76 protein-coding genes and 3 pseudogenes (1 of these 79 running past the window's edge) are annotated in these 115343 nt (G+C 52.2%); 50 read left to right on the top strand and 29 right to left on the bottom strand.

The features are described from left to right. On the bottom strand, positions 1–53 hold the 5' end (the start) of the coding sequence (locus tag ACFPPD_RS20090) for a PadR family transcriptional regulator (protein WP_209748104.1). The gene continues 514 nt to the left of window position 1, outside the view; only the first 53 of its 567 coding nucleotides appear in the window; its start codon is at positions 51–53; the stop codon falls past the left edge of the window. A gap of 208 nt (positions 54–261) precedes the next feature. Here ACFPPD_RS20090 and ACFPPD_RS20085 point away from each other — a divergent pair, with 208 nt between their 5' ends. Then, positions 262–981, top strand: coding sequence for a stalk domain-containing protein (locus ACFPPD_RS20085; protein ID WP_209748106.1), 720 nt, complete (start codon positions 262–264; stop codon positions 979–981). A 329-nt stretch (positions 982–1310) separates the two neighbouring features. On the opposite strand, the gene ACFPPD_RS20080 is transcribed toward ACFPPD_RS20085, so the two are convergent. The 4 genes from ACFPPD_RS20080 to ACFPPD_RS20065 are packed head-to-tail and all read right to left on the bottom strand — an operon-like array spanning position 1311 to position 5873. Then, the gene (locus ACFPPD_RS20080) at positions 1311–1535 is read right to left on the bottom strand and encodes a M81 family metallopeptidase (RefSeq protein ID WP_209748108.1); all 225 of its coding nucleotides are present in this window, start codon (positions 1533–1535) and stop codon (positions 1311–1313) included. 49 nt (positions 1536–1584) lie between these two features. Beyond that, entirely contained in the window at positions 1585–3348 is a 1764-nt protein-coding gene (locus ACFPPD_RS20075) for a glycoside hydrolase family 9 protein (RefSeq protein ID WP_209748110.1), read from the bottom strand. Positions 3349–3354: 6 nt separating this feature from the next. Next, positions 3355–3852 carry a GNAT family N-acetyltransferase gene (locus ACFPPD_RS20070; protein WP_209748113.1) on the bottom strand — a complete coding sequence of 166 codons (498 nt, stop codon included), beginning with the start codon at positions 3850–3852 and terminating at the stop codon, positions 3355–3357. Then, positions 3849–5873, bottom strand: a complete 2025-nt coding sequence (locus tag ACFPPD_RS20065; RefSeq protein WP_209748115.1) for a hypothetical protein — start codon at positions 5871–5873, stop codon at positions 3849–3851. The genes ACFPPD_RS20070 and ACFPPD_RS20065 overlap by 4 nt, the downstream gene beginning before the upstream one ends. A 411-nt stretch (positions 5874–6284) precedes the next feature. Here ACFPPD_RS20065 and ACFPPD_RS20060 point away from each other — a divergent pair. Both ACFPPD_RS20060 and ACFPPD_RS20055 read left to right on the top strand, forming a co-directional pair. After that, a pseudogene (locus ACFPPD_RS20060) lies at positions 6285–6455 on the top strand (helix-turn-helix domain-containing protein); the annotation flags it as partial. A gap of 81 nt (positions 6456–6536) precedes the next feature. After that, positions 6537–7007: a GyrI-like domain-containing protein gene (locus ACFPPD_RS20055; protein WP_378083057.1), complete on the top strand. Its 471-nt coding sequence runs from the start codon at positions 6537–6539 to the stop codon at positions 7005–7007. Between the two features lie 157 nt (positions 7008–7164). On the opposite strand, the gene ACFPPD_RS20050 is transcribed toward ACFPPD_RS20055, so the two are convergent. The 5 genes from ACFPPD_RS20050 to ACFPPD_RS20030 form a co-directional block, all read right to left on the bottom strand. Further along, entirely contained in the window at positions 7165–8178 is a 1014-nt protein-coding gene (locus ACFPPD_RS20050) for a zinc-dependent alcohol dehydrogenase (RefSeq protein ID WP_378083054.1), read from the bottom strand. Positions 8179–8330: 152 nt separating this feature from the next. Beyond that, complete coding sequence (locus ACFPPD_RS20045) at positions 8331–8927, bottom strand: TetR/AcrR family transcriptional regulator (protein WP_209748117.1); 597 nt, start codon at positions 8925–8927, stop codon at positions 8331–8333. 113 nt (positions 8928–9040) lie between these two features. Then, on the bottom strand, positions 9041–9904 hold the full coding sequence (locus ACFPPD_RS20040; protein WP_209748118.1) for a hypothetical protein: 864 nt from the start codon (positions 9902–9904) through the stop codon (positions 9041–9043). Positions 9905–10138: 234 nt separating this feature from the next. Next, a complete protein-coding gene (locus tag ACFPPD_RS20035) occupies positions 10139–10825 on the bottom strand; it encodes a response regulator (protein WP_209748120.1) in 687 nt (228 codons plus the stop codon). Further along, on the bottom strand, positions 10822–12912 hold the full coding sequence (locus tag ACFPPD_RS20030; protein WP_209748123.1) for a sensor histidine kinase: 2091 nt from the start codon (positions 12910–12912) through the stop codon (positions 10822–10824). The genes ACFPPD_RS20035 and ACFPPD_RS20030 overlap by 4 nt, the downstream gene beginning before the upstream one ends. A gap of 192 nt (positions 12913–13104) precedes the next feature. Here ACFPPD_RS20030 and ACFPPD_RS20025 point away from each other — a divergent pair, with 192 nt between their 5' ends. Continuing rightward, positions 13105–13797, top strand: coding sequence for a hypothetical protein (locus ACFPPD_RS20025; RefSeq protein WP_209748125.1), 693 nt, complete (start codon positions 13105–13107; stop codon positions 13795–13797). A 219-nt stretch (positions 13798–14016) separates the two neighbouring features. Further along, on the top strand, positions 14017–14571 hold the full coding sequence (locus ACFPPD_RS20020) for a LysE family translocator (RefSeq protein ID WP_209748278.1): 555 nt from the start codon (positions 14017–14019) through the stop codon (positions 14569–14571). A gap of 14 nt (positions 14572–14585) precedes the next feature. On the opposite strand, the gene ACFPPD_RS20015 is transcribed toward ACFPPD_RS20020, so the two are convergent. Together ACFPPD_RS20015 and ACFPPD_RS20010 are read right to left on the bottom strand one after the other, a co-directional pair. Further along, a complete protein-coding gene (locus ACFPPD_RS20015) occupies positions 14586–15140 on the bottom strand; it encodes a peroxiredoxin family protein (protein ID WP_209748127.1) in 555 nt (184 codons plus the stop codon). 130 nt (positions 15141–15270) lie between these two features. Beyond that, the gene (locus ACFPPD_RS20010; protein WP_209748129.1) at positions 15271–17376 is read right to left on the bottom strand and encodes a sensor histidine kinase; all 2106 of its coding nucleotides are present in this window, start codon (positions 17374–17376) and stop codon (positions 15271–15273) included. A gap of 299 nt (positions 17377–17675) precedes the next feature. Here ACFPPD_RS20010 and ACFPPD_RS20005 point away from each other — a divergent pair, with 299 nt between their 5' ends. The 9 genes from ACFPPD_RS20005 to ACFPPD_RS19965 all read left to right on the top strand — a co-directional run bounded on the left by ACFPPD_RS20005 (position 17676) and on the right by ACFPPD_RS19965 (position 35989). Then, a complete protein-coding gene (locus ACFPPD_RS20005) occupies positions 17676–18986 on the top strand; it encodes a D-arabinono-1,4-lactone oxidase (protein WP_209748131.1) in 1311 nt (436 codons plus the stop codon). A 64-nt stretch (positions 18987–19050) separates the two neighbouring features. Continuing rightward, positions 19051–22386 carry a glycoside hydrolase family 44 protein gene (locus tag ACFPPD_RS20000; RefSeq protein ID WP_209748133.1) on the top strand — a complete coding sequence of 1112 codons (3336 nt, stop codon included), beginning with the start codon at positions 19051–19053 and terminating at the stop codon, positions 22384–22386. 34 nt (positions 22387–22420) lie between these two features. Then, entirely contained in the window at positions 22421–23488 is a 1068-nt protein-coding gene (locus tag ACFPPD_RS19995; RefSeq protein ID WP_209748135.1) for an S-layer homology domain-containing protein, read from the top strand. Between the two features lie 126 nt (positions 23489–23614). Then, positions 23615–24850: an NAD(P)/FAD-dependent oxidoreductase gene (locus tag ACFPPD_RS19990; protein ID WP_209748137.1), complete on the top strand. Its 1236-nt coding sequence runs from the start codon at positions 23615–23617 to the stop codon at positions 24848–24850. Between the two features lie 54 nt (positions 24851–24904). Next, a complete protein-coding gene (locus ACFPPD_RS19985) occupies positions 24905–25054 on the top strand; it encodes a hypothetical protein (protein WP_209748138.1) in 150 nt (49 codons plus the stop codon). Between the two features lie 73 nt (positions 25055–25127). Continuing rightward, positions 25128–26408, top strand: coding sequence for a zinc metalloprotease (locus tag ACFPPD_RS19980; RefSeq protein ID WP_209748140.1), 1281 nt, complete (start codon positions 25128–25130; stop codon positions 26406–26408). A 111-nt stretch (positions 26409–26519) separates the two neighbouring features. Beyond that, complete coding sequence (locus ACFPPD_RS19975; protein ID WP_209748142.1) at positions 26520–27656, top strand: HesA/MoeB/ThiF family protein; 1137 nt, start codon at positions 26520–26522, stop codon at positions 27654–27656. 153 nt (positions 27657–27809) lie between these two features. Then, positions 27810–28304 carry a hypothetical protein gene (locus ACFPPD_RS19970; protein WP_209748144.1) on the top strand — a complete coding sequence of 165 codons (495 nt, stop codon included), beginning with the start codon at positions 27810–27812 and terminating at the stop codon, positions 28302–28304. A 35-nt stretch (positions 28305–28339) separates the two neighbouring features. After that, positions 28340–35989: an S-layer homology domain-containing protein gene (locus ACFPPD_RS19965; protein WP_209748146.1), complete on the top strand. Its 7650-nt coding sequence runs from the start codon at positions 28340–28342 to the stop codon at positions 35987–35989. A gap of 520 nt (positions 35990–36509) precedes the next feature. On the opposite strand, the gene ACFPPD_RS19960 is transcribed toward ACFPPD_RS19965, so the two are convergent. Both ACFPPD_RS19960 and ACFPPD_RS19955 read right to left on the bottom strand, forming a co-directional pair. Further along, positions 36510–37526, bottom strand: coding sequence for a zinc-binding alcohol dehydrogenase family protein (locus tag ACFPPD_RS19960; protein WP_209748148.1), 1017 nt, complete (start codon positions 37524–37526; stop codon positions 36510–36512). A gap of 3 nt (positions 37527–37529) precedes the next feature. Then, positions 37530–37763: a tautomerase family protein gene (locus ACFPPD_RS19955; RefSeq protein WP_209748150.1), complete on the bottom strand. Its 234-nt coding sequence runs from the start codon at positions 37761–37763 to the stop codon at positions 37530–37532. Positions 37764–37928: 165 nt separating this feature from the next. Here ACFPPD_RS19955 and ACFPPD_RS19950 point away from each other — a divergent pair, with 165 nt between their 5' ends. Then, positions 37929–38270: a MerR family transcriptional regulator gene (locus ACFPPD_RS19950; RefSeq protein WP_209748152.1), complete on the top strand. Its 342-nt coding sequence runs from the start codon at positions 37929–37931 to the stop codon at positions 38268–38270. Positions 38271–38289: 19 nt separating this feature from the next. Here ACFPPD_RS19950 and ACFPPD_RS19945 read toward each other — a convergent pair whose 3' ends face one another. Genes ACFPPD_RS19945 through ACFPPD_RS19935 form a run of 3 tightly spaced genes read right to left on the bottom strand, consistent with a single transcriptional unit; the run spans position 38290 to position 41911 of the window. Next, the gene (locus tag ACFPPD_RS19945) at positions 38290–38925 is read right to left on the bottom strand and encodes a response regulator transcription factor (RefSeq protein ID WP_209748154.1); all 636 of its coding nucleotides are present in this window, start codon (positions 38923–38925) and stop codon (positions 38290–38292) included. Beyond that, entirely contained in the window at positions 38906–41128 is a 2223-nt protein-coding gene (locus tag ACFPPD_RS19940) for a sensor histidine kinase (protein WP_209748156.1), read from the bottom strand. Before ACFPPD_RS19940 ends, ACFPPD_RS19945 begins: the two co-directional genes overlap by 20 nt. Before the next feature lie 6 nt (positions 41129–41134). Beyond that, positions 41135–41911, bottom strand: a complete 777-nt coding sequence (locus ACFPPD_RS19935; RefSeq protein WP_209748158.1) for a hypothetical protein — start codon at positions 41909–41911, stop codon at positions 41135–41137. 467 nt (positions 41912–42378) lie between these two features. Between ACFPPD_RS19935 and ACFPPD_RS19930 the strand changes: the two genes are divergently transcribed. Together ACFPPD_RS19930 and ACFPPD_RS19925 are read left to right on the top strand one after the other, a co-directional pair. Beyond that, positions 42379–50025, top strand: a complete 7647-nt coding sequence (locus ACFPPD_RS19930) for a SpvB/TcaC N-terminal domain-containing protein (protein WP_209748160.1) — start codon at positions 42379–42381, stop codon at positions 50023–50025. A 43-nt stretch (positions 50026–50068) separates the two neighbouring features. Then, positions 50069–58660 carry a Tc toxin subunit A-related protein gene (locus tag ACFPPD_RS19925; RefSeq protein ID WP_209748162.1) on the top strand — a complete coding sequence of 2864 codons (8592 nt, stop codon included), beginning with the start codon at positions 50069–50071 and terminating at the stop codon, positions 58658–58660. 281 nt (positions 58661–58941) lie between these two features. On the opposite strand, the gene ACFPPD_RS19920 is transcribed toward ACFPPD_RS19925, so the two are convergent. Both ACFPPD_RS19920 and ACFPPD_RS19915 read right to left on the bottom strand, forming a co-directional pair. Further along, entirely contained in the window at positions 58942–62526 is a 3585-nt protein-coding gene (locus ACFPPD_RS19920) for a glycoside hydrolase family 44 protein (protein ID WP_209748164.1), read from the bottom strand. 261 nt (positions 62527–62787) lie between these two features. Beyond that, complete coding sequence (locus ACFPPD_RS19915; RefSeq protein ID WP_209748166.1) at positions 62788–65325, bottom strand: leucine-rich repeat domain-containing protein; 2538 nt, start codon at positions 65323–65325, stop codon at positions 62788–62790. Positions 65326–65434: 109 nt separating this feature from the next. Between ACFPPD_RS19915 and ACFPPD_RS19910 the strand changes: the two genes are divergently transcribed. From ACFPPD_RS19910 to ACFPPD_RS19900, 3 genes are all read left to right on the top strand, one after another. Continuing rightward, the gene (locus tag ACFPPD_RS19910) at positions 65435–67207 is read left to right on the top strand and encodes an HSP90 family protein (protein ID WP_209748168.1); all 1773 of its coding nucleotides are present in this window, start codon (positions 65435–65437) and stop codon (positions 67205–67207) included. Further along, entirely contained in the window at positions 67204–68295 is a 1092-nt protein-coding gene (locus tag ACFPPD_RS19905) for a hypothetical protein (RefSeq protein ID WP_209748169.1), read from the top strand. The genes ACFPPD_RS19910 and ACFPPD_RS19905 overlap by 4 nt, the downstream gene beginning before the upstream one ends. Positions 68296–68394: 99 nt before the next feature. Continuing rightward, complete coding sequence (locus ACFPPD_RS19900) at positions 68395–70050, top strand: alpha-amylase family glycosyl hydrolase (protein ID WP_378083038.1); 1656 nt, start codon at positions 68395–68397, stop codon at positions 70048–70050. 9 nt (positions 70051–70059) lie between these two features. On the opposite strand, the gene ACFPPD_RS19895 is transcribed toward ACFPPD_RS19900, so the two are convergent. Next, entirely contained in the window at positions 70060–70644 is a 585-nt protein-coding gene (locus ACFPPD_RS19895; protein WP_209748171.1) for a P-loop nucleotide/nucleoside kinase family protein, read from the bottom strand. Positions 70645–70867: 223 nt separating this feature from the next. On the opposite strand from ACFPPD_RS19895, the gene ACFPPD_RS19890 reads away from it, so the two are divergent. Beyond that, on the top strand, positions 70868–73516 hold the full coding sequence (locus ACFPPD_RS19890; protein ID WP_209748173.1) for a winged helix-turn-helix domain-containing protein: 2649 nt from the start codon (positions 70868–70870) through the stop codon (positions 73514–73516). A 652-nt stretch (positions 73517–74168) separates the two neighbouring features. On the opposite strand, the gene ACFPPD_RS19885 is transcribed toward ACFPPD_RS19890, so the two are convergent. From ACFPPD_RS19885 to ACFPPD_RS19875, 3 genes are read right to left on the bottom strand one after another with little or no spacing between them, the layout of a single operon-like run. Further along, positions 74169–74918 carry an amino acid ABC transporter ATP-binding protein gene (locus tag ACFPPD_RS19885; RefSeq protein ID WP_209748175.1) on the bottom strand — a complete coding sequence of 250 codons (750 nt, stop codon included), beginning with the start codon at positions 74916–74918 and terminating at the stop codon, positions 74169–74171. Between the two features lie 15 nt (positions 74919–74933). Further along, positions 74934–75602 (bottom strand): amino acid ABC transporter permease, encoded by a 669-nt coding sequence (locus ACFPPD_RS19880; RefSeq protein ID WP_209748177.1) that lies wholly within the window; start codon positions 75600–75602, stop codon positions 74934–74936. Between the two features lie 27 nt (positions 75603–75629). Next, positions 75630–76466 (bottom strand): amino acid ABC transporter substrate-binding protein, encoded by an 837-nt coding sequence (locus ACFPPD_RS19875; protein WP_209748179.1) that lies wholly within the window; start codon positions 76464–76466, stop codon positions 75630–75632. 297 nt (positions 76467–76763) lie between these two features. On the opposite strand from ACFPPD_RS19875, the gene ACFPPD_RS19870 reads away from it, so the two are divergent. From ACFPPD_RS19870 to ACFPPD_RS19850, 5 genes are all read left to right on the top strand, one after another. Then, the gene (locus ACFPPD_RS19870; protein ID WP_209748181.1) at positions 76764–79058 is read left to right on the top strand and encodes an AraC family transcriptional regulator; all 2295 of its coding nucleotides are present in this window, start codon (positions 76764–76766) and stop codon (positions 79056–79058) included. A gap of 333 nt (positions 79059–79391) precedes the next feature. Next, positions 79392–80288 (top strand): ABC transporter permease, encoded by an 897-nt coding sequence (locus ACFPPD_RS19865; protein ID WP_378083032.1) that lies wholly within the window; start codon positions 79392–79394, stop codon positions 80286–80288. A gap of 14 nt (positions 80289–80302) precedes the next feature. Continuing rightward, entirely contained in the window at positions 80303–81202 is a 900-nt protein-coding gene (locus ACFPPD_RS19860; protein ID WP_209748185.1) for a carbohydrate ABC transporter permease, read from the top strand. Between the two features lie 38 nt (positions 81203–81240). Next, positions 81241–82905: a type 2 periplasmic-binding domain-containing protein gene (locus ACFPPD_RS19855; RefSeq protein WP_209748188.1), complete on the top strand. Its 1665-nt coding sequence runs from the start codon at positions 81241–81243 to the stop codon at positions 82903–82905. Between the two features lie 66 nt (positions 82906–82971). After that, positions 82972–84018, top strand: a complete 1047-nt coding sequence (locus ACFPPD_RS19850) for a glycoside hydrolase family 88/105 protein (protein ID WP_209748190.1) — start codon at positions 82972–82974, stop codon at positions 84016–84018. 40 nt (positions 84019–84058) lie between these two features. On the opposite strand, the gene ACFPPD_RS19845 is transcribed toward ACFPPD_RS19850, so the two are convergent. After that, positions 84059–84631 carry a TetR/AcrR family transcriptional regulator gene (locus ACFPPD_RS19845; protein WP_209748192.1) on the bottom strand — a complete coding sequence of 191 codons (573 nt, stop codon included), beginning with the start codon at positions 84629–84631 and terminating at the stop codon, positions 84059–84061. A gap of 134 nt (positions 84632–84765) precedes the next feature. On the opposite strand from ACFPPD_RS19845, the gene ACFPPD_RS19840 reads away from it, so the two are divergent. From ACFPPD_RS19840 to ACFPPD_RS19765, 16 genes are all read left to right on the top strand, one after another. Then, entirely contained in the window at positions 84766–86964 is a 2199-nt protein-coding gene (locus tag ACFPPD_RS19840; RefSeq protein ID WP_209748194.1) for an MMPL family transporter, read from the top strand. Continuing rightward, positions 86930–87814: an alpha/beta hydrolase gene (locus ACFPPD_RS19835; protein WP_209748197.1), complete on the top strand. Its 885-nt coding sequence runs from the start codon at positions 86930–86932 to the stop codon at positions 87812–87814. The genes ACFPPD_RS19840 and ACFPPD_RS19835 overlap by 35 nt, the downstream gene beginning before the upstream one ends. A 156-nt stretch (positions 87815–87970) precedes the next feature. Then, positions 87971–88951, top strand: coding sequence for an ABC transporter permease (locus tag ACFPPD_RS19830; RefSeq protein WP_209748199.1), 981 nt, complete (start codon positions 87971–87973; stop codon positions 88949–88951). A gap of 17 nt (positions 88952–88968) precedes the next feature. Further along, positions 88969–89847, top strand: a complete 879-nt coding sequence (locus ACFPPD_RS19825) for a carbohydrate ABC transporter permease (RefSeq protein ID WP_378083027.1) — start codon at positions 88969–88971, stop codon at positions 89845–89847. Between the two features lie 104 nt (positions 89848–89951). Next, positions 89952–91550, top strand: a complete 1599-nt coding sequence (locus tag ACFPPD_RS19820; protein ID WP_378083024.1) for a type 2 periplasmic-binding domain-containing protein — start codon at positions 89952–89954, stop codon at positions 91548–91550. A 93-nt stretch (positions 91551–91643) separates the two neighbouring features. Continuing rightward, positions 91644–93395: a cache domain-containing sensor histidine kinase gene (locus ACFPPD_RS19815; protein ID WP_209748201.1), complete on the top strand. Its 1752-nt coding sequence runs from the start codon at positions 91644–91646 to the stop codon at positions 93393–93395. Continuing rightward, entirely contained in the window at positions 93392–94147 is a 756-nt protein-coding gene (locus tag ACFPPD_RS19810; RefSeq protein ID WP_209748203.1) for a response regulator transcription factor, read from the top strand. The genes ACFPPD_RS19815 and ACFPPD_RS19810 overlap by 4 nt, the downstream gene beginning before the upstream one ends. Beyond that, on the top strand, positions 94125–96443 hold the full coding sequence (locus ACFPPD_RS19805; RefSeq protein WP_378083021.1) for a glycoside hydrolase family 95 protein: 2319 nt from the start codon (positions 94125–94127) through the stop codon (positions 96441–96443). The genes ACFPPD_RS19810 and ACFPPD_RS19805 overlap by 23 nt, the downstream gene beginning before the upstream one ends. Positions 96444–96482: 39 nt before the next feature. Further along, a complete protein-coding gene (locus ACFPPD_RS19800) occupies positions 96483–98273 on the top strand; it encodes a cache domain-containing sensor histidine kinase (RefSeq protein WP_378083019.1) in 1791 nt (596 codons plus the stop codon). Beyond that, positions 98266–98535 (top strand): response regulator, encoded by a 270-nt coding sequence (locus ACFPPD_RS19795; RefSeq protein WP_209748209.1) that lies wholly within the window; start codon positions 98266–98268, stop codon positions 98533–98535. The genes ACFPPD_RS19800 and ACFPPD_RS19795 overlap by 8 nt, the downstream gene beginning before the upstream one ends. Next, positions 98460–99908 (top strand): helix-turn-helix domain-containing protein, encoded by a 1449-nt coding sequence (locus ACFPPD_RS19790; RefSeq protein WP_378083016.1) that lies wholly within the window; start codon positions 98460–98462, stop codon positions 99906–99908. The genes ACFPPD_RS19795 and ACFPPD_RS19790 overlap by 76 nt, the downstream gene beginning before the upstream one ends. A gap of 98 nt (positions 99909–100006) precedes the next feature. Then, positions 100007–101380 carry an ABC transporter substrate-binding protein gene (locus ACFPPD_RS19785; protein ID WP_209748213.1) on the top strand — a complete coding sequence of 458 codons (1374 nt, stop codon included), beginning with the start codon at positions 100007–100009 and terminating at the stop codon, positions 101378–101380. A 75-nt stretch (positions 101381–101455) separates the two neighbouring features. Beyond that, positions 101456–102328 (top strand): carbohydrate ABC transporter permease, encoded by an 873-nt coding sequence (locus ACFPPD_RS19780; protein WP_209748214.1) that lies wholly within the window; start codon positions 101456–101458, stop codon positions 102326–102328. Further along, entirely contained in the window at positions 102325–103146 is an 822-nt protein-coding gene (locus ACFPPD_RS19775) for a carbohydrate ABC transporter permease (RefSeq protein ID WP_209748216.1), read from the top strand. The genes ACFPPD_RS19780 and ACFPPD_RS19775 overlap by 4 nt, the downstream gene beginning before the upstream one ends. Before the next feature lie 98 nt (positions 103147–103244). Then, complete coding sequence (locus ACFPPD_RS19770; protein ID WP_209748218.1) at positions 103245–104318, top strand: peptidylprolyl isomerase; 1074 nt, start codon at positions 103245–103247, stop codon at positions 104316–104318. A 77-nt stretch (positions 104319–104395) separates the two neighbouring features. Continuing rightward, entirely contained in the window at positions 104396–106375 is a 1980-nt protein-coding gene (locus ACFPPD_RS19765; protein WP_209748220.1) for an RICIN domain-containing protein, read from the top strand. A 106-nt stretch (positions 106376–106481) separates the two neighbouring features. Here ACFPPD_RS19765 and ACFPPD_RS19760 read toward each other — a convergent pair whose 3' ends face one another. Next, entirely contained in the window at positions 106482–106979 is a 498-nt protein-coding gene (locus tag ACFPPD_RS19760; RefSeq protein WP_209748222.1) for a DinB family protein, read from the bottom strand. Positions 106980–107075: 96 nt separating this feature from the next. Here ACFPPD_RS19760 and ACFPPD_RS19755 point away from each other — a divergent pair, with 96 nt between their 5' ends. Beyond that, positions 107076–107600 carry a family 43 glycosylhydrolase gene (locus tag ACFPPD_RS19755; protein WP_209748224.1) on the top strand — a complete coding sequence of 175 codons (525 nt, stop codon included), beginning with the start codon at positions 107076–107078 and terminating at the stop codon, positions 107598–107600. Positions 107601–107769: 169 nt separating this feature from the next. Here ACFPPD_RS19755 and ACFPPD_RS19750 read toward each other — a convergent pair whose 3' ends face one another. Continuing rightward, positions 107770–108198 carry an Rrf2 family transcriptional regulator gene (locus ACFPPD_RS19750; RefSeq protein ID WP_209748226.1) on the bottom strand — a complete coding sequence of 143 codons (429 nt, stop codon included), beginning with the start codon at positions 108196–108198 and terminating at the stop codon, positions 107770–107772. Between the two features lie 178 nt (positions 108199–108376). On the opposite strand from ACFPPD_RS19750, the gene ACFPPD_RS19745 reads away from it, so the two are divergent. The 5 genes from ACFPPD_RS19745 (at position 108377) to ACFPPD_RS19725 (ending at position 112699) form a co-directional block, all read left to right on the top strand. Further along, positions 108377–108799, top strand: a complete 423-nt coding sequence (locus ACFPPD_RS19745) for an Rrf2 family transcriptional regulator (protein ID WP_209748228.1) — start codon at positions 108377–108379, stop codon at positions 108797–108799. 70 nt (positions 108800–108869) lie between these two features. Then, positions 108870–110060 carry a stalk domain-containing protein gene (locus ACFPPD_RS19740; protein ID WP_209748229.1) on the top strand — a complete coding sequence of 397 codons (1191 nt, stop codon included), beginning with the start codon at positions 108870–108872 and terminating at the stop codon, positions 110058–110060. Between the two features lie 39 nt (positions 110061–110099). Continuing rightward, positions 110100–110876 carry a nuclear transport factor 2 family protein gene (locus ACFPPD_RS19735; protein ID WP_209748231.1) on the top strand — a complete coding sequence of 259 codons (777 nt, stop codon included), beginning with the start codon at positions 110100–110102 and terminating at the stop codon, positions 110874–110876. A 67-nt stretch (positions 110877–110943) separates the two neighbouring features. Next, positions 110944–111858: a protein-ADP-ribose hydrolase gene (locus tag ACFPPD_RS19730; protein ID WP_209748233.1), complete on the top strand. Its 915-nt coding sequence runs from the start codon at positions 110944–110946 to the stop codon at positions 111856–111858. Beyond that, complete coding sequence (locus tag ACFPPD_RS19725) at positions 111830–112699, top strand: SIR2 family NAD-dependent protein deacylase (protein WP_209748235.1); 870 nt, start codon at positions 111830–111832, stop codon at positions 112697–112699. Before ACFPPD_RS19730 ends, ACFPPD_RS19725 begins: the two co-directional genes overlap by 29 nt. A gap of 50 nt (positions 112700–112749) precedes the next feature. Here ACFPPD_RS19725 and ACFPPD_RS19720 read toward each other — a convergent pair. After that, positions 112750–112932, bottom strand: a pseudogene (locus tag ACFPPD_RS19720) (transposase); the annotation flags it as partial. Between the two features lie 132 nt (positions 112933–113064). Between ACFPPD_RS19720 and ACFPPD_RS19715 the strand changes: the two are divergent. Together ACFPPD_RS19715 and ACFPPD_RS19710 are read left to right on the top strand one after the other, a co-directional pair. Beyond that, on the top strand, positions 113065–113514 hold the full coding sequence (locus tag ACFPPD_RS19715; RefSeq protein WP_209748236.1) for a GNAT family N-acetyltransferase: 450 nt from the start codon (positions 113065–113067) through the stop codon (positions 113512–113514). A gap of 260 nt (positions 113515–113774) precedes the next feature. After that, positions 113775–114293, top strand: a complete 519-nt coding sequence (locus ACFPPD_RS19710; protein WP_209748238.1) for a hypothetical protein — start codon at positions 113775–113777, stop codon at positions 114291–114293. Positions 114294–114518: 225 nt separating this feature from the next. Here ACFPPD_RS19710 and ACFPPD_RS26995 read toward each other — a convergent pair. Together ACFPPD_RS26995 and ACFPPD_RS19705 are read right to left on the bottom strand one after the other, a co-directional pair. Further along, positions 114519–114728 (bottom strand): annotated as a pseudogene (locus tag ACFPPD_RS26995) (hypothetical protein); the annotation flags it as partial. Positions 114729–114752: 24 nt separating this feature from the next. Beyond that, positions 114753–115175: a hypothetical protein gene (locus ACFPPD_RS19705; RefSeq protein ID WP_209748240.1), complete on the bottom strand. Its 423-nt coding sequence runs from the start codon at positions 115173–115175 to the stop codon at positions 114753–114755. Positions 115176–115343 lie beyond the last annotated feature (168 nt).

Here is a 115343-nt window from a genome sequence, read left to right as displayed (position 1 = left end):
CTAATTCCCCTTCGCAAAATGGAACCTAATACGAGCAATCTAACAGTAGACACGGATTACCTCTTTCCTATTGACCTAACCACGCTAGTCAAATTTGAATATCAGTACTTGTATTAAACTACACGAACGCTATCTAGTCAAGTTTGAATAGGGTGTGATCAAACAGTAATCGTGGTGATTTAAGGGGAATATGGAAGGTATGTTAGTCCGGCTGTCGAATAATAGAACAGTCACTCACAATACGTCCAAGGAGCAATACTAATGTCGCAGCGAGCTAAAATAATCTGGCTTTTACCGCTAATAGTCGCGATGGCGTTTATGACTTCGGGCGCAGCCTCCGCGGCCGTGAATAAGCCCGCTACGAAGCCGATCGGCCTCTATGTACAGGATAAGCTAGTTAAGCCGACGGTCGCGCCTATCGTCAAGAATGGCAGGGTTTATGTGGAGTTCCGCAGCGTCGTTAAGGCGCTTGGTTTTACTTTTAATTACGATGCCGCGAAACAAGTCATTACGGCCAATTCGGAGGATGCATCGTTCAAGATTGAATTGAAGACGGGGCAGACCTACGTGAATGGGAAACGGTTCGTATACGATCAGGGTGTACCGATGATTATTGCTTCCGGTGCGAATACGCTTGTCATCGGCCATCTGTTCCATGCGACGGAATATCTGTATACGGATTATTATGCCGACAAGAAAATCGTGATGGTGTACGAGGATCCGTGGGGCAAGCCCAAAAAGTCGGATGTAAGGACGATTCAATCCGTCATCAAGAAGTACTATGCGGATGCCGGCGCGTCCAGCGTGACCAGTATCCAATTGAAGTCGTGGGGAAGTTTCGTAACCATAACGGCAGATGCGGCTTTTGCCAAGGGCGGGGATGTCTTGCTGAACCGCATCGAGCATGCTTCGATCGAGATGGAGCGGGGAACGGTAAAGTCTGGACCATTCACGATATCCAATCCGAGATCGAATACGTAGACTACGCCTCGCTCGCAGACCAGAAAGCTGCAGTACCGGAAATCGAGGGGGCCGCTATTCGAAGTCTGTTGACTGCCGCAGCCAAGGCTCTGAACGAGAAGGATGCTAAAGCGCTCGTAGCGTTGCTAAATCCGGATGCGCCATTGGGCGAAGGAATATCTAGCAGGGAAGAACTAGAGCTTATCATTCAATATCAGTTCCTCCGCCAAGGGTATAAGACCGTCACAGAAAAGGATGTCATCGTTGCCTACCAATCGAGTCGGGCAACCGTGTATGATGTACGCGTACTAACGGTAGCACGAGCGAAGATACCCTTCAATATCGACAATTCATGCTACTAGCTCTCGTAAAAGCCGCGGACGGCAAATGGTATTTGGATCCGGACAACGATCTGTTTTTGGATATGCAAGAGGTTTAAGTTTGCGTACAGCGATTCGGATTCCCCTCATTTCATCTCCCAGAAGATAAACGTGTTGCCGAAAATTGTCCATCGTACTGCGGGTGGGACTGAACGTATTGCTTTCCTGTACGATACCTCCCACTAAAATACGCATAAAGAAGACCTCCTTTCATCATGAAAATGACTTGCAGCTAAAACCCGAGCTACTGGTGAGGTTTACCGCCGCTCAGGATGGCTTTCACTTGCACGGAATACTCCATGTCCAGCACCCCGATACTCCCGGATATATCGCTCGGGTTCTCCAGCAAGGCAAGCGTCATTAAATAAAAAGCGTTATGCGGGCTCCAATATTCGTTCGTTTGCCATAAACACCCGTTATCCGTGTCCAGAAACGGCCGATCGTTCGCGTCCCCGCCGATCCCATTCATGATCCCTCCGGGAATGATTCCGAGGGCCCTGGAGTGCGGATAAGGCTGATTCGTCCCGATGCCGCTTGTCATAGAAGCCTGAAAAGGATTGCCTCCCAACACCCAATGCAGCTGTGCGTATGCCCATTCTGAATAGCGGGGCTGCCCTAAAACCTTCGCCGCCAAAGCCAAAGCGACGCCTTGACTGAGCAGGTGACTCGTCGTACCGACCCACCAATCTACTTTTATTCGTTCGTCGCCTTCGCGATAAATCGGCATGAACATCCGGTAATACCCGCCCCCTTCCAAAGTGCGGTAAAAGTCGGGAGTAGCGGGCCGTTCCCAAACGCTATAGGGGATGATTCGGAAAGGATTCGTTTCTACCATTGTCGCAATATAACAATCAAAATAGCGTTGAATGCCTTCCCTTAATCTTTGTGTGTCCAACTTAGCACGAAGAACATGGAACGCTTCGATCAGGGCCATGGCCGGGATACCTGACAGCCACGAGTGGCGGAACAAATCCGCATCCCCAGTTCCGGCAGCGTAAAAAGCACCTTCCCAGGGGACTAACGTCGTAACCTGACGGTTCAGAAGCTGTTCCGCTTTCGCGGATATTTGCTCAACGTCCATTTCCGTTCCGGCTTTAAACAGTTCAGCTGTTGCCAGAAGCGACAAAGCCAACGATAACGTATCGCTTTGATTGTCCGGCATCAGACTCGCAAAGTTGTAAGCATTCAAGCCTTGATCCAAGCATTTTTCCGCGTAGCTTTTGTCTATGCTTTCGAAGGTTTGCGCCATGAGCGCCTGAAGATAGGCGAACAACCATTGGATATTGGGATCTGCGGGTCCGACATTAACGGTACGTTCATCCCCGGACTTCGCTTGATTGTCCGTCCAGCGGTTGTCCGAATTATTCCCGTTCACCCCTCCTGCTGTATCGAGCCATATTTGACCGTTTTCAGGGTTAATCATTTTCAGGAAGTAGGCATTCCCCCATCTCAACTCGTCCAGTACGTCATCTTCGGCAAATTTGCTCCATTGGACATTCCAGTGTCTTTTGAGCCAGCACATGGCTACGGCCGGAAGCATCGTGCAGATCATCCATTTTCTGAGATCCCCCGCATCATGCCAACCTCCCGTCATATCCACTTGCTCTCCGGTATCGCTTCTGATTCCGTCGTCAAGATGACAGGCATCATGCCAGTCCATAACAGCTGTGCCGCACCTTTGAATATGGGAATAAAAAAATACGTCGTATGCCGTTCTTGTGTAGACATCCTGCCTGATAAAAAAAGGCACCGATTTGCTTGAGGCCATCTGAATCTGATAAAGCCCAGGCTCCGTTATGCTATCGAAATGAATGATTCCGGCCATACCGAACGCAGATTTATCCGTTATTTTCGCTTCCCCTTCATAAACGATCTGCCATGTGGTCAGATTCATGATTTGAAACGTTCTGATCGTATTTTCTTCCCGTTCAAAAAGTATGACCGCGCTTTTGCCGGAATGACAGCGATAACCGACGTGATTGTTGCAGATTTTAATACTTTTGGGCATGCTTGATCACCCTTTCGCTGGAAAATTGAGAATCATTAAAAGTTCCCCTCTCGGGTCGTCGCCGATCATTTCAAATCCGCTGCGCTTGTATAACGCTTGACCCGAAGCGTTATCCTTTCTCGTTGTGAGCAAAATACCTCCTTTGTGATGGCGCTTCGCTTCAGCAATGGAAAAATCCATCATTTTCTTGCCCAAACCGATCCCCTGATAATCATCCCTTACCGAAATGCCGAACCATGGTACTTTTTTATCCCAATCCCAATAAAACACGTACCCGATCATCGTCTCTTCTTCCGGGGATTGAACGCTCGCAAGAAACCTGCGCGTATCCGACTGATCTACATCATCCCCAGTAAGTCTTTCCGCCTCTTCCCTAGTAAAAGGATACCCGGGGAAAAATGCGCGCGTTCTTTCCGATAAATGTTCAAAATAACGATGAACGATTGCCGTATCCTCGCGTGTAAAAGGACGGATCACGATTGTTCCATCATAACTATCATTCATTGGTTTACCGCCTCTGCTCTATCAAATGTCAAACGAAACGTTTCAAAAGAATAAGGTTCGGGAACACTGCCGCCCGTGAGAACAAGACGGATCCCTCCGTCGGAATGACTGGAGTATTCAGCATGGGCAACCTTCTTCCAGCTCCCGCTGCGGTCTAGTTGCTCGACCGACTGGATAGCGTCTCTTCCGGGAAGCCAAAGCCGGAGAAGGGGAAATTGCTCGCTGCCGAAGCAACAAAGTCCCAACAACGCTTCATGATCTCCTTCCCACCAGACGGGGTATATCTCCAGAATATCCTCCACCATAACCGGGAACCGACGGTTTGTGACAAAACTCATGATCTGCTGATAAAGCCACTGTCTGCCCGCTTCTTTCATTGGTTGTCCGGTGTGGGGGACGACCGCGATACGATAGGTGCCGGAAGTCACAACAACGCCTGCGGAAAGCGCACTGCCTTCCGTGTCATAGAGGATAGACCACACTTCCGCTCCCTCTTGCGCATGTACCGTAAACGCTGTGTTGTACGAAACATGCCATCTTGCCGCCAGATTTTTGCCTTTCAACCATGCGGGAGCATGATCTGCCGTAACCTTCTCGGTCTGTACTTTATTTTTCAGTTTCTCGCGCACCACGTGAATCGGGCAGTCCGCAAGAAAACCTTTCTCACGGAGTAAAATATACGCCTCCGGATCAAGAATGGCGCCCTGCCGCAATACCCGGTCCAACTGTTCATCGGCAAATAAGCTTACCGTTTTGCCGACCAGAATCGTCGGAGCTGCGTCCGTGGGCGCTTGGGGAATGCCGAGACGAGCCAAATTGATGTTCCAGTGCGGGGAAAATTGTTCCGCGGCAAGCTCTCCAACCTCCACCAGATTAGGCGGAAATGGAAGGGACGCTCCCCTACGTTTTTTCCCCTCAGCAGCTTGTGCCACCTGTTCCAAATACGGCTTCATGGCGGGAAGCATCTTCGTCACATTTCCCGATGGATCGTGAATTCCAAGAAAAAAATCATTGATGCTCAATGTGAGCAAACCGTTTGTCGAGATCGTGTTTATATACATTTCCAGCGCAAGCGAACGTGCCGATTTAATCCCCGGAACAAACGGATAATTCTCGATTTCACAGCAAAGCCGAGCAGGCGCCTGCAGAATGGCCGGAAACGGGTCCACCACCTGAATAAGCTTGGAGAGCAGGTCAAGCGGCCGTTCATCATTCCAATAACCGCCTCCGGTGCGCAGCCACGGCCTTTGCAAGGCCGTGGTTTGAAGCGCTTGCATTTCCGCATTAAGATCGCGGCCGCTGAAGTAATGGTTGGCAATCGAAGTAATCATCATGCCCATCCCCATTTCCGGGTTAACGGCAACGACAGCTTCCCGCAGCTTGTGAACGAGCTGGAGCAGGGATTCGCCTTGAACGGCAAACCACAAACGGCGGATTTCCCGGTTCGACCATTCATGCTCTAACAGCAATCCAATGAGCTCATCCCTGGAATAACGGCGTCCAGCCTTCCGGGCAAACAGCTTCAGGTGCAAATCGCAAAAGCATTGCAAAGTTTCCGCGCCTTCCCTGCTAAATAGCCGGAAATCGTCATCAATCCAAATCGAATCCGCATCCAGTTCCGCATGAAGGCGGAACGCTTCGCAGATGTAGGTTTGAAAAGCTGGGTCAAGGGGGCAGGCGCAGCCCATCACCCGATTTCCGAATCCGTCGACAATGGGTTGAAAGCTTCCCATATTCGCTGCAGGTTTGGCTTCGCCATGACCAAGCGTGACAAAATAGTTGACCATCGGGACCATGCCATGGCGGCGAATCTCGGCGAAACGCTCGGACAGCAAGCCGATTCGTTCGCGAATTTCATGCAGTTCCGGGTGCGGCGGCATTTCCCCGTGCGCATTAAAAGCCATAATGGCGTCAACTTTGGTTGACTTGGCAAAAGTCAATACTTCCCGCCACAACGCATCATCTTCCAATAGGGGCAACCCCGGCCGCAATATATACTGAACCCGGTTATATTCCGTCATCGGCTCTCTTTCCCCTCAATCATCGATCCCAATTCAATAATGACCGGAGACATCGGCGGGAATGCCGGTCGATTTCCCCGAATTTGGCCGGCCTGCTGATCGACGAGAGCGTATTGTATAAAAAATGCGCCATCAGAACTCCGCCTTTGTTGTGATTATTATAAAAACTTCCAGATTCGCTTTCTACTGCTGTAATCAACAAAAAATAAAACTCTTCAACGGATATTGCGCATGCGAAGAAAACCGGCTTCGCACCCGCGTTGCCAGGAACACAAAAAAGAGGGTACGTACTATGTAAACACTTAAAAAATAATAGAATGACAAAAAAGCCCTGTATGCGAGATTTATGGAGATTAATTCCCATTTTTCTCGAAAACATGGCTTTTTTATTATAATGAATTATTTAGTTTTATCCCTTCAACCGGTCCGTCAACAGCTTGTTCACGAGCCCGACGGCTAACATTAGCGGCTTTTGAACTTCAAAATAGCAATATTAAAGTGATAGATCTTGCACTCAAGTACGGATATGATTCACCAGAAGCATTCACTCGCGCATTTCAAAATTTGCATGGCACTACGCCAACCGTAGCGCGTAACGTTGGAACAAAGCTCAAAGCCTATTCACGAATCTCCTTTCAAATCTCTATTAAAGGAGTTACTGAAATGAATTACAGGATCGAAGAATTAAAGGGATTTTCCATTGTGGGAATGCAAGAAAGAGTTCATACAACGGATGCCTTTTCTATTGTTCCTCGCATATGGGCCAATGCCATGAAAGAAGGACTCTTTGAGAAGCTGTGGGAGATACGGAAAAACGACCATAAAATGAAGGGGATTTTAGGAGTATGCGCGGATGGCGATCATGGTAAAAATGAAGAGTTCCATTACATCATGTCCACTGTATCGGAGCATTTACCGCCAGATGGAATGGTAAAAAGAGATTTTCCGGAAGCGACTTGGGCTGTATTCGAAGCGGAAGGCGGACCGGAAGGCATCGGGGAGATATGGAAACGCTTGTATACAGAGTGGATTCCGGCCTCGGCCTATGACCTCGCTTATCTACCTGCCATTGAATGTTATTTGCCGTCAGAAGAAAATAAAAACGAATTGTGGGTTGCTGTAGTAAGAAAATGATAAGATACAGCTTAATCCGAGAAAGTAAATGCATCGAAAGTCGATTTACGCTGCCTGTGTGGAGCTAACTGGAATTGTAGTGAAAATAATCCCTCGAACACAAGAAACCCCGATGTTCACTCATCGGGGTTTCTTTGCGAACTTTTATCGACTCACCTTAAGTCAAATCCACTACGACTTTAATCGTTTCTTTCGCCGCGATGGCCTTATCGAACGCGGCTTGAAGATCGTCCAACTTATACACTTGGGTCACCATCGTGGCGATCGGCGTTTTCTTTTTCTCGATGTGATCGACGACTTTAACGATATCCTCGTGCGTGTAGCCGCTAGCCCCGACGATCTTCGCTTCCATGCTCATCACTTGAGCAAGACTAATGGGCACTTCATGCTTATAGACGGCAATGATCGCGATTCTGGCATGAGGCTTCAAGATCTTCATGACCTGCTCGAACAACGGCGGCGCGCCGGCGGCATCGACGAAGGCGTCGACATTAGGGACGTCCTTACCGTACACGCTGGTGGAGCCGAAATGCCGGATCAATCCGTCCTTCAAGCTGACTTCGGTCGTATTCACCGTTAAGGCGCCTAATTCGCGCGCTTTCGCCAGTCGCCACTCGTCGATGTCGATAACGACGACGTTCGGTATGCCTTCGCCGATCAAGCCGGCCGCGGCGGACAGGCCGATCGGTCCCGCCCCGAGCACCACGATATTCTCGCCGGCTTGGGGGCTTACGCTGAACGCGCCGTGGAATCCGACGCTCATCGGTTCCATTAACACCGCCGCTTCAGGCGTAACCGAATCGTTCATCGGATACAAATTATAGTTCAAAGCGGCGTCTTCGATCGCCACGTATTGGGAGAAGCCTCCGATCTCTAGCGAGTATCGGCGACCCGCGCGCTTAGCGGTGATCGGGTTAATGCCTACTCGCATGCCGACCGTAATATCCTTGACTTCGGCGCCGACCTCGACGACTTCGCCGAACAGCTCGTGGCCGAATTGTTGTCCGAACCGAATGCCCATCTCCGAACCGGCTTTAACGATATTAATGTCCGTTCCGCAGATGCCGCCGCGCTGATTGCGAACCAGAACGTCTTTCGGGCCTATCGTCGGAATGGGGAGTTCTTCGACGCGAACGTCGTTCCGTCCTTGATAAATTCCCGCTTTCATCATTGAAGTCATCTCCTGTTCACCGTCTCGTCTTCCTCCTTCATCGTAGAGGCTTTCGGACAACGAGGCAAATGACAGTTCCGCCAGCTTCGTTAAATAATGATCGCCTTATCGAAAAGTGTAAATTAACGGAACGATAATAGACACCGCGGAAGTTAGGTATCCTGCTTCTCGGGGCGAAACGGATTCAGCTTCACGATCCGTTGGGCCAGGAATCGCGGCGAATAGGGCATGTCGTCTCCCAGCCACAGCGAAATCGTGCCCACCATGGCCGAAATGCTGTACCACGCCGCGATCTGCTTCGTCATTTCGTAATCGGGGATGTTTTTGAAATAAAAGCTCTGTTGTTCCTTCGTTCGGCTCAAAATCAGCTTTTGCATGAATTCCATCAATCGGGCGGTAAAGTAAGGGATGCTCTTCGAGACGAGCAACGTCTTGTAGATTCGGGAGTTGTCCGCGATATACTCCAGCAGTTTGACCAACGTACCCAATTCGTATTCGGGTTCGTACGGCGTATGTTCCATGGTCAACAGAATGTCTTCGATCTCCTGAATCAGGCCGTTCAAATATTGTTCGATAAAGTCTTCCATGTCCCGGTAGTGAAGGTAAAAGGTGACCCGGCTGATCTCCGCCCGCTTCGTCAACGCGTGGACGGAGATTTTATAAAACTCCGTTTCCTGCAGCAGGTCGATAAAGGCTTCCCTGAGCAATCTATGCGTACGGCGGACGCGCAGGTCTTCGTTGGCGGCCATGTTATCCCTCCGGAAAATGAACATTGTGTCATTTATTATACACCAACGCTCGTCCGACAAAATGAAAAAGCCTTAGTCCGGCGGAATACCGAACCAAGGCTTTTTCGTGTCGCTTAATAGCGATCCATGATCAACTGCGTTTTGAGCGAATCTTGCGCCAGGAACCAGCCCTTGCTTTGCAGGAAGCCGATGAGCTCGGCTTGCTTCGTGCTGGCCGTCGATTGGCTCGTCGTTTTGAAAGAGGCTTCGACGATGTACTCGGTGCCGGTGCTAGCGGCGTTCTTGATCGGCCATACTTCGATGTCCAGCGTCATGCCGCTCCAAGTGCCGGTCGATCGCTTCGCGAGGACGGGTCCGAAGTAGCGGGAGCTTTGCAGCTTGGTCGTCCCCCAATCGCTGTATAGCCAATCGTTGAATTTGTCCGGAGCGTTATTGATCATCAGGCTGCGGGCGTCGCTGATCGAAGGAAGGTCCATGCCGCTATAGCCGGATTTGCTGCCGGATTTCTTGCGGGTAATGCTGAGCGTTTTGTTTTGATAGCCCCATTCCACTTGCGCGGAGTAATTCGTATCCGAGGAGTCGAAGCCTTCGCTGTTTGCTTGAGTCAGGGCGGCGTTAATGTCGCCGTTCGTAATCGGGTAACGCTTCTTGTAAGTAAGCTCGAAGTCATTTTCGTTCTCGATCTTGCGAATGCGAGGGCTCCAGCCGTTGCCGTAGATGTCTTTGGCGTTCGTGTCCAGGAAGGCGACATTCAATTTCGTAACCGTGGTCGGCATCGAAAATGCGTTCAGTACCGTACTCGTCAGCTTGAAGTCCGAACCAAGAACGGCGCTCGGATTCATCATCAGCTTAACCTCGTAGTCCGGAACCATGTTCGAAGCCGCGAATGCAGGCGTCGGATGAACCCCCGTACCCGCGACTAGCGTTGCGCCGATCGCCACCGCGAGCGCGGCTGCGCCGATCAAACGTTTTAACATCAATCATCTCTCCCTTGTCCATTTTTTGGAATCTGACGGATTCCCTCTACAGAGTAAAGGAAAATGATTCCCTTAGAATCAAGGGGGAGGTTGGTTTGTGTAAAGCTGGCGGATATCACGGATGTAACCGTAACCTTGAGCTGCGCCGGCATCTTGAACATCCGCCTTTAAAGGAAACGGGGCTAGGGCATGTATTTCCTTCCGGTGGATGTTGCCGCTCCCCCGCTGGGTTGCTTATGCAAAAGGCTTGCCGGGATTTTTCCCCATACCGGCCTCCCTCGCGATGAGGATGGCTTGCGTCCGGTCAACCGCCTGAAGCTTGTTCAGAATGTTGGATACATGGTTGCGGATCGTTTTTAATGTAAGGCTCAGCTTCCGGGATATTTCCGCGTTCGTTAATCCTTGCGTAATCCATTCCAATATTTCGCGTTCCCGGTCGGTCAACTGAGGAAGCAGGGAGTCATCGGGCGTCTTGTTGACGATAGTGTCGAAGTAAAACATCATTTTACGGGCGATCGTCGGACTGAAGATGGCTTCCCCGCCTCCGACTGCGGTGACGGCGCGGACGATTTCGGGTTTTTGCGCCCCTTTGAGCAGGTATCCGCTGGCTCCCGCCCGCATGGCGGAAAAGACCGAGGAGTCGTCATCGAACATGGTAAGCATTAAGATACCGATGTGCGGGCTGACCCGGTTGATTTCCCGCGTCGCCTCGATTCCGTTCATGCCCGGCATGCTGACGTCCATCAGCACGATGTCGGGCTGCAGGTTTTCGGCCAGCCTTACGGCTTCCTCTCCATTGGCCGCAATGCCGACAATTTCCAATTCCTCTTCCGATTGCAAAGTCGCAACCAGCCCTTCGCAGAACATCGGGTGGTCATCCACTAGCAAAATCCTCAGCTTCTCTTTGTCGTTCTCCTTCATACAACGATCTCCTCTCTTCCAATCGGCAGCTCTACCGAAATGCGGGTTCCGCGCCCCGGGCTCGATTGCAGCAAGCATGTCCCGCCTAATTCCTCCGCCCGTTCGCGGATCGATCGAATGCCGATGCCGGGCGAGGGCGCTTCCGACAATCCCTTGCCGTTATCCGAAATCTCCAGGCGCAGAGCATCGTCTTGAAGCTGGAGCCGGATTTCGCACCGGTTGGCGCCGGCATGCTTGACGACGTTGGTCAACGCCTCCTGAACGATCCGATACACCGCGACCTCCGCGGCCGCGGACAGCGTGAGCCTCCGATCCAATCCGTCCAATAGGACACGCAAAGACGGATCCTCGAATTGCAAAGCGAGCTCCTTCAGCGCGAACGACAGCCCGAATTCGTCGAGCGCGGGAGGTCTAAGGGAGTATACTAGGCGCCTAATATCGGCTATGGCCTCGCGCGTAAGAGACTGGGCAGTCTCCAGCGCTTTCCGCGAAGGTTCCGGCAGACCGCCGTCGTGCAGCTTCGCTTCGTCGAGCCGAAGCATGATGCTCGCCAAGCCGGAGCCAAGCCCGTCGTGCAGGTCGCGCCTCAACCTCCTGCGCTCTTCCTCGCGCGTCATGATGACCCTCTCCCGCGACAAGCGCAGTTCCTCCGTCAGCCGGATGGTTTGGACAGCAATGCTGATTTGACGAACCAGGTCGTTCAGCATATGGCGTTTGCCGGGCGGAAGCGCCTCGTTCACCCGCTCGATTCCGAGAATCAATCGGCCTACCGGCTCGCCTTTGACGTCCAGATCGATCGTGCTTACCTGCTCTACCGGCGTTCCGAAGGATGCCAGAGTGCGCACGCCATCTCCTTCGCGATGAATTTCGATGGCGGCGTAGGGCGCGCGCAAAGCACTCGCCGCCGTCTCCACGATAGTCGGAAGAAGGTCGTGGTGCGTGAGCGAAACCTCGAGCCGCCGCGACAAGTCGGACAGCATCCGGTAAGGCTCGTCGCGTTCCCCGAAGACGAGATGATTGACCGCCCTCTGAACCTTTTCCCGCAGCGGTTGGAACATGACGGCGACCCATCCGGTAGCGACCAACGCGATCATCGTCGGCACTTTTCCTTGAAGCAGGAAGCCGAATACGCCAACCAGCAGAGCATAGACCGCGATGCTCATGACGCTGAGCACGAAATAGACCAGCGTACGGTTAAAGGCCGAGGACATGTGCCGAACCCGGCTCTCCAGCACGATGATTCCGATCGAGAACGGCAGAAACAGTAGGCCGGAGTAGAGAATTACTAGATCGAACAATTTCAAAATCCCGTTCGTATCGGGCGTTTCCAGCGAACTCAGCGTCCCGGCCAAGATGTAGCAGCCCATCGCGCCCCAGAACCAACGGATTTGCCGCTTCTGTTCGGGCGTTGCGCCGGTCCGGTAACGATGCCATTGCGCATAGATGACTAACGCGTGCATGGCCGTGATATATACCATTTTCGGGGCGATGGGCCAATAGAGCATGTTCACGTACTGAAAGATCGAAGGAAGCGGAACAATCCCGATCGCGATCTCGAATATCCAGACGGCTGCAGGGATGGCGGTCCAACGCGGAAAGAAGCGCCCGGCCGGCAGCAGGAACAGGAAAAAAATATAGGTTGCTCCGACGATGTTGAGAGCGATGAACCAGTCCGAAAGAAACCCAAACCGGTCCGATGAAGCAAACAACGAGTCATCCGCGCTGAAAATCGTGCCGGTAACGATAAGCAGCAGGGAGGCGGCAACGCAAAAGGGGTCCTTCCAACCGTATCGATACAGCAAAAATCCGACTACCCACGCCGAAATGTTCTGCATGGCGAGCAGGATGACGGTCAAGCTGCCGTACAGGTCGGAACTGACGCCAAAGGAAGCCAGATCCGTCAGTTGATCCGGGTTCATCATAAAGATGCTGTAACAGGCGGCAACGTCGCACGGGTTTTCGTAGACGCCGATTCCGAGACCATGGCTGAACAGCGAGACGACGAGGGACGCGACTGCCGCAATCAACCATATCCCATGAAGCCCGGCACGTCCCGCGAGAAGCATTCGATTTCGAATATTCCCCATTGAGGCGATCCTTTCTAGCAGCGGATATCTATTTGAAGTATAGCATGACGGTTATCCCGTCTGCCCGGGAAGTTTGTTCCCTTCGAAATTCCCGGCCCACTCGGGAATGGAGACCTTGTTGGCGGGACAAAACGGGTTTTACCATAGGGGATGTGCAATCCATTAAGTAATTGAAGGAGTGTCGATCCAATTATGATTAGAGTGCCTAACCGTTTTTTTCGTTTCTGCGGCTGGATGTTAATGCTTTCCGGACTCCTGACGATCATCATCCAATACATCCATCTGGAGGATGTACCGTCGGGATTGGACCAGATGGAGTATTTCGTCGATGTGGCGGTTTGGACCCATATCGGGCTGCTTCTCTCTTTCGCCATGTTCCTGATGGGCTTCGTCGGACTTTATTTGAGACAGGCGGAGGGGCTGAAGTGGTGGGGATGGCTGAGCTTCGGGTTTCTGTTTATGTTCTTCATGCTGGATGCGACGCACGCTCCGATACAAATCTTCGGATACCCGGTCTTCTTCGATAATATTCAGACCGAAGATCAGCTTCAGGCCGCGTCGGATATGGTCATGAAAATCGGTTCAGTCGGGCCGGGGTTCATGATGATGGCCGCCCTCTTCCCATGTATCTTCTTTGGCACGCTACTCATGGGCATATCGATGCTGCGGGCAAAGGTTTTGTCCAAATGGCCGGCCATCGCGACCCTTGTATCGATTGTGTTTATCTTCGTACCGTATGGTCCGGAAACGAAATACGTCTTATCTCTGTTTCCTTATCTCATTTTTGCATGGTACGGGGGGATTCTGGCTTTCGAGAAGAGGGAAGACACCGTGGAGCTAAGTCGGAATTTGAACGGCGAAGCGGTCAATACTCGGGTAAGCTGAGAGCCGATTTGAAAGTAAGCTCGCTACTTGAACCGACTGTAACAAGAAAGCCAGCCGTATAAGGCTGGCTTTCTTGTTACTGCTCACGATGTTAGCGAGGGCAGACAGACTCTCTTGATCGGATAATAGGAGGTGCAAGATGGATTTTTTCTTTTCGTTCACAGGTATTCTATTTGCTCTAATGATTGGCGCGGTTAGTCCGGGACCTAGTTTTGTTTTATTGCACAGAGGTCTGTATCGATTTCAAGATCGGATGGTATTTCAGCAGCGCTAGGCATGGGGGTCGGGGGAGTTATATTTGCATTATTGGGATTAGCGGGTCTTCATGCGGTATTCGTTGCGATTCCTTGGGTATACGCCATTTTGAAAATATTTGGCGGATTTTATCTTCTCTTCTTGGCCTATAAAATTTGGAAAGGTTCATCACAACCGTTGTACGTTCAAGAAGTAATGGTAAGAAGTGGAAGATCATGGAGAAGCTCATTTCTATTGGGACTCGCCGCTCAGTTGAGCAATCCCAAAACGGCAATCGTATATGGCAGCATATTCGCAGCAATGCTTCCCCATCAAATTTCATTTACTTCTAATATGTTGATTCTTCCTTTTGTCTTTATGATAGAAGCTGGTTGGTACATCATTGTAGCAATAGCCCTTTCCTCGACTGCCCCGCGCAAAGCTTATACAAAATCTAAACTGTGGATTGATCGGGTTGCGTCGGGAGTGATGGGTTTGCTTGGCTTGAAGCTTATTACTTCAGCAACCAGTGCTCAATAAATTGCCATGCGTCGTTATTCGCCTGCAGCGAAGCTGTCGATCGTCGCAAGCGGGAGATGGTCGGTAACGATGCGGCTGTAATGCGCGAGCCGCACGATACCGCGCTCATCAATCAAAAATTCGGCAGGTATCCGGTTAAAGTTCGAACCTTCCTCCGGAGTAAGGGCAAAGCCGGCAGCAGCAGCCTCCGCGACGAACGATTTCGTGTTCGCATCGGTCATTGTCAAACGTACTTTCTCTTCGGACGTCTCGACACCGTATAAATCGTACAAGTGCGCCTTCGGGTCGGCGACGAGCGGGAACGTAGCGTTTTGAGTGCCAACGAATGTCCGCAAATTCGCCTCCGGAGATTCGAAGACGGCGATGACGACCATGCCTTGGCGCTGCCAATCCGGATATCGGCCGATAAAATGATGCACTCGCAAATTGCAAAGAGCGCAGGCGGAGAAGCGCAAGAAGGCGAGCAGCACTTTGCGGCCGCGATAACTTTCAAGCGATACGGCATTGCCGTAGAAGTCGACGGTACGGAATGCTGGGGCAATCATGCCCTGCTGAAGCTGGTGAGTCATCGGTGGATACCTCCTGATTAGGGAAAATGATTTACTTTTCCACTTTATCAGAAAGAGCGGCACCGCTTCTGTGACCTAGTCACCAAGTAGCGCTTCCAATCCAGCAACCGCTTATCCTTAACGATTGAAGTCATGCTCCGCCTCGATTCCGTTTTCGATCTTCCATCGGCAGATTCACCGAAATGCGGGTTCCGTGCCTAGGGCTCGATTGCAGCAAGCATGTCCCGCCTAATTCCTCCGCCCGTTCACGGATCGAGCGGATGCCGATGCCTGGCAAGAGTGCATCCGGCAATCCCCTGCCGTTATCCGAAATCTCCAAGTACAGAGCGTCGTCTTGGAGCTGGAGCCGGATTTCGCACCGGCTGGCGCCGGCATGCTTGACGACGTTGGTCAACGCCTCCTGAACGATCCGATACACCGCGACCTCCGTGGCCGCGGAAAGCGTGAGCCTCCGATCCAATCCGTCCAACACGACATGCAAAGATGGATCCTCGAATTGCAAAGCGAGCTCCTTCAGCGCGAATGACAGCCCGAATTCGTCGAGCGCGGGAGGTCTCAGGGAGTATACGAGACGCCTAATATCGGCAATGGCCTCGCGCGTAAGAGACTGGGCCGTCTCCAGCGCTTTCCGCGAAGGTTCCGGCAGGCCGCCATCGTGCAGCTTCGCTTCGTCCAGTCGAAGCATGATGCTCGCCAAGCCGGAGCCGAGCCCGTCGTGCAGGTCGCGCCTCAGCCTCCTGCGCTCTTCCTCGCGCGTCGTGATGACCCTCTCCCGCGACAAGCGCAGTTCTTCCGTTAGCCGGATGGTTTGGACGGCAATGCTGATTTGACGAACCAAGTCGTTCAGCATATGGCGTTTGCCGGGCGGCAGCGCCTCGTTCACCCGCTCGATTCCCAGAATCAATTGGCCTACCGGCTCGCCTTTGACGTCCAGTTCGATCGTGCTTACCTGTTCTACCGGCGTGCCGAAGGATGCCAGAGTGCGCACGCCATCTTCTTCGTGATGAATTTCGATGGCGGCGTAGGGCGCGCGCAGCGCACGAGCCGCCGTCTCTACAATGGTCGGAAGCAGGTCGCGGTGCGTGAGCGAAACCTCAAGCCGCTTCGACAAGTCGGACAGCATCCGGTAAGGCTCGTCGCGTTCCCCGAAGACGAGATGATTAACCGCCCTCTGAACCTTCTCCCGCAGCGGTTGAAACATGACGGCGACCCATCCGGTAGCAACCAATGCGATCATCGTCGGCACTTTACCTTGCAGGAAGAAGCCGAACACGCCAACCAGCAGCGCATAGACCATGATGCTCATGACGCTGAGCACGAAATAGACCAGCGTGCGGTTGAAGGCCGAGGACATGTGCCGAACCCGGCTCTCAAGTACGATGATTCCGATCGAAAACGGAAGAAACAGCATGCCGGAGTATAGGAGCACCAGGTCGAACAACAATTTCACGATACCGTTCCTATCGTGCGGCGCTACCAGCAAACCAAGCGCCATTGAAACGATGTAGCAGCCCATCGCTCCCCAGAACCAACGGATTTGGCGCTTCTGATCCGGCGTTGCGCCGGTCCGGTAACGATGCCATTGCACGTACATGACCAACACGAGCGTAGCTATATAGTAGACCCTTCGCAGGGCGGGGGGAAGGTACATCACGTTTACGTATTGAAAGATCGGAGGAAGCGGAACTATCCCGATCGCGAGCTCGAATAGCCACATGACTGCGGGGATGGCGGTCCAACGCGGAACGAATCGGCCGGCAGGAAGCAGGAACAGGAAAAAAATAGAGGCAGCTCCGACGATGTTGACGGCGATGGCCAAGTCCGATAGAACACCAAACCGGTCCGAGGACGCAAATAACGCTTCATCCGCGCTGAAGAACGTGCCGTTAACGATCAGCAGCAGGGAGGCGATAACGCAGTAGGGATCCTTCCAACCGTATCGATATAGCAGAATGCCGACCGCCCACGCCGATATGTTCTGCATGGCGAGCAGGATGACGGTAAAGCTGCCGTACAAGTCGGGGCTTATGCCGATGGACGCCAGATCCGTCATCTGATTCGGGTTCATCATAAAGAAGTTGGTACAGGCGGCTCCATAGCACGGGTTATCGTAAGCGCCGATTCCCAGCCCGCGGCTGAACAACGAAAGAACAAGGGACACGGCTGCCGCAATCCACCATATCCCATGAAGTCCGACACGTCCCGCGAGCCGCATTCGATTTCGAACATTCCCCATTATGGCGATCCTTTCTTGCAGCGAGTATCTAGTAGAAGCTAGTAGAAGTATATCATGCCGATTATCCCGTTTGCCTGGAGATTTTGTGCCCGTTATCATCGAACGGAACTGCCCGTTGAAGGATGAAGCGAGCAGGTTCGATTTTTGCCAACAAAATTCCCGATCAAAATCCCGGCCGACTCGGGAACAAGGCCCTTGTTGCCGGGAAATGCATTATTTTACCATATAAAAGATGTCAATATGCTTCATTTCGTGAATGCCGGAGGAACGGGGAGTTTGGACGAAGGGAAGTGTTTGCTATGGGCATACGAGTGACATGGAAGAATTGGTCCGGGGTAGTGAACGCGTCGCCGCAGCGCGTGGAATATCCGGAAAACGTTGATCAAGCGGTTGCCATCGTTCGCAAAGCCGCGGAAGAAAAGCGGTATGTGCGTATCGTGGGCTCCGGTCATTCCTGTACCCCCTTGGCCGCATCCGATCAGGTATTGGTATCGCTCGATCGGATGCAAGGCATCGTTCGAATTGATCGCGAGGAACGTACCGCAGTGGTGTGGGCGGGTACGAAGCTCAAGGCGCTGGGTCATCTGCTGCATAACGAGGGGTTAGCGCAGGAAAATCTCGGCGATATCGATGTCCAGTCGATCGCGGGCGCGATCAGCACCGGAACGCATGGGACGGGAACGCAACTCGGGAATCTGGCAACCCAAGTGATTGGCCTGACTATCGTGAACGGCCGGGGCAAGGTACTGGAATGCTCGGAAACGTCGCATCCCGATCTATTTAAGGCTTTACAGATCTCGCTGGGCGTTATGGGGATTATCGTTCAGGTGAAGCTGCGGCTGCAGCCTTCCTATGTCATGGCGTTCGAGAGCAAAAAAATGACGCTGGATGAAATTCTGCAGAATTTGGAGGCGCTCCGGCAAAACAATCGGCATTTCGGGTTTTTCTGGTTTCCTTATACCCGAATGTGCCAGGTCAAATTGTGGAATGTGACGGATCAGCCCGCGGAGGAGCACAAAATCCGTGATTTTATTAACGACCGGTTGTTCGAAAATACGTTCTTTGGGTTGTTGTCGGAATTGTGCCGGATGTTCCCTTCCGTAAGCGGAGCGATGAGCAAACTGACCGCTTCAAGCATTCCGGTGATGCGTAAAGTGAACTACAGCCATCGCTTGCTTACGGGAGATAGACTGGTGAAATTTAATGAAATGGAGTACAGCGTGCCGGCTGAAGCGATGGCCGATGTGATTCGGGAAATCGGGGAAGCCAAGATGAAGGAGAAGTTCGATATCCATTTTCCGATCGAATGCCGTTATGTTGCGAGGGATTCCATCTGGCTCAGCCCCGCTTACGAACGGGATTCCGCATTTATCGCCGTACATACGTATCGCGGCATGCCCTACGAACGGTACTTTCAGGCGATGGAAGAAATTTTCTTGAAATACGACGGCAGACCGCACTGGGGCAAGATGCACAACTTGAAAAGCGGGGAATTAAGCAAACGGTATCCGATGTGGCATGAATTCGGCGAAGCTCGCAAGAAAATGGATCCGGACGGATTGTTCCTCAGCCCTTACATGAAGGCATTGCTCGTCGGCGAGGAGATTTGAACCCTACGGACAGCAGAAAATTGGACAAAGCGCAACTCGCGGTTAAGGAGACGGAGGTTCGACCATGACGATTCGCAAACTGGCTTTATCGAGACTGCTGCTCGTTCTCGTTCTATGCTGCAGCGTCGTTTCATCTTTATTTATGACGTATGCCCGGGCTGAAGTGACGGGAGAACACGTCATCTTCGACGACAATCTTGGAGAAGGGTTCACGGACCACAGCTGGGCCGAGCGCTCGTTAAAGGAAAGCGGAACCGTGCACGCGGGCAGCCACTCCATTCGGCTGAATCCGAGCATGGACGGCGCGCTCTATTTATACAGCAGCGAGTATTTCCTGACGAAAAATCACAATACGCTGGAGTTCTGGATTCACGGCGGCTCCGAAGGCGGCCAGCTGCTTAACGTGTTGTTTCAGCTGGGCGGCCAGACGGTAGCGAAGGTCAACCTGAACGATTATTTGGAAGACGGGAGCATTCCGGCGGGGGAATGGCGTCAGGTGCGCATCAGCCTGCTGCCGCTGAAGATGCCGAACGGTCTGTTCGACGGGATTCTGCTGCAGGATAGCAAGCATGCGAATCAAGGCGACGTATACGTGGACGACATCCGTCTCGTCAACGAGAGCAAACCGGTTCCGAACATTCCTCCGAAACCGGTGGTGGAACAAATCGTCGTTTATGACGACGCCATGCAATCGGACTTCAAAAATGTTTCCTCCAATGACGTTGACCTGAGCGTAACGTCGACCGTCTATTCGGGACAAAAAGCGATCGGCCTGGAACCCGGCAACGGGAAATTCTTGTATTTCTATAAAGACCGGGTGCTCAACGCGACCGAATACCTCAACCTTGAGTTTATGATCCGGGGAGGGGGAAGCGGCGGCCAGCAGCTCGATCTGACGTTCAAGGCTGGCGGCGTGGACAAGAAGACCATCGATTTGAATTCCTATGTGGACGGCAAATCGATCGTGGCTGACTGGAAAAAGGTGTCGATTCCGATTTCAGAGCTCGGCATTCCGGATGGCATCTTGGATGGCATCGTCATAACCGGGCGGGAGAACTCGGCGCCGGGGTTGGTGTACATCGATGACATGGTGTTCACCGGAAAAGTCTACGAGCAGCCGAAGCTGGCCAAAATCTCTTTCCCCGAGCCTGCAATGCTGATGTATGCCGGCAACTTGGAAACGCCGGTATTAACCGCCTATTACGATAACGGCTTTACGGAGTCGGTGACTACATCCGTTTACTGGAACTCGAGCGCGCCGAACATCGTCCAGGCGGACAACGGAGCCATCAGCGCGCTGGCGACCGGAGAAAGCAAGGTGACCGCCCAATACAAAGGCTTCACGGCGGAGCTCGAAGTCAAGGCGGTCGAAGTGGAGCCTGAAACTATATTCGACGATGTCCTGCACGAGGGCTATGACGATTGGAGCTGGGCAAAGCGGAATTTGCAGGAAAGCGGAACCGTTCATTCCGGCGAGAAATCGATTCAATTTACTCCCCGCTGGTGGCAAGGCGTCTATTTTAACCGCGAGGAAAGCCTCGAGGTCGAGCAATATTACGGATTCGAGTTTTGGATTCACGGCGGCAGCGCGGGCAAGCAGGACATCCGCTTCGTCGTGCAGGATATGAACGCGATCCTGGGTTCGGTCGTGCTGAGCGAAATCCTTCCCGAGGGCATCCAATCAGGCGCCTGGCAGAAGGTGACCGTGCGATTGAAGGATCTGGGCATTACGGAAGGCTACTTCAACGCGTTGGTGTTCCAAGCATGGGATGAGAAGGAGCAGTCGCCCGTCTACATCGACGACGTGAAGGTGCTTCGTTACAAGGATCGGGTGCAGAATCCGAAGCCTCCGGTAACGGGCGTGACCGTCGCGATCAATGCCGACGTAGACCGCAGGCCGATTAATCCCGACATTTACGGCGTCAATTTCGAAGAGATTCCTCCGGACAACGTGTCCCAGTTGGATAAATATCCAGTCGTGCGCTGGGGCGGAAATTCGGTGACGCGGTACAATTGGGAGCTGAACGTGCAAAACCATGCCTCGGACTGGTTCTACATGAATTTGTCGAAGGAAAATGCGGCAGGAGAGCAGCTTCCAGACGGCTCGCGAAGCGATCAGTTCATCGACGAAACGCTCGGAGACGGCGGAAAAGTGCTGCTCCAGGTGCCGACAATCGGCTGGACGCCGAAAAGCCGCGAAGTGACGACCGGTTTTTCCGTGAAGAAATACGGCCCGCAGCAGCAAACCGAATGCTCGTACGGCGGCTGGTGGTGCAACCCGGATGCGGGCAACGGCATCCGCCCCGACGGGACCCTTATTACGAACAACGATCCGCAGGATACGTCGAAGGCGATCGGTCCGGATTTCATCGCCCGGTGGATAAAGCACATCCAAGGCCGCGTCGGGAATAAAGTGAATTATTACGCGCTGGACAACGAGCCGATGCTGTGGCCTTACACCCATCGGGACGTTCATCCGAACATGACGACGTACGACGAAGTTTGGGACTATACGAAAGCTTACGGCGCCGCGATCAAGGAAGCCGATCCGAACGGAAAAATATTCGGTCCCGTCGTCTGGGGCTGGTGCGCTTACTTCAACTCCGCTGCGGACGGATGCTCCCCAGGCCCGGACAGCGCGGCTCATGGCGATAAACCGTTCCTGGAATGGTACATGGAGCAGGTTAGGTCGTACGAGCAGGAGCACGGCGTTCGTCTGATCGACTATCTCGACATTCACTATTATGCGACGGAATCGGGGGTCGCCATTTCCGAGGATGAATCCAAGGCAGTGTCCGCCCGCCGGTTGAAATCGCTCAAGGCGCTTTATGACCCGACATTCCGCGACCCGTCATCTTGGATCTCGGAGCCGGTCCGGCTGATTCCGCGTATGAAGGAGATGCTCGAACGCACGGCTCCGGGTACGAAGCTCGCGATTACCGAATACAACTTCGGCAACGGCAGAGGCATCAGCAGTGGGTTGGCGCAAGCCGAGGCGCTGGCGATTTTCGGCCGCGAAGGAGTCGACCTTGCGACCCGGTGGGGACAGCCGCTTGCGGGAACGCCGATCGAAGACGCGTTCAAGATGTATTTGGATTACGACGGCAAAGGCGGTCAAATTCGCGGAGACAGCGTTAGGGCGGTCAGCTCGAACGTAGACATGGTCGGCTCTTACGCCGTAAGAGGCGAGGACGGCACGCTGTACATTCTGTTGTTCAACAAGGATACGGCTCCCAAGACGGCGTCGGTTTCCGTCGCCGGCCTGAACATCAAGCATGGCGACGTGTACCGGTTCGATGCGGCGAACAGGCTCGGACAAGCCGGAACGATTGTACTGGAGGAAGGCTGGTCGGTCGAGCTTCCATTCAGGTCCGCAACATTGATTGTGGCCAAGCCGTAATCGGAACGGGTCAACGGAGAAAAGGAGCTATTCTATGAAACGTCTATTCATCGGACCGGTCTTAACGGCGATTGCGGTTTTATCTTTGCTGGCGGCGGCCATCGTACCGAAAGCCGCCGCCGCATCGCAGTTCGCCGATGTAAAGCCGGCCGCTTGGTACGAAACCGCGCTGACGTGGGCCGCAGACGGCGGTATCGTTTCCGGTTACCTGAACGGCACGTTCCGGCCGCTTGCCGTGACGACGGAAGCGGAATTTCTGGTCATGCTGCTCCGCGCAACGGAATCTGAATCGATTCGCCCGCTTCGGAAGGGGGAGGCTTGGTATACCCCGTACTACGAGAAAGCCGCCGAATTCCGATTGCCGCTGTCGCTGGCCAACTATGGGAAAGCGATCACGCGGGGGCTCGTCGCCAGACTGATCGCGGCATCCCTCGGACGGCAGCTGGATACGGTCAGCGCGGTGAAATTCATGCTGTCCACCAAGCTTTCCAACGGCAAAACGGCGTCGACAGTCGAAGGATATAAGGCCGATGCTTTTCTGAACCGGGCAGAGGCAGTTTCGTTGATCTATCGTGTATACCTGTATCGCGAGCAGTTGGAAGCCGAAACGGATCCCTCCAAAGAGGAAACTGCGGGGAGCGATGTCGGGGGAGGCAACAGCGGACCCATCAGCGGACCTGGCAACGGGAACGGCAGCCGCCCCGAAGATCCGGTACGCGCGGCGGACAATTTACCGCAGCGTACGGCGAACCTGCAGGACTCGCTGCGGGCGCTAGGGCTCGCAAGCGAAGCGACGACGCAGGGCATCGCCGTGAATCATCCGGACCGGAACGGGAGCGGGGCCGTTCTCGACCCATCCGGGGAATACGGCGGCACCATGCAGATTTTGGACGACGGCAACACGGCCGTTCTTTCGTCGGCGCGCGCCTTGCTTCAATTCGCCGGCGTCGCGATCGACGAGCCCTCGTTTCGCTCGATGATCGATCAGGTAAAGACGAGCGGCGCGAATGCCGCGATCAAAATCGGCAATCAGATGGTTACGTTCGCACGCAATACGACACCGGGCCAATTGACCGTCAGCTACACCCTTTTCGACTCCTGATGCTGCTGCGAAGAAAAACTTCCTAGATATTTCCCGATCGATCCGGGAAACCGGCCCTTGTGCGCGGGATAAGGTGGATTTTACGATGGTGATTGGAAGGAAACCCCACGGAGAAGGGATGATCGCATGAACCATCATTACGATGTCATCGTAGTAGGCGCCCGGGTTGCCGGATCAGCACTAGCCTATGAATTGTCTAAAGCCGGATTTGAGGTGCTGCTCGTGGACAAGAGTTCGTTCCCGAGCGATATTCTGTCGACCCACAATTTCTTCGGCAACTCCGTCGCGATGCTGCGGAAAATGGGCGTCCTTGACCGGTTGCTGCAAACCGGCGCGCCTCTGTACAAACGGGCCGTTGTCCAGTTCGAAGATGCCGTCATCGATGGGGAATTTCCCGAAGTGGCCGAGGAGACCGAGTGCTTGTGCGTCAGGCGGACGCATCTGGATCATATCCTGTTCGAGCATGCGGCGTCGCGAGCCGGCGTAACCGCGATCGAAGGCTTCCGCGTCACGGACGTGATCCGGAAAGGCAACGCGGTAACCGGAATTACGGGCGTTCGCCGCAACGGGGAAGAGGAGCGTTTCTCGGCCCGGCTCGTAGTCGGCGCCGACGGCCGACGCTCGACGCTGCGGGGGCTGGTAGGCAGCGAGCGCATCCTATCCGTGCCGACCGACTTCGCTTCCTATGTCGGCTATTTCGAAGGCTATGAGCAAGAGGGAGACATACATGCGGAGCTGTATAAAATAGGAGACAAAATCGGAATCGTGTTTCCGACCAGCGACAATCTGCACGTCATAGGCGTCATGTACCCGCTGAATGATCCGGAATGGGGCCAGCGATTCGCCAGCTCTCCGGAGACGGCGATGCGGGACCTGGTCGACAGCGGTTTCACGGACTCCCCTTTGCCGGAACGGCTACGGAAATCTTCTCTTGTCGGCTCGGTGAAAGGGCTGCTCGGCTATGACAATGATTGGTATCAAGGGATGGGAGAGGGGTGGGCGCTCGTCGGCGATGCCTTCTCGTTCAAAGACCCCGCCGTCGGGCAAGGGATGCAGGACGCGCTGTACAGCGCGAGGATCCTGACCGGCGTATTGACCCGGTATGGCAACTGGGGAGCCAGTTGGGAGGAGATGGCCCGAACGTACCAGAGCTTGATGGAAGAGACGATGATTTCCCGCTTCCATATGGCGTGCCAGTTTACGAAGAACGTCCCGTTTACGCCGGAGCAGCGGGCGGTTAATCGGCTGATCGCCGCCCATTCCGAAGCGACCCGGGCTTTTCTCGGCATCTATAACCATGCGGTAGAACCGCAAGATTTTGAACATCTGATCGGGAGCTTGCTTTCCGGAGCGCCCGGTTGAAGGGCGAGTCGGGGTTTGCTTGAGGGGAAATCGAATCGGAAGGAGGACTCGAGGATGAAGGAAAGATTGAAGGGCCGCAAGAGGTTGGCATGGATTGCGCTCGCGGCGATGATGGCGATGGGCCTGTGGTGGAATGCCGCCCATTCGAACGACGGCCGAACGGAAGAAGCTCGCCGTATCATCGTGTACAGTACGACCAGCTAATCATCTTGCCATAACGCATGTCCGAGGTCAGTCTCCAGGTAAGAGACTGACCTCCTTATTTATCGCAGGTGGAGTGAACCGATTTTCAAAGATCTGGGGAGGGAACTCGCTGGACAGCAATAAATTAACCCGGGACAGCATGGTCACATTCCACGATCTGGCAATCAGAAGGGAGAACGATGCCGAAGCGCTCGTTGGCCGGACGGACATCAATCGGTATGTGATCATACCCGATATCGGAGCCCGAATCATCGAACGGCTTCGGCAAAAGAAAACCGCTGCGGACATCGAGCGCGAGCTTTTGGCGGAAGATCCCGAACCGGTGGATGTGATGGGTTTTATCGAAGAACTGCTCTACGATTATGAGTTCATTCATCGAATTGACGGAGTGATTGTATCTCCACCCGCAGAGCGGAAGGGGCATTTCGACTGGATTCCTTCCCGACTAGGATCGATATGGTTTCATCCGAAAGTATACGTCTGCGCTGCCTCGCTGCTTCTCCTCACCATCGGATGGATTGCATTTCATCCTAGCTACCTTCCGACCGTTCCCGACTTCTTCGTCTTACATTCTCTGTCGCTGAATATCACCCTTGCTTTAGCGATCGCGTGGATTCTCCTCTTCGTACACGAACTGGCGCATGTCACGGCTGCACGATCTTTAGGCGTGATTTGCCGCATCGGATTGGGGCACCGCTTTGTATTTCCGGTTGCCGAGACCGACATGACCGGGATTATATTGACTCCCAGGGAGCACCGATACCGGGCTTATCTGGCAGGCATGCTGGTGGATGCGGTACTCTTCTCGGCCGGCGTTTGGATACAGGTCTTTCATCACGGGGGATGGTTCGCTCTCGATCCGCAGTCCATGGGGATCATCCGAATGGTGCATTTTCATTTGCTGCAGCTTTTGCTGTTTCAATTTCTTTTTTTTATGAAAACCGATCTTTATTACGTGATCACGACCTGCTGGCGGGTCGAGCATTTGCTTGAACATACGCACGTCTTCCTTAGACGGCTCATACGCAAGCCACGCACCATGGATCAGGAAGATTGGGGGAATGTGCCTGAACGCGAGAAAAGGTTGATATACGGATATGCGGGATTTTTCTTGATTGGAATGGCGCTGTCGTTCCTCTGGTTTATTCGGTATTACGTTCCCCTGGCTTATTCCTTTTGCATGGCCGCTGCCGATCGTCTGCGCGAGTTCCCCGTCGGGTCGTGGCCTTGGGCGGATGCGCTGCTGCTGCTCGTCATGTGCCTCGTGCCTTTTGGCGTGTTGGGCTACTCTTGGCTCGCCAAGCTCAGGAGAATGCGTGTCGGAAAGGAGGTGAGAACCCATGAAGAAAATTAAAGTAAAACCGGTCGCAGGCATTAAAACAACCGGTCTGAGCTTTAACTGATGGGAACGGGGGCGGGGTAGTGCGGCTATCCCGTCTTTTTATCGTTAAGGGGGCCTGTAACGATGGGAAATGCGGCAAAACCTATATTTAAGAAAATACTGTTCGTGAGACGCATCGAAGACGGGAATCGTTTGCGGATCGGCGAGTTGATCCCGAAACGGGCGGTTGAAATCGAAGATGAGGATGGCTCCATTGCAAAGCTCATTCGCCTCATGGATGGGACAAGAGATACAGATCAGATTTGGGACGAAATGAAGCGGGACCATTCCGAGCTTACAATGGACGATCTTATCCAGATGGTGAGTGAATTGGACGAACTGGGGTTTTTGGAGGATGCAAGAGCGGAGGGGCTCACCCGCTTATCCCTGGAGGAGAGGGATCGGTATAAGGCGAATCTGAATTATTTCTCGCTTTATTCCACGATGACAAAGAGCTCGATTCATCTGCAAGAGCAACTGAAGCAAGCTCATATCACCATTATTGGAGTCGGAACGCTGGGCTCCGGTATCTTATTTAACCTGGCATGCCTAGGGGTGGAGAGCGTTCGGATCGTCGATTTCGACCGCGTGGAGCGTAGCAACTTGAATCGGCAGATCCTCTACGACGAACAGGATATCGGGAGACGGAAAATCGACGCCGCGGCGGACAATATCCGGCGGTTTCACTCCGCGATGAAGATAGAAGCGGTGGATTTGGAAATGACGTCGGCAGAAACGGCCAAGCACGTCATTGCCGGCAGCAGCCTGGTTGTGCTGGCAGCGGATCAGCCGTTTGTACAACTGGAAAGATGGGTGAATCAGGCATGCCTAGAGCTTCGGGTGCCTTGGATCGGGGGCGGTGTTAACCTGGTCGAAGGACAATTTTATTCCGTCATCCCGGGTCAAACCGGTTGTATCGAGTGCAATCATTTGATCCAAAATGAAGCCGATGCCTCCCGCGCTTCGTTCCTTACGGAATACCTGGCATCCGGCTTTAGAATGCCCAGTACGGCCATTGCGGCTCATTACATGCTGCTCATCGGCGCTGTCGCAAGCGAGATCGCGCGAATGCTGACCGGCTTCGCTCCGCTGCAATCGGCCGGAAAAGTGATCGCGATGGATTTTCACACATACACAAGCGAGGTACGGATGGACTTCACGGCCACTCATCCACGGTGCCCTCTTTGTAACCCGATGAAGTCCCGTAGCTTTGACGGATGAACAACTCGACCTAAATCACCGCGTTTTGATATTCGAACAATTTCCCGGTCAAATTCCCGGTCGGATCGGGAATAACACTATTGTTGGCGGGACATAGGTGAAATTAACATGGAGAGATTCCATGCAATTTAGTAGAGGGGTTGGATTAGTGATATGAGAGTCAAACTTCGATTAGCTATTATGGCATTCGTCATTGTCATTGCGGCGGTTGCCGCAGGTTGCTCCGGGACCGGGGATTCCGGCGATAAGGATGGCGCAGAGATTGCGGTGGAAGGCGGAGAGAAGGGAAGCGTGACGATCACGACGGATGCCGGCAAGACGGTGCTGTCCTCCGAATCCGAATGGCCGGAAAGCTTTCCGGACGAAATTCCCAAGCCGGAGGGAATGAAGGTAACGGCTTCCTCTCAAAATGATGCAGGCAACACTACGGTTTCAATAGAAACGGAGAAGCCGTTCGACGAAGTGGTGAAGCTTTACCAGGAGTACGTCAGAAGCGCCGGATATGCGCAAACCCTCGAAATGAAGGAAAGCGGCTATTATATGTATTCCGGGACTCGAGGTAAAGAGATGTTCATGTTTACTTTGGGCTTGGACCAAGAGGATAAACGGACCGTTACCGGAGCGTTCGTTTATGAAATCAAGGGGTGATGCAAGTGAAGTTCTTATGGCGAAAAGCAATTCTCATGGCGACGATTTTAGCCCTATTGGTTTCCATGCTGCCTCCGGCGGTACCCGCGCTCGCGAATGGCGGGCAACTGCCGGCACAGGAGGAACAGGGGACCTATAATGTAACGCAATTCATTTCCGAGGCGACGATGGGGAACGCAGCGCTTGCGGAAGCTTTGGCTGCGCCTGATCTGGAGCCGCTGCCGGCTGCGGTCGGAGGGGTCTTGACGGTTAAGGGTCAAGCGGCATTGGATTCGGTGGTCACGGTTTATTATCATCTGGAGGGCGGTAACAAGCAGGTCGGTCGTTCCGCTTCGGTGACCGAAGTCGTTTACGGAGACATCGGCAGTTTCGAGCTGGATGCTTATTTAGGATCCGAGGATGGAATTTATGAAGTATACGTCGTAGCGGTGAAGGGCGGGGAGACTAGCGCGCCTTCGGAAACGCAGAGGGTGGAACTGGATACGGTTACTCCGCTGGAACCGAACTTTGACTCATGGAGCAATCCGGCTTACAATCAGGTGCTGCTGGAATGGAAGACGAGCGACAGCACAATTCCCAATCCAGATGGAAGTTATTCTCCTGACCTTACCATCGACCGATATGAGATTTGGAGAATCGACGAGGGAGAGACAGTAAACAAGAAAATCGGGGAAACCAAAGAGCTGTTTTACCGGGATCAAGATTTGCAGGAAATGAAGATTTATACGTATGAGATCTACGCGATTGACAGAGCGGGAAATAAATCCGCGACACCGTCTCGCATAAAGACCGCGACCACCCACCAATACGGGGTAGAGATGGCGGCAGTATCCACAGAAACGGAAGGCTTCTCCGGACTGTGGCATCCGACCATTTCAACGGACGGAAGCACGGCCGCTTTTATCGGCAGGAGAGGTACATCTATCGGTTTATATACGTATAACGTCAGTACAGGGCTTGTTGAACGTATCGGCGATATGAAGAATATTACGACCACTTTTGACACGGACAAACCCTATGCGTTGTCTGGCGACGGAAGCATCGTGGCTTACGCCGCTTTAGAGAGCGGCTCTTTAACTTCCGATTTATATATTTATGACCGGAAAAACAGCAAATTTACCTCTGTAGGTAACGGCAGCATTCTACCGACATGGCTGTCGCTCAGCGAGGACGGAGAATGGCTGGTTTTCACCAGTTCATCCGATCAGGTCGTCCCCGGAGACACCAATGGCTATAGCGACGCTTTTCTTTACCAACGTTCGACGGGCATATTGAAAAGGATCAGCGTGAACAATGTCGGGGAAGAAGGGAATGGGTCCAGCAATCAGACAGTCATCAGCGGCAACGGGCGGTATGCGGCATTTTTCTCTTGGGCTACAAATTTGCAGGAAGGCATAAGCGATGGAAACAGCCATTTGTACGGATATGAAGTCCAGACGGGCGAGATAAAGAATGTCAAATTCACAATCGACAACGAGGAGATCTATGTTAGCGGGGCTGCTCTTTCAAGAGACGGCCAATCGATTGCTGCAAGCAGTAACGGGGAAACGTTCTTGCATAATCGGGAGTCAGGGGCGACCGCAGCAATATTTGATCCGAACCTTAACAATGGAGGGCTTGGGGTTCCACAAATCAGCCCAGACGGAAAATACGCAGTGGTGAGCTATTACAACCGGTCTGAAGATGGTTTGTACAATTCTCTTCGCGGCGCAGTTCTTATCAACACTGTAACCAATGAAGTGAAGCATATCGGTAATCGCGCGCATGCAACCAGAGTTCCAAATATCAGCGGCGACGGCACCCGAGCGGTTTACAAAATCGGATTGGATGCCGGCAGCGGCGTTCATGTTGTCTGCTTCGACGGCCCATGTACCGCAACTCCTCCACCGGAGGATCAGATCAACTTCGTCGATTGGTCGCATCCGAATGTGGTTGACGGACAAATCCCGATGGGTTCCGATCTCGCTATTCGCGCATTCGGCACCGCCGGTCAGGAGCTGCAAGCGGTAATCGGTTACCGGCTTCTTGGAGATGAAGCCGTGCGGCAAGCGACCGTAGGCATGGGAGAGATTTCTGGCCAGCTCGGCGTCTATCAGGCGGCATTCACGCTTCCGGCGGGTACGGAATGGATACGGTCCATTCGGGCGATCTCCGCCAGTGATCCTAAAATCACGGCTAGTGCCGCCCGGCTTCCGCTGCAGGTTGCCGGCGAGCTGCTCGTAGAGATCGACAATACGTATTTAGATGCCTTAAAGGGATCTTGGGTGATGTTGTCCAGTGAGGACAACCTCTATCGAACCGGATTTAAATGGACGGAAAATAAAGACTATGTCGTATCGCTACCGGGTCCGGCCCGGTACAAGGTGGAAATGATCGATACCGCCGGACGGCGTCTGCGGGAGCATGCCGAGGCGGCCGTCACCAACGTTGTACGAGCCGGCACGACGTTGTCGCCGGTGCCTCTCGCCGGATTTAAAACGGTGATTAGAACGGCCGGCGATGCGGAGGTTCGCGATGCGGTGCTGCGCATATACGACGATGACAGCAATCAATTGCTGGAGACCGTCAAATGGGTAACGGGCTCCTACCGCATGAGGACAGAGCGCTATGCCGGGCAAGTCATTCGGGCGGAGGTTGAACTTCCCTCCATGTATGCGCAGCCTGAGCCGCAGCGGATTACGCTGAGGCCCGGCGAGAATGAGCTGGCGCTTACTGCAAGCAAACCTACGGCGGGTGTCGTTCATGGCGTAGTTACGAACCAGAATAATCGTCCAATGGCAGGGGTAACGGTTCTGCTCATGAATAAATCCGCCATCGAGAGCAAGACCGTAACGAACGAGCAAGGCGCCTACTCCCTCACTGGGCCTGCGGGAGACTTCCTTCTCGTGGCAGAGAAGAAAGGACCGCCGAATTATGTGATCCCCGGCGGGCCCATTAAAATCAAGATGGAAAAAAGCACGGATGCTCATCTTCCCTTACAAGTGACGAGTTACGGTCTCGGGGATATTCAGATGGATATGATATTTACCCCGCTGGATGAAGCGCCGCGCGAGCTAAACATCGAGGATTGGCGGCAGGCCGTGGATTATGGCGTTACCGCAACGTCGAAGAATCCCTCATTTAATGCGGAACCGCGCCGAGCTTTCCAGAATCGGATTCCGATCCGGGGCACGCCGGGGGATGAGGTTCAGGTTTGCTCCTATAATCTATTGGAAAATTATCAACTAGTCTGTACGAATATCGTGCTGGACGACATGCGCAACGGTTTCGCTCATTTGAAGCTGGAGGAAAAAGCGCGTATCGTCGGCCAGGTAGAAGGAATGAACAATTACAACCGGCTGCAAGGCGCTTTGGAAAAGAAAGAAGGGGAAAGCTGGAAACATTCGGGCACATTGAAATTCGAAGCGGACGGAGATTTCACGATTCGCCTTTCGGAAGCAGGTGTTTATCGGATCAATCTTGCGGATAAGAACACCGACAAGAGGTTGATTCGCGAGGTGACGGCCGAGGAAGGCAAAATCCTGGAAATCCCCCCTCTCGTATTCTCGGATGAGCCCTTGCTCTTCTATGGCCAAGAGGGAAATGGACTCCATGCCAAAAGCGAAGCGAGCGCAGGCGAGGCGGTATCCTTCCGGGGAAGCTATCGCATCCCGGTGCAGCTTGCGGATGCGAATTTAATCCTTGAAGTTCCTTTTGGTGCCACGCTTCAGGAAGAGAGCGTGATGGTAAACGGAACCGCGGCCAGCTCCGTCAAGCAATCCGAAGGGCGTTATCTCATTCCGCTTGGCGGGCAATCGGCTGGCCAGTCGGGTACGATTCATTATCGGTTGAAGATGGGCAATGAGAACCTCAAGCAGATGGAAGCCAGGCTGTCCATATCCTATCGCAAGGGAAGCGATGCGCCGACAGAGGAGCTTGTCGGCGCGGTATATCTGACGCCTGTTCAGCTTACTCTGACCGCTCCGCAGCGCTCTGCATCGCAGAAGATTTATGCGAGCGGACGGGCGCCTGCCGGAAGCCGGGTGACGGTAACGGCCGACGGGGAGACGATCGGCACGGCGGAGGCTTCTCCGGTCGGCTTCTGGAGCGCTGCGGTCGAGCTGCCGGAGAAGCCGGATTCTTCGATCTGGCGCACGAGCATAGAATATGAACTCCGAGCGCGCGTGTCTTTGGCAAGCGGCGTTCTTCAATCGGAACCCGCAACGGTATCGATCGATTCCACTCACGCGGTTGTCGATCAATTTACGATAAAGCAACCCGACGGGCGTACGGTGACTACGGATCCGCAAAAAGGGGTCTCCAGATTTCCGTATGTGATCGTGCCCAATGTCCCGTTGATTCTTGAAGCGAATGTGACGGAAGCGAGTCGTGTATCCAATGTTCGGATTCATGTAGGGGATCAGGCAGTTTCGGCTGAAAGACTGGGAAGTTCCACGACATTCAGAGCGATAGTGACTCCGGAAGTCACTTCGATGCAAACGGGCATTTATGTAACCTACGACACGGCGCCCAGCACTGCCCGGATGCCTTCGACACCAACGACCGAACAGTGGCAGAGCTATTCGAGAACGATGCCGGAAGGCTTCCGAAATACCGCTTACGAGCAGCTCAGCGCGGAAGAAACGCGGAAAGTATTCGGCGACTCGTCAGGAAACGGCTTCTTCCATTCGCCGGCGTTCAAGATCAAGCTGCCGGAAGGAACGTTCGTATACGCCCGAATTTCCGCGAAAGGCGTGAATTTGGGCGAAGAGGGATCCAGCCCCTACCGCAGCTTCGAGAAACAAGTGAACGAGCAGGCAGGGACTGTCACCTTTACGAGCGTTGTGGCAACCCGGTTATTTACCAATGAGATGAGAGCCGCTTATGCCTCGTTTGCGGGCGACTCGATTAATACCGACCATGTCATGAATGTGATGAGTTTTGTCTCGCCGGAATCCAAGCTGACCAGCGCATTGGGATACTTGAACACGGCGAAGGGATACGTCGAAGATTTTCTCGATTTCAAAGACTATGAGAACGATTTGGTCAGCTTCACGGAATCCGTCTACGGCGGCGAGTGCGATGGTCCTTCGAGGGCGCACTACTTGCAGCAAGCCGAAAACTTGTACGAACAAGCCAGTGAAATGCTGGTGCTGAAAGCTACATTCGCAGGCATCGGCGGAGTGGCGGGTGTCGTAACGGCCGGTTGGGGCGCACTCGCGATCGGCACGGTGCTTACGGTTTTGGGCGATTCGGCAAAGGCGACATGGCAACAAAATCTCGATTACTTGAAGAAAGATTTTGAGGATAATAAAGCTTGGCGGGACCAGATGGCCGCCGCCGGCGCCATCGAGCGGTGCCGGGATGATGAGGACAAACCGAAAGACGACAAGCCGAAGGATAAGGATAAGGTTGCGGATCCGGTCTGGATTTGGGATCCGAGCGGCTACGTCTATGAAACGGTGGAAGGCAACCGGCTGGAAGGGGTAACCGCAACCATCGAGTACCATGATCCCGACACGCTGGCCTGGAGCGCTTGGGATGCCGATTGGTACGGGCAGGCCAATCCGCTCGCGACGGACCGAAACGGGCGTTACGGCTGGGATGTGCCGGAAGGCAAGTGGCGGGTGCAGTTCGAGAAGGAAGGGTATCTTCCTGCGGTCTCTCGGGAACTCACCGTATTGCCGCCGCGTTTTGACGTGAATGTCGGCATGGTGTCGCTGCAAGCTCCGCAGGTCGTGGATGCGTTGGCGACAACCGGAAGCGGCGTGCAGCTGGCGTTCTGCAAATACATGCTGGTCTCTTCGGTGAAGCAGTCTGGTGTTGTGACATTGGAGTCCTCGAACGGGGAGAGTATCTCCGGCACCGTGGAAGCGGTGGACGCCGAGCAGGATGGGGACGGTCATGAAGTGGCTCGATCATTCCGGTTCATCGCGTCCGCGCTGCAGGCCGGTCAGACTTATCGGGTCAAAGTACTGGCACAAGCTTCAAGCTACGCCTCTATTCCGATGGAATCGACTTATACAGATGACCTGACGGCGCTGGATTCGAATGCGGTGCCGCACGATGCAGCCGACAGGCCGGAGGTAATTGCCGGACAAAGACAGCTGCTTGTCCAGTGGGGCGAGTTGGATATCGCGGAGCTGGATCATATGAAAGTGTACTGGAAACGGGCTTCGGACAGGGATTTCGATCCATCGGTTACGGTTGACGTTGACAAGGGAACGGGCTATGCGCTTTTGACAAACCTGGAACCAGGGATCGCTTATACGGTGAAGGTAACAACGGTGAATGATGCCGAGGTGGAATCTCTCGGCGTGACCGCTGTGGGGACCGTGATCTCGGAGAAAGCGCTGGTCGCGGACGTGACCCCGCCTAGCGAGGTGGGGTCACCAAGCGCAGCAGCAATCGGAACGGATGGCTACAATATCACGTGGACAGATCCGGCGGATCCTGATTTGCGCAGCGTCATCGTTTCCTGGCGCAAGCTGGGTGACGCGAGCTATTCAGAACCGGTCAATGTGGAACGCGGCGTAGGCAAGGCGGAGCTGCGGGCTTTGCAGCCGCAGGCTTCCTATGAGGTGAAGCTGGTTACCGCGGATACGTACTTTAATCTTTCGGCGGGTAAAGTCATTCGGGTCGGGGCGGTCGGCACTGGCGGCGTAGGCGGTGGCAACGGCAATCCGACTTCTGATCCGACTCCAGCCGGGAATTCCGACTCGAAGGCAACGGTGAAGCTGTCTTTGGAAGCATTGGAGTGGTCGGGATTCGAGGGAGATGTCCGACTGTCTGCTCCGGAAGGGACGTTCAACGCGGACTCCAAGCTTGTCTTGAGCCGGAATCCGGAAATCGGTCCTCTTTCGGGGAAATACAGGCCGTTTGGTCCGCTTCTGGCCATTGCGTTCGAACCGGCTTCCTCCGGCGTCAGTCCGGCATTCCGCAAAAGGCTGCAGCTTTCGCTCCGGGTTCATACGCCACCCGCGGAGCTGATCGACTTGCTCAAGCTGGGTATCTATCGGAAAGATGAAATGTCCGCTCAATGGGTGTATGCGGGAGGCGTATGGAACGCAAAAGAAGGAATGATCGAAACCGAAATCGATCGGACCGGCGAATATGCCGTTCTCTCCTACGCGAATCCTTTCGCAGACGTGACGAGCCATTGGGCGAAGCAGGAAATCGATATCCTGGCTTCCCGGCATGTCTTAAGCGGGGTAAGCGAATCGCGGTTCGCTCCGGAGCGAACGATCACGAGAGCGGAGATGGCTAAATTGCTTCTGGCGATAGTGAATCAAGAGGAGAATCCGGGCGTAACTTCGGAATCCGAATCTTCATCCGGCGTCTTCAAGGACGTGGATGAAGACGCATGGTACGCGTCGTACGTTAATCAGGCAGCCAAGCTTGGCATCGTGGCAGGGAGCAACGGGGAATTCCGTCCGAACGATCCGGTAACCCGTCAAGAAATGGCGGTCATGCTAGGGAATTCGCTCCGGATCAAGGTCGACGGAAGCGCTGCGGGAGCCCGATTTGCCGATGAAGAATGGATTTCGGACTGGGCGGAACCCTACGCGCGGACATTGAAACAGCTTCATCTGATGGAAGGTGTGGGCGACAATCGCTTCGATCCGAAAGGGAAAACGACTCGCGCTCAAGCGGCCGTCATCCTCCTCCGTTCGCTGGATCACTTAGGACGAATCACAAAGGAATAACAGGAAGGATTGGATCCAGGCCCATGACCTTGCGCATGGGCCTGGATGTTTTATGCGTATTCCGCTTACATGCGGATGAAAAAAGATAAGCCGACGGAATAAGTCCCGTCGGCTAATGTTGTCGAGAAAGTCCTTATCCACGGTTACTCAATCGTATTTTTGCCGTTCTGCCGTTTACGCCTAGCCGTTTTCACCGCAACAGCTAAACAACCTGCAAATATGCAGGTTGTTTGGCTCGTTTATTTAAAAGTTCGTAGACAACCTGCAAATATGCAGGTTGTTTACTACTTTTCGCGAGAAACGCTCCATTTCGACTCGACAAAATGTATTATTGCAGGTTGTTGAGTCGTTTTGACAAGATTACCCCAAACAAACTGCACTTTTGCAGGTTGTCGGGAGAAGGCGCTTCAATGGGCGGCAGCGAATCCCAGGGAATGCGCGTAACATATCCGATGGAGCAAGGCTTTTCGGATACAAAGTGCTCGCGGGTTTCTCGACGATCTAAGCCGACGGAGAGAGCCTAGAAATTCTCCAACACAAGCTTGCCGATCATTTCACCGGAAAGAACCTTCTCATGCGCGATTCGCAAGTTAACGGCGTTGATCGGTTCCAGACGCTGGGTGATCGATGTCTTCAGTTCTCCGGAATCGATCAAATCGGCGACTGCATTGAGCAGATGATGCTGTTCGATCCTATCTTCCGTCCGATACTTGGCTCGGGTAAACATCAGTTCCCAATGGAAAGAGACGCTTTTGGAAAAGATCGCATTCAGGTTAACAGGTTGATTCGTTGGTACGATGGAGCATATTTTTCCTTGGGGAACAATGGCTTCGGCCATATTCTCCCAGTGCATGGCCGTGTCATTCAAGCAGAAGATATAATCGACATTCTCCAAACCAAGAGCTTTCAATTGCGGGACGAACGCTTCTTTATGATTGATGACGAAGTCCGCCCCATGATCTTTGGCCCAGCGGACCGATTCCTCCCGGGATGCCGTTCCGATGACCGTTAAACCGGAAAGGTTGGCAAGCTGGGTCGCAATGGATCCGACCCCTCCAGCGGCGCCGATGATCAGAATCGTTTGGTTCCAATTGTTCTGCTCGTTGCGGCTGATTCCCAAGCGGTCATATAATCCTTCCCAAGCCGTCAGCGATGTTAAGGGCATGGCTGCGGCCTGCGCAAAATCCAGACTGGCCGGCTTTCTCCCCACGATTCGCTCATCGACCAGATGGAACTCGCTATTGCAGCCCGGACGATCGACATCGCCGGCATAGTAAACTTCATCCCCCGGCTTAAACAGCTCGCAGTCGAGACCGACCTGCTCGACGATTCCTGCCGCATCCCAACCAATGATTCTAGGTGTGTCCCTTTCATCCATCTTCGCGGCCCGGCTTTTGACGTCGGCAGGATTCATGGAAATGGCTTTTACGCTTACCAGCAGATCTCTGCCCGTCGGAACGGGCTTTTCCACTTCGAGATCCATGAGGTATTCGGGATCGGTAATGGGTAGCGTACGATAATAACCGATAGCTTTCATGGTTTAAACGAAGCGGGTTTGCTTCTCGGTGATTCGGCTCTTTTGCAAAAACTCCGGATCCGTCGCAACCGTTCCCGCTTGCCCCCAGTTGGCTAGTGGCGTATCCCGCAAAATAACGAGCACTTTATCGGGCGGAAGGTTGAACATATTTACCGTAACGTCGGTCAATTCCTTCACCCATTGCTTTTTTTGCTCCGGACTAAAGCCTTCCCAACAGTCGATATTGATGATTGGCATAAAAACCTCACTCCTTATATTTGATTGCTAAACTTTTACAATGTAGTCTAGCTTCGCTAATTGTAGCATATCTACAATGATTGTCAATAAGTTAATGCGCATTGTAAGTTGGCGATGCTTATCGTAATATAGTTTCAAGAGAACACAAAAAGAAGGCGGCCTATCATGAACGAAAACGAACAATCGGTGAACGTTTTGCTGGATTTTGATCTATTAGGCAAATTGGTGGTTGGAATCGGGGAAGTATCGGATATTACGGGAGTTCCGCTAAGACAAATCCGATACTGGGAAGAAAAGGGCATTATTCATTCTTCCAAAGAAGGTGAAGGGACAACGAGGAAATACGACTATCTGAACATCAAAAAAATCGTTTTGGTCAAGGAATTAATGGATGACGGTTATACCTTGGATGCGGCGGCAAAGAAGGTCGAGGAACGAATGAGGAATGTTAACGAAGTGTTCGCGAAGCTGGCCAAGCGCAGCACGGAAGACAGTCAGGAAAAATAACGATTAACAACGACTACGGTCACATCGTGTCGTTCTTCATTTTCTCGACCATCCGCGCAGCCTCGTTACGATCCGCGGCATGCAGCTTGTTCAACACCAACGCTACGTAATTGGACACGGTTTTCGCGGACAATCCCATCTCCCCGCCGATTTGGACATTGGAATACCCTTTGGAGATGTAGAAAAGGACCTCCTTCTCTCGAGCGGTAAGCGAGGTGAAGGAATCCATTTGGGAAAAAGGCTTGGTCGCATAGTCGATCATCCGGGTCGCCACATCGCGGCTGAAGATGGCTTCTCCCGCGGCGACGGCTCGGATGGCACGCAGGATTTCTTCTTTGTCGGCATCTTTAAGAATATAACCTCTTGCCCCCGTCTTCATCGCGGTGATGACGGATAAATCATCATGATGCATGCTTAGAAAAAGAATTTGAACTGCTGGGTGCTTTTCTTTGATCCGTTTGGCCGCTTCCACGCCATTCATTCCGGGCATGCGGATATCGATAAGCATGACATCCGGCAATATTTGATCGCAGAGCGAGATGGCTTCGAGGCCATTGGTCGCTTCGCCCGCGACCTCCATGTCGTCTGCCGTTTCCAGAATCGTTCTCACGCCTTTGCGATACATCGGATGATCGTCAACGATTAATATTTTCATGATGGCCTACACTCCAATCCGGATTTAATTGCAGCGGCAACCAGGCCGTGATCCGGGTTCCACTCCCTTTTACAGGCTCGATCAGGCACCTGCCTCCCAGTTCCGCAGCCCTTTGCTTGATGGATGCCAAGCCGACTCCGGCCCCGGCCCCTCTATTATCTTCCAAACCTTGCATGTCCGTCCGCGGTATTCCAATGCCGTTGTCCCGGATTTCCACGAACAGTTCTTCTTTTCCTCTTCCCATTCGTACCGCGAGCGTCACCCGGCACTCATCGGCTTGCGAGTGTTTCACGATATTGACCAGCGATTCGGTTACGATGCGATACACCGCGACTTCAACGGCAGCGGGTAACGGCGGCAACGAATCCGCCAAATCTACTTTCATGCGAATATGCCCTGCGGGAGCATCCCCGTGCTCGGAATGGAGTTGCATCAATTGATCCGCTCGCTGTCGAATCGCTTCCGCCAGGCCATACTGATCCAAGGCCGGCGGTCGCAGATCGTGGACGAATTCCCGAATTCCCCTTACCGTGTCGAGGATATCCTCTTCCAGTTCCGTTATTATTCGCACGGCCCTAGGAGGATCCTTGCGCATAAAATCCCCTGCCGCCGATGCCCTTAACGCAAGCGAGGCTAGCCGAGGCGCTAAGTCATCATGCAAGTTGTTCCGTATGGAACGCCGCTCCTCTTCTCTTGCGAAGATCAACTGCTCTCTCGACGCTTGCAGCTCCTGCATGAGTTGACCGATATCCAGCGACTGTTTCAATCCGTGGACGACTCTCGCGGATTCCCTGCTGAGCAGTTGGAGAAGCCTGTAGTCCGCCTCGGTAAACGGTTCATCGGGCGCGCGCGGCGAAGCATACAAGCTTCCGAGCTCCTCTCCGCCCATGACAAGCGGGAACCGCACGGCTTGAGAGTCGCGCGGAACGCCTGAGATGGCCGCGTCCAACTCGCGCCCTTGAAGAAACAAAGTGATGGAAGCATAGGGCAACTGCATCGTTTCTTTTACGGTGGAGACGACTGCCTGCAGCACTTGTTCGGAGTTAAAAGGCTCTCTCAGCCGATCGCCCAATCCGATCAACAGCGAAACCGGATCTTCCCGTTTGCCGTACACCAACCGGTTGACCAGTTTATCCAAGCCTTCTTTGATCGGAGAAAACAGGACTGCGACCAACCCTGTCGCTAATAACGGAAACACGCCGCTTTCCGTCCGGAACACAAGGGAAAGGTACCACACGGTTGCCATATAGATGCCGAACACGACCGCCAGCAAAGCCACGTACACGAAACTTCTGCGTACGACGGGCGGTACGCCCCATAATTGATGTTTCAACAGAGCGGAGCCGAGCGAAAACGGAATGAGAAGCATAATGATCCTTACGGTAAGATCCAGCCAAAAAACATCCGCCATATAATATTCGGGCCATACTAGGAGAAGCAGACTGACGGATATTAACGCCAGAAAAGCACCAATAAATCCGTAAGCAACCTTGCCAATGGCATGCCTTGCTTCCGATGTTGCATTCTCGCGATACTGGGTGAATTGGCTGTACGAAAGCGTACCATAAAATAACATCACCCAACAGAGCGATAACCACAGAGGCCATCGTTCGATTTGAATTTCCGGGTACGGCAAATAATAGGGAACGCTCCGAGCCAGAAAAGCAGCTCCCGCGACCCATGGCAGCCAGTCGCGAGTCATGCGGCCGCTAGGAAACCATAGCGCGAAGCACATGAAGCCCACCAGCGATGCGTTCTGGGCGAGAGGAACGAGTAACGACGATCCTTCCCACTGCATGTTGATTTGATTCCCGAACGCGAAGTTGATCAGCGTGAATGCCGTAATAAAACCAAGGACATCCTTCGGCTTCAGCAACAGAATCAACGCGGCTACGAACACGTAACAAAAATAAAAAAACAGATCGAGCGCGATATAAAACCACGCAAAGCCGGATGCGGTAAATCCGAATAATTCGTTCCAGCTTGCAGGCATGACGCTGATCGTCATATTCGCGCATCCATCCGTCGAGCCGAAGCACGAATCTTTGAGATAGCGGTAATAAAAAGGCAACGACGCGATATAGCAGACGGTTAGAAACAGATTTACGGCAATGGTTCCGCTATACAATGCAAACAGCCACCGGGTATTCCGGCGGCGATTGCTTTGCATGGGTTGAGTCGGCGGCTCTTGCAAATCATTCATAGGGTGTCACCTGGCACGTTTACTGTATAGTAAAACAACGGCATAGACGAGGCTATAAACCAAGGAAGCGAGTCCTCCCGCGATGCCCCAGCTCCCCGGATGCTCGGGAACGGCGAGAGCAGCGGCACCCAGATAAGCATAGGTCATGCTAACAATCACGCCGAGAGCCAATGAGCCCGGTCGTTGCGATGCCGTCAGAAAGCCGGCGTAGATTAACGCAAGGAGCATCGCGCCATGTTCGCCCCAACGGAAATACTCGCCGGTTTCCGAGAATTGTTGAATGCACGCATGGATCGCTACGGGCAGCAGGATGACTGCCGCAACGACGGTCAACCATACGAGCGGGCGGGAGTACCCGGCGGACGATTCAAGCCTGACCGCTAATGCCCGATTGTGGTAGAACGAGTATAGGACCGACAATACAAGGAAGAACATGACGAACACGAAAGCTTTTTCCAATGCCAGCTTCGGAGCGGTGATCGCGAACGTCGCCAGAAAAATGAGATGGCCGACCGCGTAGAAATGGAGCAGCATAGGCTTCTCGAAAGGCCGACGAAGCATTGCGATCAAGCTGCCGCCGAATAAGAATGCCAACAGCGTACCGTGCGACGCCGCAAGCCAACTATGGGAATCCGGCATGTTCGATACCGGAATCCAAGGCGCCATGGCTTCTATAGCCCCCTCTAGAACAACAAAACCGAACAACGTAAACAATACCGCGGCAACAACAAAGCCGATGCGCTTCCAGCGCCCTGGCTGAGCGACCGGCATGGCCGTATTCATTTCGCATTTCCCCTCTCGAACGTTATGATTCAAGATTAACGAGAGGCGTTCAATGTGAATAGAGGGCCATTCCCGAACTCGTCGGGAAAGGTTTCGGGAAATTCGTATCCGAATCTAGCTTACCAGAGTCCTCGTCTCAATAGGAAGAACCGACGGAAATAAATTCCGTCGGTTCTTTTGATTTACCTGTCTTCGCCCGCGAATCCAATTCGGAAAAATCTTCCTAGCAATTTCCCGATCGATCCGGGAAAACGGCCCTTGTGCATGGGATAAGGGGAATATTACCATGGAAAATGGAGGGAAACCCAATGGAGAATGGATGATTGCATGTGAACCGCAAGATTTTGAACATCTGCTCGGGAGCTTGCTGCCGGGAGCTTCCGTGTAGAGGGCAGGGCATATGTCGTTCCGGAAGACGATTCATGATCAACCAAGATGTTCGTTAATGTCGAAGAGGAGGATCGCTTATGAAGCAGAGCGATACTGGAAAGAGTGCGTATCCGACCGGCCATTCCGATAAGGGGCACAGTCCGCTTCCGGGAATTACGCTGCCGAAGGGCGGCGGTGCCGTTCGAGGGATCGGGGAACAGTTCTCGGTCCGCAGCTTGACGGGGACGGCGTCTGCAGCGGTTCCGCTGAGCCTGACGCCGGGAAGATCGGGGTTTTCGCCCGAACTCTCCCTGACGTACGACTCGGGCGCAGGCAACGGTCCATTCGGTCTGGGTTGGAACTTGACCGCCTCGTCCGTGACGCGTAAGACGGATAAGGGTTTGCCGCGTTACCGGGATGCGGAGGAGTCGGATGCGTTCCTGCTTTCCGGGATGGAAGAGCTGGTGCCGTTCGCGGGACAGGAGCTGCGTATTGAAGGACATTATGAAGTACGCAGATACCGACCGCGCGTCGAAGCATCACCGTCTCGGATCGAGAGATGGGAACATCGGGAGACGGGGGAGTCGTATTGGAGAGTCGTCTCCGGAAGCAACGTGACAAGCTTGTACGGCCTTTCGGCAAATGGAAGGATTAGCGATCCGTCGCACCCCGAACGCGTCTATCAGTGGTTGTTAGAAGAAACGTCGGACGACAAAGGTAACGTTATCCGTTACGGGTATAAGCCGGAAAACGGCCAAGGGATCGATCGCGGATCGCCCAGCGAAAGAAACCGAATCGGCTATGCGAACAGGTATTTGAAGACGATCCGGTACGGCAATCGGAATCCGCATGAACGGGAGGGCTGGTTGTTTACCGTTGTACTGGATTACGGGGAACATGATCCGGTTCGGCCGACCGAAGAGGAGATCCGGCTTTGGCCCTGCAGACATGATCCTTTCTCGACCAACCGCGCGGGGTTCGAGATCCGAACATACCGCTTATGCCGAAGGATTCTTATGTTTCATCATTTCGAGGAATTAGGAGAAACCCCGTGTTTGGTCCGTTCCGATGAGTTTTCTTACGAGGAAGGGAAAGCGCTATCCTTTCTGAAAAGCGTTACGAGAAGCGGATACATCAGGCAGGCGGACGGCAGTTACGTCAAGAAATCGATGCCGCCGGTTCAGTACGAGTATTCCCGATCCAGCCTCGATTTCTCCGTTCAGACGCTGGATGAAGCATCCATGGCAAATATGCCCGAAGGACTTCGGGGGCGCGGTTCCCACTGGACGGATCTGTATGGAGAAGGGTTGTCCGGCATCTTAACGGAACACCATGACGCTTGGTATTACAAACGGAATTTGGGAGGCGGCCGATTCTCCCCGATGGATCAAGTCGCGGTGAAACCTTCCGCGGTTGCATTGAATGAAAACGGCTGGCGGTTGACCGATCTGGACGGGGACGGCGGAAGATACGCCGTTCAATACAGCGGACCATCTGCAGGCTATCACGAACACGATTCGGAAACGAAGGCCGGCTGGGGAAGGTTCACTTCATTCGCCGCTCTGCCGAACATCGACTGGAACGATCCGAATTTGCGCTACATCGACGTGACGGGCGACGGGAAACCGGATTTGCTCGTAACGGAGCAGAATGCCTTCTCCGTTTATGAATCATTGGGAAGAGAGGGATTCGATGCCGGGGATCGGGTACCCGTATGGGACGACGAAGAGAAAGGTCCCGCGCTTGTGTTCTCTGACGAGACGCAATCGATCTTCCTGGCCGACATGTCCGGGGACGGTCTAACCGACATTGTCCGAATCCGGAACGGGGAAGTGTGTTACTGGCCCAATCTCGGCTACGGAACGTTCGGCGCCAAGATGACGATGAACGATTCGCCGGCGTTCGACTTCCCGGACGGATTTGACCGGCAAAGGATCCGGCTGTACGATCTCGACGGTTCGGGACCCGCAGACTTACTGTATTTGGGGGGAAATGACATCAGGTTTTGGCTGAATCTGGCCGGCAACGGCTGGAGCGAAACCCAGCTGATAAGCTCGCTTTCGTATAACAGCCCCAATACGAGCATCGACGTGGTCGATTTGCTCGGAAACGGGACGGGATGTCTCGTATGGTCGTCGTCCTTGCCTTCGGATGAGGGAAGGCCGATCCAATATATCGACTTGACTGGCGGCACCAAACCGCATTTGATGACTGCAGTCATCAATAACATGGGAGCGGAGACTCATATCCGTTATGCTCCTTCCACTCGGTTTTTTTTGCAGGACCGGTTGGAAGGGCTAGATTGGGTGACGCAGCTGCCGTTTCCGGTGCATGTCGTGAGCCAAGTGGAAACGATCGACCGGATCGGCGGCAACCGGGTCGTCACCCGGTACGCGTACCGCCACGGCTACTATGACAGGAAAGAGCGGGAGTTCCATGGCTTCGGCAGGGTCGATCAGTGGGATACGGAAGCCTTCGGGCTTGCCTCGGACACCGCAGCGGTTCCCCGCCTTCCCCCGGTCAGGACGATTACCTGGCACCATACTGGCGCGTATTTCGAGCGGGATACGGTCTCCCGCAAGTATGCAGCCGAGTACTTTCGGGAGTCCGGGCTTCCCGAAGCGGCGACCAACCGGTTGCTGCTGCCCGATACGCCGCTGCCATCCGGCTTAACGGTTGAGGAAGAACGGGAAGTTTGCCGGGCGCTCAGAGGATCAATGCTTCGCCAAGAGGTGTACGCGGAGGATGGGACGGAGCGCAGCGGCCTGCCTTACACCATAGCGGAGCGAAGTTACCAAGCTGAGCTTTTGCAGCCGCAAGGCGTTTATCGGAACGCGGTTATTCGCGTCCAAGGGTGGGAGTCGATGGATTACCACTTGGAGAGGAATCCGGCGGATCCGAGGATCAGTCACCAATTGACTCTGGAAACGGACTCTTATGGCAACGTCGTACGCAGCGCGGCGATCGGCTACGGACGCAGGATCGCCGACCCCGCTCTAAGTCCGGAGGATCAGGCCAAACAAGCCGCGATGCATATCGTGCTCACGGAAAACCGGCATACGAACGGGATCGATCAGGATGGCACGTTTCGGCTCCCGGTCGTATACGAAACGCGCAGCTACGAACTGACCGGCTTGCCTGCGGCGGGGGTGCGGCTGCCATGGGTGGAAGTACTGATTGCTGCCGATGCTGCCACGGAAATCGCTCACGAAGAGAAGCCCGACGGAACGTTGCAAAAAAGGCTACTGGCCGGAACTCGCACGCGATTCCGCCGGAACGACCTGTCGGGTGGGCTCCCCGCAGGCATGCTGGAGTCGCTGGCACTGCCTTACGCCTCTTATCAGATGGCTTTTACGCCGGGCATGTTGGCGGAATGCTACCCGGATATTGAGGCAGTGGGACTGCTGCTGGATGAAGGCGGGTATGTCCGATTCGACGGAGATCCTCACTGGTGGATTCCGTCGGGAACGGCAACATATTCGGAAGGTGCGGAAAACCGGTTTTTCTTGCCTGACGGTTTTATCGATATCGCTGGTAACGCTTCCTCCGTGAATTACGATCGGTATGGATTGTTGGCCGTCCGAAGCGTGGATCCGCTCGGAAATACGGTGAACTGCGAGAACGATTACCGGGTATTGCAGCCCTGCCGAATGACGGACCTGAACGGCAACCGCTCCGGCGTCTGCTTTGATGTCCTGGGCATGGTTACGGGCACCGCAGTCTCAGGTAAGGATGGAGAATCCGCCGGTGATACGCTTGACGGCTTTCTGGCCGATTTGGACGACGCAACCATCCTGCACCTCATGGAGCATCCGCTGGAAGAACCGCATCAGTGGCTTGCCCGGGCATCCTCCAGAACAGTTTACGACATGGAACGGTATCTTAGGACAAGCGGTAACGAACATCCGCAGCCGAACGTTGCATGCACGTTCACCCGGGAGACGCACGATGCCGATCTCCCTCTGGGCGGAACGACAAGAACGTGCGTCCGATTCCTCTATTCCGACGGCTTCGGCAGAACCGTACAAAGCAAAAACCAAGCGGAACCGGGAGAGGTGGATGGTAAGTCGTCGGCGGAGCGATGGATCGGAACCGGTTGGACGGTCTACAACAACAAAGGCAAAGCCTATAAAAGCTACGAGCCGTTTTTCAGCAAGAATCACGGCTATGAGGTTAAGCAACAGGGCGTCAGCACGACCGTGCTATACGATCCGGTCGGCCGGGCGGTCGTCACGATCCATCCGGACCATTCGTACGAGAAAGTCGTTTTCGACCCGTGGAGGCAAATAAGCTGGGATGCCAACGACACGATCCACCCGTCGTTCCGGTACGATCCGCGGGGCGGACACCAGCACGAATTGCCGGATCCCGCGTTTCATCCGGCCGACGATCCGGATGTGGGGGGGTATTTCCGAAGCCTGCCCGATGGAGAGTATTTGCCGACGTGGTACGCCGCCAGGATGGTGCCGGAGCTTGCGCAAGCCAAGTGGCCGGACTTTGATCCGGTCACTGGCAAGCCGATCCCGGGACAGGTCACTGTCCGGGCAGAAGAGTACATGGCGGCGGTCCGCGCTGCCAGACATGCCGCGACGCCGACCGTCGCATATGCGGATAACCTGGGGCAAACGTTTTTGGCGGTGGCGGATAACGGCAAAGATGCATCAGGAACCGACCGGTTCCTGGACACGCGAACCTACCCGGATGTGCTAGGACGATCGGAGAAAACGGAGGATGCGCTCGGACGAACCGTCACCGAGATGCGTTACGACATGACCGGGCGAACCTTACACGAAAGCGGGATGGACGCCGGATTCCGGCTCGCGTTCATGCATGCCGACGGACAAGCGCTTTATAGCTGGAACAGCCGGGGCTTCCATTACCGGTATACGTACGATGCGCTCAGGCGGCCGCTCGCGGTTTATGTTCAGCAGGACAACGGAACCGAATTCTTGATTGCGAGAACCGTATACGGGGAAGCCCATCCGGACTCCCGGCTGAATGAAGCTGGCGTTCCAGTAAGCGGCAAGTTGAACCTGCGCGGCAAAGTATGGATGGTGCTCGACGGTGCAGGAGCGCTCGTGAACGTCGGCACCAACCCGCAGACCGGAGAGGAGATGGCGTACGAATTTAAAGGAAACCTGCTGTCAAGCTCCCGAAGATTAGCCAAGGATTACAAAGGGCAGACCGATTGGTCCTCCGCCGAATCGATTTTACTGGAAATGAAAATGACGGGAGCCGATTTGCGGGAAAAGCTTCAGGATGCTTTGAACCTTCGGCTCGAAAATGAATCGTTCCATTCGCATAACCGTTACGACGCCTTGAACCGTCCGATCCTGACGACCGCCCCGGACGGAAGCGTCCTCAGACCGGTTTACAACGGGGCGGGTTTGCTCGAACAGGTCCATGTTCGCATCCGGGGGCAAGAAAATCCGGAGACGGTGTTCGTCGAACGGCTCGACTACGACGAGAAAGGCCAGAGGCAGCGGATCGTGTACGGCAACGGCGCAACGACGACCTATCAGTACAATCCGGAGACTTACCGGACGTCTAGAATCGTGACCAAACGCGCTGCGGACACGGTACAGGATCTTCGCTACACGTACGACCCCGTCGGAAATATCCACTTGGTCCACGATGCCGCGCGACAGGACATTTTCTACAACAATCAGGTCGTTTCGGCAGGCAATCATTACTACTACGATGCGCTGTACCGGTTGACCGAAGCCAAGGGCCGCGAACATATCGGCCTCGCGGAACGGCCGCACGCCGATTACGACGACGGCCCCCGCACGAACCTGCCGCATCCGTCGGACGGCTCCGCAATGCGGTTGTATCACGAGTTCTATCTCTACGACGACGCCGGCAACCTCACCCATCTGATACATCAAACGGGCAGCGGGTCTTGGCAGCGGATTTTCCGTTATGAAGAGAGGAGCTTGCTGGAAAGTTCGCGATTCAACAATCGGTTGTCGGGATCGAACGCGGGCAGCGTGATGGAAACGTACGGTTATGACGAGCACGGGAATATGACATCCCTGCCTCATCTCGGCGAAATGTCGTGGGATCATGCCGACAAGCTTCGCAAGGTGAACTTGGGCGGAGGCGGCACGGCTTACTACGTCTATGATTCGAGCGGACAACGCGTCCGCAAAGTGATCGAGCGGCTGAACGGGACGCGGCAGAAAGAGCGGCTCTACCTCGGCGGTTTCGAGGTTTACCGGGAGTATGGAGGCGATGGCGAGCAAGTCGCGCTGGAACGGGAGACGCTCCACGTCATGGACGATGAGCGAAGAATCGCACTGGTGGAAACGAGATCGCAAGGAACCGATAACTCGCCGGAGCAGCTTGTTCGATACCAGATGAGCGCGAGGCTCGAATCCTGTTCCCTGGAGCTGGACGAAGAGGCACGGATCATCAGCTATGAAGAGTATTATCCCTACGGAGGCACCTCCTGTCAGGCAGTATGGACCGATATCGAAGTGCCGCGCAAGCGATATCGGTATACGGGAAAAGAAAGAGACGAGGAGACCGGGTTCTATGATCACGGTGCTCGTTACTATGCGCCTTGGCTATGCCGCTGGACGGCCGCCGATCCGATCGGGACCGGCGACGGCTTGAACGTGTACGCCTACGTCAGCGGGAATCCGATCGGACTCAGCGACCCGACGGGGACTTCGGGCGCGGACGACGAGCCGATCATACGGGCATATGACATTCCGCAAGTGTCTGGACCGGACTATTCTTTATACGCCGAACCGGGCATGGTATACACCAGCTACAATCAGGCATGGGATGGGGTAGTGAACCCTAACAATTCTCCTTGGGAGCGGGGTGCCTTCGGTGTTCTGGCTGTCGCTTCACTGCCATTGGCCTTTGCAGAAGAATCCGGACGTATGATCGTCAACATTCCGCACGTCCTATTAAACGGTGGTAAGAGCCTCGGTGAACATTCGGCCAGGGGGTATCTGTTGGCGAAAGCGGGTGAGCCAGGAGACGCTTTCGTCGAAGGTCTGTACGCGGTTCAAGATACTTCTATCGCTTTCTTGGAAACGACGGTGGCGATCGCGCCGGGTACCGGACCTGTGAAAACCGCCGCTGCTCTCGAGACTGAGGCGGCCATCGCAGCCATGAGAACGGAGAGCAAAATGGCTGCCTCGGCGGTCGCTGAGTCAGGAGCGGCGATGGCGCAGAGCACGGGGAAATCGGCTGGCAAAACGGCTACCTCTACCTTCAAAGGGAAAGCCAGGCCTCCCCGGATTCCGATTGTGAATCCGCGCATCGTGCCCGAAGGGGCGCTGGGCGAGGGCATTGTTGGCAAGGCTTACCCAGCCAGGACGAGGCAGTTGTACCCCCGCACGGGGCTGCTCGGCAAATTAGGGGTGAAGCAGCCACGGTATTTCAGACCCTCCATCGACATCGTGGACAGCTTGAAGGGCAGTGAATTCCGCAAGACGCTTAAACACGAGCGAATGCACGTCCGGGATTTTCTGACGCGCCCTGAATTGATGTATCACGGATTAGGAGCCAGATCCACATTGCGCTCATGGATCATCCCCGGAAGGGGCTTTGCCCAATACTGGTTGGAAGCTAGAGCATATAGTCGGGAACTCGGATGGTCGGGAGTCTTACCCGACTCCGTACTCGGTTCCATGTGGGATTGGCGGCCGATGTGGAATCTCATTTACGACTCGCTCTGGACCGGCGGGCTTTCCTACGGCTTGTATCAGACTTACGCAGCTGAGTAGGCTTTCCTTCAATTCTCTAATTTCGGAAAGGAACGTGAATCCATTGGCGAACGAAATTAAACAATCCGTGAACGGGGTTGCATCATTGGGAGCGAACACGCTGGAGGGTGTTCGAGTTCAACTCTATAGCCGGACTCTACGAGAAGAGGAACTGATCGGAGAGGCCGTGACGGACGAGTGCGGCCGTTACTATATTGCCTACGACCTGGATTCGGCGAAGAAGAACGGCAGAAAGACGATCGACCTGTTCGTCCGCGCCGAACATCCGGACAAGGAAGTTCAGCCTTTCGTCTCCAAAGTCGTCTACCGGGCCAAGTTGCGTGAGCCGATTAACATTCCCCTCTATACGGCGGATTCGACGGATACGGAGTGGGATCGGCTCGAATCTGCCCTTGCACCGATCTTGAACGGTTTGGACCCGGCAGCGATTTCGGACGAGGAAGCCGAATACCTCTCCGGTACGAACGGAATCCCGATTCATCACGTGCAGAATTGGATAGCCGCGAGTCGTTTGCGCCAAGAAAACGGTTCCTTGTCAGCTTCGGCATACTACGGCCTTCTGAGAGGCGGAATGCCGAATGCGTTGGAACGATTGGCGATAATGCCTGCTGCCGAGTGGGAGCAAGCTCTCGACAACGCCGTGCGTTACAAGCAGATCCCGCCGATCGACGAACGGGAACGGAACGAATCTCTTCTCCGCTTAGCGGGGACCGGCGAAAGTTTGCGCCAGAAGAATGCCTTGCGCCGGGAGAAGGGGCATGCGGAAACGGCAGAGGAGAAGGAGGAAGTCCATCCGAATCTGCTTTTGGCCCGGTCCATTGCCGTGCAGCCGGATATCTCGCCGGCGTGGTTAACAGGCAGCGGCGAACGCTTAAGTGCCATCAAGGCGGACGAATCCACGGAACGTTCAAACGATGCCTTTGAGGAACGGCTGCGCAGGGAGAAAAACATGTTTCCCGAGTTGAACCTGGACCGTGCCATGGAAGAAGCCCGCATGACCGGTCAATTCCGTAATCCGATTCGAGAAAGGCTCGCTCGATTCCTCGAAGAGTCTGCCGATTTCGATTTGGGTTCTACCGTCGTGGACAAGTACGTCCAATCGGAGAAGACAGGATTGACAGAAGAAGAGGGCATGACATCCGCGCTCGCCTCCCGACTCAAGGCGTTGCAGCGGGTATACCAAATCAGCCCCCGCTACGAGCATATGAGCGGATTAATGGAGGGTGGGCTGGATTCCGCACTCAGCGTCGTCAGCCTGAGCGAAGAGGCTTTCGTCGACCAGTACGGATCATCGCTCGGAGGCGAGGAAGAAGCGAAGCAAATTTACGCGCAAGCCGAACAGGTCCATGCGACGGCTACCCATTTGTATACGTCGACCTACCAGGCGATGTACGACGTGACGCCCGCCGCCCTAGGCGGATCTATGCTGAGCGAGCAGCTTCGAAAAGAGCTTCCCGATTGGGCGGCGCTGTTCGGGCGGATCGACATGTGCGATTGCGCGGAATGCCGGTCGGTGTACAGCGCGGCCGCTTACTATGTCGACCTTTTGCAATATTTGAACCCGAAGACGCTGCCCGGCGGCATGGCGGAGCGGCCGATCGACGTGCTGCGTCGTCACCGGCCGGATCTTGAACATTTACAGCTGACTTGCGAGAACACGAATACCGTCATTCCTTATATCGATTTGGTGAACGAAGTGTTGGAAAGTTACATAGCCCGGGGCGTCCCAACGGTGAACAACACGGCTCCGGACAGCTTGTCCGAGGATTTGAACGTAAGCCGCGAGTACAGCGCTTCGTTCCCGGAAGACATTTCGAACGATGCCTCGACCGCCGTCAAACAGGCCGTATTTCCGTTCTCGCTGCCGTATGACCGCCCCTTGCAGTCGACGCGGGCGTATTTGGAACATATGGGAACGAGCTTGCACGAGTTGGTGTCAACATTCCCGGACAACCATCCCGACTATGCCCTCGCAGGCGACTATCTAGGGTTGTCTTCTCTGGACCGCAACATCTGGATGGGACGCCTGGAGCGGGGATTGTGGGAATTTTTCGGCTATCCGTCCGATACGGTGTCGGAGCAAGGGTTGCTAGGTTCCTATTATCCGAACCCGAATTTGACCGGTTCGCCCGTCCTGATCCGCGTCGATCCTCAACTGTATTTCGATTGGGATGAAGGATCGAACGTGCCGACGCTGCCTGCGAAGTTCAGCGTTCGCTGGACTGGGTGGCTCGTGCCGAAGAAGACCCAACCGATGAAGCTCAGCTTCGATGGAACGAGCGGAGGATACCGCTTCTGGTTCAACGGGCAATTGCTCTTCGACTATTGGGGCGTAACGAATCCGCCGGTAGGGCAGTCGCAGCAAATCCAGATGGTGGCGGGCCAGGCTTATGAGATTAAGCTGGAATACCGCTGCGGAGGAAGCACCGGCGAATGGGTCCATCTAAGCTGGAGCGAGAACGAATTCCATTCCGAACACATTCCGGCCGATCAGTTGCGCTGCAACATGCCATGGAGCCAGCATGTAGGAAAGATACCGGAATTCCTTCGGCGTGCGGACATTACTTACGATGAACTGCTCGAGTTATTGGAAACCCGGTATATCAATCCGAACCCCGCGGCCCCAAATGTCGTGATCGCGGCGCAATCAGACCCGTGCGATCTCGAAACGACATGGCTGCAAAATCTTTCGTTCGATAACTTCGCGCCTTTGCGGGATATCCACCGGTTCTTGAGATTGCGGCGGAAAATCGGAGGGACGATTCGGGAATTGGATAAGACGTTGTCCGCGCTCGGCCGGGAACGGGAGTCGTTCTTGGTCAAGCTGGCCGATTTGAAACGCGTGCATCGGGAGTTAGGAGAGAGCAGCGTATCCTTGACGGAGCTGCTTGCCCTATGGAATACGCTGGATACCCAAGGATACGACTCCTTATATCTGAAGCTGTTCCAGAATAAAGCGCTTATGAATCCGCCAGACCCCGATTTCGGGCTGTTAAGCGGAGGAAAAGAAATCCGGGGGCATCTGCTGCCGCTTGCCTCGAAGAGGACCCAACTGCTTGCCGTGCTGCGGTGGAAAGAGAACGATCTTCAAGCCGTGCTCGAAGAAACCGGTCTGTCCGGCGCGAACGCGATGTTGACATTGGCGAATTTATCGACCCTGTACCGGTATTCCTTGCTGAGCCGGCTGCTCTCCCTATCGGTGCCCGAATGCTTGGTGCTGTTACGGCTGACGGACGGAACGCCTTTCCGTTCGCCTTCGGACACATTGAAGTTTATCGAACTGCGAAATGTAATCGAGGAGGCCGGTTTCCGCATCGGCGAGCTCAGCTATTTATTCCGGAACGAGGAGCTTCCGAACCTGCCGCTTGATCCGACCGATACCCAGATCGCGAAGATGGCTCAAATTTTACGGGATGGGTTTGGGCGGATCGAGTCGGCGTCCGCGGAGGATAATGGCGGATCGACGGTGGACGCGCTCAAAAGGATTTTCGTCATCCAGACGCTGGCCGAGACGCTGGAATGTACGGAAACGGCTATCGCCAAGCTTATCGAAAACATCTTGCGCTCGTCCCGATCGGAAACGCCGAACGCGTTCGCGATGGACGACTTCTTGTCCAGCCAAGCTTCCGTCATTTCAGCATCTTATCGCAAGCTGCACAAAGCCGCTTACATCGTCCGGAGCCTGGAGATCGAACCGGAGGAAATGGTCTATTTTCACGATAACCGGACGGAGTTCCAAGGACTCGACTTCAATCAGCTCCCCGCCTTGGAAGAACCTCAAGGGGAAGAAGTCCGCTCTTTGTTCCGGCAATGGAGATTGCTCACGCAATACCGGTATGCCCGGGATCTTCTTCTTCCCGGCGGCCCCGGCTTATTGACCCTATTTCGGGAAGCGAAAAGGCAGGGCGCGACGCTGGAGAGCGTTACCATTCAGCTGTCGAATTTGACCGGCTGGGATCGCGCGGATTTGCTTGTCCTGTTCGGACCTGAAGGCTGGAAGCTTACACCTGCCCATTTTGTTAACCCTGCGAAATTCCCGGCCATCCACACCGCCGTCCGGCTCTCGGAGCGACTCAGGGTGCCCGCGGTCAAGTGGGTTTCCTGGACGAAGGATCTCCCGGATGCCGCGCTCGCTTTCGAAGTGAAAAACGCGGCGAAATCCCGCCACAGCGAGCAGTCCTGGCGTTTAAACGCGGTCGGCATCGAGAACCGGCTTCGCGAGCAGTGGAGGGAAGCATTGGTCGATTGCGTGCTTCATTATCCGGCAATCAAAGCGAACGGTATCACGAACGGGAATCAATTGTTCGAATACTTCCTGATCGACGTCGAGATGAATGCCGACATGAAGACGTCCAGGATCAAACAAGCCATTTCTTCGGTCCAACTGTTCGTGCAGCGCTGTTTGCTGAATTTGGAGCCCGGTGTGCCTCCGAAAGCGATAGACGCCAAGCAATGGGAATGGTTGAAAAATTACCGCACTTGGGAAGCGAACCGCAAAATCTTCCTGTATCCTGAAAACTGGGTGGAGCCGGAGCTGCGCGATGACAAGACCCCGATTTTCGTCGATTTGGAGAACGAAATCCTCCAGAAAGAGATCAACGACGAGAACGTCAGGCAGTCGTTTGGCTATTATTTAGAACAGATGGACGAATTCGCGAGATTAGATATCCGCGCGCTGTACCGCAACGGCGATGAGGTTCACGTATTCGCCCGCACCTTCTCCGTACCGTACGTGTATTACCACCGGACGAAAAAGCTGGGGAAATGGACGGCTTGGAAAAAAATCGACGCGGACATCCAAGGCGACCATCTTATTCCGTTCATGTTCAACGCGAGCATGTATTTGTTCTGGGCGATCATGGAAAAGACGGCCGACCAGAAGGACAATCGGCCGACGAGCGAGCAGCCCGGCTCCTCTCAGGAACGCTTCGTCATGAAGCTGGGATGGACGGAATACCGAAACAACCGATGGACGGGCAAGCGGGTTTCGGATCAAGGATTGTTCCTTCAATGGCTCTACCCGACCGACGACCTGGAGCAATCGAAGCTGAATTACTTCTTAACCCCGAAGTTGTTAAGTGACGGCCAAAACCTGGCGTTTGATGTGCATAGAGATTTCCGGGCGATTTCCACTTTCAAATATACCGCGGAAACTTATGGCCGCTTCTTTTTCAACGATACGCGCAAAAGCACGACGATATTGCCCCGGTTAGGCATCGAAAGAATCGAAGGTTACGCACCCCAGGATACGGATATGTCCGGCATGTTCCTTGGGGGGGCTGAGGACATGGTCTTTTCGATCCTGCATGTCAAGGGAGAGAATGGGATCTACGATCCCGTCCGAATCATGGATCAGGCGCAAGGACCGTTCCGCCTCTTGGCGCCGCTCGATCTGTGGGGAAACTTCGCGTTTTACGACAACCGCAAAGCGTTGGTTTATGTGCATCAGGATTATTACCGGACTTATTACGTGGAACAGTCAGGCAATTTGCACAGCCCGGGCGTGCGATACGAATCCCTCTTCCATCCGTTGTCCCGTTCGTTCGTCCGGGCCTGCAACGAGGGGGGGGTGGAAGGCCTTCTCTCGCTCGGAACGCAGCGGATGACGAACGAGACGCAGTATCCGCCAATCTTCACCCGGACTTATGAGCCTACATCAAGCGTCCATGGTACGCCGCCGCTCGAAAATGTCGATTTCAGTTATCAGGGAGCATATGGCATCTACAACTGGGAGCTGTTCTTCCATGTGCCCATGCTGCTCGCCGATCGCTTGACCAAGGAACGGCGCTACGAGGAAGCGATGAAATGGTACCACTATGTTTTCAATCCGACGATCGATTCCGATGAGCCGTCGCCGAGGCGGTATTGGCGTTTCTTGCCGTTTAACGAGAATACGGAGGAGAACCGGATCTGGAAGCTGCTCACGATACTCGCCGATCCGAACGGGGATCCGAACGTCAAGCAGGAGCTGCAAAACCAAATCGCCGAATGGCGGTCCAATCCGTTCGAACCGCACCGTATCGCGAGGATGCGGATCAGCAGCTATCAGAAGTCGGTCGTCATGAAGTACATCGACACACTGATTGCCTGGGGGGATGATCTGTTCGCCCGGGACACGATGGAGTCCATTAACGAAGCGACGCAATTGTACGTCATGGCGGCCAACCTGCTTGGACCCCGTCCGGAGCACATTCCGGAACTGACGAAGTCGGCCGCCAAATCCTACGCTCAGCTGCGCCAGGCCGGATTGGACGATTTTTCGAACGCTCTCGTCGATGTCCAAAACCGGTTCCCATACATCAAAGTCCAGCCGGCTGTCGGATCTAACGGATCTCCGATCGGATCCGGCGTCGGAAGATCGCTGTATTTCGGCATCCCGAAGAACGACAAGCTGTTGCGTTACTGGGATACGGTGGAAGACCGGCTGATGAAGATCCGCAGCGGTTTGAATCTCGAAGGGATCGCTCGAAAGCTGTCCCTGTTCGAAACGCCGATCGATCCGGCATCCGCCATACGCTCGACGAGCGCGGGCGCGGGAGCCGGGTCAGTGCTGGCAGATCTGTCTCAGCCGCTCGGCTACTATCGGTTCGCCGCGGTGCTGCCGAAGGCGCTGGAGCTGTGCGGCGAAGCGAAAGCGCTCGGGGCCGCGCTCCTGTCCGCCCTGGAGAAGAAGGATGCGGAGGAACTGGGCAGCCTGCGCGCCCGGCATGAGACGTCGTTGCACCGGCTCATCCGGCAAGTGAAAACGAACCAGATCGAAGAAGCGAAGAAAGCTTTGGAAGGATTGCAAAAATCGCGGTCTGTCGTAGAGTACAGGCACAATCATTACAAGACCCTTGGCGCGGGCAACATGAATCTTTTCGAAACGGCCCAGTTGATCGGAATGGGCGGATCCGTATTGCTTCAAGGAATCGCAGAGGTATCCGCGCTGACTTCGACCGCCGGCCATGCGGCACCGGACATGACCGTTGGAGTAGAGGGATGGGCCAGTACGCCTGTCGCAACCACCCATTTCGGGGGCTCGAACGTCGGCCGCGCTTCGGATTCTTTCGGCCGCGCGATGAACACGCTGGCTTCAATTCTGGGGACTACTGCTTCCATGAGCGGTATCGTGGGCGGCTACAAGCGGAGATCGGAAGAGTGGAAGCTGCAGGAAGAATCCGCCTCCAAGGAGCTTGCGCAAATCGACGCGCAAATCGCCGGAGCGGAAATCAGGCTGTCGACCGCCGAACGCGAGCTTTTCAATCAAGACAAGCAAATCGAGCACGCGGAAGAGGTGGAACGGTTCCTTCGGGAGAAATTCACGAACCGCGAGCTGTACCAGTGGATGGCGACCCAATTGACGACGCTGTTCTTCCAAACGTACCAGTTGGCCTACAATACGGCCAAACGAGCGGAAATGGCCTACCGGTTCGAACGGGGGATCACGGATTCCGGGTTCATCAAGTTCGGCTGGGACAGCCTGAAGAAGGGGCTGCTTGCCGGGGAACGCTTGCATTTGGACCTGAAGCGCCTCGAGATGGCGTACCACGACCAGAATTCGCGCGACTACGAATTGACGAAGTCCGTCTCGCTCGTCCAGCTCGATCCGATCGCGCTGATCGCCCTGAAGGAGACGGGAGCCTGTACGATCGCGATGCCGGAGGAACTGTTCGACATGGATCATCCCGGCCAGTACATGAGGCGGATCAAATCGGTCAACGTCTCGATCCCTTGCGTAACGGGACCGCATACCGGCGTGCAAGGCCGCCTGACGCTGATGTCCAGCCGGATCCGCGCGAACAATAGCGCATCGGATCCTTACAAGCGGCAGCCGGACGATCCGCGGTTCCTGCACGATTTCTCGGCCGTCCAGTCGATCGCCTTCAGCCATGCCCAGAACGATGCCGGCCTGTTCGAGCTGTCGTTCCGGGACGAACGCTATCTTCCGTTCGAAGGTGCCGGCGCCGTTTCCGAATGGAGGCTGGAACTGCCCCGGGAAACGAATGCGTTCGACTTCGATTCGATTTCCGACATCATTCTGAGGATCAGCTATACGGCCCGGGAAGGCGGAGATGAGCTTCGGACCGCGGCGTTTGCGAGCGCCGTGCTGGATGAAGCGGCAGAGCAGGGGGCAAGCGGATCGCCGGTGCGCAAACTTCCCGCACAACCTAACCTCCAGAGGTTGTTCAGCGTCCGCCACGAATTCTCATCGGAGTGGCACCGGTTCTTGCATCCGGGGCCATCCGAGACGGCACAATCGCTTCCGCTGAAGCTGGAAGCCGTCCGCTTCCCGTATCGGTATCGTGGAAGGGAACTGACGGTCCATCGGGTCAAAGGCTATTTGAAGCTGAAGGAAGGAACCGCGTATCCCGGCAACGGTTCGCCTCTCTTGCTGACGTTAATCACCCCGAATGCAGGATCGGAAATGTCGGCTCCCCTGCTTTCGAACGACTCCGTCCTTCACGGAATGCCGATCGCGGAATACGAAGTCTCCGCCCAAGGCAAAGGGTTTGGCGAGTGGATGCTGAAAGCGAGCGAAGCCGCGATCGCCGCCCTGCCGGCCGCGTTGAAAGTCACGGTAGACGGCCATACCCGCCTGAATGGCGGCGTGATCGAGGATTTGCTGGTCTTGTGCGATTATTCGATCGATTAAAGGGAAAACGGCACACCGCAAAATACAGCGGCAGTGCCGTTTTCTTTATTAATCCAAAGAAAGTTCAAATGAAGAGCAACCGTGGATTTCGATGCTTTCAGCTTCACGGTTTGCCAAAGGTGAGAGCTTAGAAGTCGGAAAACAGTCGACCAAAAACGAAAAACGGTTGAGCAAGAAGTGACCTCTGCTCAACCGTTTTTCAATTGCGTCAGACAAATGTTCTAGTCAGGAAGCTATCTCTCAAGCGAAATTCAGAATCACGGAAAGCCCCCTCCTTATGCTTACGGCATCACGATGAGCGTAGCCGACTTGGCGGGGAGGCGAAGCGCGAGGCCATCCGGTCCGCCTTGCGCCGTGCCGGCTGCCGCCAGCCGATGCTTCGCATCGAATCTGTAAACCTGCGCCGTACCGCCCAGATCCAGATCGGCGTCTACGCTCGCCGTCCTCGCCGCGGTATCTTTGTTAAACAGAAGGATGAAGGTTTTGCCTTCCTTCGACACGATCGTATACGCGCCCACCGCGTCGCCGTTAGAGCTGATCGCGCCGACGACGTCGCCTTCGATCTTGCTACCGGCTCCGTCATAGTCCAAGAACAGCTTAAACGCGTCTTCCAGCGGCGTATCGGCAGGCAATGCTCCCCACCGCATCGCATAGTCCACGCCTTCCCGGGCGAATATCGCGAGCGCTTCCGCTTGCGCCAATCCGCTGCCGATGCCCGTTCCGTCGCCGAAGTTATACTCCGAAATCGACAGCTTCGTGCCGGGCGCGTTGCGCTCGATAATATCGCGCATCCGAGGCAGCAGCTTAACGGGCTCTTGAATCCAAGAGGAGGGATCCGTGAAATTCGGATCGTACAGCGATTTCAGGGAGTTGAACCGTCGTTTGGTCATGGCGGCCGATTCGTCGCTGCTGAACGGAACGTTGTTTTCCGCCGGGTAATAATGAATGTCCAGCACGTCGACCAAGGCGACGCCCGTTTGCTGCTTGTATTCGTTCACCTTGTTCAAGTACCATTCCAGGTACGGCTTTCCGTCATGCGCTTCCATGTCGGCACCCGCCGAGCACCCGTCCTTCGCCGAGTAGAAATATTCGCACCAGCCCCACGGCACCGGACCGAAAATTTCCGCCTGCGGATCGGCTTGTTTAATCGCTTTGGCGTATTCCGTCGTATAGTTCCACACTTCGTCGTAGGTCGTCATTTGCGGATGAACGTCCCAATGGGAATGCGGCCACAGCATCGGCTCGTTATCTAGCGCATACTTGTGTACGAATGAGCCGTAATTTTGCTGGAGGTGGCCGATCCAGCTCGTGATGAAATCCGTTCCGACCTGCTTGGACGTATCCGTCGGATCGTTACCCGTCACGTAGCTTCCGTCCGCGCGTCGGCCCGTACCGGCGTCGGCGCGGCACCACGCTTCTCCCCAGTTGCACTCGTTGCCGGATTGCGCGCCGTATTTGTCGATGGAAAAGCTCCATCCGATATCACGGCTTTTCGGCGTCCAGCCGATCGTCGGAACTTGAAGCAGCACGTCGGTGCCGCTGCTCTTCGAATCCGCGATAAATTGATCGGACAGAGAGCCGTTCGGAAGCTGGGAGCCATTGTCCGGGTTGTTCGGGATGTTGAGGAAGTACCAATCACCGCCGCGGTTCGTCGTATCCAGCTGCCAGTTGTACCGGGTCATCTGGTTGCCGCCCCAGCGCTTGATCGGGAAGTCCATCGTGGAAGCGCCGTTTGACGGCATGTCCTCGAAGTTCACTCCGAAAATCCCTTCGCTGAGCGTACGCCGGTTGGCGGCGGAGTCGATCGATACCTTCACGCCCGGCAGTTCCGGATCGGGAAGATTCACCTCGTCGGTCGTTTTCAGCCAGTTGACGTCATCCACGTAGACGGTTCCCTGGTCTTGCTCGCCCCATGCGGAGACGACCACGCCGTCGAAGTTCAAATCGCCGAGGCCAAGGTCCGCGAACTTCAGCTTTACCTCCGTCCATTCGTTGGCCGGCAAGCCATTCGGCAGCACATCGTCGAGGTTGAACTCGCCCGCGAAATTCCGCCCGTTCATGATGTTCACCCGAAGCTTCTGGCCGCCCGTCGATCCGCCATGAAGCTTAAGCGTCAAGCCGTAATACCGCGTAAGATCCATCAAGGCGTCGCGGTGAATCCAGATTCCTTCATACCCTCTCGCCGCAAAAGAAATAGATCTCGTGCCGGAAGCGACCGGCGCGGGATTGGCGAAATCGTTCGTCCCCCAGCTCCAGTTGCTGTAACCTTCAGGCAGGGCGTCCGTAAATGCCGGTTCCTTCGTATAGCCCGTGACCTGAACATACATAGAGGATGAGCCGCCATCGAAGCGGGCCGTGATTTTGGCAAGACCGCTTTCATGGGCGGTGAGCGCGCCTTTGTCGTCAACGGTCACGATCGCGGAATCGCTGGAGGTCCATTGCGTCTTCGCGGTTACGTCCTTGGCCGAACCGTCGCTGTAACGCGCTTCATAGGACAAGCTCGAGGCATCTCCCGGTGCCAACACCAAGCCGTACTGCGATAATACGCCTTCCAGCAACGTCGGAGGCGCCACGTATTTCTCGAGCAAACGAATGTCATCCAGGTAAAGGTTCCCTTGAGGACCAGCGGAGGTGCCGTGGAGCAGCAGGCCGTCGAAAATGCCCCCCTGAAGCTGGAGCTCATTCAGATCGACGGACACCTTGGCCCATTCGCCGGCCGGGATCGTTCCGCCTTCGAGCAAGCTTCCGAGATTGACCCATGCGGCTGGCGCTCCGCCGGAGTTGAACACCAGTTCGACCTGCTGCCCGCCGGCATCGCCTCCGTTAACCCAGAATTCAAGCGTATCGTGTTCCTTGACGTTGACCGATCCGTTTCCTTTATAGAGGTACAGGCCCCCCTCATTGCTGGGATCCATGCGGATCGACGCGCTCCCAGAGCGAACCGTAGAGGATTCCGATAGATCGTGGTTGGCCCAACTGTAATCGGCAAATGCTTCGCTCAGCGTATCCGCGTAAACCGTAATGCCCGGACGATCGTCTTGAGGCAACTCGGGTTGCGCATCCGGATCCACGACCGTGACCGGCACGGATGCCGTCATGTTCTCGTACGATGCCGTCAATACCGTCTTGCCGGCTTTGATACCCGTTACGAGGCCGTTTTGCACGATCGCCACTTGCTCGTTGCCGGATTTCCAGGCTACGCCCTGATCGATCGGAGTATTCGTCCCGTCCGAGGAGACCGTCGCCGCCGACAGGCTTAAGCGATCGTCGATGAGAAGACGGACGGGTGAAGGGGATACCGCAAGCCCAACTAAAACCGCTTCCCACACAAACGCAAGATCGTCGAAATAGACGTCGGCTTGTTCGCCGCCTGTCGTTCCGCGGATAAGAATGCCGTCGAAGATGCCGCCCGGCATATTCATTTCCGCTAGATTAATACGAACTAGCTGCCATTCGCCCTTAATGGCGGTAAGCTGCTTACTCGCAACGGGCTGTCCGCCCAGTTGGAGCACAATTTCAAGCTGTTGACCGCCGCCGGTTCCGCCGTTCACCCACAACTCGAATACGGGATAATCGGACACCTGAAGAATCCGATCTTTGTAAAAGTAGAGAGCATCGTCTCCATTTGGCTTCAGCTTTACGGCCGACGTGCCGGTATGTACCGTCGATCCGTCCCCTAACTGATGATTGGCCCAGCTGTAATTTGCGAACTCGTCGCTCAACCGGTCATCATATACCATCAGCTTGGCCGGGTTCCCCGACGCTATTGCCGCTTCCAATCCGCCGGCATTGCTGCCTATGATAGAGAAAGCAGCAACGAATGCGGTAAGAAGAGACAATATTTTTTTCATCGTTTGACGCTTCACGAATGTGTCCTCCATTAAGTTTTTTTATCGTGCATAACTATTTTCGAAAGATCGGCATCCCGCAACAAGAGACAAGTTCCCGGTTTGGTCGGGAACTTGTACGGGACATTTCCGGGAAGGGGGGTGAACCACTTCATGCAGGTTCTCCCTTGACGCGGATCATTACAATTCGTTGATCAGACAAAGAAAGGGCCGGGACAGTCACTATAGAGTGACTTCCCGACCCTTTTGCGATAAATGAACTCAAAATCGAGGCTGCGACTACTTTCCCGCCGCTGAATTCAGATCGGCCGAAATGACGGTGCCTCCTGCGCCCATGACATATACTTTCCCCTTATATTCGATGGCATAGTTCAAATCCGCATTCGTTACTTTCGGTTGCATGAACCAATGCTCGGCATCTTCGGATAAGTAGACGGATCCCCAAGCCCCGGTGGCGATATAATAATCGCCGACAAGAGAGATTCCGTACAGCCCCGTACTGCCATTTTGCAGATGAAATTCGCTTTCAAAGGTCGACTGTTCCCAATGCTGTCCATCCGGCGACCTCAGAATCGTTAATTCCCTCTCATTAAGGTAGTAGATAGAGGTTGTCATGACGAAATTGTCTTTGCCCCAGACGATATCGTAAAAGTTGTTTTTATAGCTCATGGCCATTTTGGACCATTGATTGCCGTCCTGCGATACGAGCAGAAGTCCTTTGTTGCCAACTGCTACGAACGTATGGCCGTTCCATGCAATGGAGTTAATCGTAGTTGTCGCGTTCGTCGTTTTCTTTGTCCAATTCTTCTCGTCCTTGGACGACATGATCAGACCGTTCGTGCCCGTCGCATAGAAAGTGTCGCCGGCTTGAATAATTTTGGTTAATGTTTCTTTTGTCGGAGAAGGTACGGAGGCCCAGCGAACGCCATCCTTGGAAGTCATAATCGACCCTCGATAGCCTACCCCTAAGAAATGCTCGCCGGTCCATAACACATTGTTCATCGGCGGCATGGCTTTGGTATTGGTGCCGGACCAAGAGCCGGAAGAACTCAGCCGCAGCGCGGTCATTACGTGGTATTTATCCATATCCACGCTTGCGTCGCCGCCAACCATGAGCAATTGACCATTGCCTACCGCGGCGTCGTACAATGCCTCATCCTGACGGAAGGTTTGCATTTGCGTCCACTTGGCTCCATCCTTGGATGCCTGAATGCCTCGATGGCTCATGAGAACGTATTGTTTGCCGTTATGGAGTACGAAAAAAGGATGCTCATCTCTGGCGTGAAGGATGGACGCGTTCGTCCAGTCGGTTCCGTTTTTGGAGGTGGCGGTGATGGCGTAACCTTCCAGTTGACGCCCATCTACGTAATCGAAGCCGTTGAGGAAAAATCGGTCCTTTACCCAATGAATCTCCATCCAATAATGTGCATAAGAAACATGCTTCCACTTAACGCCATCCTGGGAAACCATTATCGTCTTATCGCCGACGGAAACGAACTTTCCTCCACCGAATGCCATGCGGAGTGAATTTCCATGATTGGGCTGGTTCGTTTTTATTTTTTTCCATGCTACCCCGTCCTTGGATACGGCCACGACGCCATCTTCGATCGCTTGGGCAACGAAGGTGCCATTTCCCCATTCGACTGCCGTTATAGCCGTAGGCAATCCTGAACGCTCCGTCCATTTCACGCCGTCTTCGGAGCTATAGATTTTCCCTCCGCCGCGCGTGGATGTCACCGCTACGTATCTTTTTCCGTTCCAGGCGATATCTGTAGCGTTATAGATGCCCTTCAAATTTCCGTGATCCGTCCAGTTAACGCCGTCTTTGGAAGTCAAAAGGGCCGTGTCTTTAATCCTTTGGTCGCTACGATTTCCCAATGCGACAAACTGACCGTTCCCCCACGCGATGGTATAAAGCGTAAGATCTAGCTTTACGGGGTTGTCTTGCCAGGTTATACCGTCCTTGGAGGTTTGCACTCGATTGCCGAGCGAAGTAACGTAAATCCCGTTGCCATAGGCAAAGTCTAGAGCAACGATGTTATGAACGCCGGTATTCTCCTCCGACCATTTCAGCAGCAGAGGATCCGTTGCTTTGCGATCGGATGGCGCTTCCTTCTGCTTTGTAATATCGCCAGTTGGAGCGACATCCCGTTGCCTCAGCGATTCAAGAACGGATTTCGTTGCTTCGTTGCTTAGGTCTAGTAAATTCTCGCTAGCCGAGAAAGATTTCAAACGAGCCGCATCCAGCAAAGGAGCCAAGTCACTTACGTTATTATCATCAAACATCAGTTTATATAGAGATTTCATGGAGCGGATCGCATCCAAACGATCGATAAAATTGCTGGATATACCCAACTGGAGCACCTGGTCAAGATTGGCCAACCCATCGATTTGGCGAATCCGATTATCGTCCAAGTACAGATATTGCAAGGATTTCACGCCGGATAACGGAGAAACGTCCTCAACCTGATTCCCTTGCAAATCCAGTTGATTGAGCTTGGTCAACGAGGACAGCGGAGCTAGATCGACAATTTCATTGTCGGAAGCCGAAAGCGCGATGAGATTAACGGCATGCTCTAATCCATTAAGCGATTTCACGCGTCTTTCGGAAATCTGCAAATATTCCACTTTATCCAGATCCGCCTGCGTAATCGAACCGGACTGCAAATGAAGGTCATCCCGTATGGCCTTCTCCACCGCGGGGTCTTCGATCTGGATATCGCTTGCGTGAACGAAACGATTCGACAATAGGGGCGTTATCAATACTGCAATGACAATCATGATGGCCATTCGAAACATACGCGCACTCTTAATCATGATGCTGCTCCTCTATAATTGAGTATGTAAGCTTCAAAGTCTTGAATCTTTGATATAATTAGACTCATAACTACACTACTGTTTAACTTTGGAGAAAACAATGAAAAATATGAATTTTCAAGTAAACTTACAAGGCATTATAGAGCTATTATCGAACCACCTTTACTCGGACCCCGGGGTGTTCGTGCGCGAACTGCTTCAGAATGGAGTAGACGCCGTCACCGCAAGGAAACGACTCGGGCATGCTTTCGAGGAAGCCGTCAAGGTTGAGGTGTTCTCGTCTAACACCCTATCTTTCTCCGACAATGGCTGCGGGTTGACGGAATCCGAGATCGAGTTGTTTCTAGCTAGAATCGGCAGCTCGACAAAGAGAGACAATCAAGACTCTTCGGACGATTTTATTGGCCAGTTCGGCGTCGGCCTATTGGCATGTTTCGTCGTAAGCGAAGAAATTGTGCTGATAACCCGTTCGGCTCTCGACAGCGATCCTCTGGAGTGGCGAGGAAAGCCGGATGGGACATACACGATAAAGAAAATCAAACGGCAAGTCCCGATAGGTTCGACGGTTTTTCTAAAAGCCAAGCCCGGGTACGAAGAGTACTTCGAGTTTTATCGCGTTAGCGAATTGTTGGAAAAGTACGGACAGTATTTGCCGACTCCTATTGTCTTGATCGAGGACAAATATGAGAGGAAAATCAATGTACCGAACCCGCCATGGCGATTAGACAAGCAAGAGGCGTTGGCGTTCGTGGAGGAAGCTACCTATTCCAAGCCTATGGATATTATTCCGCTAACCTCCGATATCGGGGGCGTTACGGGAATCGCGCATATTCTTCCCTATGCGGTTAGTCTGCAGGATGAGAAGAAGCATCGCGTTTATCTGAAAAACATGCTGCTATCGGACAAAATGAATAACATTTTGCCTGCTTGGGCGTTCTTCGTTAACGGTATTATTAACACGGAAAGCTTGCGTCCAACGGCGTCGCGGGAAGCTTTTCAAGAGAACGATTTATTCTTTGCCGTTCGAGATGAACTAGGGCAATGCATTAAAAGGTATCTGATCGAACTGTCGGAGAGTCATCCGGAGTTGTTTCGCAAAATCGTACTCGTCCACTATGCTTCGATTAAAACGATGGCGGTGGAGGATGAAGAATTTTATGCGCTGTTCATCCATCACTTAAGCTTTGAAACATCGTTCGGCGATATGAAAATGGCCGACATTCTGCGTAGCCACTCGTCTATTCTGGTTACGGCTTCGCTAGACGAATTCAGGCAAGTCGCCCGCGTCGCCAAGTATCAGAACCTGATGGTCGTTAACGGCGGTTACGTTAACGATCTCAACCTTGTCAGGAACGTGACGGAGGTCGCCGACAACGTGTCGGTCGGCATCCTTAACGTCTTGGAGTTCGCCGATCGGTTCGAAGAGTTGGGTTCCGAAGAAAAGCGGGATGTTCAGCCGTTCCTAGAGCATTCCGACCGATTGCTTGAAAGCTACGATTGCCGTTCGCTAGCGAGATGGTTTGAACCGGCGGATATTCCCGTGTTGTATAACACCAACCAGGAAGTCAGTTTTTTCAAGCTTATGGAAACAAGCGAGAAGGAAGCTGATCCGCTGTTCGAGGATGTCATTCATGTTATCAAGAACGAGATGTACGAGAAGCCTTACGCGCAGCTTTGTTATAATTTCAATAATCCTATGGTACGTAAGGCGATAGATTCCCGCAACCCGCAACTATGGAAGGCAAGCATCGAGTTGTTTTATACGCAGGCTTTGCTTCTGGGCAACCATCCGATGGGCCAAACGGAAATGAGAATGATGAACGAATCGTTGCTGCAGTTCATGAATAGAGGCCTTGACGCGACGGCAGAGGTAGACCAATGAAAAATCGGTTAAACGAATTAAGACGCGGCAGCTGGAGTATGCCCGGCGGAAAGCAAAAGTTGGCCGTCCTGGAGGAAATGATCGGGATCGCCGATCGGTACTTGACGGAAGAGGACGCTTACGACACTCGGATGAGCTATATGACCGCGGCGCTGGAGGCGGGGTGTCGGGAGAAAGTGCTTGTTGCCTTCGCTTGGTGTTTGTCGAAGTTCGAGAAGACGCCCGGCGACTATTCCCAACATACTTTAATGTGGCATTATAAATGGGTCTTAAACGAAATATGGCGGATGCCGGAGTTCGGCTTAGAGCTGATCGAACGCGTGTACGAGGATTTCAAACAAAAGTGCCTGAAGTTCGGCTACAATCTGCGTCCCTATTACCAGCAGAAAGTAAACTTCACGTTGTCGCAGGGAATGATCTCCGAGGCAGCCGAATTTTATAAGCTGTGGCGCTCCACGCCTCGGGATTCGCTGGCCGACTGCAAGGCATGCGAGCAAAATTTATTCGGGGAATACATGTTCAAGATCAATCATCTCAAGAAGGGTCTGCAGAACGTACGGCCGATACTAGACGGCAAGATGCGTTGCGGGTCCATACCGCAAAACACATATAGTCAAATTATCGTACCTCTCTTGAAGCTTAAAGATTACCAACAGGCTTCGGCGATCGCGAAAAAAGCCATGCGACTGCTTAAAGGACCGCAGTTCGTCGAGGAGTATGGCACTTTTTTGGAGTTTTTTACGGTTACGGATTTGCCTAAAGCGGTGAAAATTTATAACGAAACCATCCGGTACGGCTTGGAAAGCAAGGTTGGCTGGGATAGATTTCATTATTTTCTCTCCGTTCGGATATTCCTTAGGGAATGGAATAAGAAGAAGCGCAGAAAGAAGCTCGTCGAGGCCGATCGCGTAACGCTCGACTGGTTGGATCATGAAATATCTTCAATAACGGATTCATTCAATCGCAGGAACGGAAATACTTACATGAGCCGATTCGTATTGGAGCAGGAAAAGAATACCAACCGGCTTATGAAGGCTTATCAGGAAACGCGCTTGACGAAAGCCACAACGGATGGTATCCTTTTCTAAATTTGAAGGCCATGTAACCTTAGGGTTCAACCTCGCTAACTTGCGCGGTTGAGCCCTTCTTGCATTTCAAGCGTTCTAGACGATGAGAGGAGCATGACAATGGAAACGATGAATCGCATCCCGCGAAAAGGGAATCAAGGCGTGTTATTTCGGTATTTTTCGGACACTCCTATTCAAGGCGTCTCCGTGGCGGGTACGTTTAACAGCTGGAATCCTGAAAAATACGCGATGACCGAAGTAAGTAACAACCGGTGGGAATTGGAGATCGGAATCCCGAAAGGAAGACACCTTTATAAAATCGTGGTCAACGGCGACCGATGGATATTGGATCCTCTGAATCCGAACGTATCGGAAGACGGGCAAAACAATTCCGCGATGACCGTCATGGAAGACGGGGAAGTATTTATTCGTACGAATGAAGTTTCGGAACGTAATCCGGGATTCATGTATGAAAACTATCAAGCGTTAGAGAGCCCCGAGTGGATCAAAAACGCGGTTATTTACGAGCTTCATATTCGGGCTTTTACCGAAAACGGGTTTCGCGGGCTAACCGAAAAAATAGGATATTTCAAAGAGCTGGGCATTAACGTACTGTGGTTGATGCCGTTTCAAGAGGTAGGACAAGAGAAGAGGATCGGAACGTACGGAGACCCCTACGCGGTAAAAGATTTTTATTCGATCGACAGCCGTTTCGGCACGGCTGAAGAATTGAAGTTTTTTATAAGCGAAGCTCATCGAAACGGCATTCGCGTCATCATGGATTGGGTGATGAATCGCGGAAGCGTAGACCATCTGCTGACGAAGAGCCATCCCGAATTCTTCACGCGGAAGGATAATAACGAGGTTTATTACGAGGTTCCGAATCGGGAATATTTCGCGGGATTGAATTTCGACAACGGCGAGATGCGAAGTTATATCATCGACGCCATGAAATATTGGCTGGCCGGGTTCGACTTTGACGGGTTCCGATTAGACGATTCGGACATCACGCCGCATGATTTTCTCGCGGAAATCCGGCAAGAGCTCAGCAAGGTCAAGCGTTCTATCGCGTTGATATCGCAGTCTTACGACGAATTCCACCACATTGATTCCTGCGATCTGACCTATGACGGCAACCCTCGTATTTTAATCAACGCCATTCGGGAAGGGAATATCACGCAGAACGAGTTTATACGGATCTATGACTCTTACAAATACAGCTTTCCTAAAGGCGCGTTAAGGATGAGTTGGCTGGAGGAAAAGGAACAATCCAGAATTCGGGACTACTTCGGCGAGCGGTTAACCACGCCGGCGGCAACCTTACTGATGACGATGGAAGGGATTCCGTTCCTGATGATGGGACAAGAGTTCAACGAGAGGACTTATGCCGATTGGACTTCTTTATTCCATGAATACCGACTCGCCTGGGAGCCCTTCGATAAAGACATGTTCGAGCATTATCGGTTCTTGATTCATCTTAGAACGAATTCTCCGGCATTCTGGCGAGGAGAACTTGAATTCATTCGTCATTCGGAGCCTAACGTCATCTCGTATATGAGGAGGAGCGGGGATGAAGCCTATCTCTTGCTCGTTAATTTGTCCGATAGAGCTGCATATCCCGTATTTGCGGACGATGATAGAACAAGAGAATGGATCGGCAAGAAACAAGAAATCATCTATCGCACGGGAAAAGAAGAAGCACGCGAACAGGATCGGAACGGCGGACGATTGCTCCATCCTTATGAAACTCTGATTTATAAAGTAACTGCAGGCTAAGCGGCCCCCTTATCCATAAATAAAGCGCTCGATGCGGTCGATGTTGTCCGGCGCGAATGGCGCGGAATTGTCCGCGAAGAGAACGTTCCCTGCGGGCAATTCCCACTTCGGTCGCCGCAGCGCTAGCGACTTGCTGAATTCCTTCCAATGCGCCAGCTTCCAGCGATCCAGCTCCGAATCGCGCGCCCGTATCCGGTCCAGGTAAGCACTCTCGTCTTTCAGATGGACGACAACGACTTTCGTTTCCGTTTCGCGCGCCGCGTCGCCGAGACGGGAAAGCTGCGCGACGATCCAGCCGGGATCGGCGAGTTCCTTCGTGAACGGTCCGACGACGAACGCATCGTTGCCGATCGCGACGTTCTCGAGCGCGGCATCCATCGTGAGCCTGTAACCCAAATCGCGGCACAACGTCTTGTATGCGGCGGAATCCCGATCGGTCGGATCGAGCCCGGCTTGCGTCATGAGCGCTTCGGCCGCGGGCCGGAGCAGCGTATCCATGTCAAACAAGGCGGCTCCCCGTTTGGCCGCGACCGCTTTCGCCAGCGTCGTCTTGCCAGCCCCCGCTCCTCCGACGAAAAAGACGAGCTTACCCATCCTGTCCCCCAACTCCTCAATGAAGCTATCGAATTGCGTTATCCTATATTTTACACTATCATGACCAAGCGGAGGCTGCAATTATGCTTGCCTGAGACATCGCTATATTTAGCAGGAGAATCAGGGGACAAAGTCGAACAATCAAGAGTACAGAGGCCGTTGGCATTAGGCAAGCAGACACCCATCCATCAAGCAAATTTGGGTAAAGAGGTTTGATGTCATCATGAACCGGAAATTAACGGAAGATAGTTCCGACCCCTCAGTCCACTTGCACCCCGTGCTCGCCACAAAGTTATATATCCCCCCTCATCCTGCTTATCTCGTCTCGAGAGAGCGGCTGATGACCGCGATGTCCTCCATGCTTCAGCGTAAATTGACGTTGGTCATCGCACCCCCGGGTTTCGGGAAGACCATGATGATCAGCGATTGGATCCGATCCCGGAATATCCGGGCCGGCTGGATCTCGCTCGACAAAGGCGAGAACGATCTCCAGCGGTTCTGGGGCTACGTCGTTATCGCGTTTAACCGGCTGCTGCCGGGGATAGGGCGAAAAGCGCGCTCTCTCTTGCAGTCGCCGGTTGCTTTCTCGATCGATAAAATGGTTGCTTGGCTGCTCAACGATCTGTTCGATGTGACGGATGATTTGGTTCTCGTCTTAGACGATTATTACGTCATCGACTCGGAAGAAGTGCACCGTTCTCTCGCTTTTTTTGTCGAGCGGCTTCCGGAACGAATCCATCTGTGCATCGTCAGCCGCAAAGAGCTGCCGTTTCCCGTCGCCACGCTGCGCGTCAAAGGGCAGCTTGGCGAGATCGGAATCGACGAGCTGAAATTCACGAAAGAGGAGATTTCTTCTTTCTGGCACCGTCAAACGGGGGATCTTCCGAACGAGTCGTCGCTCCGCCTTCTTGCCCACCGAACGGAAGGCTGGGCAGCGGGCATTCAGTTAGCCGCCTTGTCGCAGCTCGGCGGGCAGCGGGACGCTTTACGGCATTTTTCGGGGAACCACCGGTACGTCGTCGATTATTTGATGGAAGAAGTGTTTCAGAGCCAGCCGGAACCGGTCCGATCGTTTCTGATGCGATCGTCCGTCCTCGAGCGGATGAACGGCGAACTGTGCGCCGCGATCATGGAGCAGTCCATCGAGGCCGGGATGCTTCAGCGCATCGAACAAGCGGGCTTGTTCGTCATTCCGCTTGACGATGAACGGTATTGGTTCCGTTACCATCACCTTTTCAGGGATTTCTTGCGAAACCGGTTCTTGCAGACGTTCGGCGACGATGCGGTTTCCTTGAATTTGAAAGCAAGCGAATGGTTCGAGCGCGGGGGATATACCGAGGAAGCCATCGATCATGCCTTAGCGGCACGCGGCTTCGAGAGGGCGGCAAACTTGCTCCGTTCGATAGATGCCGAACTGCTGAACCGCAGGGAATGGGCAACGCTCCGAGGCTGGCTGGACCAGCTTCCGGAGGAGATCGCCCAGCGGATGGAAATTGTCATCGTGCAGGTGTGGACCGAGCTGTTCATGGAGAAGTTCGAACGGATCCCGGAGCATCTCGGGCGAATCCGCAACGAGCTTCCTCGGCTGTCTCAAACGAACGAAGCTCTGTTCTCGCGCATGAGGGAAGAGCTTGTGATCGCCGAAAACTTTTACATGTTGATAAGCGGCAAGTATGATCTCGCCTACGAGCTGTTAACCTATTTGTACGAGCGAGAGGATCTGGGAAGCGGGGATGGACTGTTCGTCAACAGCGGGCTCGAATTAAACGAAGGCACGGTACCTTTCATCAGGGGATATTACGGCTGCAAGGGAAGCATACGTACCGCGGAGCGGTATCACCAGATGTACGACGCGTTCATCCGCAAGCATCATCTTGAGCACCTTTCCTTCTGCGCTCACCAGCGAACCGCCATGAGCGAGCTGGCCTATGAGCGCGGGGACAACCCCGAAGCGCTTCGCTATGCCGAGACGGCTATCGTTCTCGGGCGGCAGAACGGCATCATGGGCGCCGTTATCCCTTCAATCATCGTCAAGGCCCGCATTCAATGGGACAACGGCAATCCGGAAGCGGCCATGGATTCCGTGCTTGAGGTCATGGAGTTTCTAAGGCAAAGCCATAATCAGGAATCGCTCTGGCACGGGCTGCTTCATGCTTACCTGGTCCGCTGCCATCTGGCCAAAGGGGAAATAGAACCCGTCGAACGTTGGCTAGAAGCTTGCAAATTCAGCCTGGAGACGGAAACGATCGAGAAACAGGAGTTCGAGTGGCTGACCTTCATTCGCGTGTTGGCGGCAAAAGGAAGCGATCGGGAAGCGCTCATCTGTGCCGAGCGGCTGCTGAGAACGGCCGAAAACAACGGGCGCCTCATGACGGAGCTGGAAGCCCGGATCTGGATTGCGGCGTTATATGGGAAAATGGGCCGAGCGTATGAATGCATGCTGCAAATGCACGAGGCGCTGGCGCTCGGCGAACGCGAGGGGTACAAGCGAATTTTCTTGGATGCGGCCGAAATGCCCGATTTACTCCGCCAATACGCCGAGGTACGGAGAAAAGGGTACATGCCGGAGCTCCAGACGGGCGTATCCCTTGGGTATCTCAAGAAAGTACAAGCCGCGGACAACCGACGGACGGCACAAGCGCACGCGACGGACGGCGTTCAGAGCGAGGGCGGGATCGACGCGCTGACGGCTAGGGAGACGGAAGTGCTGCTGTTGATCGCAGAAGGATTGTCCAACAAGGAGATCGCCCGAAGACTCGTACTGACCGAAGGAACGGTAAAGCTTCATCTTCACCACATCTACGGCAAGCTTCAGGCGAAAGGCCGGGTACAAGCCATCCATCGAGCAAAAGAAAAAAACTTGATTCCGTGAGAAAGACTGCGATGAGTCCCTTGCTTTGGGGACCGCCGCAGTCTTTTTTTTGGCTGAGTTCAGCGTGAATGTTGCTTAGAAACAACGTAGTTGGAATATTTAACTGTAAAATGTGCATGAAAAAAGATACGTGGTAAGGCCTTTGCATGAATTATATGCAAAAGGTGCACTTAATTTTGCGGATTCAACTGATGCAGGATGAATCCGGTGAAATTAATGTATGTATTACATCTATTTCGCCAAATATCTGATTTTTAGCCGAAATAACTGCATGTTTTAAAGTTCATTTGTCTGTCATTAAGCCACAACAGAGTGGAACTCAGCCTTTTTTTACAACTATAACCGGTTTATATATCGTTCGTTAGATGGCCAATCACGGACCATTTGTTACGATGATTCACGAAGCCAGGAATTGAGGTCATGAACAATGTACTTAAAGGAGGTGTATACGATGAAAAAGCTTACGGTTTTGCTGCTGGCCGCAGCGCTGCTCCTCACCGGATTTTCCGTTTCCGACGATCCTGCCTTAACCAGAAAAGTCAATGAGTACGAAGGACAGCATTGATGACGCCGGGAAGCCCATATCGGCAGAGCGATTCCGACGTGGGCTTCCTTTTTGTTTGAGGACAGCGCGATTATTTGCGGTCGTGCCCTAGTAGCTCTCGTTAAGGTGGTTCAGAAATTGTACGGCCCGTGAAGTTTTGGGGTGATTAAGCACTTCTTTAGGGGAGCCTTGCTCGATAATATGACCATCGTCCATGAGAATAATATGGTCGGCTATGTCCGCGGCGAATTTCATTTCATGGGTCACGATCGCCATTGTCATGCCTTCGGCTGCCAGCTGTTTCATCACCTTCAGCACTTCTCCGACCAATTCGGGATCAAGCGCGGACGTTGGTTCGTCGAACAGCAGCACTTCAGGATCTAAGGCCATCGCCCGAGCGATGGCTACCCTCTGCTGCTGTCCTCCCGAAAGCTTATGCGGATAGGAATCGGCTTTATCGGCAAGACCCACCTTCTCCAGCAGAATCTCCGCGCGTTTCCGAGCCTCGCTTTTATTTTTCTTCTGAACCGTCACTTGCGCTTCCACGACATTCTCGAGCGCAGTCATGTGCGGGAACAAATTAAAAGATTGAAACACCATTCCCGTATTTTTTCGCAAGGCCAGTATGTCCTTCTGAGGAATTTTCGCGCGCCCATGAAACTCAAAAGCGTTCTCCCCCAGCTTAAGCGAACCCCGGTCGGGCATTTCCAGCAGATTAAAACAGCGCAACAGCGTTGTTTTGCCTGACCCCGACGGACCGATGATGACGAGCACTTCGCCTTTGGATAAAGTGAGATCGATTCCCTTCAGCACTTCGAGAGAACCGTAAGATTTATGCAAATCGCGAATTTCGATCATCCGCACAGTCTCCTTTTAACGGGCAGAGAAACGTTCGAGACGGTTCTCTACGTAATTTTGCAGCACCGACAGAACGGAGCTGAATGCCAAATAAATGATGGCTACTTCACAATATAGAAGCAACGGTTCGTAGGTAAGCGCGACGAATTGTTGTGCTTTCCTGAACATCTCGACGAAAGTAATGATAGACACGAGCGACGTATCCTTGACTAGACTAATGAAGGAGTTGCCGAGCGGCGGAACCGACACTCGGGCGGCTTGAGGGAGAATAATACGTCGTAAGGCCTGCATTCGGGACATCCCGAGCGAAGAAGCCGCTTCCCACTGACCCTTCGGAATCGACAATATCGCCGCGCGAACGATTTCCGAGCCATAGGCGCCCACGCTTAGCGAAAGCCCGATAACCGCCGACAAATACGGACTAAGCGTAATGCCGACGCTAGGCAAACCATAAAAAATAATAAAGAGCTGTACTAGTAGCGGAGTTCCCCGGATGACCCATACGTAGAAGCTTGCGATAAACTTGGGAATGGTCCAGGAGGACAAACGGATTAGGGCAGTTAGGATCGCTAGGATTAAGCCCAATGCAAATGTAATCAAAGTGAGCGGAATGGTATAAATAACCCCTGCTTTAAGCAGGGGCCAGAAGGAATCCGTTATAATTTGGATTTGACGGTCGTCCATCGTTCAAACATCCTTTGTATCGCTTTATTATTTGGAAACGTCCGCTCCGAAATATTTCTCGGAAATGGCCAGATAAGTGCCATCGCTTTGCATTGCGGCTAGTGCTTCGTTTACGGCTTGGACCAGGTCGTCGTTCCCTTTCCGGAACAGCGCGGCGCTATAGGAAGCATCGGCCGTTTCGTCAACCGCTTTAATCTTGACGTCCGGCTTTTGCTTCTTAAGATCAAGGAAGGACAAGCCGTCGTTAATGGTAGCATCTACGCGTTTCGATAGCAACAGGTCGATCGCTTGATTAAAGCCTTCCGTGCCCACGATCTCGGCGCCATTCGCTTTGGCGATATCCGTCAGATTGCTCGTAAGCGACTGAGCGGACTTCTTGCCTTTAAGATCGGCCAGCTTCTTGATCTCATCGTTATCTTCGCGAACGAGCAGTACGGCTTTGGAGACGATATAGGATTCGGAGAAATCGTACTTTGCTTTGCGATCGTCGCGAATCGTGACTTCATTAAACACGGCGTCGAATCTCTTGGCGTCAAGTCCGGCAAAAATACCATCCCATGGCGTCTCGATAAATTCAGGCTCGACGCCTAGACGTTTGCTGACTTCTTGCGCGATTTCCACGTCAAACCCCGTCAGCTTACCGTCCTTGTCATGGAATGTAAAAGGAGCGTACGTTCCCTCGGTACCGATTCTAAGTTTACCGCTGGCCTTGATCGCTTCTAGCGAGCTTTGAGTTGTATTTGCAGGCGATTCGGCAGCCGTTGCGGAATCGGTAGGCTGTGCGGAATTCGAATTATTACCGCAAGCCGCCAGTAAAACCACGGTTAGCGCTAGCAGCAAGGTTATTAAACTTATTTTTTTCATACAAATTTCCCCTTTCAATTTCCCTCTTTATCGTGTCTGACCGAGTCAGTAAATTGAATATTACACCGTCTAAAGATTGGCGTCAACATTTTATCCGATAAAAACTATAGGATTAATATAATAAGGCGTATTTTCAATAAACGATCTCCGAGAGTATTTGCCAAAATCAACGCAGGTATTCGGATTTCGACTACTCTCCCGAAAATCGTTATAATAGGCAAGAGCGATGATTTTGTTAGCGCTGTCATTATTAATGCGTTCTTTAGACAACCGCTAATGAAGATGAGGAGAGACCGAATGAAACGAATTCCGATGATGCTGCAGCTGGCGCTCATTCTCTTCTGCGTCATGGCCATTCCGATGGCGATCCTGACTTGGTATAGCGGCGCGCAGATCCTGCAAAATTCGGAGAGCGCCATCGCGGAATCCTCTTTGGCAGGTCTGAACGCGAACCGCAAGCTCAACGAGAATGCGCTGAACAACATGGCGCAGGATGCGGTGCGCCTCGCCGCAACCAACATTTTCGATCGCATACGTACTTTCGAGACCTTCGATGAGCTTAACGGGAACTACAGCAACGTGAGCAAAGCGCAAGCGGTGCTGCTGGAGCTGCACAACTTGAATCATCGGGTCAATGGCGTATATTCTTCCTACTTCTATCTAAGCGATTCGGATTACGTGGTTTCTACCGACAAGGGCATTACGATGCTGGAGAGATACGAGCCGATCGATTGGACGAAGGATGCGCTCAAAGGAAGAAGAGGGATTAGCGGCGTATGGTATCCGCGCACGCTGGCGTCGGGGGTAAACGTCATATCGTATGTGCTGCCGCTGAACAGCTTATTGACCACGACGCGCGGCGAATTAGTCGTTAACCTGCGCGAAAGTCAAATCGGGGATTACCTTCGTACCTCGGAGCCGGGCAAGCATGGCTATCTCCTCTTGGAATCGGACGGCACCCTTGTTTCGCATAACGACAAGAGCTTGTTGCTTACGGACGGGAGAAAGCAGCCCTTTATTGAAGAGATACTGACAAGCAACTCGGAGGAGGGCTATGCGTTTCATGAGATCGAGGGCGAGCGTCTGATCTATACGTGGTCCCGTTCGCCTCTGTTCGGGTGGTGGAACGTGAACATCTATTCGATGGACGAGCTGATGACCAAGACCCATACCTTGCAGCGCAGCATTATCGTGCTGACGGTCGTCATTATCGTCGCCGGGACCATCTTGACCGTCTTCCTCTCGACCTGGTTGTCCAAGCCGTTGCGAGAGCTGGTCCGTGTCGTTCGCGCGCGCAGCAAAAATCTAGTCGTAGGGAACAAGAACGAGCTTGTGTTCCTCGATGCGGCATTCAGGCGAATGCAGGATGAGGAGGAAGGGCTCTACAAGCTGTTGCAGGAACGGGAACAGGACACTCGCAGCCTCGCGATCCATAACTTGCTGCGGGGCGAAGTGACGAAACAGATCGCGGAGCTGTTTCCGGAGCCCTATTACCTTGTTGCCGTCGTCTCGATCGATCAATACAGGCGGTATGTGAGCAAGACCAATCCGGAGACCCGGAATTACCACCGTTATCTGCTCATTTCGCAATGCGAGAGCTTGTTCCCGGATGGCGTTCATGCACGAAGCGTCTATCAGGGCGAAGGCTGCTTCGCGATCGTCATCAATTATGGTTCATTGGAGCCGGGAAGCAGCTTAGAAAGTATCCATCACGCGCTTGTCGCGATCAGGGGCGCCGCGGCGGAGCTGCTCGGCCACTCCGTAACGATCGGGGTCAGCAGCCGAGATGAGGATAGCGCGATGGTCCCCGAGCGGGTAGTCGAAGCAATGGAAGTCATCAAGCATCGCATGATCGAAGGCAGCGGCGGCATTACCTACTGGAAGCAAGAGGCCGATCAGGGCAAGAAATATATTTATCCCACGAACAGTGAGCGACGGATCCTTAACTTTCTGGACACCGGGGATCAGGACAGTATTATCAAAGAACTGGAGCTCATTCGAGGCGAGATCCACTCGGTCGATTACATCTCCTACGATAATATCTTGTTTATCTATACTCAATTGGTAGGCGTTACGATCAAGCATCTCAGAGAGAACAAGGTCAGCACTTCGCGTATTTTCGCGAGGCGAGGAAATATTTATTCCGCCATTGCTTCGTTCGATACGCTTGACGAGCTCGAAGAATATTTGCGCGGCTTCTTCGGCGAGATTATTCAGTACCTGGCGCGCAACCAGAGCGAGGTCAACTACGGAGAACGGATTATCCGCTACCTGGAAGAGCACTTCTGCGAGGAGATCGTGTTCGAAGACATGGCGAAGGAAATCGGCATCAGCTATTCCTACATGCGTAAGATCGTGTACGAGCTAACCGGCAAAAGTCTGATCGACTACACGAATCTGCTCAGAATCGAGAAGGCGAAGCAGCTGCTCCTGGAATCCAAGCTTAGCATCACCCAGATTGCCTCCGAGGTCGGTTACTACAACGTTCAAAGCTTCAATCGGTTTTTCCGCAAGTACGAGGGTATGCCTCCGAGAAGCTATAAGGCTTTGAAGCAAGGAGCTTCGGAGCGCGAGCCGCAAGAGGACCAATAAGCAAGTTGCGTGGAGCTGTCTTCCGGTATTTCCGGTCTTAACGGACCGCCGGATGCGGCTCCACTTTTGCTTATACTATTCATAATTGATTATGATCGCCGGTCCAAACCGCGTAGCGACGCGGAAAAATCAAAAATGAAAGCGCTAATCAATACTCACGATTTACGGATAGAAACGCGGGACGGTATGATGCAGTCACAACCCCGCCAATGTCTCAACAAAACAGTCGGTCGAGGAAGCCCTAATGTGGAGGAGGTGAAAACGGTGAAAGTTGAAAACGCTTCACTAAGAAATGAGAACGCTTTAAAACAACTTAAAAGGGGTAACCGGGGATTGACCTTTCATCTTCGGCGGGACTGGCAGCTGTATTTACTGCTTTTGATTCCATTATCGTTTGTTCTCGTTTTCAAATACGCGCCGTTGTCCGGACTCGTGCTTGCCTTTAAGGATTACAAGATCGCGAAGGGGTTCTGGGGCAGCGATTGGGTGGGCTTGCAAGTATTCCAAGAAATCTTCGACAAGCCCGACTTCATTCGCGCCGTCCGCAACACGATCATGCTCAACAGTCTTGACCTTGTATTCAGCTTCACGATGCCGATCGTGCTCGCGCTGTTGCTCAACGAGATCAAGAGCGTCAGGTTCAAACGCGTTAACCAGACGCTGCTGTATTTGCCGCACTTCCTGTCTTGGATTATTATCGGCGCGATCGCTTACCAGCTGCTTGGCCAAGGGAACGGCGCGATCAATAATGTCATCGAGTTAATGGGCGGCAAGCGGATCCCGTTCCTGCAGGAGGACACCCATTGGCTGATCACTTATTTGGCTATCGGGGTCTGGCAAAGCATGGGTTGGGGTACGATCATTTACCTCGCTTCGATCAGCAGCATTAACTCCGAGATGTACGAAGCTGCCACGGTCGACGGTGCAGGACGGTGGCGGAAGGTGTGGAACGTCACGCTGCCTTCCATCCGCGTAACGATCGTGACCTTGCTGATCATGAATTTAGGCAAGGTGATGGAGGGCTCGTTCGAGCGGGTGTTTGCTCTTCAGAACAAGGCGACTACCGAGTACACCACCACGATCCCGGTTCTGGTCTACCGGTGGGGAATCGAGAGCGGCAACTTCAGCCGCGCGACGGCGCTTGGGTTGTTCCAGGCCGTCATCGGGCTTGCGCTGGTGCTGCTAGCTGATCGAATTGCCAAGAAGCTCGGCGAAGATGGATTGATATAGAAAGGAGGCGAACCATGAAAACATCCAATGGCACCCTTGCCATACCTAACAAAAGGCGCTTTGACATCTGGGATGTGCTGATCCGCCTCTCTCTGATCTCCGCCTCGCTAGCTTGCTTGCTGCCGTTCGTTCACGTCGTTTCGAAATCGCTTAGCGAAGATGCCTATGTTATCGCGAATAAGGTATTTCTCTGGCCGAAGGGGATCACGCTCCAGGCGTACGGCAAAATATTCGCGGACGACAGCATACTTCGATCGCTGTACGTGTCGATCGTCGTGACGGTGCTCTTCACCGTGCTGGGCATGATCATCACGATATGCGCGGCATATCCGTTGTCTCGCAAGCAGCTCAAGGGCCGCACGTTTTTCACGATTATCTTCATGTTCACGTTATACTTCCATGGCGGGATCATTCCCGATTACATGTTGGTCAACAATCTAGGCTTGCTGGATAGCATATGGTCGATTATTCTGCCTCCGGCATTCAGCGCCTTTAACTTCCTGATCATGAAGACGGCGCTTACGAGCGGCATACCGGATAGCCTGGAGGAATCGGCGCGAATCGACGGCGCAGGACACTTCCGCATTCTCGTCAGCATCGTGCTTCCGCTATCCAAACCGATCATTGCCACCTTGTCCCTCTTCTACGCGGTCGGGCGGTGGAACACCTATCAAGACGCTTTGTTCTACATTAAGCAGAATGTAGACGCAAGGCCATTGCAGTTGAAGCTGTATTACCTGGTCATCCAGGCGAGCGAGAGCTTCCAGATGGAAGCGACGACCGTACAGCTGAGCAATCCCGAAGTGCTTAAAGCATCGTGCGTCGTCTTCGCGACGTTGCCGATACTGGTCGTATATCCGTTCATCCAGAAGTATTTCGTCCAGGGAACGATGCTTGGAGCAGTCAAGGAGTAACACGGATTCGAAAATTCGAAAAAGCGGGGGAACAAACGATGAGCAAAAAGAAAGTCGTAACGTCATTGTTGATGACAGCGGTATTGGGCACGAGCGTTCTGGCAGGTTGTTCGAACAACAATAACAACAATGCAAGCAGCAGCCCTGCGGCGTCCACTCCGGCCGCAAGCAGTTCCGCAAGCAGCTCCCCGAGCGAAAGCGCGGGCGCATTCGCCGATTATTCCAAAGGCTTCCCCGAGAAGGTTAATCTCGAGATTCCGGTCTATGAACGTGCGTTCGAGGGCTGGAACGTGACGGACAACTACTACACGCGCTGGATTCAGAAGGAATTCGGCGATAAGTATAACGTAAACGTCAAATTTACGCCGATTACACGCGCCAGCGAAGTGACGGACTATGAGCAATTGCTCGCTTCCCACAAGGCTCCGGACATCATTTTCCACTACGACATGCCGCAAGCGCTTGCCTACTACAGCGAGGACGTCTTGCAGGAGCTGAACTATGATGAAATCGCGAATTATGCCCCTACCTACTGGAAGAACATGAGCGCGACGATCGAACAATACGGCAAAGTAGACGGCAAGAACGTATTTGCCTTCGCTGCCCGCCCGGCCGTCGATAACTTCACGACGCTCATTCGCAAAGACTGGGTCGAGAAGGTCGGCATGAAGGTGGAGGACATCACCTCCCTCGAGAAGTACAACGAGATGCTCGTCAAATGGAAAGAAGCCGATCTCGGCGTAGGCGCCGGAAGCTTGCTGCAGAACAACTACATCTACAGCTATGGATTCCGCGATTGGCCGATCGATCCGAAAGAACGCGCGCTCTATTCCGACCTCGGCGTAGCGGATCTGACGACCGCCGCCAGCGAGAAGTTCTTGCGCAACCTGAACTATCAGTACAATAACGGCTTGATCGACAAAGAATTCTATCTGCGTAACGACGACGGCAAAATCAAAGCCGAGTTCGTCGCGGGCAAGACCGGCAGCTACGGTCTGTACCTGGCCAGCAATACGGATGTAATCACGGCTACGCTTGCGAACAATCCGGGCGCGCAATTCGCCGTTCTTCCTCCTGCCGCCGGCGTTCCGGCAGCGAATAAGCCGCAGCAACGAGCTTACTGGCCATTCGGCTTCATCATGGGCATCAACTACGAATCGACCGATATGGAGCGCGCGGCAGTCTGGATGTACCTGGAGTGGATGAGCCAGCCGGAGAACCTGTTCTTCCTGCAGAACGGCGTCGATGGTCAGAACTATACGCTTGATGCCGATGGCATTGCCGTGAAGAACGCGGATTTCGCGGGCGAATCCAAGCTGTCCAATAACAACAACAAAGACTACTGGGCACTCGTAACCGAAAGCGCGCTGTATGCCGATCCTGCCGTAACCCGCAAAGCTTACCTTCGCAACTGGGCACCTGTCGGCTATGAATACCTGGCTGAAGATCTGTTGAAATACTACGAGCAAACCGCGGAATTCCGCACGCCGGACGCGATGTACAGCGTCGTGCTCAAGAATGTGAGCGAGTACAAAGCCGATCTGAACACGCTCTTCCAGGAGCTGTACGTGAAAGTCGTCCTTGCTCCGGAAGCCGAATTCGATGCAACGTATGCGGCAGCTAAGAAAACCTACCTCGAATCCGGGTATCAAGAAATTCTGGATGAGAAACAAGCCGCGATCGACGCGGGCAAATTCAACTAAAATCTAATCCACGACTTCCGAAGCCTCTGCAGCTCGCAGAGGCTTCGGATATGGAGGTTGGCTCAATTGAAAGTACAAACATCTTTGACTGACTTGAAGCAGATTGTCGATAACGTCGTGGATTACACCTTTGGCATGGATTTGACTTGGGACTGGCCGGGCGGCGTTGCCTATTACGGCGTCAGCCGCGCTTTCGAAGTTACGGGCGAGAAAGCCTATCTCGAACGGATGGCGGCGTGGTGCGACGAATACATCGAAGTCGGACTTCCGGGTTGGACGGTGAACACATGCGCGATGGGGCACATGCTGATCACCCTTTACGAACAAACCCAAGATCAGAAATATCTCGACATCATCTTAAGCAAGATCGACTATCTGGAGAACAAGGCATTGCGCTTCGGGGACCGGGTGCTTCAGCATACGGTGTCGCGCGGCAATGATTTTCCCGAGCAGGCTTGGGCGGACACGCTGTTCATGGCGGCGTATTTCCAATTACGCGTCGGCGTCATGCTGAAGGAGAAGCGACTCGTTAACGATGCGCTGCACCAATACTATTGGCATATCAATTATTTGCAGGATGAGAACAGCGGTCTGTGGTACCACGGCTACAACCACATCAAAAAGGATCATATGTCCGGCATCAACTGGGGACGCGCCAACGCTTGGGCGGCTTATACGATGTCCCGTGCGGCAAGGGGGCTGCCGGAAGGCTACTTGTATCCTCCGATGATGCATATCTGGAGTTCTTTGCGCGATCAGCTTGCGGCACTCAAAAAGCTGCAGCATGACGACGGGCTGTGGGGCACCGTGCTCGACTATCCGCAAGCTTACGGCGAAGTATCGGCTACGGCGGGCATCGCGGCCGCGATGGTCATGCAAGACAATCCGCTTCATGGAAAATATGTCCAGCGTGCGCTGGACGGCGTGCTCGCGAATATCGCGAGTAACGGACGGGTCGCGAACGTCTCCGGAGGAACCGCCGTCATGAACGACATCGACGGTTATCTTCGAATCGATAAGAAATGGGCCCAAGGCTGGGGTCAGGGGCTGGCGCTCGCCCTGCTGTCGGCTGTCATTGAATCGAGCGGGAACGGATCCGAAGAGGGCGTTTAAAAGAAAGTATACGAGCCTCCATCTGATTACCGGGTGGGGGCTATTCGAGTATTTTATGAAAGAGCGGGGAATACGCCATAACATCCATTTCCGGAAAGAGGGACAGATTCATGACTAAGCCTTGAAGAAGGGTGATGAAGAATTTCGCGCTTTTTTCAGGCTCGACGGAAAGGCTTAGATTGCCTCGTTGTTGCGCCTTGGAAAATGCCTGAGCAAGCTCGCTTTCCAAAGCTAAGAAACCATTTCTTTCGATATCGCCAAATCTTGGATTATGCAGGGTTTCCGTACGCATCTCCATAAATAGGGGATCGAAAGGCTTTTTCATGGAAAGCCCCATTAATAAGTTCTTTACCAAATCATCCGCAAAGATAACCGATGATTCCATTTTTTTAAGAAAGAACTTAAGGTCGCTTCTAGATGTTTCCCATTTTTGAATATACAAGGCCTCGATGATTTCCTCTTTGCTTTTAAAGTAACGGTACACGGAACCGGGGCTCATCTTTGCGGAAGAACAGATGTCCGCCATGGTAGCTTTATGAAAACCGGACTTCAGAAAAAAGTCTGCGGCCGCGTCTAATATTTGTTGTTTGCGCGTTTCGGAAATGGAAGACATGAGCAACCTCCTAATGGGTGAACGAACGTTCAGTTGCATTATATATAGTTTTTGACGAGATTCCTATTATTTAATACAATAATAATGCGAATGAACGTTCACTCGCAATATATAAATAAAAAGGGAGAAACCACATGGCTGAAAAACTGTACAAGCTCGGACGATGGAGTGCCGTAAATCGCTGGAAAATGATTACGGTCTGGGTACTCATTTTGGGCGTTTTTATTACATTAGGCCTCGCTTTTAAAGGCGAGACGACGAATGAATTGTCGATACCCGGTACGGAATCGCAAGATGCCGTCGACATGCTCAATAAAGAATTCCCTTCCGGGAATAGCGGGTCCGTTCAGGTGATTTTTAAAGCTCCGCAGGGACAAACGCTCGAAGATGAAAAAATAAAAGAAGCGATCCTGTCGTTTGTCGATGCCTCTAAAAAAGATGCAGCCGTAATGGCGGCCATAGATCCCTATTCTACAGGCACGATCAGTCAGGATAAACGGATCGGATACGCGAATCTGTATTACGGCGTTCCGGCGGATCAGGTGACCGAGGCTTCCAAGGACATGGTCTTAAGCAATGAGGTAATAACGACAAAAGCCGGCATTCAAACGGAATTGGGCGGAACCGTCGTTTTCGAGGCCGTCGGCGGCGGAAATAGTTCGGAAGCCATTGGCATCTTGATGGCGTACTTGATTCTGGGTATTACGTTCATGTCCATGATTGCCGCGGGCATCCCGATCCTGACGGCCATTATCGGCGTCATCTCCGGAATGATGATCGTTCAATTCGGATCGGGATTTATTTCGATGTCCTCGGTGTCCTCCTCCTTGGCGCTGATGCTGGGGCTTGCCGTCGGAATCGACTATGCCCTGCTCATTATTTCCAGAGTCCGGCAGGAAGCCGGCAAAGGAACGAACGTAACGGAAGCCATCGCGATTGCAACGGCCACCGCGGGAAGTGCCGTCATCTTTGCCGGTATCACCGTCATGATCGCGCTTCTTGGCTTGGCTATCTTAAACATTCCGTTTCTTACGATCATGGGGGCAGCCGCTGCCTTGACCGTATTTTTTACCGTGTGCGTTGCCATTACCCTTGTTCCGGCCTTGCTGTCCTTGATGGGGAATCGAATCATTCCGAAAAGAAAAACAACGAAGGAAAAGAAGCAATCGTCGAATATTTTCGGCAAGTGGGCTCGTTTCGTTTCCCGGTATCCGATCTTTGCGATATTGGGATGTTTGCTGCTGATCGGTACCATTAGCTATCCGGCTCTCCACATGAAGACGGGATTTCCCGATAACGGAACCAAATCGGAGGATACGACCGAGCGAAGAGGGTACGATCTCCTGGCGGAGGGATTTGGTCCGGGTTTTAACGGCCCGATTATGGTCGTCGTGCATTCCTCAGCAAGCGACACTGCGAAGAAAGTCGCCGGCATCGTCGAAAATGACATTAAAACGGTCGACCATGTCGTACGCGTATCTCCGCCTAACTTCAATCCTTCCGGTACCGTGGGCATCCTCAGCGTCATTCCAAGCGACGGGCCTACATCGGATCAGACGCTCGATCTTATCGAATCTTTAAGAGAACGCACCAGTGAATTGGAGAGTCGTCATCAAGCCGAAATCCTGCTTACGGGACAGGCCGTCATGAATATCGATGTCACGGACAAGCTGAATGCGGCATTGCCCATATTCATTGCAACCATCGTAGGCTTGGGTTTGGTGATTCTTGCCATCGTTTTCCGTTCCGTATTGGTACCGATTAAAGCGGTTGTCGGATTTTTATTTACGATTTGCTCATCGCTAGGCGCTGTCGTATTCGTCTTCCAGGACGGACATCTGAACGATCTGTTCGGCGTATCCAATGTCGGACCCATACTCAATTTCCTGCCCGTTATGCTCGTGGGAATCATCTTCGGATTGGCCATGGATTATCAAGTATTCCTGGTCACTCGAATGCGAGAGGATTACTCCCACAGCGGAGACGCCAGAAACTCCGTTATTACGGGAATGGAACATAACGGTCCTGTCGTAACTTCTGCCGGGCTCATCATGATTACGGTGTTCAGCAGCTTTATTTTCACGGACGATCAAGTGGTGAAATCCATGGGGCTGGCGCTTGCCGTCGGCGTGTTAGTCGATGCGTTCATCGTGAGAATGACATTGGTTCCGGCGATTATGTCCCTATTAGGGAAATCCGCTTGGTATCTTCCCAAATGGCTGGATCGTATCATTCCGAACGTCGATATTGAGGGCGAAAGCTTGATGTCCCCAAAAAGCGGGCAGGGGGATGATCAACATGGCAAAATTACCAACCCGCGAGCAGTACATTAAAAGGGCAAAACTCATCCGCGGCTTGATGAGGGTTGTTCTGAAACTTGCGAAGATCGGCCCCAAAAACAAGTCCAAACGAACTGAAATCTATATCGATACGGAGTTCGGAAAGGTCAGGACGCTGTGGTACGGATTTCAAAACAAGGAAACGGCTCCGATCTACTTCGACTTGCATGGCGGCGGCTTTATTCTCGGGAGCGCCGATATGGACGAAGAGATGAATTTGGAGTTGACCAAACAGGTTGGCTGTAAGATCATCAGCATCGATTATGCCAAAGCTCCTGAGTTTCCCTATCCTGCCGCGGTCAATCAGGTTTATGCCGTCGTTAAGCACGTGTTTGAAAACGCCGAAAAGTATGCGATCGATAGTCGCAAAATGGCTATCGGAGGACACAGCGCGGGCGGGAACCTCGGCACGGTAACTTGCATGAAGGCAAAGGTAGAAGGGGACTTCCAATTCGCGTGCCAGATTCTGGATTATCCGCCGCTCGACCTCGCGACCAGCGCCCTGGATAAACCGCGGCCCAAAGGAGCCATTTCGCCCAAAATGGCATTGATGTTCGACGCTTGTTACGTTGACCCAAGCCAAGCGAAAGACCCTTATGTCTCGCCGGTTTATACAAGTCAGGAAGAGCTGGAAAATATGCCTCCTGCCTTGTTCATCCTGGCAGGCAGGGATTCCCTGCATGATGAAGGGGTGAAATATTGCAGGATGTTAAAGACAGCCGGGGTTCCAACGGATTACTACGATTACGCCAATGCTCGCCATGGCTTCACCTATAAACCATCCCCGGACGCAATCGATGCTTGGGCCAAAATGGCGGTATTTCTGAGGAAGTATCTGTACTAAAATCAGCGTTGCTTGAGTTGCTATACGAAGTGATTAAAGCAAGGACCGCCGACGCGGTCCTTTCCTATTCTTAAAAAATGACAACGCTTTCTTAAGAATGTTGTCTTTCGGCCTATCCGCTCCGGTTTCTATAATTGAGAGTAAGGAGGAAGGCTTATGAACTTAGAAGTCGCGGTGTCGAAAGCGGATACAACCAGACATGGAGCGCAATATTGGAAGCGTTTCAAGAAACAGTGGCCGCTTCATCTATTCGTAGGGATGGGAATGCTCTTTCTGCTCGTCTTTGCTTATACGCCAATGTTCGGGATTATCATGGCTTTCAAAGATTACAAGATCGTGAACGGTATCCAGGGGATCTTTACGAGCCAATGGGTGGGGTTGAAGCATTTCAAGGAGTTCGTAACCGATTACCGTTTCGGTGAAATCGTCAGAAATACGCTCGTTCTTAGTTTACTCAAAGTGTTGTTTACGTTTCCTGCTCCAATCGTTCTCGCGATTTTGCTCAATGAAGTGAGGAAGATGGCCTTTAAACGGTTTGTGCAGACGGTCAGTTATTTGCCGCATTTTATATCGTGGGTCATCGTCGTTGGGCTGTCGTTTTCCTTCTTCTCGACGGATGTCGGCATCGTAAATAAATTGCTTATGAAAATCGGGCTCATCAACGCGCCGCTTGCCTTGACGACAAGCCCCGATTATTTCTGGGGACTTGCGGTCGGCACGGCGGTGTGGAAGGAGATGGGCTGGTGGTCGATCATCTTCCTGGCCGCCATCGCGGGAATCAATCCGGCCCTATATGAGGCGGCGCAAATCGATGGTGCCGGAAGACTGGCTCGAATACGCCATATTACCCTTCCCGGTATCAAAGGGACGGTTGTCGTCGTGCTTATTCTGACGATTGGCAGCATTCTGGGCGGCGGATTGGTCGGCTCCAATTTCGAGCAAGCCTTCTTGCTTGGCAACAAAATCAATAACTCTACCGCGGAAATTGTGCAAACGTACGCTTTTAAGGTTGGACTTGCCGATGGGAGATTTGCCTATGCCGCGGCGATTGATTTGGTTCAATCCGTCATTTCCGTCGCGCTCATCTTCTCCAGCAATTACGTGGCGAAGCGAACATCGGGGTCAAGTTTGTTCTAAGAACAGGGGGGCCGGCCGTGCTGGCAAGCTGGAGACAAAAGGATTGGGCGCTGGACGCCGTCATCTATGCGATATTGTTTGTCATTATGTTGGTGATGTTGTACCCGTTCTATTATGTGCTGATTATTTCCTTCAACAAAGGGACGGATTCATTGCTCGGCAACATTTATTTGTGGCCGCGGAGTTTTACGCTGGAAAACTACGCGATGTTTCTAAACGATCCGAAGTGGTATAAGGCGTTTATCGTTACCGTCATGAGAACCGTCGTCGGCACGTTTCTTGGCGTTATGTTCACTTGTCTCGTTGCTTATGGGCTTTCGCACCGCGAGCTGCTGCTCGGCAGAGTATACTTTACGATCATTATTTTCGCGATGTATTTTTCCGGCGGACTCATTCCTTATTACGTCGTGCTGCGTTCCATCGGATTGCTGAATACGTTCGGCGTCTATGTTATTCCGTCCATGCTCAGCACCTTTTTCTTGCTTATCGCGGTTACTTTCTTCCGCGAAATCCCGGCGGAATTAAAGGAGTCGGCGGTCATCGACGGAGCGAACGAATTCAAAATCTACTGGAGCATCATCCTGCCCGTATCGTTGCCGCTGATCGCGACGATGGCCCTGTTTCTCGGCGTCGGGCAATGGAACAGTTGGGTGGATTCCGTTTACTTCGTTCAGTCCGATTCGCTTCGGACGTTGTCCTTCCGAATGATCGAGATTTTAAATAAAAGCAACATTAAAATGGAAGCGCTTGGAGCCGCAGCCAATGTGTCCAGCGTTACTAATTATTCCTTGCAGGTGACATCGATGGTGGTGTCGGTCGCTCCGGTTGTCTGCGTTTATCCTTTCTTGCAAAAATATTTCGTCCAGGGCATTATGCTCGGATCGGTCAAAGGGTAAACGGGACTCCTTTACTTCTGGTTAAGGCGACGTTCTTGTTTTTGGAGCGTTCGTTTTAATAAAAGTTACACGATGTTGCACACTATTCATGGAGGGGATTCGATTTGAAAGCGAGAGACATGAAAAAGAAATTCGCAGGGTTGCTCGCCGCATTGATGATGATCGCTCTATTGTCCGCATGCGGCGGCAATAGCGAGAACGGCGGACAGAGCGGTGAAGCAAGCGCCAGCGCCAGCGCGAAGGAAACAACGGCTACCGGCGATTCGGGAACTGCAGGCGAACCGGTAGAGCTCAGTTTGTTTATCAACCACCCATGGTACCCGATCAAGGAATGGACAGGACCGATCGCCGACAAAATTACCGAGAAAACCGGCGTCAAGCTCAAGGTCACGGTCGCAACGGATGATAAGCAGCTTCCGGTCATGATTGCTTCAGGCGATCTTCCGGACCTGATTTTCGATGCCGACCAATTTGACCGGCTCTCTAATTCGAACATCTCGTATCCCTGGAACGAATTGATTGAGAAGTATGCCCCGGACTTCGAGATTGACCCGATACGTAAAGCGGTCAACACGGTAGACGACGGCAACTTTTATACGGTCCGTATGGCATTCGCCACGGAGAAAGAATGGAACGAGAACAAGTACGCGCTCGGAAATGACGGCAACCCGGGCATCGATGTGCGCGAAGATTTGTTGAAAGAGCTGGGCAATCCGCAGATCAAAACGTTGGACGATTTTGTCAACGTTCTCGGCATGGTGAAAGAGAAATATCCGGATATGGTACCGCTCGTCATGGACAATTACTGGTTCGAGCCCTATTTCATGAGTCAATTCGGCATGAACGGATGGGAATTGTCTTCCTGGGATGAGCAAGACGGGAAGGTTTCTTATGGGCTCAATAATCCGAAGCTCTTGGATTTCTTCAAATTCATGAATAATTTGTATCGCAAAGGGTATATTCAGGCGGAGAATTTCGCGTTTGCCAACTCGCAAATCGATGACGAATATGCGATTGGCGGCAAGGCGTTCGCTCACAGCCATACGGTAAGAGTTGCGGATTCGGACAACCTTGCCGCGAAGCAAAAAGGCGTCCCTTATACGTTCAAGATGATCCCGACAGCGCTAACGAAGGACGCGGTGATCTTCAATAATGGAGTCGGCTGGTCCGGCACCTACATTACGAAAAACAACAAGAACCCGGAAAAATCGATTAAGCTGCTGCAGTATCTGGCTTCCGACGAAGGGAAGAAACTGACGATGTTCGGCATTGAAGGCGAGCATTGGACGTGGAACGAAGAAGGATATCCGAACCTGAAATACAATCCGTCGGATGCCGAATTCGTCAACAAAAACGGCATCAAATGGTGGTACTTGTATAGCGACGCCATTACCGAGGGACTTTGGAGCTATGTACCGGGAACGCAAACGACGCAGGCGTTGATGGAGGCGAAGGCCATTACCGTTTATAAACCGGTGCTCAGTATGATTCAACTCAAAGGCGATTCCCCTGAGAAGGCTATCAAAACGAAGCTCGATGAGATGGTAAACAACCAGAAAGTGAAGATTTATTTGGCTAAGTCCGATGCCGAAATGATGAAGGCGTATGAAGAATTGATCAGCAACGCCAAGAAAATCGGGATGGACAAGCTGGAAGCGTACGCAAATCAAGTTTATTCGCAGAAAAAAACATTGTTTGAATAATCCGATTCCGGTAGGGGCCGCCTAGCCTCTACCGGATTTTCCCCTTTCCGGTGAGTACGGGCGAATGATATTTTACTGAGGAGGGGGTTCATCATGAGCATCGTCAAAAAAATTGTTGTCGGCTATATGGTCATCATCTTCATTCCGGTTATCGCATGCGGCACGTTTTTTTATTTTCAGATCTATGGAAGTCTCGTCTCCCAGTTCGCCGACAACCGTCAGAACATCCTTGAGCAGGCGTATTCCAACTTGAAAACGGATCTGGCCCGGATCGAATCGGTGCACCGGATTTTTCAATATAGCGCTTATGTGACCGATTATTTGGACGGCGCGTACGAAACGGATTCGGAGAGCGTATACACTCATCTTCGGTATATCGGTCCGCTGTTTTCCCAATCCATAGCCATCAATCCGGAGATGAAGTCTATGGTCATTTACACGTTGAAAGACCGTGTTCTTACGATTCCGGAGCGATTTGTCGACCGTGCCGCGTTAAATCCCGAGGTGTTGCCGGCTGTCGCAACGTTAAAGCCGGGCCAAGGGATTTGGATTCGGCTGTCGGAGGAAGGGGCTGAACCTTCCTTTGGTTACTATCAGTATTTGTACAACAGTCGGTACACGGAGAAGATCGGCCTGCTTGAAATTCGGGTCGGCGATGAAATGGTACGGCGGTTTCTGAAAGCGGCCGGCGTCGGAGAGCATTGGCGAGCGCTGTTGCTTAGCCGCGAAGGGACGTTGCTTCCTTTGGAGCCATCGGGTGAGGTTTCGGCCGCCGAAGACCGGAAATGGGCCGAGATCGCCGCCGATCGGTCGACCGAAAGCGATTTTGTGTACCATCAAACGATCGTTAATCAATTGTTCGTTAAAGAGCTTGGCGTCCGCGTCCTGATTGCAGGTCAAGTAGACGATGTTTTCGAGGGAATCCGCAACCGGGAAATCGTTCTTGTCGCGATTATTATCGCATTGCTTGTAACGCTATCCGTGATCTACTATTTCTTTGCGTCGTCGATTGCCAAAAGGATTTTGAAGCTGGCACGGCATATGAGATCTGTTAGCGACAGTAATTTGAAGCTGATGACGAACAGTCAGAGCGATAAGGATGAGATTGGTTTTTTGACATTGTCCTATAATGCGATGATTCAGCGATTGGATGAGCTGATCAATCATGTTCACCGCGCCGAACTACGAAATAAGGAAGCCGCGTACAAAGTGCTGCAGGCGCAGATCAAACCGCATTTTCTGTACAATACGCTAGAAACGATCCGCATGCTGGCGGAAGCGAACGACGATAAGGAAGTGGCGGATATTTCCTATTCATTCGCCCGTCTGATGAGGTACAGCCTGTCGCCGCAGAAGGACGACACCGTGCTCAGCGCGGAAATCGAAATGGTTGCCTATTACTTGAACATTCATCAGGCCCGGCTTGGAGACAGATTGGAGGTGGAATTCGACATTCGGCTTAATGCGGACTCCGTTCCGTGCCCCCGGTTCATGCTTCAGCCGCTCGTCGAAAATTGCATCGTTCATGGCGCTTCCGCCGTACTCCGGCCGGTTCGCATTTCGATAATCGCGGAAGAGGCCGACGATCATATCCGGATCGCGCTGACCGATAACGGAGCAGGGATCGCTCGGGACAAGCTGATAAACATCCGTGCTTTGCTTGCGGGCGGTAGCGATGCGAAGGCGAATTCGGGAGACGAAGACGGCGGTCTCGGACTGTTTAATGTAAGCGAGCGAATCAAAACCTTTTATGGCGGCTCATCGCGATTGGAGCTCGAAAGCGAGGAAGGAAAAGGCACGGCATTGACCTTATATTTGTCGAAAGGGACGGTATCGTTGCTATGAAAGTAATGATCGTGGATGACGAGCCGGCCATTCTGAAGGGACTTCTGAAAGTCGTCAAGGAATCCGCGCCCGAGTATACCGAAGTGACGATGGCGAATAACGCTTTCGAAGCGCTTGAGAAGATGACGGACAACCGTCCGCACGTTACGATAACGGATCTCAACATGCCGGAGATGGATGGATTTGCCTTGATCGCCGAAGCCAAGCGGCGAGAACTATGCGATCGCTTTATCATTCTGACCGGATACGACGAATTTCAATATGCCTTGCAGGCGATTCGCGCGGGCGTGATCGATTATTTGCTGAAACCGATCGATAAGGCCGCTCTTTCCGTCTTGCTGCACCGGATCGCCGCCGAGCTTCCCGCGGCCTGTTTGCCTGTCGAGTGCGACCATGCGGACAAAATTCTCGGATTTATCGAATCGAATTACGCGCAGGATCTTTCGTTGGATCGGCTGGCCGAACATTTGAATTTGCACCCGAATTATATCAGCAGTCTGTTCAGTAAGGAAACCGGAACGACTTTCGTCCAGTATTTGAATACGGTACGAATTCGCGAAGCGAAGAAGCAGCTGACCGAATACCCTTACTTGTCCGTCAACGTGATCGGTTCCCGCGTCGGCTTCGAGAACAGACACTATTTCAACAAAGTGTTCAAGAAGTATTCGGGGATGACGCCCGGACAGTATCGGTCCGTTCTGGGGATTTCGTCGAGTAATGGAGACACGAATGGAGGAATTGCGCGTGAATGATCGCATTTGGTTCGATAAACCCGCGGATAAGTGGGACGAAGCGTTACCGATTGGCAACGGCCGATTGGGCGGGATGGTCTTCGGCAATACAGGCACGGAGCGGATTCAATTGAATGAAGACAGCCTATGGTTCGGGGGGCCGACCGAGCGAAATAACCCGGACGCGCTTGCGAACTTGCCGGATATTCGGGAGATGCTGCTAAGCGGACGGCTTAATGAGGCGCACCGCCTCGCGGCAATGGCGCTCTCAGGCGTGCCGGAATCGCAACGGCACTATATGCCGCTCGGCGACCTGCAGCTGACGCTGCAAGAGTCGCTTGGCGAAATCTCGGATTACCAAAGGGAGCTTGATCTGACGAACGGCGTCGTTCAGGTGAATTACAGCATTGGCGAGGTCCGCTATTCGCGCGAGGTCTTCGCGAGCTATCCGGATCAAGCGCTCGTCGTGCGGATCTCGTCCAACCGCCCGGCAGGCGCGTCGCTGGATGTTCGGCTGGTCGGGGCGCGTAATCGGCATACGGACGGCTTGGAGCGGATTGACCCGGCGACGGTACGAATCCGCGGCAAGACAGGCGGAGAAGACGGCATTCGCTACTCCTCGGCTCTGCGGGTTTTGGCGGACGGCGGTTCGACGAGGATGATCGGCGAGTTTCTCGTCATCGAGGGAGCGGATAGCGTCACGCTGCTGCTGACGGCGGCCACTTCGTTCCGCTATGACGACCCGGATTCGGAGTGCCTTCAAGCACTCGATGCGGCAGCTGCGCGGCCTTATGGAGAATTGCTGGAGCGGCATATGGAGGATTATCGCGCGTTGTTCGGCCGCGTATCGCTGCGGTTGGGCAGCGTCTTGGACGCATTGGAAGAAGGGACGGCGACGATGCCGACGGACGCAAGGCTGGAGCGGATGCGCCAAGGCAGCGAGGACAACGGCTTGGTCAGCCTTTATTTCCAGTTCGGCCGTTATTTGCTGATTTCGTCCAGCCGTCCCGGCTCGCTTCCTGCCAATCTGCAGGGCATCTGGAACGATGACATTAATCCGGCTTGGGACAGCAAATATACGATCAACATCAACACGCAGATGAATTATTGGCCCGCTGAAATAGGCAACCTATCCGAATGCCACGAGCCGCTGTTCGATCTCATTGAACGAATGCGGGATCGGGGGCGGCGCACGGCATCCGCCATGTACGGCTGCGGCGGGTTCGTCGCGCACCACAACACGGACATCTGGGCGGATACGGCGCCGCAGGACATCTGGTTGCCGGCGACGCATTGGCCGATGGGCGCCGCTTGGCTGTGCCTGCACTTATGGGAGCATTATGCGTTCACGGGCGACCGGGAGTTTCTGGCGAAAGCATACGGGACGATGAAGGAAGCGGCGTTGTTCTTCCTCGACTATTTGACGGAGCTGCCCGACGGTCGGTTGGTGACGAACCCGTCCGTCTCGCCTGAGAATACGTACATTCTGCCGAACGGGGAATCCGGCACATTGTGCGTCGGTCCCGCGATGGACAGCCAAATCCTGCATGCGCTGTTCACGGGCTGCATCGAAGCGTCGGCGGCGCTTGGCACGGACGAGACGTTCAGGGGGCAGGTTAGCGCGGCTCGATCGCGGCTGCCGGAGCCGAAGATCGGAAGGCACGGGCAGATCCAGGAATGGCTCGAGGATTACGAAGAGGCGGAACCGGGGCATCGCCACATTTCCCACCTGTTCGCCCTGTACCCGGGCAACCAATTCACGGTTCGCGGGACGCCGGAGTTGGCGCGCGCGGCGCGGGTGACGCTGGATCGGAGGCTTGCGAACGGCGGCGGACATACCGGCTGGAGCCGGGCGTGGCTGATCAACTTCTGGGCGCGGCTGGAGGACGGGGAAGAGACGTACCGTAACGTGCTGGCGCTGCTGCGCTACTCCACGCTTCCTAATCTGTTCGACAACCATCCGCCATTTCAGATCGACGGTAACTTCGGAGGAACGGCCGGCATCGCGGAGATGCTCGTGCAGAGCCATACGGGCGAGCTGCATCTGTTGCCGGCGCTGCCGACAGCGTGGCCTGAAGGACAAGCGACGGGGCTGCGGGCCCGCGGGGGTTACGAAGTCGATGTGCGGTGGGAACCGGACGGCCGCTGGACGACGCAAGTACGCGCGTCGATCGCGGGGCTTTGTCGGGTTCGCTCGGTCTCGATCGTCCGCGTGACGCGCAGCGGCGACCCGATCGCGTTCGAACGGGCCGAAGACGGCGTCGTCGCATTTACGGCGGAGGCAGGAGCTGTTTACGTACTTGAAGGAGTTCGGTAGAATCGGGGGGATGACTACTGTATCAAAGGGGCCATTCGTATGATAAAACGATTTTTGGGTCATTTTCGAAGCATTAAGTACAAGTTTTTATTTGCGAATCTGGCTCTTTTGGTTATTCTTTGCAGCAGCATCATCTATCTCTGGAATGTCCGGACTGCCCAAGATACCCGTATTTCCGTAGGCGAATACATTAACGAGATGCTTAAAATTACAAATGACAATTTAGAGGTTTCGCTGAAGGATATTTATGGATTAGTAAATATCGCGGCAAGCGATTCCGATATCGTCCAAATTCTTTCCAAGCCTTCTACGATAAGCGATGCGGAGTACGTACAAGACGATCGCAAGATGCGAAAGTATATTGCGGGCTTGTTCACTTATAAGCATTATCTGAATGACATCACTATTGCGGGCAACGAAAGAAATATGTATTCGCTCGGCCATTCCGTTTCATTCGATTTTCTTACCGGGCAGCCTTGGTACGGAAAGCTCTGGAATCAAGAGGGCGCAACCGTTCTGATTCCGCCGCACTACAATTCCGATAATCCCGTCACCTCCTCTTCCCAAGACGACAAAGTCATTTCCATCGCTAAACCCGTTTACGGCGATAACCAGGCCGTCGGTTTTGTATTGGCCGATGTTCGCACGCAATTATTGACCGATATCTTTTCCAGCAATCTGAAAGGCCAAGTCAAAATGTTAGTCGCCGATACGAAGACCGGCAACTTGATTTTTAAGCCGCAGCTTGCGGGATTAGATCAAATGGCCTCCGATTCGAATGCCTTCGCCCCGATCATTCAACGAATACGCAATCAAGAAGGCAGTTTTTACACTCGTCTCGGCAAAGTAGATTATTTGATTGTTTATCGTTACTCGCCGCTGACGGAATGGATGATGGTCGCATTGGTTCCGAAGAGTCATCTATTGGAGCAGTTCCATCAGACGCGTAACTTGACCCTTTTGATATCGATCCTCTTCTGCGGCGCTGCCGCCATCGTATCCATTCTGGTATCTTCGTTCTTAACGAAATCCATCCTAAGGTTGAATCGAGCGATCAATAAAGTCGATGGCGAACATTTGCACTTGCAGATCCAGATCAAATCGAACGACGAGATCGGCCAGCTGTATCGCCAATTCAATCAAATGGTGCATCGGATGAAGGAGCTCATGGAAAGCACCAAGCGAACCGAACAGGAGAAAAGAAAAGCCGAAATCAGAGCGTTGCAAGCTCAGATCAACCCGCACTTCTTGTACAACTCGCTGAACACCATTAAATTTCTATCCGTTTATCAAGGCGCCGACAACATTCGCAAAGTGACCGAGTCTCTGTCCAAGTTGATGCACATTGCGATGAAAGATCATTCTTTCATCACGGTAGCGGAGGAACTCGATTACCTGCAGTGCTATATGAATATCCAGGAATTTAAATACAGCAACAAATTCACTTATTCCGTATCGGTCGAGGATGAGATGATGATCTGCATCCTGCCGAAGCTGCTGCTGCAGCCGCTTCTGGAGAATGCGTTGTTGCATGGCATTGGACCGATGAAAGGGCAAGGCATGATCACGTTAAAAGGTTATAGGGATGGGGATTTGCTCATTTTCCGACTGCAAGATAACGGGGTAGGAATGACTCAGGATGCAATAGACAAGATAAAAAGCCAGAAGGGCGAAAACGCCGGTCTGGGAATCCGGAACGTCAGTTCCCGAATCGAGATGACCTTCGGACATGAATACGGCGTATCGGTCGTAAGCGAACCAAGGCTCTATACGATAGTCGAAGTGACATTGCCGGCAATCGAGAGAGGAGAGGAAGACCAATATGTATAGCCTCTTGATCGTCGACGACGAATTGCTCGTCCGGAACCATCTGCGAACGATGATTAACTGGGAACGGCATGGATTCGTTATTGCGGGAGAAGCTTCGAACGGACAAGAGGCGCTTGAGTTTCTCGCTCGGAAGAAGACGGATGCCGTCCTTTCGGATATTCGGATGCCGTCCTTTCGGATATTCGGATGCCGATCATGGATGGCGTCCAGCTTTCAAGCGAAATTCAGCGACGCTACCCTCATATGCCATTCGTCATGTTAAGCAATTACGATGATTTTGCTTACGTGAGAAGCGCTTTGCAGCATGGCGCGGTGGACTACCTGCTGAAGCACATGCTTAACGAACAGTTGTTGCTTGAACTATTGCGGAATCTAAGATCCCGATTAAAGAGCGGCGAAAACGCCGAGACAGCCGATTACCGCGTAATCGCCACGCAGATTCAAGCGCTCAAGCACAAGTTCGTTATTCAGATATTAAGCCGTTTTTTTAAGCACGAAACGGAGATTGTAGCTCACATACGGGCGCAACGTCTGCCGATCGACACCAAAAAAGTCGTTCCGATCGTGATTGAACTCGATCAATCGCGGGACGCTATGGCCAGACGAGGTCTAAATGAAGAAGAACTGCTCCATTTTTCCATCCTCAACATCATCGAAGAGGTATTGTCGGACAATGACAACGGGATCGCCGCGCCGATATCCAACGGACGATTCGTTGTTCTGTTGTCTTACGCCTCGACCCGGAGCGCCGCTAATATGGACCATCGGACGCGAAGCGTGGTCAATCGAATCGATCAGTGCCTCAAGACGTTTGTCAAACTGCATGCGAGCTTCAGTATCGGCGTGCAATGCGAGCATATGCTGCAAGTTCCGGACAGCTATGAGCAAGCTTGCGGCAAGCTTGCGGAGAAGTTTTATCTGGGAACGAACTGTATGATCTACCCCGATATGCAATCCGAAATTTTAATCGACAAAATGACCGGATTAGACTTGAAGATGGAAAAAGAATTGGTTGCCGCTTTAAAACTGGACGACGCGGAAGCCGTTCAAGCTACGATGACCGCTATTTTTCAGTCGATTCGCCGGGAACGGCTTAGTCCCGTGGCCGCGCAAATGATCTTTAACGAGCTGTTAGGAATGATCAATCGAATTTGCAGAGAAATGCAAATCGATACGGAACACGCCTATTCGGCCTCCGCGCCTCCGCACGAGGTGATGGCCTCCTTGGAAACGCTAGACGAAATTCAATCCTGGCTAGAGGGAATATTTCATCGGCTGCTTCGCCTGCTTCATCGTTCGGAGGAACGGATCGCGTCGCCGAATATTCGAAAAGCCGCAGCGTACATGAAAAAACATTTGCACGAGAATTTATCCTTAGGAGACGTGGCGGATCAAGTCGGGATTAGCGCTCCGTATTTAAGTCAAATTTTCAAAGAAGAACAAGGCATCGGCTTTCTGGACTACTTCATGGAACTGCGTCTGGACAAGGCCAAGACGCTCCTGCTGGAGGAGAAGCTCGAGCTTAAAGAAATAGCGGCAGCCTGCGGGTTCAACAATTATCCCTACTTCTTTAACGTCTTCAAGAAAAAGGTAGGGATGACTCCCGGTGCGTACGTAAAGCTTAATAAATCATAATGAACCGCAAAACTTTATAATCATAGAGGCTTCCCTAAGGCGTTATAGTATTCACAGAAACGTTTCTGACTACACAATGACTTGGGAGGCATTATCGAATGAAAAAAGGGTTGGTCGCAAGTTCCATGGTTCTTGGCTTGTCGCTTGTTCTGTCTGCCTGCGGCAGCAACGCTAACAACGCAAATGAATCTCCGTCCGCATCCGGAGCGGCTTCTCCGACTTCCGAGGCAAGCGCGCCGGCTTCTTCAAGCAGCGGTAACCAAGAGGTCAAAGATATTACGATGCTTATGTTTACGGATTGGTACAAGTCCGGTATTCAGGCTATCGAGAAGGATATTAACGACAATGCGGACAAGCTCGGTTTCCGGCTCAAAATCGAGAAAATCGCCGGCGGCGCCGCGGGAGAACAAATCTATAAAGCTCGTGCCGCGGCCAATGAACTGCCGATGCTCATCTCCACTTATGGAACCAAATGGGTCAAGTCCGAAATGGGAGGTTTAACCCATTTCCAGGAGATCGGCGGAATCGGCGGAGATTGGACGCAGAACTACCCGGAATCGATCTTGAACACGGGCACCTTTACGGATGAAGGGAAAGTTTACGGCATCCCGTTCGATTCCGTCAATATTAACGGCGTCTTTTATAACAAAAAGGTGTTCGAAAAAGTGGGCATTCAGATTCCTCAAACCTACCAGCAATTTTTGGACGCCCTTGCGAAAATCAAGGAAGCGGGAATTACCCCTCTTTATCTTCCTGCCAAGGACACGTGGACGGTAAATATGTTCGATCATGAAGGTTGGCTGCGTCTGAATCAACCGCTGAAACCGATTATGGACAAGATCAACATCAATGAGACGCACTTTGCCGACCAGTCCCTATTGGCCGACACCTTTACCAAGCATAAAGAGCTCCTCGAAAAGGGGTACATCCAAAAAACATACCTCTCCGACACCTATGCCGGCGCGCAAAAGGCCGTCGCGGAAGGTACGGCTGCCATGACCGTCAACGCTACCTGGATGATCGACAACATTGCGAAAGACTACCCTGACAAGGTCGCCGATATCGGCGCGTTCCGCGTTCCGTTCGACGAAGATCAAAATGCCACCATTTATATGCCGTTTAACTTGTCGGTAACGGATCAATTCGCGGATAAAGACCTTTTGGCCAAGTTTATTGCTTACTTTACCTCCCCCGCTACGCAACAGAAGTTTTATGATGCGCAAGGCGGCATCCCTGCCATCAAAAACGTGACTTCCAAGCTGCAGCCTGCGCAGGAAGATCTGAAGAAACTTCTTGACGAAGGGAAAACGGTCGGCTTCTGGGGCGACCCTCTCAATTACAGCTGGGGCGATCAGAATGCCTATCTCCTCGACTTCTTCCTCGGTGCCAAAAAAGCGGAAGACGTCCTGAAGGCCATGGATGATGAATTCGCCAAAAACGCAAAAGCCAAACAAGATCCTAACTGGAAATAACAAGGGTTTAGTCTATGGAAAAGCCGCCCCCCGCGAGACGGGACGGCTTTTCCTAAAAATAAGAAGGTGCACTCATTGAATAAACAACTTCATAAGCAATATCCGTACTCGATGCTGATCCCAGGCATCGTTATCTTTCTGCTATTCTTCGTCACCCCTACGTTTCAGGGAATCGGATATTCTTTTACGAACTGGGACGGATTTAGCGCCAAGTGGGTGGGTTTGGATAATTTCAAGTCGTTTTTTTCCGACCCCACGTTAACTCACATCGTTCGGAATACCTTCGTATTTACTATCGTTTCCACGATATTTAAGCTGGTTCTCGGTATACTTCTGGCACTGATGGTCAATCGCGAACTGAAGACAAAAGGGTTCTTGCGCACCGTTTTTTATTCTCCCGCAGTCCTTAGCAATATCGCGGTAGGCCTCATCTTCGTATCCATTCTGCACCCGGAATCCGGCATTCTGAACAGAAGCCTTAGCGCGATCGGACTCGGTTCCATAACCGAGGACTGGCTTCACAATCCGGATATCGCGATCTACAGCGTGTCCGCTATCGAAGTGTGGAAGTGGACAGGCTTTAATATGATTATTTTGCTGGCAGGCCTTCAAACGATTCCGAAGGACTATTACGAAGCTGTATCGATAGACGGAGCAAGCGCCTGGAGCCGCTTCTGGCATATTACCTTCCCTCTGCTTATGCCCGCGTTCAATAGCGTATTCATCCTGAATTTAATCGGCGGCTTAAAGGTGTTCGATATGATTACGGCTACGACCGGGGGCGGACCCGGCACGACCACGGAAGTGATCAACACCTGGGTTTACAAAGCATACGGAGCTTCAAGGCTGGGCGAATCCAGCGCAGGGAGCTTTGTGCTTGCCATAATGGTTGCGCTGGTTTCGCTGATTACGTATTATTTCCTTCGCAGAAGAGAGGTGGAACTATGAGCGCCAAGAATTGGAGGAAGCTCGCAGTCGAAATCCCCTTTATTTTGCTTAGCGCTCTCGTCATCCTTCCCTTTTACATGCTTTTCGTTAACTCTATGAAAAGCAGCGCGGACGCGGCTCAAATGTCGCTCGGCTTTCCGAAGTCGTTGCATTTCGAAAACTTCAGAACCGTGTTTGATGAAGCTAACATGGGGGTAGCTTTCAAAAACAGTCTTATCATCACGGTTGTAGCCGTAGTCGCTTTGATTGTATTTTCCGCCTTTACCGGGTATGTCATTCAACGCAGAAGCACTCGGATCACTTCCGTTATTTATTTCGTCATCCTTGTCGGACTGACGGTTCCGACTTTTATGGTGCCGACTTATGTATTGGCTAAAAACCTTCATTTGACCGATTCTCTGACGGGAATCATTCTTGTCAGCATTGCAATCAATTTCCCTTACGGCGTGTTCTTGTATACGGGGTATTTCAAGAGCATTCCCCGCGAAATCGACGAGTCCGCGGTGATCGACGGTTGCAAACCGTACGGACTGTTTTTCCGAATCATTTTCCCATTGTTGCTTCCCGTAACGGTCACCAGCATTATTATCCAGTTTCTAGCCATTTGGAACGATTTTTCTACTGCCGTTTACTTTCTCAATACATCGTCCAAGTATAGCTTGGTCATGACGACGTTCTTTTTCTTCGGAGCGCACGCCGCGGATTGGAACCTGGTATTCGCTAATCTTGTCATAATCTCTTTGCCCGTGCTGATCCTATACTTCCTGTTGCAGCGTCTCGTTATTTCCGGCCTGACGAGCGGGGCGGTCAAAAGCTAACCGACTGAACAAAAAAATCGTTGAGGAAGCCTCCGGCATTCCGGTGCGCTAGAAATAGCGTCGGCTTCCTCCCCCGATATTATCGGAGGTGATATGGAATGAAAAAGATAGGGGTACTGCTCTGCGTAATCGCTATTTTTGGAACCGCTTTCTTCATCTTCAACAGCGTATTTAATCCAAACAAAGAAGAGGATGAAGTCGTACGAATTAATGGACAAGCCGTACAAATGAAAGAATTTAAAGGAATGCTGGATCGTCACAGATCGGAAGTCTATCGCTATTTTAATGAAAAATACGGTGCGCAGGATTCAGTTCAGTTCTGGAGTCAATCCATACGTGGCGAGAATCCTGGCGAGATGGTAAAAAAGTTGGCGTTGGAAGAGCTTGTGGGTTGGAAAGTTCAACTAGGGTTAGCTCAGAAGTACGGACTAATTAAGGATAGCAGCTATGCTTCGTTTCTTGATCGGCTGCATGCCGAGAACGAACAAAGAAAAGAAGATCACGAAAGTCAGAAGCCTGTTTTCGGACCTTTGTCGTTCGATGAGCAGACATTCTATAACTTCGAAAAAAGTAACCTGATTAGTCGGTTAAAAAAAACATTGGCTCGGCAAGCGTGGAAAGTATCCGATGAACAATTGGTCCGTTTCTACGATCAAAATAAAGATCGGATTTATAAAAACGTATACACCATGAACATTCGGAAAGCAGGCATCTCTTTTTTGGATAGCGACCGCATTTCGGATGAGCAATTGAAAAAGGATTCGTTTCAGCTATTGTCCGAGGCCAGACAGGCTATTTCGAACGGAGAGAGTTTTAACGATGCGATTGACGAAATCCAAATCAGGACTGATCTGAAAATCATAGTCGATGATCAAACCTTTGACGAAAGCACGGTATTGCAGGATTCCAGAATGTATAAAGAGATTTGGAACGAAGCTAATAGGTTGCAGCCCGGGCAAGCGAGCGGACCGATTGAAGCCTTTGACGGCGCGTACTACTTGTTTGAATTGGTGGAGAAGAGGGATAACGGGTACAAAAATTTTGAATCTATAAAGGATCAGGTGGAGGTTGCTTATATCGACTCCGAATATGACGAGTATCTGAAAAAAGAGATCGGGCAAGCAAAAGTTGAGATTGATCAAAGTTCATGGTCAGCCGTTCCGTTGAGATGATCGGAGAAAGGGGTGATAAGAAAACAAATCAGGGATGGATCTGTCGGAAAATCAAACTAAAATGAAGGAGTGTTTGTATGAGCACTATCCGTAATTGGAGGAAAGTTAATAACGTATTAAAGTATTTGATCATGTTCAGCATGATGATCATTGGAGCAATACCTTTGGCGAATAAACAAGCCTATGCTGCCGGGACCAGCTATTATGTCGATTGTTCGGCAGGAAGCAACGGAACAGGTACTCAAGCTAGTCCTTGGAACTCGTTAAGCAGCGTAAATGCCGTTACCTTTTCTCCAGGCGACTCTATCTTGTTCAAAAAAGGGACAGCATGTACAGGGCAGTTGAAGCCTCAAGGCTCAGGCACGAGCAGTGCCCGCATTACAATTGATGCATACGGCACTGGAGCAGCGCCGCAAATTAACGGCAATGGTGTCATTGAAGCAGCGATTTATCTCCTCAATGTAAGCTACTGGACCGTGCAAAATCTGGAGGTTACGAATGATGCGGCAACCGAGGATTTAAGAAGCGGAGTTCTGGTACAAGTGACGGATAACAATTTTTATTCCGGCATAACGATTCAAAACTTGAATATTCACCATGTGAAAGGATTATCCGACCGAACGATCGTCGGCAGATATTCATCCGCGGGAATAACCGTCCGTGTTCCAAGAGACACGGAGACGCCAACAGGCACCATTTCCGACGTACTTATCAACAATAACTCTATCCATGACTTAACTTGCGGAGGGATTGCTACCGGAGGAGGAACTTGGGGAGGATTGCCCCACAATTATATTAATAACATGGTTGTTCAAAATAATACGATCGTGGGAGCCGCAGCAGATCCCATCTTCGTTGGGGCGGCAAACGGGCCTTTGATTCAGAATAACGTAGCATACGATACGGGGTTCAATGCCGTAAATGCGCAAGTGCTGGCTCAAATGTGGGCGGCCGCTTCGAATAATCCCACCTTCCAATACAATGAGGCGGCAAGAATCATTAACACCAACGATTCTCAAGCATGGGACTGCGATTGGGGAATCTCCGGATTGTGCACGTATCAGTACAATTATGGCCACGATAACGCAGGCGGCTTTTTTCTGAACTGCAAAGGATGCGTAGGCACGAATAAATCCCAACTTCAGGTTCTAAGGTACAACATTAATCAAGGCAGCAGCAGAACCGTTAACTCCGGACAAGGCACGGAGCAATGGATTCACAACAATACGTTCTTCAGTCCCGGTTCCAGCCTCTCCAATATGGCATTTACCAATAACTCGCATATCCACGATAATATCTTTGTGGGCCCTGCCATATCATCCTTGCCGACGGGGGCCGGAATTAGCTACGACTATAATCTCTACAGCGGTTTTACGGGTCCTGCATCGGATCCGCACGCGATTCATGGCGACCCTTTGTTTGTGAACCCGGGCTCTGCCGGTGATGGTCGAAACACGGTCGACGGCTATAAGCTTCTCGTCGGATCTCCGGCTCTGGCCTCAGGGAGAGTCATGACAAATACGGGCGGGAAAGATTATTGGGGCAATATTGTCGACGAAGTAACGGCACCGAATATGGGCGCCTATAACGGACCGGGTATTAGCGGCGGCAAGCAAAACGGCATTGTCGACGGCGCCATTTACAAACTGGTAAACACAAACAGCAATAAGGTGCTCGGCATATACGGCGCGCAAACAGGCAACGGTGCTACTGCCGTTCAATGGACGGATACCGGCTCCGCCGACCAAAAATGGAAGATTGTCATGCTTAGCAACGGTTACTATAAACTCGTCAATCAAAACAGCCTTAAGGTGCTCGGCATATACGGCGGGGGAACAGGCAACGGTAATAATGCCGTTCAATGGGATGACAGCGGTTCCGCTGACCAAAGTTGGCTCATCGTGAAAAAGGCAAACGGAAAATACGCGATTTACAACAGGAATAGCGGGAAAGTACTTGGCATTAGCGGCATGTCATTAACGGACGGCGCAAATGCAGTGCAATGGGACGATAACGGATCATTAGATCACGAATGGACGCTTGTTAAATTGAATTAAAACGAATTCGCAATATGACAGGAAAGGCTTCTGACACGGCGAGTGTCAGAAGCCTTTCAACATGACTTGAGGGAAATATCGGGCCGAACTTGTGATTTATATGGTTTTACGCCGGGTAGCCGCCTCCGGGAGGCGGCCAGGCGCCGTAGAAGCGTCGCAGCAGCACGATTTCGCCAAGATGATACGAGTTATGGGAGGCGATATTGCGCAGTATTCCTGCTCGTGTTTCACCTGGAAAATGCGGCAGCGGTTCGTCTAACTGTGCCGTTTCTGCAATGGCGACAGCCCGTTCGACCCCATCCAGAAACATCTTGATATCATCTTGCCATGACATCTCATCTTGAGGGCCCGTCTCTTTAGGCCAACTTTCCATGACGTTCGCGGGAAGCTGCGGTTTACGTCCTTCTAAATGCTCTAGCATGAATTGCTGCCAGTAATACATGTGTCTCAACAGTTGATAGATGCTATAAGGCATGGCTTCATGTACGCGCCCAGCCAGTTCAGCATCAATGTCCGGTAAAGCGCGGGCGATACGAATATGTCCGCGTTCTCCGACCAACGATTTGACGAGGGCTTGTCCAAATAATTGATTTGCATCCGGCATGCGGACTCATCCACTCCTATTGGCTTGTAAGATGGTGTTGCTGTTTGAATATTACTTTAATTTATTAATGACTTCTTTAGCAACACTGGGTACTACATGTTTGCCAGTTTCAAAGCCGAAGGTCATCCGCGAGTAACCGGCGTACTGGTTGCAGATCGTCCAGAAGGGCCATTTGTTCCTTGGTGCAAGGCCCTAACGCCAATCGGGTGGGAATGTCTTGATGGAACCCTGTTCATCGACAAGGATCTTCAACCTTGGATTATATTCTGTAGGGAATGGCTAGAGGTTGTCGATGGAGAAATGTATGCCCTCCGGCTAAGAAACGATTTTAAAGAGATCATTGGAAACCGGTTCGGCTCTTTCGTGCATCCGAAGCTCCATGGTCGGTTGGTTTTGGCGAAATGGGCAACCAGCATGTTACCGATGGCCCCTTCCTGCATACGCTGCCAAACGGAGAGCTTGTTATGCTATGGTCAACGATGGGAGAACATGGCTATACTATGGGATTGGCCCGCTCGACTACAGGTTCCATTGAAGGCCCTTGGATTCAAGACGAGAAGCCTTTGTTTGCCGGAGATGGTGGCCATTGCATGTTGTTTCGAACGATCTCGAGAGAGTTAAGGGGCGCTATTAGCAATTTCGAAAATAGAACTTGTAGAATTGCTTATTAATGCTGAACAACACAATACATCGCTGAGCAAATTCAGACATGGCTTAGATCTCAGTTTGAAACCTTTTAATAAAAAAGTTTGAGCCGTTGATTAACATCAACGGCTCTTTCTGTACTCATCTAAAAATTATTGTGTCTGTGTAAAATATCCGCGACGATGCTTTCAATCGATGTATGGGCCAGCGCCTGTTCCATCTGTTTTTGGGCTTCTATTAGAGGGGCACCCAATACTTGTTGAATCTCTTTCCCGACCACACACTGAGGATTCGTATTTTGATGCACCGTAAACAATTCCTTCGTTTCGGGGATCTCCACCGCTTGATAAACATCAAGCAGCGTTATTTCCGAAATGGGCTTTTGCAGGTTGATCCCAATTATTCCGGGATGAGAGGAGATCAATCCTGCTTTACTCAGCATGCTCATTATTCTTCGAATCACTGCGGGATTTGTATTTACACTCGCGGCGATGTAATCGGAGGTAACGTTCCCGTTATTAATATGAACTAAGGCTAGTATATGAACCGCCACGGTAAAACGGCTGCTGATCATGGGGATGCATTCCTTTCAGAAAGATGGCTTACTTCATTAAAGCATAATAAAAGTGGTTTTACTATGCCATGTAAAGCTAAGCGCCATTCATAATGAATAAAGAAAATAGGTTGACACCCCATAATGTAACTGCTATAGTTACATATGTGAGCGGGACACACCGCAGGAGGTGATATACATGATTAGTAGCCGTTTTTCTGTAGCTATTCACGTTCTTGCTCTCATCGGAATAACGGAGGAGGGAAAGGTAACCTCTGAATTCATTGCTGGGAGCGTAAACACGAACGCATCAGTTATCCGCCGGATTATGGGGATGTTAAGTCGGGCCGACTTGATTGCTTCCAAGGCTGGTGTTGCAGGAATACGGCTCAAACGTGAACTGATGGATATCACCTTGCTGGATGTCTATCGTGCGGTAGAACTGCCAGAAGAGCATGTACTGTTTACGGTTCATCAGGGAACGAATTTACAATGTCCGGTGGGAAGAAATATTCAGTCGGCCCTTGAGCAGCCACTTCATAAAGCCCAAGAGCAAATGGAGCAAGTTCTTATGAAGACCACGATTTATGACATTGTTCAAAGCATCAAAAGCAAGTGCTAATTTTTTTATTCATAATGTAATGTAACTAGTAACATTTCATATAATCATGATACTAAGGAGAGAAATCTAAATGAAAAAGAAAGCAGCGGCACTGATCGCATCCACCGTATTGGCGGTTCAAATGGTTCCAATGGCCGCATCGGCTCAGTCCAACCAACAATCTAAAATCACGGTAAGCCTTGATGGGGCAAATCTTTCGGATGTTGTGGTTAAAAGCGGCCGCACCTTCGTTCCGCTCAAAGATCTGGCAAAGCGGGTCTCTTTGAATGATGAAACACTGACCGTAAAAGCAAATAAAAACGAAGTTGAAGTAACTCTGGCCGGTAAAAAGGTCGTGTTTACAATCGGAAGCAAGACAGCAAATGTCGACAATACAAAAATCGTCCTTGATGCCGCACCTTTTTTAGCTGCGAATAAGGCATATGTTCCGGTTACTTCATTGAAATCGATCTTCGGCAAGCAAGTCGCATGGAATCAAGCCCGGAAGACAGTCAGCGTAACAACGACGAATGCGGACAAGGCCATTGCTGTCCTGGAAGGGCTGGAGAACGGAAGCGCAGAAGCTATGCTTCAATTCGTGGATGAGGGTTATATCCAGCATAATCTGACGCTTCCGACAGGACGGGATGTCATTGTTCAGGCCCTTCCTTCACTGAAGGCAGCAGGAACGACTGTTAGCGCGCGCCGCATCTTAGTAGATGGCGACTTCGTAGCGGTACATTCCGAATATAACTTCGGCGGCCCTAAAGCGGGCTTCGATATCTTCCGCTTTGAAAACGGCAAAATCGTTGAACATTGGGATAACCTTCAAACGCTGGCCGCCAATAACCCGAGCGGACATTCCATGCTGGATGGGGAAACCAAAATCGTGGATCTCGATAAAACCGAAGAAAACAAAGCATATGTCAAAAGCTTTGTAGAAAATATTCTGATGGGCAAAAATCCGAACCTGTTGACTTCTTACTTTGACGGCGACAATTACATCCAGCACAACCCGTCGATTGCGGATGGCCTTTCCGGTCTTGGAGCTGCACTGCAAGCAATGGCTAAACAAGGCATTGAGATGAAATACGATCAGATTCATCAGGTTATTGGACAAGGTAATTTCGTTCTTGTCGCGAGCGAAGGAACGTTTGCAGGGAATCATACGGCCTACTACGATCTGTTTCGTGTGGAGAACGGAAAAATCGCTGAACATTGGGATGTGCTTGAAACGATTCCTGCGGCGGAGCAACACGCAAATCAGAATGGAAAATTTTAATTCATAACTAAAAAACTAACTATTTTGGAGGAATTACCAATGACAAATGCAAAAATTGAGCAAACCCAAAAAGCAATTGCTGTATTACAAAGCTTAGAATCCGGGGATCCAAGTGCAATTCAGGCGCATATTAATCCCAACAAGTATATTCAGCACAATCTTAGCTTTCCAGACGGACGTGAAGTTATGCTTGGGGCACTCGACAGCCTGAAAAAGGGCGGTACGAAGGTAGACATTAAGCGCGTTATCGTTGATGGTGATTTTGTCGCCCTGCATACCGACTACAACTTCTTCGGTCCGAAAATCGGCTTTGACATCTTCCGTTTTGAGAACGGTCAGATTGTTGAGCACTGGGATAATCTTCAGGACAAGGTGAATCAAACCCCAAGTGGGCACACGATGATTGACGGTCCCACAGAGATCGCAGACGCTGATATAACCGAAGAAAACAAAGCGTATGTAAAAGGCTTTGTGGAAAATATATTAATGGGCAAAAATCCGAACCTGTTGACTTCTTACTTTGACGGCGACAATTACATTCAACACAACCCGTCGATTGCGGATGGCCTTTCAGGCCTTGGCGCGGCACTTCAGGCAATGGCTGAACAAGGCGTTGAGATGAAGTATGAACAGATTCATCAGGTTATTGGACAGGGGAATTTTGTACTTGTCGCGAGCGAAGGAACTTTTGCTGGCGATCACACGGCGTACTATGATCTGTTCCGTGTAGACAACGGCAAAATTGCCGAGCATTGGGACGTTATGGAGACCATTCTGCCGGAAGAAAAACGTGCGAATCAAAACGGGAAATTTTAACTAATACTATGCTGGATCAGCGCTGCCGCAAAAGCGCTGATTCTTTTTATAGAAAGAAGGCGCCCTTATGCAAGGCAGCATTCAAGGTCTTCCGCTGGAACGTTACAGAAAACAAATTGATCTCGACATTCTTTTCGACTCTAGTTACAAAGGGATCATTACAGAAGAGGCATATGTATCTAGTATTTATGTGGTGTTAAGCTCCTTGTTAACTGAGCGAGAAGGAGAGAAACCACCAACAATACCAGCCCCGCTAGCCGAAAAACGATCTTTAATCAAGGCCTTATTAACGATGCGGGCTCCAAGGCCGTTTGCTAGCGGCGTACAATCCCATTTGGACATTCTTCTTGCTTATGATAAAGGTAAGAAGGGGTTTGTTGCCAGCCGTGATCTTCCTACGGTTCAGGAGCAGTTTGGCACATCACTTTTTCCTAGTCAATTTGTAATGTGGCAAGGTGACATTACGATGCTCGATGCCGATGCGATCGTCAATGCAGCTAACAATCAGATGCTGGGCTGCTTCCAGCCTTTCCATCGGTGTATTGATAATGCGATTCACGCAGCTGCCGGTCCTAGGCTGCGAGAGGATTGTGAAGTTATCATGAGTTTACAAGGGTATTTGGAGCCGACGGGTACAGCAAAAATTACGCGAGCGTACCATCTGCCATCACGCTACGTCCTCCATACTGTCGGTCCGATTATTCCGTCCGGTCAGGTTGTGACCGAGGAACAACGCAAACAGCTTGCCTCATGTTATTCGTCATGCTTATCCGTAGCCGCGGAGGTGGACGATATCCGTACGATTGCCTTTTGTGGCATTTCAACCGGCGTATTCGGATATCCCAAGCAGGAAGCAGCGCAGGTTGCAGTTGAGGCAGTTACGGATTGGTTAAACGAGAACCCGGGAAGTTTTGACCGGATTATATTTAACGTTTATGGGGAGGAGGATTTGGATGCCTACAAACGGATTTTCGAACGATGACTCGATTTTCGCCGCGGCTGAAGCGATACGAACTGCAGATTGTATCTTGGTTAGCGCAGGGGCTGGTCTTTCGGCTGCTGCTGGCTACAGCTATGGGAATCAAGATACTTTCTCACGCCTTTTTAAACCGCTGATGAAGAAGGGTTTTACCCGACAGTATGAATTGATAGGCTTTATGGATTGGACGGAAGAGGAAAAGTGGGCCTACTGGGCAACGCATGTGAACTATATCCGATTTGAAGCACCTGAGAGCCCGGTTTATACAAAACTATATGATCTGGTTAAGGATAAGGACTATTTTGTATTTACCTCCAATGTGGACGGCATGTTCTATAAAGCTGGTTTCGATCAGGAACGTGCCTATACGCCTCAAGGGGACTATGCCCTTATGCAGTGTATGAAAGCATGCACGCAAGAGACTTGGCCGAGTAAACCGGCTGTGGATCGAATTTTACCTGTTATCAATCGGGATACCTTGACAGTTAATGATCCTGATGTGATTCCTTATTGCCCGAATTGCGGGGGGCCTATGTTTCTTAACGTACGCATAGACCGGTACTTTATCGAAAAGCCATATGAATCACAACGAGAGCGGTTCATGTCCTGGCTGCAAAATACGTTGAACCGAAAGATATGTTTAATCGAGCTGGGTGTAGGCTTCAACACGCCAAGCGTAATCCGATGGCCGATGGAAAATGTGACGCACCAGCATCCAAATGCCACCTTGCTGCGTGTAAATCCCGATCATCCTCAAATTCCAGAGGAAATTAAGCAAAAATCGCAATCTTATGCGTTGGATGCTAAGACATGGGTGGATAAGGTCCATCTGGAGCTTTTGTAGCACAGACTGGAGGATAGATCATGTCTGAACTGGAAACAATTATTCTTGAGCCGGGAACGCTCGACGATATCTACATCGGACAGTTCGAAGATGGCCTTAAGCAGCAAGTACTTGAACATGCGAATCGGGTCGATCGCATTCCGGCCATTATCGAGACAGTAGCGTTCTTTCAATTCCTCGTACACAAAGGAAAAGTCGACCAAATCGTTGATTTGGCGGAGCGTGTTATCTTGTTGTTGTTGAATCATTAGACTACCACCTAGTCAAGTTGATAAGGTTTTTCCTTTATCTTTACTGTTATTGTTGCATATTTATTCGTAAAACTGTATATTAATTCTCATAAACAGGAGAGTGGAGGAGATACGATGTCATCTTTGATAAGGAATGCTGCACCTGATGATTTAACTGGGTTGACTGAAATAATGAATGAATACATCGTAGACTTTTATAAAAATCCCAGCCCGTCTGACAATAAGGTTCAACATCTGATTCAAACCCTTTTCGATAAACGACAAGGGATACAGTTTGTGTTGGAAGATAACGGTCAAATAGTGGGTTTTGCCACGCTTTACTTTACATTCAGCACGATGAAAGCAGATAAAATTGCTGTAATGAATGACCTCTATGTCAAGGAAGCCTATAGAAATTCCGAACTTGAATCACGGCTTTATCTTGCGTGTATAAATTACTGCATAGAGCAGGGTTACGCCAATATGACTTGGATCACTTCCGTTAATAACAATCGTGCTCAATCTTTCTTCAAAGAAATGAACGCCGTTCAAGGAAAAGATTGGGTACACTTTTCGATTTACTAATATCAGGACTACAAACCGACGCCTTCGACAAAAAAACCTCCGGTTAGCCGCAATAGCTAATTGGAGGTTTTGTTAACGGCAATATGACTCCTTCCTAACGGGCAGCGTTACTTCAATACAACAAGTGCTTAAGAATATTGTGATTTTCTTCCTAGTAACCGATATAATATTGGAATAATTGACATTAAGGAGAGCTGCGGAAAGATGAAGAGTTGGAATGTGAAGCATATTATTAGGGTTGTATTGACGGGTGGAATAAAATGAAGCATTTAAAGATTGATATTAATTCAATTTCGTTTTTGTTTATTAAAATGGCTATCATTGCTACCTCAATTGAAGCGATATTTGGCTTTTTTTATGACGAAATCGAGATAGACGATCTTTTGCTATCGTTTTTAATTTACTGCGTGGGTCTGTCTTTTATATATAGTTGTGCTTTATTTTTACCTCCAAAAATAAAGAATAACCCATTAACTTTAGCCAATGAAATATTAGAATCGATTTATCTTGAGGCTGTAGGTGACTTTTATGTGGATGGTGAAAATAGAGGGGTTTTTAAGGTAAACACAAAAGAAATAGATGGTATTCCGTTAAGAGAATTCGAGCCAATTGAAAATGCCAATGAAATTTTTGTAATGTTAAATACCTATCAAAAGGTACTTGTAACGATAAAGACTAACAGATCTGAGGAGATATACAACATTCTTGAGACTTACAAGGTTAACGCTAAATTTATGATGGAGAATCCGGGAATTACAACAGCGTTTTCGAAAAGTTGATTACGACGGGGAACGATAGTTAAACATAAAGGGTTCCACATATTAGTCATGTACAATATGTAGAACTCTTTATTTTATCTGACTTTTTATATTTAGCTCTTGATAAACCGGAAAAATAAAGTTATAGACTGTCACTTCAAATGAGGAATAGAAAAACCGGCACCGTTTCTCTTCTTCTGGATCGCCTTTCGAAAATATGCTCTACAATGGTAGTCAATCATGGAGTTACGCCTCCCTAATTATAGTTTTAGCAATACCAGGCGCGTAACTAAACCATGACGGAAACCTTGTTGAAATTGGCAAATATGCCTTGATGTATCTGGGCAGCTCATCAATCCATTGCTGGAGTTGACGCTGATTGAGCGTTGAAATCTTCTTTTCGACTTTCGTGGATCGTTGATCCGTACTCTGTCTATGCTACCAGGCGAGCAAAATCCCGTTCTGCACACATATCCCCATTCACCCGGCAATTCCGGACTTCCCGCCAGCCCAACGATCCGAACGCTTCTTTATATAATGAGAGAACACATAACGCCAAGGAATGCAGAAGGGGAAAACCGCTACGATCAAGCATTCGAACACGATTCCCAAGGTTGAGTCGTCTAGCTGCCCGGCAGTCCATAGCGGGAGAGCGACGACGGATAGCCAGATCAGCTTCCAGAGCATCTCCCATAGGAGCAACGGAAGCATCTGCAGTGGATACCGGAGACCCAAGAGGGAGAGAGCCGAGAAGGCGGCCAGCATGCATTGGACGACGCCCTCCATCAGATCCCACTTTTCGTGGCGGATGACGCCGGGCCATACCACGATTCCGAGTCCTACGACAACAAGGAGATACAGGGCACGCAACAGGTAGAGACGAAACACCGAGACTTCCTTCATGATTAAACACTCTCCTTAATAGTTGTCTTCATCCACGACGTGATACCAATTCCTTCCGAGTCATGCAGTTCCTCGACATCGGCATAGCGAAGCAAAGCCCCGTCCTTGATGGCGATGAAGCTATCCCAGATCGACTCGAGCTCTGGGATCTCGTGGCTGGCCATGAGT

Source organism: Cohnella suwonensis (genome assembly GCF_042655365.1).
Taxonomy (GTDB): domain Bacteria; phylum Bacillota; class Bacilli; order Paenibacillales; family Paenibacillaceae; genus Cohnella; species Cohnella suwonensis.
Note: the sequence above shows the minus strand (reverse complement) of the source record. Positions and strands in the feature narration are given on the sequence as shown.

Excerpts from the sequence above, each read along its gene's own strand:
- ACFPPD_RS20055 (WP_378083057.1), top strand. The coding sequence starts at position 6,537 with ATGAATTACAGGATCGAAGAATTAAAGGGATTTTCCATTGTGGGAATG.
- ACFPPD_RS19750 (WP_209748226.1), bottom strand. The coding sequence starts at position 108,198 with ATGATCAGCAGCCGTTTTACCGTGGCGGTTCATATACTAGCCTTAGTT.
- ACFPPD_RS20040 (WP_209748118.1), bottom strand. The coding sequence starts at position 9,904 with ATGTTAAAACGTTTGATCGGCGCAGCCGCGCTCGCGGTGGCGATCGGC.
- ACFPPD_RS19910 (WP_209748168.1), top strand. The coding sequence starts at position 65,435 with ATGAATTTTCAAGTAAACTTACAAGGCATTATAGAGCTATTATCGAAC.
- ACFPPD_RS19760 (WP_209748222.1), bottom strand. The coding sequence starts at position 106,979 with ATGCCGGATGCAAATCAATTATTTGGACAAGCCCTCGTCAAATCGTTG.
- ACFPPD_RS19755 (WP_209748224.1), top strand. The coding sequence starts at position 107,076 with ATGTTTGCCAGTTTCAAAGCCGAAGGTCATCCGCGAGTAACCGGCGTA.
- ACFPPD_RS20050 (WP_378083054.1), bottom strand. The coding sequence starts at position 8,178 with ATGATGAAAGCGGGAATTTATCAAGGACGGAACGACGTTCGCGTCGAA.
- ACFPPD_RS19970 (WP_209748144.1), top strand. The coding sequence starts at position 27,810 with ATGAGAGTCAAACTTCGATTAGCTATTATGGCATTCGTCATTGTCATT.
- ACFPPD_RS19790 (WP_378083016.1), top strand. The coding sequence starts at position 98,460 with ATGCCGATCATGGATGGCGTCCAGCTTTCAAGCGAAATTCAGCGACGC.
- ACFPPD_RS19740 (WP_209748229.1), top strand. The coding sequence starts at position 108,870 with ATGAAAAAGAAAGCAGCGGCACTGATCGCATCCACCGTATTGGCGGTT.
- ACFPPD_RS19900 (WP_378083038.1), top strand. The coding sequence starts at position 68,395 with ATGGAAACGATGAATCGCATCCCGCGAAAAGGGAATCAAGGCGTGTTA.
- ACFPPD_RS20005 (WP_209748131.1), top strand. The coding sequence starts at position 17,676 with ATGGGCATACGAGTGACATGGAAGAATTGGTCCGGGGTAGTGAACGCG.
- ACFPPD_RS19870 (WP_209748181.1), top strand. The coding sequence starts at position 76,764 with ATGAAACGAATTCCGATGATGCTGCAGCTGGCGCTCATTCTCTTCTGC.
- ACFPPD_RS19840 (WP_209748194.1), top strand. The coding sequence starts at position 84,766 with ATGGCTGAAAAACTGTACAAGCTCGGACGATGGAGTGCCGTAAATCGC.
- ACFPPD_RS19935 (WP_209748158.1), bottom strand. The coding sequence starts at position 41,911 with ATGAATACGGCCATGCCGGTCGCTCAGCCAGGGCGCTGGAAGCGCATC.
- ACFPPD_RS19785 (WP_209748213.1), top strand. The coding sequence starts at position 100,007 with ATGAAAAAAGGGTTGGTCGCAAGTTCCATGGTTCTTGGCTTGTCGCTT.
- ACFPPD_RS19930 (WP_209748160.1), top strand. The coding sequence starts at position 42,379 with ATGAAGCAGAGCGATACTGGAAAGAGTGCGTATCCGACCGGCCATTCC.
- ACFPPD_RS19950 (WP_209748152.1), top strand. The coding sequence starts at position 37,929 with ATGAACGAAAACGAACAATCGGTGAACGTTTTGCTGGATTTTGATCTA.
- ACFPPD_RS19880 (WP_209748177.1), bottom strand. The coding sequence starts at position 75,602 with ATGGACGACCGTCAAATCCAAATTATAACGGATTCCTTCTGGCCCCTG.
- ACFPPD_RS19960 (WP_209748148.1), bottom strand. The coding sequence starts at position 37,526 with ATGAAAGCTATCGGTTATTATCGTACGCTACCCATTACCGATCCCGAA.
- ACFPPD_RS20035 (WP_209748120.1), bottom strand. The coding sequence starts at position 10,825 with ATGAAGGAGAACGACAAAGAGAAGCTGAGGATTTTGCTAGTGGATGAC.
- ACFPPD_RS19845 (WP_209748192.1), bottom strand. The coding sequence starts at position 84,631 with ATGTCTTCCATTTCCGAAACGCGCAAACAACAAATATTAGACGCGGCC.
- ACFPPD_RS19955 (WP_209748150.1), bottom strand. The coding sequence starts at position 37,763 with ATGCCAATCATCAATATCGACTGTTGGGAAGGCTTTAGTCCGGAGCAA.
- ACFPPD_RS19775 (WP_209748216.1), top strand. The coding sequence starts at position 102,325 with ATGAGCGCCAAGAATTGGAGGAAGCTCGCAGTCGAAATCCCCTTTATT.
- ACFPPD_RS19710 (WP_209748238.1), top strand. The coding sequence starts at position 113,775 with ATGAAGCATTTAAAGATTGATATTAATTCAATTTCGTTTTTGTTTATT.
- ACFPPD_RS19860 (WP_209748185.1), top strand. The coding sequence starts at position 80,303 with ATGAAAACATCCAATGGCACCCTTGCCATACCTAACAAAAGGCGCTTT.
- ACFPPD_RS20010 (WP_209748129.1), bottom strand. The coding sequence starts at position 17,376 with ATGGGGAATGTTCGAAATCGAATGCGGCTCGCGGGACGTGTCGGACTT.
- ACFPPD_RS20085 (WP_209748106.1), top strand. The coding sequence starts at position 262 with ATGTCGCAGCGAGCTAAAATAATCTGGCTTTTACCGCTAATAGTCGCG.
- ACFPPD_RS19810 (WP_209748203.1), top strand. The coding sequence starts at position 93,392 with ATGAAAGTAATGATCGTGGATGACGAGCCGGCCATTCTGAAGGGACTT.
- ACFPPD_RS19905 (WP_209748169.1), top strand. The coding sequence starts at position 67,204 with ATGAAAAATCGGTTAAACGAATTAAGACGCGGCAGCTGGAGTATGCCC.
- ACFPPD_RS20070 (WP_209748113.1), bottom strand. The coding sequence starts at position 3,852 with ATGAATGATAGTTATGATGGAACAATCGTGATCCGTCCTTTTACACGC.
- ACFPPD_RS20075 (WP_209748110.1), bottom strand. The coding sequence starts at position 3,348 with ATGCCCAAAAGTATTAAAATCTGCAACAATCACGTCGGTTATCGCTGT.
- ACFPPD_RS19995 (WP_209748135.1), top strand. The coding sequence starts at position 22,421 with ATGAAACGTCTATTCATCGGACCGGTCTTAACGGCGATTGCGGTTTTA.
- ACFPPD_RS19805 (WP_378083021.1), top strand. The coding sequence starts at position 94,125 with ATGGAGGAATTGCGCGTGAATGATCGCATTTGGTTCGATAAACCCGCG.
- ACFPPD_RS19965 (WP_209748146.1), top strand. The coding sequence starts at position 28,340 with ATGGCGACGATTTTAGCCCTATTGGTTTCCATGCTGCCTCCGGCGGTA.
- ACFPPD_RS19945 (WP_209748154.1), bottom strand. The coding sequence starts at position 38,925 with ATGAAAATATTAATCGTTGACGATCATCCGATGTATCGCAAAGGCGTG.
- ACFPPD_RS19890 (WP_209748173.1), top strand. The coding sequence starts at position 70,868 with ATGAACCGGAAATTAACGGAAGATAGTTCCGACCCCTCAGTCCACTTG.
- ACFPPD_RS19795 (WP_209748209.1), top strand. The coding sequence starts at position 98,266 with ATGTATAGCCTCTTGATCGTCGACGACGAATTGCTCGTCCGGAACCAT.
- ACFPPD_RS20000 (WP_209748133.1), top strand. The coding sequence starts at position 19,051 with ATGACGATTCGCAAACTGGCTTTATCGAGACTGCTGCTCGTTCTCGTT.
- ACFPPD_RS19975 (WP_209748142.1), top strand. The coding sequence starts at position 26,520 with ATGGGAAATGCGGCAAAACCTATATTTAAGAAAATACTGTTCGTGAGA.
- ACFPPD_RS19990 (WP_209748137.1), top strand. The coding sequence starts at position 23,615 with ATGAACCATCATTACGATGTCATCGTAGTAGGCGCCCGGGTTGCCGGA.
- ACFPPD_RS19915 (WP_209748166.1), bottom strand. The coding sequence starts at position 65,325 with ATGATTAAGAGTGCGCGTATGTTTCGAATGGCCATCATGATTGTCATT.
- ACFPPD_RS19895 (WP_209748171.1), bottom strand. The coding sequence starts at position 70,644 with ATGGGTAAGCTCGTCTTTTTCGTCGGAGGAGCGGGGGCTGGCAAGACG.
- ACFPPD_RS19940 (WP_209748156.1), bottom strand. The coding sequence starts at position 41,128 with ATGAATGATTTGCAAGAGCCGCCGACTCAACCCATGCAAAGCAATCGC.
- ACFPPD_RS20030 (WP_209748123.1), bottom strand. The coding sequence starts at position 12,912 with ATGGGGAATATTCGAAATCGAATGCTTCTCGCGGGACGTGCCGGGCTT.
- ACFPPD_RS20065 (WP_209748115.1), bottom strand. The coding sequence starts at position 5,873 with ATGACGGAATATAACCGGGTTCAGTATATATTGCGGCCGGGGTTGCCC.
- ACFPPD_RS19725 (WP_209748235.1), top strand. The coding sequence starts at position 111,830 with ATGCCTACAAACGGATTTTCGAACGATGACTCGATTTTCGCCGCGGCT.
- ACFPPD_RS19765 (WP_209748220.1), top strand. The coding sequence starts at position 104,396 with ATGAGCACTATCCGTAATTGGAGGAAAGTTAATAACGTATTAAAGTAT.
- ACFPPD_RS19800 (WP_378083019.1), top strand. The coding sequence starts at position 96,483 with ATGATAAAACGATTTTTGGGTCATTTTCGAAGCATTAAGTACAAGTTT.
- ACFPPD_RS19770 (WP_209748218.1), top strand. The coding sequence starts at position 103,245 with ATGAAAAAGATAGGGGTACTGCTCTGCGTAATCGCTATTTTTGGAACC.
- ACFPPD_RS19705 (WP_209748240.1), bottom strand. The coding sequence starts at position 115,175 with ATGAAGGAAGTCTCGGTGTTTCGTCTCTACCTGTTGCGTGCCCTGTAT.
- ACFPPD_RS19855 (WP_209748188.1), top strand. The coding sequence starts at position 81,241 with ATGAGCAAAAAGAAAGTCGTAACGTCATTGTTGATGACAGCGGTATTG.
- ACFPPD_RS20080 (WP_209748108.1), bottom strand. The coding sequence starts at position 1,535 with ATGCGTATTTTAGTGGGAGGTATCGTACAGGAAAGCAATACGTTCAGT.
- ACFPPD_RS20045 (WP_209748117.1), bottom strand. The coding sequence starts at position 8,927 with ATGGCCGCCAACGAAGACCTGCGCGTCCGCCGTACGCATAGATTGCTC.
- ACFPPD_RS19885 (WP_209748175.1), bottom strand. The coding sequence starts at position 74,918 with ATGATCGAAATTCGCGATTTGCATAAATCTTACGGTTCTCTCGAAGTG.
- ACFPPD_RS20015 (WP_209748127.1), bottom strand. The coding sequence starts at position 15,140 with ATGACTCACCAGCTTCAGCAGGGCATGATTGCCCCAGCATTCCGTACC.
- ACFPPD_RS19830 (WP_209748199.1), top strand. The coding sequence starts at position 87,971 with ATGAACTTAGAAGTCGCGGTGTCGAAAGCGGATACAACCAGACATGGA.
- ACFPPD_RS19985 (WP_209748138.1), top strand. The coding sequence starts at position 24,905 with ATGAAGGAAAGATTGAAGGGCCGCAAGAGGTTGGCATGGATTGCGCTC.
- ACFPPD_RS19745 (WP_209748228.1), top strand. The coding sequence starts at position 108,377 with ATGATTAGTAGCCGTTTTTCTGTAGCTATTCACGTTCTTGCTCTCATC.
- ACFPPD_RS19730 (WP_209748233.1), top strand. The coding sequence starts at position 110,944 with ATGCAAGGCAGCATTCAAGGTCTTCCGCTGGAACGTTACAGAAAACAA.
- ACFPPD_RS19835 (WP_209748197.1), top strand. The coding sequence starts at position 86,930 with ATGGCAAAATTACCAACCCGCGAGCAGTACATTAAAAGGGCAAAACTC.
- ACFPPD_RS20025 (WP_209748125.1), top strand. The coding sequence starts at position 13,105 with ATGATTAGAGTGCCTAACCGTTTTTTTCGTTTCTGCGGCTGGATGTTA.
- ACFPPD_RS19875 (WP_209748179.1), bottom strand. The coding sequence starts at position 76,466 with ATGAAAAAAATAAGTTTAATAACCTTGCTGCTAGCGCTAACCGTGGTT.
- ACFPPD_RS19735 (WP_209748231.1), top strand. The coding sequence starts at position 110,100 with ATGACAAATGCAAAAATTGAGCAAACCCAAAAAGCAATTGCTGTATTA.
- ACFPPD_RS19715 (WP_209748236.1), top strand. The coding sequence starts at position 113,065 with ATGTCATCTTTGATAAGGAATGCTGCACCTGATGATTTAACTGGGTTG.
- ACFPPD_RS19815 (WP_209748201.1), top strand. The coding sequence starts at position 91,644 with ATGAGCATCGTCAAAAAAATTGTTGTCGGCTATATGGTCATCATCTTC.